The organism is Devosia sp. Root105 (assembly GCF_001424865.1).
In the GTDB taxonomy this organism is placed as follows: Bacteria; Pseudomonadota; Alphaproteobacteria; order Rhizobiales; family Devosiaceae; genus Devosia_A.
This window is the reverse complement of record NZ_LMCR01000012.1, coordinates 556,466-670,575: the sequence shown is the minus strand read 5'-3', so window position 1 is coordinate 670,575 and position 114,110 is coordinate 556,466. Positions and strand designations below refer to the sequence as shown.

108 protein-coding genes, 1 tRNA gene and 1 riboswitch (2 of these 110 running past the window's edge) are annotated in these 114,110 nt (G+C 64.6%); of the genes, 60 read left to right on the top strand and 49 right to left on the bottom strand.

The features are described from left to right. The 4 genes in view from ASC68_RS11905 to ASC68_RS11890 are tightly spaced (at most 15 nt apart) and all read left to right on the top strand, a layout consistent with a single transcriptional unit that may run on beyond the window. A protein-coding gene (locus ASC68_RS11905; protein ID WP_055879105.1) for an O-antigen ligase family protein crosses the window boundary here: on the top strand, positions 1-783 show its 3' portion. It extends 654 nt beyond the left edge of the window; the window shows 783 of its 1,437 coding nt (coding positions 655-1,437); its start codon lies beyond the left edge, outside the window; the stop codon is at positions 781-783. 11 nt (positions 784-794) lie between these two features. Beyond that, a complete protein-coding gene (locus ASC68_RS11900) occupies positions 795-1,604 on the top strand; it encodes a metallophosphoesterase family protein (RefSeq protein ID WP_082528142.1) in 810 nt (269 codons plus the stop codon). A 15-nt stretch (positions 1,605-1,619) separates the two neighbouring features. Then, positions 1,620-3,749, top strand: a complete 2,130-nt coding sequence (locus ASC68_RS11895) for a Wzz/FepE/Etk N-terminal domain-containing protein (RefSeq protein ID WP_055879100.1) — start codon at positions 1,620-1,622, stop codon at positions 3,747-3,749. A 4-nt stretch (positions 3,750-3,753) separates the two neighbouring features. Continuing rightward, positions 3,754-5,049 (top strand): O-antigen ligase family protein, encoded by a 1,296-nt coding sequence (locus ASC68_RS11890; RefSeq protein ID WP_055879097.1) that lies wholly within the window; start codon positions 3,754-3,756, stop codon positions 5,047-5,049. 41 nt (positions 5,050-5,090) lie between these two features. Here ASC68_RS11890 and ASC68_RS11885 read toward each other — a convergent pair whose 3' ends face one another. From ASC68_RS11885 to ASC68_RS11870, 4 genes are all read right to left on the bottom strand, one after another. Then, positions 5,091-6,179, bottom strand: coding sequence for a glycosyltransferase family 4 protein (locus ASC68_RS11885; RefSeq protein WP_055879094.1), 1,089 nt, complete (start codon positions 6,177-6,179; stop codon positions 5,091-5,093). Continuing rightward, on the bottom strand, positions 6,179-7,663 hold the full coding sequence (locus tag ASC68_RS11880) for an oligosaccharide flippase family protein (RefSeq protein ID WP_055879091.1): 1,485 nt from the start codon (positions 7,661-7,663) through the stop codon (positions 6,179-6,181). Before ASC68_RS11880 ends, ASC68_RS11885 begins: the two co-directional genes overlap by 1 nt. Before the next feature lie 97 nt (positions 7,664-7,760). Beyond that, complete coding sequence (locus ASC68_RS11875) at positions 7,761-8,873, bottom strand: glycosyltransferase family 4 protein (RefSeq protein ID WP_082528096.1); 1,113 nt, start codon at positions 8,871-8,873, stop codon at positions 7,761-7,763. Positions 8,874-9,038: 165 nt separating this feature from the next. After that, positions 9,039-9,773, bottom strand: coding sequence for a WecB/TagA/CpsF family glycosyltransferase (locus ASC68_RS11870; protein WP_244488453.1), 735 nt, complete (start codon positions 9,771-9,773; stop codon positions 9,039-9,041). A gap of 442 nt (positions 9,774-10,215) precedes the next feature. On the opposite strand from ASC68_RS11870, the gene ASC68_RS11865 reads away from it, so the two are divergent. After that, positions 10,216-11,043 (top strand): inositol monophosphatase, encoded by an 828-nt coding sequence (locus ASC68_RS11865; RefSeq protein ID WP_055879084.1) that lies wholly within the window; start codon positions 10,216-10,218, stop codon positions 11,041-11,043. A gap of 147 nt (positions 11,044-11,190) precedes the next feature. Here the strand turns inward: ASC68_RS11865 and ASC68_RS11860 are convergent, their stop codons facing one another. The 12 genes from ASC68_RS11860 to ASC68_RS11805 form a co-directional block, all read right to left on the bottom strand. Next, a complete protein-coding gene (locus ASC68_RS11860) occupies positions 11,191-12,030 on the bottom strand; it encodes a glycerophosphodiester phosphodiesterase family protein (RefSeq protein WP_055879082.1) in 840 nt (279 codons plus the stop codon). 4 nt (positions 12,031-12,034) lie between these two features. Next, the gene (locus tag ASC68_RS11855) at positions 12,035-13,072 is read right to left on the bottom strand and encodes an ABC transporter ATP-binding protein (RefSeq protein WP_055879079.1); all 1,038 of its coding nucleotides are present in this window, start codon (positions 13,070-13,072) and stop codon (positions 12,035-12,037) included. Between the two features lie 11 nt (positions 13,073-13,083). Continuing rightward, complete coding sequence (locus ASC68_RS11850; RefSeq protein WP_055879077.1) at positions 13,084-13,905, bottom strand: ABC transporter permease subunit; 822 nt, start codon at positions 13,903-13,905, stop codon at positions 13,084-13,086. Position 13,906: 1 nt separating this feature from the next. Beyond that, a complete protein-coding gene (locus ASC68_RS11845; RefSeq protein ID WP_055879074.1) occupies positions 13,907-14,785 on the bottom strand; it encodes an ABC transporter permease subunit in 879 nt (292 codons plus the stop codon). After that, positions 14,782-15,933, bottom strand: coding sequence for an extracellular solute-binding protein (locus tag ASC68_RS11840; protein ID WP_055879071.1), 1,152 nt, complete (start codon positions 15,931-15,933; stop codon positions 14,782-14,784). Before ASC68_RS11840 ends, ASC68_RS11845 begins: the two co-directional genes overlap by 4 nt. 244 nt (positions 15,934-16,177) lie before the next feature. Continuing rightward, positions 16,178-17,248, bottom strand: coding sequence for a Gfo/Idh/MocA family oxidoreductase (locus tag ASC68_RS11835; protein WP_055879068.1), 1,071 nt, complete (start codon positions 17,246-17,248; stop codon positions 16,178-16,180). Then, positions 17,248-18,099, bottom strand: a complete 852-nt coding sequence (locus ASC68_RS11830; RefSeq protein WP_082528095.1) for a sugar phosphate isomerase/epimerase — start codon at positions 18,097-18,099, stop codon at positions 17,248-17,250. Before ASC68_RS11830 ends, ASC68_RS11835 begins: the two co-directional genes overlap by 1 nt. Before the next feature lie 3 nt (positions 18,100-18,102). Further along, positions 18,103-19,518: a CehA/McbA family metallohydrolase gene (locus tag ASC68_RS11825; protein ID WP_055879065.1), complete on the bottom strand. Its 1,416-nt coding sequence runs from the start codon at positions 19,516-19,518 to the stop codon at positions 18,103-18,105. A gap of 148 nt (positions 19,519-19,666) precedes the next feature. Beyond that, on the bottom strand, positions 19,667-20,779 hold the full coding sequence (locus ASC68_RS11820; protein ID WP_055879062.1) for an ABC transporter ATP-binding protein: 1,113 nt from the start codon (positions 20,777-20,779) through the stop codon (positions 19,667-19,669). After that, a complete protein-coding gene (locus ASC68_RS11815; protein WP_055879059.1) occupies positions 20,779-21,609 on the bottom strand; it encodes a carbohydrate ABC transporter permease in 831 nt (276 codons plus the stop codon). The genes ASC68_RS11820 and ASC68_RS11815 overlap by 1 nt, the downstream gene beginning before the upstream one ends. Continuing rightward, positions 21,606-22,523, bottom strand: a complete 918-nt coding sequence (locus tag ASC68_RS11810) for a sugar ABC transporter permease (RefSeq protein WP_055879057.1) — start codon at positions 22,521-22,523, stop codon at positions 21,606-21,608. The genes ASC68_RS11815 and ASC68_RS11810 overlap by 4 nt, the downstream gene beginning before the upstream one ends. A 298-nt stretch (positions 22,524-22,821) precedes the next feature. Then, the gene (locus ASC68_RS11805) at positions 22,822-24,183 is read right to left on the bottom strand and encodes an extracellular solute-binding protein (RefSeq protein ID WP_055879054.1); all 1,362 of its coding nucleotides are present in this window, start codon (positions 24,181-24,183) and stop codon (positions 22,822-22,824) included. 317 nt (positions 24,184-24,500) lie between these two features. Between ASC68_RS11805 and ASC68_RS11800 the strand changes: the two genes are divergently transcribed. Further along, positions 24,501-25,538 (top strand): substrate-binding domain-containing protein, encoded by a 1,038-nt coding sequence (locus ASC68_RS11800; RefSeq protein ID WP_244488441.1) that lies wholly within the window; start codon positions 24,501-24,503, stop codon positions 25,536-25,538. Positions 25,539-25,691: 153 nt separating this feature from the next. Next, positions 25,692-27,548 carry a DUF5054 domain-containing protein gene (locus ASC68_RS11795; protein WP_055879051.1) on the top strand — a complete coding sequence of 619 codons (1,857 nt, stop codon included), beginning with the start codon at positions 25,692-25,694 and terminating at the stop codon, positions 27,546-27,548. Here ASC68_RS11795 and ASC68_RS11790 read toward each other — a convergent pair. The 3 genes from ASC68_RS11790 to ASC68_RS11780 form a co-directional block, all read right to left on the bottom strand. Beyond that, entirely contained in the window at positions 27,543-27,806 is a 264-nt protein-coding gene (locus tag ASC68_RS11790) for an antitoxin MazE-like protein (protein WP_156387316.1), read from the bottom strand. The genes ASC68_RS11795 and ASC68_RS11790 overlap by 6 nt on opposite strands. Positions 27,807-27,810: 4 nt before the next feature. Continuing rightward, a complete protein-coding gene (locus ASC68_RS11785) occupies positions 27,811-28,383 on the bottom strand; it encodes a LysE family transporter (protein ID WP_055879047.1) in 573 nt (190 codons plus the stop codon). A gap of 188 nt (positions 28,384-28,571) precedes the next feature. Then, entirely contained in the window at positions 28,572-29,498 is a 927-nt protein-coding gene (locus tag ASC68_RS11780) for a helix-turn-helix domain-containing protein (protein ID WP_055879045.1), read from the bottom strand. Between the two features lie 161 nt (positions 29,499-29,659). Between ASC68_RS11780 and ASC68_RS11775 the strand changes: the two genes are divergently transcribed. From ASC68_RS11775 to ASC68_RS11745, 7 genes are all read left to right on the top strand, one after another. After that, positions 29,660-31,747 (top strand): ABC transporter substrate-binding protein, encoded by a 2,088-nt coding sequence (locus ASC68_RS11775; RefSeq protein WP_055879042.1) that lies wholly within the window; start codon positions 29,660-29,662, stop codon positions 31,745-31,747. A 77-nt stretch (positions 31,748-31,824) separates the two neighbouring features. Continuing rightward, entirely contained in the window at positions 31,825-32,838 is a 1,014-nt protein-coding gene (locus tag ASC68_RS11770) for an ABC transporter permease (RefSeq protein ID WP_055879882.1), read from the top strand. Further along, positions 32,835-34,058, top strand: a complete 1,224-nt coding sequence (locus tag ASC68_RS11765; RefSeq protein ID WP_082528094.1) for an ABC transporter permease — start codon at positions 32,835-32,837, stop codon at positions 34,056-34,058. Before ASC68_RS11770 ends, ASC68_RS11765 begins: the two co-directional genes overlap by 4 nt. 9 nt (positions 34,059-34,067) lie before the next feature. Next, entirely contained in the window at positions 34,068-35,738 is a 1,671-nt protein-coding gene (locus tag ASC68_RS11760; RefSeq protein WP_082528093.1) for an ABC transporter ATP-binding protein, read from the top strand. 27 nt (positions 35,739-35,765) lie between these two features. Continuing rightward, positions 35,766-37,136: an alpha-glucosidase/alpha-galactosidase gene (locus tag ASC68_RS11755; protein WP_156384582.1), complete on the top strand. Its 1,371-nt coding sequence runs from the start codon at positions 35,766-35,768 to the stop codon at positions 37,134-37,136. 181 nt (positions 37,137-37,317) lie between these two features. Continuing rightward, entirely contained in the window at positions 37,318-38,181 is an 864-nt protein-coding gene (locus ASC68_RS11750) for an aminoglycoside phosphotransferase family protein (RefSeq protein WP_055879037.1), read from the top strand. Positions 38,182-38,379: 198 nt separating this feature from the next. Then, positions 38,380-38,811 carry a CBS domain-containing protein gene (locus ASC68_RS11745; RefSeq protein ID WP_055879036.1) on the top strand — a complete coding sequence of 144 codons (432 nt, stop codon included), beginning with the start codon at positions 38,380-38,382 and terminating at the stop codon, positions 38,809-38,811. A gap of 144 nt (positions 38,812-38,955) precedes the next feature. Here ASC68_RS11745 and ASC68_RS11740 read toward each other — a convergent pair whose 3' ends face one another. Both ASC68_RS11740 and ASC68_RS11735 read right to left on the bottom strand, forming a co-directional pair. Then, complete coding sequence (locus tag ASC68_RS11740) at positions 38,956-39,777, bottom strand: helix-turn-helix domain-containing protein (protein ID WP_082528092.1); 822 nt, start codon at positions 39,775-39,777, stop codon at positions 38,956-38,958. A 3-nt stretch (positions 39,778-39,780) separates the two neighbouring features. Then, positions 39,781-40,104 (bottom strand): hypothetical protein, encoded by a 324-nt coding sequence (locus ASC68_RS11735; protein ID WP_055879030.1) that lies wholly within the window; start codon positions 40,102-40,104, stop codon positions 39,781-39,783. Positions 40,105-40,186: 82 nt separating this feature from the next. Between ASC68_RS11735 and ASC68_RS11730 the strand changes: the two genes are divergently transcribed. Continuing rightward, complete coding sequence (locus tag ASC68_RS11730) at positions 40,187-40,579, top strand: DUF3224 domain-containing protein (protein WP_055879028.1); 393 nt, start codon at positions 40,187-40,189, stop codon at positions 40,577-40,579. Positions 40,580-40,788: 209 nt separating this feature from the next. On the opposite strand, the gene ASC68_RS11725 is transcribed toward ASC68_RS11730, so the two are convergent. From ASC68_RS11725 to ASC68_RS11710, 4 genes are all read right to left on the bottom strand, one after another. Continuing rightward, a complete protein-coding gene (locus tag ASC68_RS11725) occupies positions 40,789-42,330 on the bottom strand; it encodes a tryptophan halogenase family protein (protein ID WP_055879026.1) in 1,542 nt (513 codons plus the stop codon). A 361-nt stretch (positions 42,331-42,691) separates the two neighbouring features. Next, positions 42,692-43,513, bottom strand: coding sequence for an amidohydrolase family protein (locus tag ASC68_RS11720; protein ID WP_055879023.1), 822 nt, complete (start codon positions 43,511-43,513; stop codon positions 42,692-42,694). 78 nt (positions 43,514-43,591) lie between these two features. After that, complete coding sequence (locus tag ASC68_RS11715) at positions 43,592-44,641, bottom strand: Gfo/Idh/MocA family oxidoreductase (RefSeq protein ID WP_055879020.1); 1,050 nt, start codon at positions 44,639-44,641, stop codon at positions 43,592-43,594. 178 nt (positions 44,642-44,819) lie between these two features. Next, the gene (locus ASC68_RS11710) at positions 44,820-46,106 is read right to left on the bottom strand and encodes a neutral/alkaline non-lysosomal ceramidase N-terminal domain-containing protein (RefSeq protein WP_055879015.1); all 1,287 of its coding nucleotides are present in this window, start codon (positions 46,104-46,106) and stop codon (positions 44,820-44,822) included. Between the two features lie 244 nt (positions 46,107-46,350). Here ASC68_RS11710 and ASC68_RS11705 point away from each other — a divergent pair, with 244 nt between their 5' ends. The 3 genes from ASC68_RS11705 (at position 46,351) to nagA (ending at position 49,508) form a co-directional block, all read left to right on the top strand. After that, positions 46,351-47,115 carry a GntR family transcriptional regulator gene (locus ASC68_RS11705; protein ID WP_055879013.1) on the top strand — a complete coding sequence of 255 codons (765 nt, stop codon included), beginning with the start codon at positions 46,351-46,353 and terminating at the stop codon, positions 47,113-47,115. A gap of 48 nt (positions 47,116-47,163) precedes the next feature. Continuing rightward, positions 47,164-48,174, top strand: a complete 1,011-nt coding sequence (locus ASC68_RS11700) for an SIS domain-containing protein (RefSeq protein WP_055879873.1) — start codon at positions 47,164-47,166, stop codon at positions 48,172-48,174. 176 nt (positions 48,175-48,350) lie between these two features. Next, a complete protein-coding gene (gene nagA / locus ASC68_RS11695; protein ID WP_055879010.1) occupies positions 48,351-49,508 on the top strand; it encodes an N-acetylglucosamine-6-phosphate deacetylase in 1,158 nt (385 codons plus the stop codon). 59 nt (positions 49,509-49,567) lie between these two features. Here the strand turns inward: nagA and ASC68_RS11690 are convergent, their stop codons facing one another. Continuing rightward, on the bottom strand, positions 49,568-50,311 hold the full coding sequence (locus tag ASC68_RS11690) for an SDR family oxidoreductase (RefSeq protein ID WP_055879008.1): 744 nt from the start codon (positions 50,309-50,311) through the stop codon (positions 49,568-49,570). 80 nt (positions 50,312-50,391) lie between these two features. On the opposite strand from ASC68_RS11690, the gene ASC68_RS11685 reads away from it, so the two are divergent. The 4 genes from ASC68_RS11685 (at position 50,392) to ASC68_RS11670 (ending at position 58,942) form a co-directional block, all read left to right on the top strand. Beyond that, on the top strand, positions 50,392-52,152 hold the full coding sequence (locus ASC68_RS11685; RefSeq protein WP_082528090.1) for a tetratricopeptide repeat-containing sulfotransferase family protein: 1,761 nt from the start codon (positions 50,392-50,394) through the stop codon (positions 52,150-52,152). 301 nt (positions 52,153-52,453) lie between these two features. Next, positions 52,454-53,863, top strand: coding sequence for a hypothetical protein (locus ASC68_RS11680; protein ID WP_156387315.1), 1,410 nt, complete (start codon positions 52,454-52,456; stop codon positions 53,861-53,863). A gap of 220 nt (positions 53,864-54,083) precedes the next feature. Then, complete coding sequence (locus tag ASC68_RS11675) at positions 54,084-57,470, top strand: OmpA family protein (RefSeq protein ID WP_055879000.1); 3,387 nt, start codon at positions 54,084-54,086, stop codon at positions 57,468-57,470. A gap of 131 nt (positions 57,471-57,601) precedes the next feature. Further along, the gene (locus ASC68_RS11670; RefSeq protein WP_055878998.1) at positions 57,602-58,942 is read left to right on the top strand and encodes a hypothetical protein; all 1,341 of its coding nucleotides are present in this window, start codon (positions 57,602-57,604) and stop codon (positions 58,940-58,942) included. A gap of 7 nt (positions 58,943-58,949) precedes the next feature. Here ASC68_RS11670 and ASC68_RS11665 read toward each other — a convergent pair whose 3' ends face one another. Next, entirely contained in the window at positions 58,950-59,894 is a 945-nt protein-coding gene (locus tag ASC68_RS11665; RefSeq protein ID WP_055878995.1) for an alpha/beta hydrolase, read from the bottom strand. 46 nt (positions 59,895-59,940) lie between these two features. After that, positions 59,941-61,998, bottom strand: coding sequence for a lytic transglycosylase domain-containing protein (locus ASC68_RS11660; protein WP_055878992.1), 2,058 nt, complete (start codon positions 61,996-61,998; stop codon positions 59,941-59,943). A gap of 340 nt (positions 61,999-62,338) precedes the next feature. On the opposite strand from ASC68_RS11660, the gene dapA reads away from it, so the two are divergent. Beyond that, positions 62,339-63,220: a 4-hydroxy-tetrahydrodipicolinate synthase gene (gene dapA / locus ASC68_RS11655; RefSeq protein WP_055878988.1), complete on the top strand. Its 882-nt coding sequence runs from the start codon at positions 62,339-62,341 to the stop codon at positions 63,218-63,220. A 100-nt stretch (positions 63,221-63,320) separates the two neighbouring features. Then, positions 63,321-63,785, top strand: coding sequence for an SsrA-binding protein SmpB (gene smpB / locus ASC68_RS11650; protein ID WP_055878984.1), 465 nt, complete (start codon positions 63,321-63,323; stop codon positions 63,783-63,785). A 42-nt stretch (positions 63,786-63,827) separates the two neighbouring features. Here smpB and ASC68_RS11645 read toward each other — a convergent pair whose 3' ends face one another. The 4 genes from ASC68_RS11645 to ASC68_RS11630 all read right to left on the bottom strand — a co-directional run bounded on the left by ASC68_RS11645 (position 63,828) and on the right by ASC68_RS11630 (position 67,288). Then, positions 63,828-64,697 carry an alpha/beta fold hydrolase gene (locus tag ASC68_RS11645; protein ID WP_162247933.1) on the bottom strand — a complete coding sequence of 290 codons (870 nt, stop codon included), beginning with the start codon at positions 64,695-64,697 and terminating at the stop codon, positions 63,828-63,830. 134 nt (positions 64,698-64,831) lie between these two features. Next, positions 64,832-65,701 carry a FecR family protein gene (locus ASC68_RS11640; RefSeq protein WP_055878980.1) on the bottom strand — a complete coding sequence of 290 codons (870 nt, stop codon included), beginning with the start codon at positions 65,699-65,701 and terminating at the stop codon, positions 64,832-64,834. Between the two features lie 120 nt (positions 65,702-65,821). Next, the gene (locus ASC68_RS11635; protein WP_244488442.1) at positions 65,822-66,457 is read right to left on the bottom strand and encodes a uracil-DNA glycosylase; all 636 of its coding nucleotides are present in this window, start codon (positions 66,455-66,457) and stop codon (positions 65,822-65,824) included. A 219-nt stretch (positions 66,458-66,676) separates the two neighbouring features. After that, the gene (locus tag ASC68_RS11630) at positions 66,677-67,288 is read right to left on the bottom strand and encodes an NYN domain-containing protein (protein ID WP_055878975.1); all 612 of its coding nucleotides are present in this window, start codon (positions 67,286-67,288) and stop codon (positions 66,677-66,679) included. A gap of 347 nt (positions 67,289-67,635) precedes the next feature. On the opposite strand from ASC68_RS11630, the gene rpoZ reads away from it, so the two are divergent. From rpoZ to ASC68_RS11580, 10 genes are all read left to right on the top strand, one after another. After that, the gene (gene rpoZ / locus ASC68_RS11625) at positions 67,636-68,004 is read left to right on the top strand and encodes a DNA-directed RNA polymerase subunit omega (protein WP_055878973.1); all 369 of its coding nucleotides are present in this window, start codon (positions 67,636-67,638) and stop codon (positions 68,002-68,004) included. Positions 68,005-68,193: 189 nt separating this feature from the next. Further along, positions 68,194-70,467 (top strand): bifunctional (p)ppGpp synthetase/guanosine-3',5'-bis(diphosphate) 3'-pyrophosphohydrolase, encoded by a 2,274-nt coding sequence (locus ASC68_RS11620; RefSeq protein ID WP_055878970.1) that lies wholly within the window; start codon positions 68,194-68,196, stop codon positions 70,465-70,467. After that, positions 70,464-71,048: an orotate phosphoribosyltransferase gene (gene pyrE / locus ASC68_RS11615; RefSeq protein WP_055878968.1), complete on the top strand. Its 585-nt coding sequence runs from the start codon at positions 70,464-70,466 to the stop codon at positions 71,046-71,048. Before ASC68_RS11620 ends, pyrE begins: the two co-directional genes overlap by 4 nt. Then, positions 71,045-71,464, top strand: coding sequence for a holo-ACP synthase (acpS, locus tag ASC68_RS11610; RefSeq protein WP_055878965.1), 420 nt, complete (start codon positions 71,045-71,047; stop codon positions 71,462-71,464). Before pyrE ends, acpS begins: the two co-directional genes overlap by 4 nt. 30 nt (positions 71,465-71,494) lie before the next feature. Beyond that, the gene (gene lepB, locus ASC68_RS11605) at positions 71,495-72,259 is read left to right on the top strand and encodes a signal peptidase I (protein ID WP_244488443.1); all 765 of its coding nucleotides are present in this window, start codon (positions 71,495-71,497) and stop codon (positions 72,257-72,259) included. Beyond that, positions 72,259-72,963, top strand: coding sequence for a ribonuclease III (gene rnc / locus ASC68_RS11600; RefSeq protein WP_055878959.1), 705 nt, complete (start codon positions 72,259-72,261; stop codon positions 72,961-72,963). Before lepB ends, rnc begins: the two co-directional genes overlap by 1 nt. Beyond that, positions 72,960-73,910: a GTPase Era gene (gene era, locus ASC68_RS11595; protein WP_055878958.1), complete on the top strand. Its 951-nt coding sequence runs from the start codon at positions 72,960-72,962 to the stop codon at positions 73,908-73,910. Before rnc ends, era begins: the two co-directional genes overlap by 4 nt. A 24-nt stretch (positions 73,911-73,934) precedes the next feature. Further along, positions 73,935-74,657 carry a DNA repair protein RecO gene (recO, locus tag ASC68_RS11590; RefSeq protein WP_055878955.1) on the top strand — a complete coding sequence of 241 codons (723 nt, stop codon included), beginning with the start codon at positions 73,935-73,937 and terminating at the stop codon, positions 74,655-74,657. 43 nt (positions 74,658-74,700) lie between these two features. Next, positions 74,701-75,174 carry an SRPBCC family protein gene (locus ASC68_RS11585; protein WP_055878954.1) on the top strand — a complete coding sequence of 158 codons (474 nt, stop codon included), beginning with the start codon at positions 74,701-74,703 and terminating at the stop codon, positions 75,172-75,174. Between the two features lie 105 nt (positions 75,175-75,279). Beyond that, on the top strand, positions 75,280-75,927 hold the full coding sequence (locus ASC68_RS11580) for a VOC family protein (RefSeq protein WP_055879870.1): 648 nt from the start codon (positions 75,280-75,282) through the stop codon (positions 75,925-75,927). Positions 75,928-75,988: 61 nt separating this feature from the next. Here the strand turns inward: ASC68_RS11580 and ASC68_RS11575 are convergent, their stop codons facing one another. The 4 genes from ASC68_RS11575 to ASC68_RS11560 all read right to left on the bottom strand — a co-directional run bounded on the left by ASC68_RS11575 (position 75,989) and on the right by ASC68_RS11560 (position 78,979). Further along, positions 75,989-76,249, bottom strand: coding sequence for a hypothetical protein (locus ASC68_RS11575; RefSeq protein WP_197421173.1), 261 nt, complete (start codon positions 76,247-76,249; stop codon positions 75,989-75,991). Continuing rightward, positions 76,249-77,514, bottom strand: coding sequence for a L,D-transpeptidase family protein (locus ASC68_RS11570; protein WP_162247934.1), 1,266 nt, complete (start codon positions 77,512-77,514; stop codon positions 76,249-76,251). The genes ASC68_RS11575 and ASC68_RS11570 overlap by 1 nt, the downstream gene beginning before the upstream one ends. 280 nt (positions 77,515-77,794) lie before the next feature. After that, complete coding sequence (locus ASC68_RS11565) at positions 77,795-78,304, bottom strand: MarR family winged helix-turn-helix transcriptional regulator (protein WP_055878949.1); 510 nt, start codon at positions 78,302-78,304, stop codon at positions 77,795-77,797. Between the two features lie 291 nt (positions 78,305-78,595). Beyond that, the gene (locus ASC68_RS11560) at positions 78,596-78,979 is read right to left on the bottom strand and encodes a hypothetical protein (protein ID WP_055878947.1); all 384 of its coding nucleotides are present in this window, start codon (positions 78,977-78,979) and stop codon (positions 78,596-78,598) included. Between the two features lie 197 nt (positions 78,980-79,176). Between ASC68_RS11560 and hemB the strand changes: the two genes are divergently transcribed. Further along, positions 79,177-80,190 carry a porphobilinogen synthase gene (gene hemB, locus ASC68_RS11555; protein ID WP_248310531.1) on the top strand — a complete coding sequence of 338 codons (1,014 nt, stop codon included), beginning with the start codon at positions 79,177-79,179 and terminating at the stop codon, positions 80,188-80,190. A 6-nt stretch (positions 80,191-80,196) separates the two neighbouring features. Here the strand turns inward: hemB and ASC68_RS11550 are convergent, their stop codons facing one another. After that, positions 80,197-80,640, bottom strand: a complete 444-nt coding sequence (locus ASC68_RS11550; RefSeq protein ID WP_248310530.1) for a hypothetical protein — start codon at positions 80,638-80,640, stop codon at positions 80,197-80,199. A 135-nt stretch (positions 80,641-80,775) separates the two neighbouring features. On the opposite strand from ASC68_RS11550, the gene ASC68_RS28315 reads away from it, so the two are divergent. After that, a complete protein-coding gene (locus tag ASC68_RS28315) occupies positions 80,776-81,267 on the top strand; it encodes an RDD family protein (RefSeq protein ID WP_197421171.1) in 492 nt (163 codons plus the stop codon). 81 nt (positions 81,268-81,348) lie between these two features. After that, positions 81,349-82,077 (top strand): arginyltransferase, encoded by a 729-nt coding sequence (locus ASC68_RS11540; RefSeq protein WP_055878940.1) that lies wholly within the window; start codon positions 81,349-81,351, stop codon positions 82,075-82,077. A 2-nt stretch (positions 82,078-82,079) separates the two neighbouring features. Here ASC68_RS11540 and ASC68_RS11535 read toward each other — a convergent pair whose 3' ends face one another. Both ASC68_RS11535 and parC read right to left on the bottom strand, forming a co-directional pair. Beyond that, entirely contained in the window at positions 82,080-83,006 is a 927-nt protein-coding gene (locus tag ASC68_RS11535; protein ID WP_156387313.1) for a hypothetical protein, read from the bottom strand. A gap of 16 nt (positions 83,007-83,022) precedes the next feature. Continuing rightward, positions 83,023-85,305 (bottom strand): DNA topoisomerase IV subunit A, encoded by a 2,283-nt coding sequence (gene parC / locus ASC68_RS11530; RefSeq protein WP_055878935.1) that lies wholly within the window; start codon positions 85,303-85,305, stop codon positions 83,023-83,025. A 113-nt stretch (positions 85,306-85,418) separates the two neighbouring features. On the opposite strand from parC, the gene ASC68_RS11525 reads away from it, so the two are divergent. After that, positions 85,419-86,003: a histidine phosphatase family protein gene (locus ASC68_RS11525; RefSeq protein ID WP_055878933.1), complete on the top strand. Its 585-nt coding sequence runs from the start codon at positions 85,419-85,421 to the stop codon at positions 86,001-86,003. 80 nt (positions 86,004-86,083) lie between these two features. Here ASC68_RS11525 and ASC68_RS29150 read toward each other — a convergent pair whose 3' ends face one another. Further along, positions 86,084-86,509 carry a BA14K family protein gene (locus tag ASC68_RS29150; protein WP_055878931.1) on the bottom strand — a complete coding sequence of 142 codons (426 nt, stop codon included), beginning with the start codon at positions 86,507-86,509 and terminating at the stop codon, positions 86,084-86,086. Between the two features lie 120 nt (positions 86,510-86,629). Continuing rightward, a riboswitch (ZMP/ZTP riboswitch) is annotated at positions 86,630-86,712 on the top strand. 137 nt (positions 86,713-86,849) lie between these two features. On the opposite strand from ASC68_RS29150, the gene glyA reads away from it, so the two are divergent. From glyA to ASC68_RS11500, 4 genes are all read left to right on the top strand, one after another. Then, entirely contained in the window at positions 86,850-88,154 is a 1,305-nt protein-coding gene (glyA, locus tag ASC68_RS11515) for a serine hydroxymethyltransferase (protein WP_055878928.1), read from the top strand. Positions 88,155-88,194: 40 nt separating this feature from the next. Then, on the top strand, positions 88,195-88,674 hold the full coding sequence (gene nrdR, locus ASC68_RS11510) for a transcriptional regulator NrdR (protein ID WP_055878927.1): 480 nt from the start codon (positions 88,195-88,197) through the stop codon (positions 88,672-88,674). Positions 88,675-88,756: 82 nt separating this feature from the next. Then, the gene (nusB, locus tag ASC68_RS11505; RefSeq protein WP_055878923.1) at positions 88,757-89,257 is read left to right on the top strand and encodes a transcription antitermination factor NusB; all 501 of its coding nucleotides are present in this window, start codon (positions 88,757-88,759) and stop codon (positions 89,255-89,257) included. 6 nt (positions 89,258-89,263) lie between these two features. Continuing rightward, the gene (locus tag ASC68_RS11500) at positions 89,264-90,478 is read left to right on the top strand and encodes an MFS transporter (RefSeq protein ID WP_055878921.1); all 1,215 of its coding nucleotides are present in this window, start codon (positions 89,264-89,266) and stop codon (positions 90,476-90,478) included. Between the two features lie 199 nt (positions 90,479-90,677). Here the strand turns inward: ASC68_RS11500 and bamE are convergent, their stop codons facing one another. Continuing rightward, positions 90,678-91,127: an outer membrane protein assembly factor BamE gene (gene bamE / locus ASC68_RS11495; protein ID WP_055878918.1), complete on the bottom strand. Its 450-nt coding sequence runs from the start codon at positions 91,125-91,127 to the stop codon at positions 90,678-90,680. Positions 91,128-91,287: 160 nt separating this feature from the next. On the opposite strand from bamE, the gene ASC68_RS11490 reads away from it, so the two are divergent. The 6 genes from ASC68_RS11490 to ASC68_RS11465 all read left to right on the top strand — a co-directional run bounded on the left by ASC68_RS11490 (position 91,288) and on the right by ASC68_RS11465 (position 95,598). Then, positions 91,288-91,815, top strand: coding sequence for a ubiquinol-cytochrome C chaperone family protein (locus ASC68_RS11490; RefSeq protein ID WP_055878915.1), 528 nt, complete (start codon positions 91,288-91,290; stop codon positions 91,813-91,815). After that, a complete protein-coding gene (locus ASC68_RS11485; RefSeq protein ID WP_055878912.1) occupies positions 91,812-92,360 on the top strand; it encodes a DUF177 domain-containing protein in 549 nt (182 codons plus the stop codon). Before ASC68_RS11490 ends, ASC68_RS11485 begins: the two co-directional genes overlap by 4 nt. A gap of 124 nt (positions 92,361-92,484) precedes the next feature. Continuing rightward, entirely contained in the window at positions 92,485-93,567 is a 1,083-nt protein-coding gene (gene plsX, locus ASC68_RS11480) for a phosphate acyltransferase PlsX (protein ID WP_055878911.1), read from the top strand. Then, positions 93,564-94,532 (top strand): beta-ketoacyl-ACP synthase III, encoded by a 969-nt coding sequence (locus tag ASC68_RS11475; RefSeq protein WP_055878908.1) that lies wholly within the window; start codon positions 93,564-93,566, stop codon positions 94,530-94,532. The genes plsX and ASC68_RS11475 overlap by 4 nt, the downstream gene beginning before the upstream one ends. 212 nt (positions 94,533-94,744) lie before the next feature. Then, positions 94,745-95,056: an integration host factor subunit alpha gene (locus ASC68_RS11470; RefSeq protein ID WP_055048678.1), complete on the top strand. Its 312-nt coding sequence runs from the start codon at positions 94,745-94,747 to the stop codon at positions 95,054-95,056. A gap of 26 nt (positions 95,057-95,082) precedes the next feature. Continuing rightward, positions 95,083-95,598 (top strand): MerR family transcriptional regulator, encoded by a 516-nt coding sequence (locus ASC68_RS11465; protein ID WP_055878905.1) that lies wholly within the window; start codon positions 95,083-95,085, stop codon positions 95,596-95,598. Here the strand turns inward: ASC68_RS11465 and ASC68_RS11460 are convergent. Next, on the bottom strand, positions 95,595-95,849 hold the full coding sequence (locus ASC68_RS11460) for a hypothetical protein (RefSeq protein WP_055878902.1): 255 nt from the start codon (positions 95,847-95,849) through the stop codon (positions 95,595-95,597). The genes ASC68_RS11465 and ASC68_RS11460 overlap by 4 nt on opposite strands. A 173-nt stretch (positions 95,850-96,022) precedes the next feature. Between ASC68_RS11460 and ASC68_RS11455 the strand changes: the two genes are divergently transcribed. Beyond that, entirely contained in the window at positions 96,023-96,418 is a 396-nt protein-coding gene (locus ASC68_RS11455; RefSeq protein WP_197421168.1) for a response regulator, read from the top strand. A gap of 73 nt (positions 96,419-96,491) precedes the next feature. Here ASC68_RS11455 and ASC68_RS11450 read toward each other — a convergent pair whose 3' ends face one another. Beyond that, positions 96,492-98,027, bottom strand: a complete 1,536-nt coding sequence (locus ASC68_RS11450; RefSeq protein ID WP_055878896.1) for an MDR family MFS transporter — start codon at positions 98,025-98,027, stop codon at positions 96,492-96,494. A gap of 116 nt (positions 98,028-98,143) precedes the next feature. Between ASC68_RS11450 and ASC68_RS11445 the strand changes: the two genes are divergently transcribed. Continuing rightward, a complete protein-coding gene (locus tag ASC68_RS11445) occupies positions 98,144-98,797 on the top strand; it encodes a MarR family transcriptional regulator (RefSeq protein WP_055878894.1) in 654 nt (217 codons plus the stop codon). 72 nt (positions 98,798-98,869) lie between these two features. Further along, positions 98,870-99,343 (top strand): Cys-tRNA(Pro) deacylase, encoded by a 474-nt coding sequence (gene ybaK, locus ASC68_RS11440; RefSeq protein ID WP_055878892.1) that lies wholly within the window; start codon positions 98,870-98,872, stop codon positions 99,341-99,343. Positions 99,344-99,357: 14 nt separating this feature from the next. Here the strand turns inward: ybaK and ASC68_RS28650 are convergent, their stop codons facing one another. After that, the gene (locus tag ASC68_RS28650; RefSeq protein ID WP_141728495.1) at positions 99,358-99,519 is read right to left on the bottom strand and encodes a Thivi_2564 family membrane protein; all 162 of its coding nucleotides are present in this window, start codon (positions 99,517-99,519) and stop codon (positions 99,358-99,360) included. 140 nt (positions 99,520-99,659) lie between these two features. On the opposite strand from ASC68_RS28650, the gene ASC68_RS11435 reads away from it, so the two are divergent. The 6 genes from ASC68_RS11435 to ASC68_RS11410 all read left to right on the top strand — a co-directional run bounded on the left by ASC68_RS11435 (position 99,660) and on the right by ASC68_RS11410 (position 104,752). Then, entirely contained in the window at positions 99,660-100,298 is a 639-nt protein-coding gene (locus ASC68_RS11435) for an isochorismatase family cysteine hydrolase (RefSeq protein ID WP_248310529.1), read from the top strand. Positions 100,299-100,426: 128 nt separating this feature from the next. Then, positions 100,427-102,190, top strand: coding sequence for a penicillin-binding protein 2 (locus tag ASC68_RS11430; RefSeq protein WP_055878889.1), 1,764 nt, complete (start codon positions 100,427-100,429; stop codon positions 102,188-102,190). Positions 102,191-102,297: 107 nt separating this feature from the next. Continuing rightward, positions 102,298-102,720 carry a hypothetical protein gene (locus tag ASC68_RS11425; protein ID WP_055878886.1) on the top strand — a complete coding sequence of 141 codons (423 nt, stop codon included), beginning with the start codon at positions 102,298-102,300 and terminating at the stop codon, positions 102,718-102,720. 148 nt (positions 102,721-102,868) lie between these two features. Further along, positions 102,869-102,945, top strand: a tRNA-Pro gene (locus ASC68_RS11420). A 28-nt stretch (positions 102,946-102,973) separates the two neighbouring features. Then, positions 102,974-103,948 (top strand): phosphotransferase, encoded by a 975-nt coding sequence (locus tag ASC68_RS11415; RefSeq protein ID WP_055878884.1) that lies wholly within the window; start codon positions 102,974-102,976, stop codon positions 103,946-103,948. Positions 103,949-103,966: 18 nt separating this feature from the next. Further along, positions 103,967-104,752: a metallophosphoesterase gene (locus ASC68_RS11410; RefSeq protein ID WP_055878879.1), complete on the top strand. Its 786-nt coding sequence runs from the start codon at positions 103,967-103,969 to the stop codon at positions 104,750-104,752. Between the two features lie 36 nt (positions 104,753-104,788). On the opposite strand, the gene ASC68_RS11405 is transcribed toward ASC68_RS11410, so the two are convergent. The 5 genes from ASC68_RS11405 to ASC68_RS11385 form a co-directional block, all read right to left on the bottom strand. Then, positions 104,789-105,304 (bottom strand): cyclic nucleotide-binding domain-containing protein, encoded by a 516-nt coding sequence (locus tag ASC68_RS11405; protein WP_248310528.1) that lies wholly within the window; start codon positions 105,302-105,304, stop codon positions 104,789-104,791. A 38-nt stretch (positions 105,305-105,342) separates the two neighbouring features. Continuing rightward, positions 105,343-106,599 (bottom strand): O-antigen ligase family protein, encoded by a 1,257-nt coding sequence (locus ASC68_RS11400; RefSeq protein WP_055878873.1) that lies wholly within the window; start codon positions 106,597-106,599, stop codon positions 105,343-105,345. A 135-nt stretch (positions 106,600-106,734) separates the two neighbouring features. Beyond that, positions 106,735-108,252: an undecaprenyl-phosphate glucose phosphotransferase gene (locus ASC68_RS11395; protein ID WP_055878871.1), complete on the bottom strand. Its 1,518-nt coding sequence runs from the start codon at positions 108,250-108,252 to the stop codon at positions 106,735-106,737. Between the two features lie 37 nt (positions 108,253-108,289). Beyond that, positions 108,290-109,465 carry a glycosyltransferase gene (locus ASC68_RS11390; RefSeq protein ID WP_055878869.1) on the bottom strand — a complete coding sequence of 392 codons (1,176 nt, stop codon included), beginning with the start codon at positions 109,463-109,465 and terminating at the stop codon, positions 108,290-108,292. Between the two features lie 37 nt (positions 109,466-109,502). Next, a complete protein-coding gene (locus tag ASC68_RS11385; protein WP_055878866.1) occupies positions 109,503-110,057 on the bottom strand; it encodes a polysaccharide biosynthesis/export family protein in 555 nt (184 codons plus the stop codon). Between the two features lie 159 nt (positions 110,058-110,216). Here ASC68_RS11385 and ASC68_RS11380 point away from each other — a divergent pair, with 159 nt between their 5' ends. The 3 genes in view from ASC68_RS11380 to ASC68_RS11370 are tightly spaced (at most 45 nt apart) and all read left to right on the top strand, a layout consistent with a single transcriptional unit that may run on beyond the window. Further along, the gene (locus tag ASC68_RS11380; RefSeq protein ID WP_055878864.1) at positions 110,217-112,310 is read left to right on the top strand and encodes an exopolysaccharide transport family protein; all 2,094 of its coding nucleotides are present in this window, start codon (positions 110,217-110,219) and stop codon (positions 112,308-112,310) included. 4 nt (positions 112,311-112,314) lie between these two features. Further along, on the top strand, positions 112,315-113,349 hold the full coding sequence (locus ASC68_RS11375) for a polysaccharide deacetylase family protein (protein ID WP_055878862.1): 1,035 nt from the start codon (positions 112,315-112,317) through the stop codon (positions 113,347-113,349). Between the two features lie 45 nt (positions 113,350-113,394). Further along, on the top strand, positions 113,395-114,110 hold the 5' portion of the coding sequence (locus tag ASC68_RS11370; RefSeq protein WP_055878859.1) for a UDP-N-acetylglucosamine 1-carboxyvinyltransferase. It continues 571 nt past the right edge of the window; the window shows 716 of its 1,287 coding nt (coding positions 1-716); its start codon is at positions 113,395-113,397; its stop codon lies beyond the right edge, outside the window.

Here is a 114,110-nt window from a genome sequence, read left to right as displayed (position 1 = left end):
CGCAACTCATTTGCTACCTTCCTGAGCTTCGGGGCTGTCGTCACCGTCACCATGCTGATGGGTACTTTCGTGCGGCAAGACGAGGGCGATGGACGCCGGCCCGCAATCGATCCGATCGTGCTGATCTACCTGCTCGCGCTGGCGTTGATCCTTGCCGCGCTGTTTGCCACGCAATCCCGCATGGGAGCGGTGTCGGGTATCGTGGGTTGCCTCGTGGTCGCCATCATGGCCCAGCGTCGCCTGCGCTGGCGGTTGGGATGGTTCCTGTTGTTGCTTCCCGTCGCACTCGCTGCCCTGGCAGCCATCATCTATTTCTATGGTCAGGGTCTGGTAGAGCGTCTCGGCTCGCAGGAGTCGACGGCCGACGTCCGCCTGGATCTCTATGCCCAGGTGATCGAGATGATCGGTGTCCGCCCCCTGCTGGGGTATGGCGGGGGAGCGTTCGAGCAGGCGTTCCAGTTGTTTCATCATCTGCCAGTCAGCCCGGACCTCGTTTGGGACCGGGCACACAACACCTACCTCGCCCTTTGGTCGGAACTGGGAATCGTTGCTGGTTCCATCCCCGTGCTGCTGGTCGGCATGGCTGCGGCAAAACTGGCCTGGAACAGCTCTCGCGCCTCTTCGGACTGGACCGGACGGGTCGCTGCCGTCGGCGTCGTTGTGGTGGCCGCGATCCACTCGCTGGCCGATTTCAGCCTGGAAATTCAGGCCAACACCATACTGTTCGTGCTGCTACTCGGGCTCGGTACCTCGGCGGCAATGAGCAAACGGAGCCATACCTAGTGTTGCGCGCCATGAATGCACTGTTCGGCTCTCGTCGTGCGCCGCAATCCCTGGCAGCAAGGGAACGCTTGAGCGCTTCTGCACGGCCTGCGCTCGTCTATGCAATCGGGGACGTTCATGGTTGCCTGGCCGAGCTCCGCCAGCTCGAGCGGCTGATTGAGGCAGATGCAGCCGGCACACCAGGCGAAAAGTGGATGGTCCTTCTGGGGGACTATATCGATCGGGGACCCCAATCGGCCCAGGTGATCGATCACCTGCTGGCGCCCGCTCCGGCCGGGTTTCGTCGTTTCACCCTTGCCGGAAATCACGAGCAGATGCTTCTAGATTTCCTTGCCGCGCCACAACAGTCGGCCGAATGGCTCGACTATGGCGGCGTCGAGACGTTGACGTCCTATGGCATCGACGCGCGCGACGGCGGAGGACGCCCCGCCATGCTGGCCAGGTCGCTCGAGGCGCAGATGCCGCGGTCTCACCTTGAGTGGTTGCGGCAGCTGCCGATCAGCCTCGAGACCCCCGGCTTCTTCTTTGCCCATGCCGGCGTTCGCCCGGGACGGACGTTGGCCGAGCAGCTGGACGGTGACCTGATGTGGATACGCGAGCCGTTCCTTGGGGGCGCCACAGGCACCGGCAAGATCGTCGTGCACGGGCATACTCCCGAAGCTGAGCCCATGCGCCTGCCGTGGCGCATCGGTATCGATACCGGCGCTTTCGCAACCGGGCGGCTGACATCTGCCCGCATCGACAAGGGTGGCGAGATCAGCTTCCTCTCCACTGTGCCAAACATCCCCATGACCGCCCCCCCGGCGTTCAGATCTGACTGAGGACTTCGCGAGTTCATGGAAGACGCCGATTTCGATCTCCGCCGATTGCTCGGGCTGCTGCAGCGGCAGCTGCGCCTGATTCTCATCGTCCTGGCGCTGGGTGTCGGCATCACTGCCCTCGTCGTGTTTTCGCTGACGCCGGTCTATCAGGCCTCAGCCCTGGTCGAAGTGACGTCGCGCGACCGCAATTTGCTCGACCCGAGCGGCGACTTCGACATCGGCGCCAGCGACATGGCTCGCGTTGCGAGCGAGCTCGAAATCATGCGCTCCGATGCAATGATGCTGCGTGTCATCGACAAGGAGGCGCTCACGTCAGACGCCGAGTTCGGGCCGAGGCTCGGAACCATCGATCGGCTATTGTCCTTCCTGCAGATCCGCCAGCCGACGCTGCCGAGCGGTGAGGCGGCGTTGCGCCGCGTGCTGCAGAACCTGAAGCGCGCTGCCGGCGTGAGCCAGGTCGGGCTGTCGACGATCGTTTCGATGTCGATCCGCTCCACCGACCGCAACCGGGCCGCCGAGATCGCCAATGCCTGGGCCCAGGCCTATATCAATGCGCAGGTCACCGCCAAGATCGACAGCACGCTCAATGCCCGCAACGTCCTGCAGGCGCGCCTGGGGCAGACACGCGCTTCGATGGTGGCTGCCGAGCAGTCGCTGGATACCTATATCGACGACAACGTGGATCGCATCGTCGGGGAAACCGGCCGGTCGGATGTCGCCGATCTCAGTGGCAATCTGCACAGTCTGATCGCCGCGCGCTCGGTACTTTCAACCAAGTTCAACCAGGCGGAAGCGAGCCTCCGCGACAAGAACTGGGAGCTCCTCACCAACACGCTGCAGTCGGATGCATTGCGCGAACTGCAACGGCAGCGCAGCGCTGCGGTGGAATCGCTCGCCAAGGCGGCAGCGGGGCCGACAGTAGACTTGCGGGCTGAACTTGCCAATATCGAAGAGCGTCTGGGGCGTGTCGCCGACGGGGAGGTGGCGGACTTGCGCCGCGCGGTCACCGACAACCAGTCCAAGGAAACCGATCTGCGTCAGCGGCTGCGCACGGCAGTGCTCTCTAGCTCTCTGCCGGCCGACATGCTGGGCGAGATCTTCGAGATGCAGCAGAGCGCCGAGCTTGGTCGCCAGCAGTATCAGACTCTGTTGTCGCGCACCCAGGACCTCGACGCCCAGGCAACCCTGCAGATCGCTGACAGCCGGATCATTTCCCCGGCGCTTGCGCCAGAACAGGCGGCTTTCCCAAGTACAATGCTCTCTCTGGTGGGAGCGATGATCGGCTCCCTTGCGTTCGGGGTGGGTTTGGCTTTCTTGCGTGAGAACCTGGTTGGCGGGCTGCAGACCGAAGACCAGACCGAGGCTGTCCTCAAGATTCCGGTTGCCACGGCCACCCCACGGCTGAGCGGATCAGCAGGACAGGGTCCACTCGCAGAACTCATGCTGACGTCGCCATTGTCGCAGCTACCCGAAGCCATCAGGCGCATCCGCGCCACGGTCGACCAGCGGCTGCGGCGGTTTGGAACCCAGTCGGCGGGACAAAACGATGCAATAGTCGTGATGGTTACCTCGGCCACCGCCAGCGAGGGCAAGAGCACAATTGCCCTGGCGCTGGCGCGCGCCTACGGCGCCGCCCACAAGAGCGTCTGCCTGATCGACTGTGATCTGCGACGTCCCAGCATCGAGGCGATGGCCGGTCTGCCTTCGTCGGATCGCCTCATCAAGTACCTTGATGAGGATGAACCGGCGATCGGCGCCGCGGAGCTTGTCGTCCGTGACAAGCAGCCGGGGGTCTACGTGATCGGAGCCGGCGAGCGCGCCGACATGCCGACCGACTACTTGATCGGCGGGCCCAACTTCGCCCGCCTCCTGACGCAGGCACGCGCGCGATTCGACGTTGTTATCCTCGATACTCCGCCTGTTGGCCCGGTGACCGACGGCCTCTATCTGGCCGGCTACGCTGATCTCATCCTGTTCGTCGTCATGTCCGGTCGTACCTCGCAAACTGAGGCGCGTTTGGCGCTTGCCCAACTTCGCACGGCGTACCCCGAAGACCGTCCCATCCTGGCTGTGCTGAACGGACAGCAACGTGCCAGTGCCCGCTACAAGAGCAGCTATGGGTACTCGTATTACTCGGAGCCCTGACGCCATGGCGGACGAAGCGATCGGGCCTCGACCAGCCAGTCGCGCGGCGGCTAGTTCTCGGACGAAACACGCAGAGTGGGCCATCTGGGCCCTTATCCTGCTTGTTGCGCTGGGCCCGTTTCTGCTCGACGCTGGCAGTGCCGATGGATCATGGCTTCGTCTGGCGCTTTACCCCGCCTTGCTGGTTTATGTTGCCGTCACACAGGGGGCGCTGTCGGAGCCTCGCCAGCTGATTGTGCTGCCAATAGGGTTGGGGCTGCTGCTGGCCTTGTGCCTTGCCAGCGCGTTGTGGGCGATCGACCCGTCTACGACCCTCAGGCGTTTCGGCCTGCTCGCCATTGTGGCGGTTATCATCTTTATGGTTGTGGAGGGGGCCGGAACGTCCAGGACGCTGGTGGCCCTGCGCTACAGCCTCGCGGTCATTCTTGTACTCAATTATCTCACCGTTGCCGCAAGTCCGCTTGGCGTGCACGGCCTGGCCGGGCCTGAGCCGGCGTTGGTCGGAAACTGGCGGGGTCTCATGACGCACAAGAACAGCGCAGCGATCGGTTGCGCTTTCACGATACTGATCTGGCTCTTCACAGCGAAGGGCGGTTGGTTGCGCTGGACCGTCATCCTGGGCGCCGCATACTTCCTGCTTCGGACGCAGTCGAAGACATCACTGGGAGCACTTGCGATTGCTCTGTTGTTCGGGCTTGCGTTCAAGCTGCTGCCGAGGCGGGCATGGCCTATTGCGATCGCTGCCGCTACCGTTCTCGTCGCACTTGTCGTTGTGGTTGGACAAGACCATCTCGGCGAGATCTCCCAGTATCTCAGCCAGCCTGACGCCCTGACGGGCCGCGGCGACATCTGGCGGATAATGCTCTCGTACGCGAGCACCAATCCTCTGCTGGGAGCCGGTTACGCCTCTTTCTGGGATATCGGGCCGGCAAGTCCGGTCTTTGCCTATACTCGCGACAGCTGGGTAACCACGATCGCGCACGGGCACAACGGATACCTGGACATGCTGGTCCAGATTGGGGTCCCCGGGCTCATTCTCGGCGTTTTCGTGCTCATTATCGCTCCGGCCTGGAGACTGCTGGTGGCGGATCGTCGCGCCCTTTGCAGCGGGCCCTTTCTTGCCGCGGGCCTGGCCTTTTACGCCGTTCGAGACGTCACCGAAACGTCCTTCCTGACGGGTGACAAGTTGAGCTGGGTGTTGATCCTGTTCATCCTGGCGCTGATTGGGGCCAATACAAGGCGCCGGACGAGCACAATTGCGGCGTGCCAGCGAGCCGACGAACGCCGGGCCCCTCGCTAGCAAAGCAGGCCGACGCTCCGGGAACGAGTTGCGTCAGGCGGTCATCGCCCCGTCGGCAATACTCGGAGATCCGACAGCAGGTTCTCCACTATGGTGTTCCAGTTGAGTGCACCAGCCGCGGCAGCTTCGGCGCCGGCGCGTAATGCTGCTGCCCTCGCCGGGGCGTCGGCCAGCGTCAGCATGGCTTGTGCCAGCGCCTCCGGAGCGTTGGGCTCAATCAGGATGCCATTGAGGCCATCGACGACTGCGTCGCTCAAGCCGCCGACTCGCGAGGCGATCACGGTTCGACCATTGGCAAATGCCGCAGCCACAACACCGCTTTGCGTCGCGTCCTTGTAGGGTACCAGCACCGCCTCTGAGCGCTGCATCAGTTCGATGGTTTCGTCCCTGCTCAGGTACTTGTCGATGATCTCGGCGCCGCTGGCGGAGAGGCGCGGCCCCAACCGCTGCAACTCCGGACCACTCCCAGCCACTATTACGCGCAATAAACGGCCTCTGGAGCGCAACAGCTCAAGTGACGAGGCGAGGACATCGAGACCCTTGTACGCTTCCATCCGGCCGAAGAACAGGAACTGCCCAGGCGATGGCGCCAGGCGTTGCGCGGATGACGGTCCAAGGATTGTCCCGTGCACGCTGGTGAGCAGCTGCTGTGACGCTGGCCGTCCCATCGAGTCGTAAAGCGCGCTGCAGAAGGCCCCATGGAGCACGGCAACGTCGGCCCGTTGTCGAACCGCGTTTCTCAGAGGCCACGTCTTGGCGGCGATCGGGCTGTCGTTTCCTGAATGCGGCTTTGGGTCGTGTACCGTCAGCACCGTCCTTGTTCGCCCCTTGAGCAACATTGTAAGCACGGCATTGACGGCGGCCGCTCGCCGTCCCGTCGCCTCCTGAAAATGGACGAAGTCCGGGCGTAGCCGCACGACCTCGCGCAAGACCCTCAGTATCGTGCCCGGCGTGCCATACTCGACCAGTCGAAGCTGCACCCGGCCATTGATCGCCCCCGCTTCGCCGACTTCGGACTGGAAGAGCACCCGATTACAGAACAGCGTCACCGGCATGCGCTCAGCCAAGGCGTTCGCATAGTTCCAGCAGTATTCTGGAAATGCCGGAGCAAGCAGAACCGCAGAACCCATCATGTCCTCCAGCGCCGGGTCAGGGCGGTCGTCAGCCGTGTCCGCTGCTCGCTGTTTGCGAACAGCAGAAAAGCCGCTCCCGCGCAAAGCACGGTGAAGATGCAGCACTCGAGCACGAGCAGCGGAAGCGACCGCTCAATCGTGCTCGCCACGGCTCGTACGCCGTAGCCTATCGAAAGAAACACCAGCAGCGGCAGCAGGTTGGCGAACTGCAATGGCAGACCGCCAAGGACCTCACGGACAGCCAGGCAGCGGGCAAAGTTCGTGATCCCAAAGCCGACCGCCACAGCCAGGGCCGCGCCGGCTGCGCCGAACACGGTGGTTAGGTAGATGAGCAGCAACACCGTCACGACAACCGATCCGCCCAGGATCAGCGTCTCGGTCCGATGTCGCCCGGTCATCGAAAGCGCGTAGCCGAGTGGAGACAGCACTCCACTGACAAACCAGCCCACTGCAAGGAGGACGGAAAGTGTTGAGGTGAACTGAAACTCGGGACCGAACAGCAGGTCCAGCTGCGTTCCGAAAACTGCAACGCCCGCTGCCAGGTACCCGGCAACCAAAGCCGCGAGCCTCACATAGCGCCGAAGCACGTCGCGGATGGCTCCGACATCGCCCGCCGCATACATCGTGGCGATTTCTGCTCCAAGCGTCTGGCTCATCGCTGTTGGATAGATCTGGATGACTTGCGCGATGCTGCTCAACGCGGCGTATTCGCCGGCAGCTTTCACGGACACCAGGTTTCCGACCACCAGCACGTCAAGAAAGCGCATAACTCCGTAGAGCAGCAAGCTGAAGGCCATCCACACTGCTTCGCGCAGAATTGTGGTGGCGCGGCGCCAGGCATCCTTTAGCGCAGTCGCGTCAAGACGCAGCCGCTGCATAGGGAATCGGCCCATACCCTCCAGCACCAGCACGTTGAGCGCCAGCGCCGCAACACCGGCCCATGCCACTCCGGGCAGACCGAGGCCGAGCGCGATGGCGACGATCGTCAGCAGCAATCGCAACGCCGGCTGACCATAATTCGTGATCACTGCGTAGCGAACGTGCAGTTCCGTTGCACGGTGCACCGCACTGCTCAGTTGCAGGTCCGCGGCAAATATCCCCCCGATCAACGTCACCACGAGCAGCATGGAGAATGCTGGAAACACAAACACCTGCGACTCCAGCAACGGCCCGATCCATAGAAACGTGACGGCTACTGCCAGAAGATTCAGCCCGACCACAACGACACGGCAGAGCGCGTAGACCAGTTCGAATTCCTGGCTGCGTCCCCCGAGCAGCCTGACATGCTTGAGCAGGGCAAGATCGAGTCCCAGCGGGGTCAGGAAAAGCAGCGCCAGGGACAGGTTCTTCAGAATCGAATGAACGCCAAAAGCCTCTGGCCCCAACGATCTGGCGATAACCACTCCAAGCAGGAACACGGCGGCCTGCTGCCAGAACAAGCCGAGCGAGATGATCAGCGAACCGCGACCGAGGTTGCTCATCGCTCGTCAATACAATCAATGCGTTGCCACGATGAGGATGCGCTGCCCTGTTCGCCAGCAGATCCGTTGTGCGCAGCGCGCTCGGCTTCGATATCGATCACGCCCCAATCCTCGGTCGGCTGAGGACCTGCTCGTAGATGGCAAGCAGCTTTTCCATGTAGGCGTCCATCGTGAACTTCTGATCGTAGAGAGCTCGTCCCTGGACACTGAGTTCTGTTGCCACTCCCGGCTCAGTCTTGAGCTTCAGCATTGCCGCCGCCAGCGCCTCAACATCGCCAGGGGGGACGAGGATGCAGTTCCGACCGGAGGTCATTATTTCGGGGATCGCCCCTACTGGAGTAGCGATCACCGGCAACCCTGTACTGATTGCCTCGAGAATAACCATGGGCACCAACTCGAAATGCGATGGCAACACCAACGCGTCGGCCTCGCGGATCACCTTCTCAACGCCTGGCCGATCGAGCCAGCCGGTGAAGACACAGCGCGGTGCGATGCCCAACTGGGTGGCCTCGGCGGCATAACGGGATACGGCTCCCCCGCCGGCCAACGTGGCTGTTACGTCGTGACCTTTATCGATCAGTAGTTTTAACCCCTGCAGAAACTCCGATACCCCCTTTCTCGGCGCCAGGTTTGCCACAAGGGCGTAGCGCATCGGTGACGGATCTCGACGTGGCTCATATGAATACCCCAGGTCGTTTGTGGCGTTGTGCAGTACCGCCACGCGATCGGGCGCCGCCCCGATCGTCTCCACCAGGAACTCACGCATGCTTTCGCTGAGAACCATGTTCAGATCTGCCGCGAGCACCGTAGCTGCAATCCACCGGCGCATGCGAGGCGACGACGTCGGAAAAAGGCTGGAGAATTCTCCACCGTGATGGTGAAGAACGGTGTGCATGCCGAGTGCCTTGCCCAGGCGCAGTATGACTCCCTTGCGGATGAAGCTGCTGCGCTCCGAAACCTGGACGTGCATCAGGTTCGCCCCGCCGAGACGCAGTCCAACGGCCCGCATGGCCGCGACCAGCAGGAAGGCGGGGGATAGGCCAGCGTGCCCAGATCCCCGCGTATCAAGCACCTCTACCGGCACTTCGGCACGGTTTGCACGCAACCAACTCTGGATCCCCCGGCTGACCGATCCCATGCCGCCTCCGCCGGCAACCCCGCCCGGGGAAGCAATCACCAGTCCTCTTATGCGTGAAGCGTTGTTGGTCATCGTTGGCTTAGCAAACAGGGGATGAAGTATGCGCCATGGTGAATCTACCCGGCCGACGGCAATAAGGGGCGCCACCTTCGCTCGCCGGCTCGTCGGCAGCAACGCCGCACGCGACGCGCGGCGTCGATCGAACCCGATCTGACATCGGATGTCTGCGTGTTCCCCTCACTTCGGTGGCCGTCCGTCGGTCAGGTCTTGTCCGCTGACCAGCAAGAACAGCAGTTTCGGCGCGCCAAGGATGTATCGCCGCCACAAGCGGCCTGGCTCATTGACCAGTCGGAAGAGCCATTCAATGCGCAGCCGGCGCATGATCTCGGGCGCGCGCTTCTGGCGGCCGATCAGGAAGTCGACCGCCGCCCCGGCACAGATCGCAGCGCCGGAAGATCGCTTCTGTTTGAGCGCCAGGGCGAATTGTTCCTGCTTGGGAGCGCCAAGACCGATGATGAGGATGTCCCAGTCTGCTGTGGCTGCCTGTTCGGTCGCCGCGTGAAACTCCGGGGACCCGATGTCCATGTGCGAGGGCGACGCCACGAACCTCAGGGGGCGGGCAGGGTGGCGCTGCCGCAGAATGTCAAATCCTTCGCGTCCGATACCGATAACGCCGATCGTCACATGGGCGAACGCAGGGTCCTCCACCAGGTCCTTGACGAGATCAGCCCCCGGGTAGGTGAACAAGCGGATGGACCGCACGCGGGCCAGCAACTCCAGTACCCTGCTGTCGCAGACAACGATGTCCGCGCCGTCATAGCCATCGCGCAACTGCCGGCCGCGGATCGAGTCCTCGCGCAGGATGTTCACGTGATCGACATTGGGCGTGACGACGAAACGAAAGCGATCGCTGCTGTCGAGCAGCACGCGTCTCAGATCGTCCTGTGTGCCCTCGAAGAAGTCGATGCCCATATACTTCAATTGCGTTTCTGCCCTCGAGGTCCGAGACAGTGTTGCGCGCAAGTCGCGCCACCTGCCATCGAGTTGGAAACGAACAAACCGCCGTCAACGTGGATGACATCGCCCTGCTGGAGGGCTTGGTCGTATCTAGCATCGTCTCGTGCGGGGAGAGACTCTGACCACGCATCATAGGATGACATGAGCGCAGTCTAGCTCCCGGATTTTTTCAATGGCAACCATCCCCTTGCTTTTGGTTACCTTTTGACTATTCGCCCGGTCGTTACGGCTGCCTTCGCGGCGACTAAAAGCCCCGGCTGACAACGACGTTACGCCTCGCGTTGCACCAAGCGGTCGGGCGGTCAAAAGTCCCCTGCCGGCGCGACCAGAACGCTGATTTTTCTGTCCTCTACCACCGCTCACGCTAAGCTCCTTGCCTACGAGCGAGTGAGTCCCGATGAGCATTTCCTACGACGCCATCCTTGCCGACATGGTCACTGTTGCACGCGAGGCAGGAGCCCTGACGCTGGGCTATTTCAAGCGCTTCCGCGACATCGAGATCGGCATCAAGGGACCGGCGGATTTCGTCTCCGACGCCGACAAGGAATCCGAGCTGCTGATCCGCAAGTTGCTGTTCGAGCGCTATCCGGACTGGAGCTTTACCGGCGAGGAGTTCCCGCCCGTCGACAAGGCCGACCAGGAGTATCGCTGGCTGGTCGACCCGATCGACGGCACCACCAATTTCATCAACGGCATGCACTACACCATCTCGATCGCGCTCCGCCGGGGCAGCGAGACGGTGATCGGGGTGCTCTACAATCCGCCCGCCGACGAGATGTTCACCGCCATTGCGGGAGAGGGCAGCTTCCTCAACGGCGAGCGGCTCGAGGTCTCCGAGCAGACCGATATCGGGCTGATGAACATCGGCACCGGGCTGCCCACACCGGGCCTCTCGCTTTATCCCGGCGCCTATGAGCGCCTCGATGCCATCCGGGCCCCGGTTGGGGCTGTCCGCATCGTTGGCAGCGCTGCCAATTCCTGTGCCTATGTCGCGATGGGCCGGCTCACCGGCTACTACGAAGAGACCGGCTTCACCGACACAGCCGCGGGCATCCTGTTCGTCCAGGAGGCCGGCGGCATCGTCACCGACTGGTGGGGCAGGGGGCCGGAGTACTACGAGCAGACCGGCGCCATGATCGTCGCCAACAAGGCGACGCATGCGTATCTGATCGACAAGCTGAAGGATGTGCCGAAGAAGGAAGCGAAGCATCCGAAGGGGGTGTGAGGTTGAGTCTCACTGTGAGAGACGGCCCCCTCCCATCCTCCCCCATGAAGGGGGAGGTGCCCCGCCGGTGCACATGGCGCGATCCAGCCACCCACTCGACTCTTCACCTCCCCCTTCATGGGGGAGGCCGGGAGGGGGTCGTCTGCTTCAGTCAGCAGCCAGCGCCGCCGCCACCCCGTCCGGGTCGTCCGTCGTGATCTGATCCACCTTCAGCTCGAGCAGGCGGCGCACCACCGCCATCCCCTCATCGTCAGCCCGTCGCACCGTATAGGCATCGATCCGCCGCCCATGTGCATGGAATGCGCCGATGAGGTCGTACCCATCGCGGTCGGCTTCCAGCACCAGGCGATACTCGAGATAGTCGAGCTCCGATTTCGGCGAAGCTGCCACGGCGTCGGCAACGAACGTCGCGTAGTCGCGCGTCGCCATCAGTCGCTCCATCGCGCCCTTGTGGCAGGGGTCGTAGCCGATCCTCAGCCCTGGCGTGCTGTCGGTCAGCATCCGAACCGACTCCGCGTCGCCCGACGACAGGATGAAGTGCCGTGCCACCGGCTTGAGCGCTGCGGCGAAGCTGGCGATCACCCGCGGGTTGAGCGCCGCCGCATCTTCCTTGCAGTCGAGCTGCAATAACCCTTCCGGATGCGCGCCGTCGCGCACGATCAGCGCCGCGAGGTCCTCGAGCAGCATCACCTTGTCATCGATCGGCTGCCCGTCATTGTTCCTGAGATGCAAGCCGCGCAGCGTTTCCGCTGAGGTCTGCCGCACCAGTCCGCTGCCGGTCGTCTCGCGCTCCAGCGACAGGTTGTGCAGCACCGCCATGCCGTCATCGGCATGGATCACCAGGTCCACCTCGACGCTGGCGCCGAGCTGCATGCCCTCAATGATCCGCCGCCCGGTGAACACCGGATCGGAGCCTCTGCGACGTCCACGATGCCACTTGAAGAACGTGCGATGACCCGCGCGGGTCACCGAAATCGCGTCGGCCATGGTCTTAGTTGCTCCGGTGGATTGCCGCGTTGTCGCGATAGGCCGCAAACGCTCTCGGCTTCAGATCGATCGGTTGGCCATGCGACCAGTCGCGCGCCTCGCTGGTCATCGACTTGAGACGTGTGCCATCGGGCAACTCGATATCGACGATGGCATGGGTGCCGTAATCGGTGACGCGGTGGATTTTGGCCATGCCGCCGCCATTGGCCGAGACGATCTCGAGCGCCTCCGGCCGCACCGCCAGCGTCGCCGCGCCGTCGCCCACCGGCAGCGGCACGGTGAAACCCGAGTGCGTGAACGTGCCATTGGCCACTGCGCCATCGACCAGGTTCATCGTGCCGATGAAACCCGCAACGAACGGCGTCGCCGGTTCGCGATAGACCACGTCCGGTCGTGCCGCCTGCTCGGTCCGTCCATCACGCATCACCACGATCCGATCGGCCAGCGCCAGCGCTTCATCCTGCCCGTGCGTCACGAACAGCGTGGTGATCTTCAGCCGCTGCTGGATGTCCCGAACTTCTTCGCGAAGTCGTTCGCGCAAGTGTTGGTCGAGACTCGCGAAAGGTTCGTCGAGCAGCAGGATTTTCGGCTCCAGCACCAGCGAGCGCGCCAGCGCCACGCGCTGCTGCTGGCCGCCCGAAAGCTGCGTCGTCGCGCGGTGGCCGAAACCGCCGAGCCCCACCAGTTCCAGCACCGCTTCGACCCTGCGCTTGATCTCGGCCTCCGGCAGCCGCCTGAGCTTCAGTCCGAAGGCCAGGTTCTTGAACACGTTCATGTGCGTCCACAGCGCGTGGCTCTGGAATACCATGCCGGTCGGCCGCTTCTCGGGCGTCACGCGCGTCACGTCCTCACCGTCAATCGCCACATGCCCCGACGTCGGCGTCTCGAAGCCGCCGATCATCCGCAGCAGTGTCGATTTGCCGGAACCGGAGGGGCCGAGCAGGCACACCAGTTCGCCGTCGCCGACGGTCAGGCTGAAGCTGTCCACCGCCTTGGTGGCGCCGAAAGCCTTGGTCACATCTCTGATTTCGAGCACGGACATGCGTGGATTCCTTAACCGCCAAAGCCCTTGGCAAAGCTGCCCGAACTGATGACGCGGCGCGCGAACAGCAGCGCGATGAAGCTCGGCACCCAGAGCAGTACGGAAAGCACCGCGCCATACTGGATCACCGGCTGGTTGTTGATGAAGCTGATCATCAGCACCGGCAGGGTGCGGATCTGCGGTGCGCCGATGAGCCAGGCGCCCTCGGTTTCATAGAACGTGCCGACAAAGCTCAGCAGCACCGCCGCCGCAATGGTTGGTCCGGCCTGGGGCAGGGTGATCGACCAGAACACCCGGAACGGCCCGGCGCCGACGTCACGCGCCGCTTCTTCCATCCGCCGGTCAACCGCCTGGAACGCCGCCACGGGGATCCAGATCATGAACAGGAGCGTGCCCACCAGCTGGATCAGCACCACCCCCCAGAACGTGCCGATCAGGTTGAGCTGCAGGAAGATGCCGGCAATAGCGACGAGCAGGCCGAACTTGGGGAAGGCGTGCCCGGCGAGGAACGAGAAGAACAGGATGCTGCGCCCCGGAAAATCCATCCGCGCGAAAGCGTAGGCGGCCGGCAGGCAGATGATCGCCGAAAGCAGCGTCACCATGGTTGCGAGGCTGAGGCTCATGGTGATCGAGCTCCACACATCGGCTCGCGCCAGCGTCTGCTGCCAGAACTTCAGCCCGAACTCCTGCGGGATCACCGAGGGGTAGCGCCACACATTGGTGAAGGCCCAGGTCCCCACCACCAGCAGCGGGAAGACGATGACGATGGTCAGCGCCACGGCAAACAGGATGCCGGTCCAGTCGATGCGCTTTTCTACGAGGGTGTGCGCCATCTCACGGATTCCGGTTTTTGGCGACGGAGCGGACGTAGAACAGCCCGAACACGATGCAGAAGCAGAAGGCGATCACCGCCTGGGTGATGGCGTTGGTCGGATCGTTCAGGTCGCGGAAGGTGCGCTGCATGAACGGCCCCATCATTTCCGGCGCCGCAGGCCCCAGTACATAGGGCAGGGTGAAAGCCGAGAAGATCCCCAAGACGGTAAAGCTCACCGCCACCAGGATGGAATTTGAGATGCGCGGCAGGATGATGTGCCACAGCACCGCCAGCCGCCCGGCGCCGACATCGCGCGCTGCCTCGATCGACTGGTTGGAAACGTTGCCCAGTCCCGAGAGCAGGATCAGTACCGTCAGCGGAATATTGTCCCACACCAGCCCGATCACCGGCCCCCACGGCGTCAGGTAGGGCGAGCGGATATGCGGCAGCCCGACCGAGTTGAGCAGCAGGTCCACCGTGCCGTTCGGCCCCAGCACGCGGATGATCGCGTAGCTCAGGATGATCGAGGGCACGAACATCGGAAAGATCGCGAGGCCCTGCACGTAGGCCGCGAGCCGCCCCTTGGCGAAGCGCAGGTAGAGCGCGATCGGCAGGCAGATCAGCACCAGGAGCAGGGCGCAGATGCCCGTCGTCCACAGCGTCACGCTGAGGTTGTTGAGGCTGTACTGATCGGTGAAGAAGAACTTGTAGGTCTCGAGCGAAAAGCTCCTGCCCGTCCCACCATCATTGGGCAGCCAGATGGTCCGTCCGATGGCCGAAATGATCGGCCAGATGATCATCCAGACGACCAGGAATACCGGAATGGCGACCAGCAGGAGGCCCGTGAGCCCCCTGCGAGTCTTGGTTCCGACGATGTCGCTCGTGGCCGAAAGGCTCACGCGTTGCGGTCCACGTTGGGCGCAACGTTGCGATACCAGCCATCATTGATGGCCTTTTCCCAGTCACCACCCGGGAACGCCGGAATGGTGGTCGGGATCACGTCCTTGTACTTCTCGCGCAGGTCCTGGCTGACATAGTCCCAGGCAACGCCCGGGAAGCCGCCGAGTTCGCTCAACACGGCCGACTGCACTTCCTCGGTGAGGATGAAGTCGGCGAGCTTCAGCGCTGCGTCCTTGTTGACGCCATTCGAGAGCACGACCGAGCGCGAGAAGCCGCCCGGCAGCGCCAGGTCCTGCAACTGCACGAGGCCGGTGGTCTCGGGCAGCACGCCGGTGTTGATCGCCTGGATCGCCTGGTCCGACCAGGCCGGGATCATGGTGACCGCCGACTGGCCCAGCAGCTGGATCGACTGGGTGTTGCCCGAGGTGTAGGCGCCGTTGTCGAACAGCGAGCCCGACAAGTCCTTGAGAATGTCCCAGGCCGGGTTCAGCGCTGCGTCGCCGGCTTCCTGCGTGTAGTTGTCGATCTTGAACTTGCCGAGGTCCTTGCCGTTCGCCTCGAGGATGGCGCGGCGGACGAAGTTGCCACCCGAACCGCCCTTGTCGGGACGGTTGTAGATGAACTGGCCGGGGTTGGCCTTGATCCAGGTGACGAGGTCGGCAAAGCTCTTGGGCGCATTGGCCGGATCGAGCTTGGTCGTGTCATAGGCGAGCAGCACCTGCGAACCGCGATACGGCACCGAGTAGTCGCCGTCGAAGGCCAGCGGGTTGATCTTGGAATAGTTTGAGAGCCCGGCTTCCTTGATGTTCACATAGAGCCCGGCGTCGGCCGCCCCGGCCGGCAGGCGCCAGTCGGCGGATTCGAAATAGTCGGCCTGCGGGTCGGTCTTGGTCTGCATCGCGGCCAGCGCGCGTTCGCCGATCGCGGTCTGCCCGGCTGCGTCGCCGGCATCCACGAGGTTCAGGGTGACGCCCGGGTTGGCAGCCTCGAACTTCGGCTTCACCACGTTGGTCCAGAAGTCGAGAATGTTCTGGTCCGACGAGGTGTACCAGTCGATCTTGCCGGTTTCGGCGAAGGCCATCCGCGGCAGCAGCACCATACCGGCGGCTGCGCCGCCGACCGAAAGCATAAACGCACGACGTTTCATCGTTGTCTCTCCCAGGTTCGCCTGCGGGCCATCCCGCGGCAGGTCAATCTGACGCCGACCGTAGGGACCAGACTAATCTCGGTGGGCCCGCTGGCAAGCGAAAAATGGAACGGAAATTCCATTGTGACAGCGCGCGCCTGATTTATTCCGCGCGCGTGGTCTAGCCGCTTAAACCGCACTCCCATGACATCAGGATGACAGTGGGAGAGCCCCGGTTTCCGGGGCTTTCAGGGCGTTGATGACGTCAGTTTTGCGACAAGAAGTGACGGCCGACTTCGGCGAACAACTCGAGGTCTTTGAGAGAGTCCGTCAGCAACGTCTTGGGCTTTTCCCCAGTTGTCACCGCATGGTGGAAGGCGCCGAGCTCCACGCGGAAAGCATCCTCGTAGAACGGCCCGATGATCTCGGTGCCGGTCGAGTGCAGATCCGAGGTGGTGATCTCCAGCCGGGTGGGCAGGTTCCGCACATACGGGGTGTCGTAGTTGATCTTGAAGTGCTGGTTCAGCGTCAGCACTTCGATGCCGGCGTCGAACCGCGCCACGTCATGGATCACCGCCTCGTAGAGTGCGGTGAACGTGCCGTAGTCGAACATCACCAGCACGTTCTCGCCGCGATGCTGCCGCGCCGCCGCAACCGAATTCGGCGCCCCGAAAAGTTCGCGCATCGCAGAAAAGCTGTGCGACGAGAGCCCGGTCAGCACCTGGTAGGCCCGCAGCTGATCCGGCCGCGCCTCGCCCATCACCGATTTCAGCAGCGCCTGCGTCTGCGTCCGGCCATCGGCAATGGCTTCAGCAGGCACGTCGGTGGGCCGGAAGATATTGCGCGACTGGTCGACGAAGAACTGGCTCTCGCGGATCAGGTCACGGATCCGCACGTGCCGGATTTCCTCCCGCGGCGGCAGTCGTTCCTTGAGGGCGGTGAACGCTGGCGCAAAGCGTCGCATATAGCCGACGAACACTGTCTTGGTGTTGGTCTTGTCGAGCTCCAGCAACGGCTTCAGTTCCGCCGCGGTCAGCGCCGCCGGCTTCTCGATGAACACATGCTTGCCGGCGCGTATGGATTTTTCCAAGAGCGGCGCATGGAGGAAATCCGGCGTCAGGATGAACACCGCGTCGATTGCGGGATCGGCGATCAGCGCCTCGGCGCTCGCATGCCGGGTCTTCACTCCATAGCGCTCCGCCACGTGAGCGACGAGGCTGGGGGAGACATCGGTCACCGCCGCGATCTCGAAGCGCTGGTCGTCCGCCAGCAGCGGCAGGTGCATCAGCTGCGCGACTTCGCCGAGGCCGATCAGGCCGACTCTGAGCTTTGCCATCACGCGATCGCCTGCATGTAGACGTAGTTGCGCTTTGCCAGTTCGAGCGGTGTCTCCACTGCATGCTCGGCGATATCCTGTTCGACGACGATCGGGCCATCGAAGCCTTTCTGGTCGAGGAAGCGCATCACTGCCTGGATGTTGACGGCGCCATCGGGCAGGGGGGCCATCACCCCGGCGCCATAGGAGGCCGCCACCGAGAGCTTGCCGTCGAGCACGCGCTGCCGCACCGTCGCATCGACGTTCTTCAGATGCATGTAGGCGATCCGGCCCCACACCTTTTCCATGTAGGCCAGCGGGTCCTGGCCCCAGAAGGCATGGTGTCCGGTGTCGAAGCAGAGGTCGATTTCGGTCTCCTCGAGCAGCCGGTCGATCTGCCGTTCGAACTCCACTGCTGTGCCGATATGCGGGTGGAAGCTCGCCTTCAGTCCGAACTCGCCCTCGATCACTGCCTGTGCCTCGCGCACCGTGGCGGTAAGCCCGGTCCAGCCCTCGCGATCGAGCACGCCTTCCTGGCCCTCGGGGTACCAGTTGCTTTCATCCATGATGACGAGGTGTTTCGCGCCCAGGTCCTTCAGCAGCGGCGCCAGCTCACGCAGCGTCGCCATCAGCACCGGTGCGGAAGCACGGTCGCCGAAGGTGTGCACATGCGTAGCGCCGATCAGCGTCAGCCCGCGCCGCTCGAGCTCCGGCCCCAGCACTGCCTTGTCCTTGGGCAGGAACCCGAACGGCCCAAGCTCGGTGCCGCGATAGCCCGAAGCGGCGACCTGATCGAGGTACTCCTGCCAGGTGTAGGCGTTGCCGGTGGGATAGTTGATGCCCCAGGAACACGGGGCATTGCCGATAAACATGAGCTAGTCCTGATCGATGTAGATTGGGTTGGAAATGGCGCGCCGGATCGGCTCGTCCGTGAGGTGCGAGCCCTTGAGCTGCCACGGCAACTCGCCGCGCTCGCTCGCCGCCTTGGTGAACTCTTCGATCAGCCAAGGCCTGCTGGCCTTGGCGATGATCTCGGCGCGCACGAACTTTTCGGCGCCGTCGAGCAGCGCCAGCTCGCCCCGCCAGTCGCCGCTGGTGATCTCCTGCTCGGTGATCGTGCCGCGCGCGTCGATCCAGTGCAGCGCGTCGCCGCGCGCGCCGCGGACGATCGCCTCGCAGTGGAGCGGCGCCGTCACCGCCGAGCCCATCGGCTGGCCATTTACGGTGATCTCGAGATGCGGCCCCTTCGGCCCTTCGGTGACATAGCCACGCCCGGCCTGCATCGCCGCAAGCACTGCGTCTTCGCTGAGCTCCGGCAACCACAGCACCGTGGTCGGCCGCGCCAGTACCAGCGGCCCTTCTGGTTGCAGCTTCGCCGGCTGATGGAAGTCGCTGCCGCCGATGGCCGAGATCCGCAAACCCGACGCCAGCCGTTGTTGCCAGCGCGCCAGCGACACCCAGTTCCACGCCATCCAGGTCGATTGCCAGACCTCCTGGCAGTCGGCCGCCGGAAACTCGTAATCCCAGGGGATGGTCGGCTTGTCGTGGTTGATCGACAGCAGTCCGCCCTTGCGGTGCACCATGTCGGCCAGCACATGCGCGTCCGACGGCCTGGTCATGCGGAAGTCGATCCACTCATCGACCCCATAGACATTGGCGTGCCCGACGGCGGTGGTCACCTCCATGCCGCGCACGAACACCAGGTCGGGCGACGAGGCCGGATGGAAATAGCGTCGCTGCGTGATGGTGTTGTGGTCGGCGATGGCAAGGAAATCGAGCCCGGCCTGTAGCGCCGCCTTGTGCAGCGTCTCCGGCGACCCTGCTGCATCGGAGTGAAAGGTGTGGCAATGGAGATCACCCCGATACCACCCGGCGCCGGCGCGCACCGGAAACGTCCGCTCCGGCTGCGGATTGGTCGGGCGCTCGGCGCTGTCGAGCTCGACGGTGACGGTCACCTCGGCGCCATCAGCGGGCACCTTGTAGAGCCCCAGGATGACGTTCCACTCACCCGCCGGCATCGGCCCATGCACATAGCCAGGCGTCGCGCTGTCGGTCGCTACATGGAACCGATCGCGAAACCCACCCGACCAGCCCCGGAACCCATTCTCGGACGGGTAGGCGGTCATCCCGGGATCGAACATCCCGAGGTCGATCACGCAGTCATCCGCCTTGGGATAGGCCAGCGTCACATCGATCCGCGTGGTGCCTGCAGGGACGGTGACCGGGATGTAGAAATAGGGGTCTTTCGCCTGGTCGGCGCGAGTGACATTGACCCTTACGATCTGGGTCATGCGGCCACCCCCCTCCCGGCCTTCCCCACAAGGGGGGAGGTGAAGAGTCGGGGCTGTGGCGCGATAATGCCGGACACTCGATGCGGCACCTCCCCCCTTGTGGGGGAGGATGGGAGGGGGGAGTCTCTCTCAGTCAGCAGTGCCACCCTCACAGCGGCATCTCCCCATCCGCCGGGATGCGCTTGCCCTCCGCATCGAACAGCGTCGCGTGCGCGCCGTCGAAGGTGAAGGCCACGTTCTCGCTCGTCTCCACCGCGTCGTCGGTGAAGATCCGCGCCGTCACCCGACCGCCGTCCTGGCGCTCGAAGGTCACCAGCTTTTCGGGGCCCATATTTTCGTTGGCGAACAGCTTGCCGCTGACCATGTTCACGTCGTTGATCGTGCCCATGCTCAGGTGCTCGGGCCGCACTCCCAGCGTCAGCCCGGCGCCCTTGCCGAGCGCCGCCTTGATCCCCTGGGAAATCGGCAGATTCCGCACCAGCACTCCGTGTGCGCGCAGCTGCAGCCGCTCGCCCTCGATCGTGCCTTCGACCGGGATCATGTTCATCGGCGGGTTGCCGACGAAATTCGCCACGAACGTTGTCGCCGGCCGGCGATAGATCTCGATCGGCGGCGCGAACTGCACGATCCGGCCGCGATCCATCACCGCAATTCGCGTCGCCAGCGCCATGGCTTCCGCCTGGTCGTGCGTCACGTAGACTGCCGTCATCCCCATGTCGCGCTGCAGGTGGTTGAGGAAGCCGCGCGCTTCGAGCCGCAGCTTCGCATCGAGGTTGGAGAGCGGTTCGTCGAACAGGTACACCCGGCTCGGATAGACCAGCGCTCGCGCCAGCGAAGTGCGCTGCTGCTGCCCGCCCGAGATCTGGCTCGGCAGCCGGTTGAGCAGGTCGCCGATCTTCAAGACGTCTGCCACTTCCTTGGCCCGCTTGTGCCGCTTCTCGACGCTCTCGCCGCGCACCTTCAGTGGGTAAGCGATGTTGTCGGCGAGGTTCATGTGCGGGTAGAGCGCATAATCCTGGAACACCATCGAGATCTGCCGATCCTTGGGGTGGAGGTGGGTCACGTCATCGGGCCCGATCATGATCTTGCCCGAACTCGGGGTTTCGAGCCCGGCGATCATCCTCAGGCTGGTGGTCTTGCCGCAGCCCGATGGGCCGAGCAGGCAGATGAACTCCCCGTCCGCGACCTTGAAGCTGATGTCCGAGACGGCATTGAAGGTGCCGAAGCTCTTGGTGACGTTCTGGAATTCGACCGAGGCCATTACGCTTTGATTCCACCGAAGAAGCGGAAGCCGAACTTCCAGCTGACGAAGAGATAGAGGGCGACGACGGGCAGGGAGTAGATCAGCGAGTAGGCCGCAAGCAGCGTCACGATCGGCGTCCCCGCCTCCGAGTAGAACGAGTAGATGGCGACCGACGATGGCATCAGGTCATCCGAGCGCAACAGGATGAAGGGGATCAGGAACGAGCCCCAGATGTTGACGAAGGCCCACACCACCACGACCACGATGCCCGGCCGGATCACCGGCAGCGCCACATCGAAGAACGCCTGCACCGGTGACGCGCCGGCCACCATGGCGCTTTCCTCATAGGTCTTGGGAATGCCGTCGATGAAATCGCGCAGGATGAACATCGCGGTCGGCAGCAGCCCGCCGGCGAACACCAGAATGACAGCGATATGGGTGTCCATCAGCCCCACCGACGAGACAATCAGGAAGATCGGCACCATCGCCGCCGTCCCCGACACCACCGAGGAGAACAGCAGCAGCACATAGGTGATCATGCCCTTGCCGGGGATCGAAGAGCGGGAAAGCGCGTAGGCCGCCAGCGTCGCTGCGGCCGCGACGAGGATCACCCCGCCGACACTCTGGATCAGGCTGTTGAGCAGCCCGCGCATGGCAAAGCCGTTGCCGAACACGGTGAGGAAGTTCTGCAGCGTCCATGGGTCTGGAATGGCGATGCCAAGCTCGGCCCGGGCGTTGAACGGCGCGAAGATGAACCAGATCAGCGGCAGCGCGAACAGAATGCCGATGATCGCAGCCAGCGCCGAAAAGCCGATACGGGCGAGCAGTTGCGGGAAGCTCAGCCTCATTCTTCCACCGCCTTGGCTTTCTTCCTGCCGAACGACAGGTAGATCAGCGCGAAGATGAGGTTGATCAGCATGATGATCACGCCCACTGCCGCGCCCTTGCCGAAATCGAACTCCCGGAAGGCGATGCGGTAATTGTAGATCGACAGGAGTTCCGTGCGGTAGCTCGGCCCGCCATTGGTCAGAATGAACGGCGTGAACACGTTGAACGTCCACATGGTGATGAGGATCAGGTCGGTGACCACATGGCCGCGGATCAGCGGCAGCCCGATATCGCGGAACTTCTGCCAGCTCGAGGCGCCGGCCACGTCAGCCGCCTGGAAATAGCTCGGCGGGATCGAGGCGAAGGCCGAGTTGAACAGCATCATCGAGAAGGCGGCGCCGCGCCAGGTGTTGAAGATGACGATCACCCAGAATGGCTGCTGCAGCAGGAAATCTCCCGCCGGCAGCCCGAGCCCCCGGAGGATCATGTTCAGCGTGCCGTTGTCGTAGTCGAGGAAGGCGAACCAGGCGAAGCCGATCACCACTTCCGGCAGGATCCAGGCCGCGATCACGGCGGTCTCGACGATCCGCTTGAGGGCAGGGGGGATGGTCTGCATCAGCCAGGCCAGCAGCAGCCCGAGCAGCGCCTGCCCGACCAGCGCCGACAGCAGCACGAACTGCGTGGTGAGGATCAGCGAAAAGCCGAACTGCCCACGCGTGAAGAACGTCGCCGGGTCGAACAGCTGGAAATAGTTCGTGAGCCCGACGAACTCCGGGCTGAGCGCGGTCTTGCCCAACAGCGTCCGGTTGGTGAACGAAACGAAGATCACCCAGAAGAACGGCAGCAGCACAAACACCCCCACCAGTGCCGCGGCGGGGGCAAGGAAGGCAGCGCCGGCGCGGTGGGAGAGAAGCGAGAAGTTCTTCTTTTTCATGCTGAGAACCTGGAGCGCGCGGCTCCCCCCTCCCAACCTCCCCCGCAAGGGGGGAGGTGCCCGCCGGTGGAATTGGCGCGATCCTGCCAGGTACACTGAACGGCACCCTCCCCCTCGCGGGGAGGGTTGGGGAGGGGGGCGGCGAGCCCGGATGCCTCAGTCGCCAGTAACCGTGTCAATGTGACAAACCCCAATCGAAAAAAAGGAACCTCCCCGGCCGCAGACAGGGTGCCGGGGAGGCGTTCCCAGGGAGCGCCCGGCTCAGGGAGGGCCGGGCGTGGGAGGACGTCCTTCGAAGCTAAAGCTTCGAAACCGTATTGGCTTCGCCGACGATCGCGATCACCGCTGCCTTATAGGCGGCCATCGCGTCTGCCGGGCTGGCTTCGCCCGAGACGACGCTTTCGGTCATGCGCTGAATCTCGGCCGACACCTTGTTGTAGTTGGGGTCGTTCGGGCGCGCGGTGGTCAGCGGCAACAGGCTCTCCTGCGTCTTCTGCAGGTAGACATTGTTCGGCGTCGCCACGTCGTCACGGATGCGGCGCGCTTCACGGAAGCCCTGGAAGGCAGTGAGCGATTCCTGGCTGTTCATGTAGCTCAGGAGCGCCCAGGCCTCGGCCGGGTTCTTGGTGGCGGGGTTGAGCACGAAGCCCGTGCCGCCTGAAACCGTCACGTAGTCCTGCCCGCGATAGCCCTTGCCCGGCTCCTGCGCCGGCATCGAGGCCCAGGTGACTTCGGCGTCGCGGTTCTCGAGACCGAATTCGGCGCCGGGCGCCATCACCGAGTTGAAGAACCAGTCGCCTTCGACGAGGAGCGCCGTCTTGCCGTCGCGGAAGTTGGTGAAGGTGCGGTTGCGGCCATCGCCGAGCAGCTGCGCCCGCTGGTCGCCGAGCTGCTCATCCACGTAGATGGTCTTGTAGAGGTTGAGGGTATCGAGGATGCCCTGGCTGGCCACGATGTATTTGCCGTTCTCGTCGACGACGCTTTCGCCCGTCCCGAGGATCGCCATGTAGTAGCCCTGCATGGTGGTGGCTTCGCCCATGTTCACGCCGGCATTGAGCTGCAGCGGGAACGAGTCGGGGTTCGCCTTCTTGATGGCGCGGGCGGCGTCGAGCAATTCGGCCCACGACTTGGGCTGGAAGCTGTCGGGGTCGAGCCCGGCCGACTTCAGCAATTCCTTGCGCACGAAAATGGCGCGCACGTCGGTGCCGAGCGCCAGGCCATAGGCCTTGCCGCCATAGCTCATCAGCGACTTGGCGCCTTCCGAAATGTGGCTCCAGCCTTCCCAGCTGTTGACGTCGGCGCCAGCCACTTCATCGAGCGGCTTCAGCAGCCCGCCTTCGACGAACGAGGGGATCAGGAAGCCGTCGAACGCTGCGACGTCGGCACCGGCGCCGGTCGAGAAATCGAGCGCCAGCTGCTGGGTCATCTGCTCGTCCTTGCCGCCGAACTCGTTCAGCGACACGGTGACGTCCTTGCCCTCGGCCTTCATCTTCGCGGTAAAGCCGGGGATCACGCTGTCCTTGATCCAGGTGGCGGTCTCGCTGTTCACCCCGCCGACGACGCAGCGGCAGATCACCGTCAGGTCGACCGCGAAGGCGGGCGTGATCATCGTAGTGGCAGTTGCAAGCCCCAGATACAGGGCGCGCAGGCGATTGCTCATCGCGAAATTCCTCCCTTGGTGGCGCCGCATTGCGGGCGCCGAATTGGCGATAGCGACGGTCAATCCTCCCCGCCGCAGCTCACGATCTCAGAATGAACACGCTTTCATTCATCGTCAAGCCGTAGAATGCCTGTTGCGAATGACAGCGTGATGACGTCGCAATAGAATGTTTGTTCTATTCCGTCGGACGTCGGTCATTGTTCCGTAACATCAGTGAGTTAGGTTGTTTCGTTGCCGGATCGGCTTGACAGCGCTTGAAATGAACCGGCAGAACAGTTTTGCACACGATTTCACTTTAGGGCAGTAAGGCAGACCTTTTGAGCGATCCGGTCACCCGCAACCGCAGCCGCGCGACCGCCGACATGGTGGCGCGCACCGCCAACGTTTCGCGCGTCGCCGTCAGCCGTGCCTTCAACCCGCATGCTTCGATCAAGCCGGAAAAGCGCGACCTGATTTTGAAGGTGGCGCAGGAGCTGAACTACACTCCGGATATGGCCGCCCGCTCGATGGTCACCGGCCGCTCGCATCTCGTCGGCATCATCGTGCCCGATATCTCCGGCCCCTGGGAGAGCCAGGAGCTCGACGCCATGACCACGGCGCTGCAGGCCGAGGGCTTCGCGACATTATTGTTCCGCACCCGCGATGATCTCTCGCTCGACGAGACGCTCCTCACCTACATGAAGGGCTTCAACCCGGATTCGGTGATCGCCTATGCCGAGAACGTCCGCCCCACCACGCTTGCCCGGGTGCTCGATCGCGCTGTGCCGATCTATATTGGCTACCCGGACGAGGAAGCGGCGGAGGAGGAAGCTGCGCCACTGTTCGATCGGCTCGACGTGCTGCAGCGCGAGGGCATCGAGCAGGCCGTGGCGCTGATGCAGGGCTATGGCGCCCGCCGCTTCGCCTTCCTCGCCGGCAAGTCCAACTCGCTCGCCACCCAGTCACGTGAGCGTATGGTGCGCAAGGTGATCGCCGAGCGCGGCCTGCCGCCACCGATCCGCATTCAGGGCGACTACATGTACGACACCGCCTATCGCGAGACAGTGAACCAGTTTCGCCTAGGCGAGCCGGTCGACGCGATCTTCGCCGCCAACGACGTCGGCGCGTTCGGCGCTATCGATGCGCTGCGCACCGAACTCGGCCTGCGCGTGCCGCAGGACGTCAAGGTCGTTGGCTTTGACGACATCCACCAGTCGCACTGGAAGAGCTACAACCTCACCACGGTGAAGCTCGACCTCGCCGAGCGCACCCAGGCGCTGCTGCGCCTGATCCTCCGCCGCCTCAAGAACCCCACCTCACCCTCGCTCACCGAAACCGTGTCGACCCGCCTGGTCGTTCGCGGCACCGTGGGCTGACCTCGTGTGTCGAGATTCAGGTCAGGCCGAGTCGAAAATGGTGGACTTCGAGAACCGGAACGGAGCGTACGTTTGGGTACGTGAGTACCGGAAGCGCAGAAGGCCGCCATTTGCAGGCCGGCATCACCTGAATATCGACGCACGAGATCCCCAGTGACCAAAAAGATCCATCTGGTCTTCAAGACCCACCTCGATATCGGCTTCACCGACCACGCAACGAAGGTGCGCGCCCAGTACCACGAGCGCTTCATCCCGCAGGCGATCGATACCGGCGAGCACTTCTTCGCCGAGGACTCTGAGCATCCCAAGTTCATCTGGACCACCGGGGCCTGGCTGATCTGGGATCACCTGAACTCGCAAAGCCCGGAGCGGGTGCAGCGGCTCGAGCGCGCCATCGATCGCGGCCTGATCCGTTGGCATGCGCTGCCCTTCACCACCCATTCCGAACTGATGTCGCCGTCCGTGTTCCGCGCCGGCTTGAGCTACAGCCAGGAACTCGACAAGCGTTTCGGCAAACAGACGATTGCCAGCAAGATGACCGACGTCCCGGGTCACACCATCGGCATCGTGCCGCTGCTCGCCGAGGCCGGAGTCAAGTTCCTGCACCTTGGCGTCAACTCCGCCTCGCCGCCGCCCGATGTCCCCGACGTCTTCCGCTGGCGCGCCCCGGATGGCGCCGAGATCGTCGTGCTGTATCAAAAATCCTACGGCGAAACCTCGTTCCCCGAGGGCTTTGACGAGGGCCTCGGCTTCGCCCACACCAACGACAATATGGGCCCGCAAAGCGTCCCGCAGACCGTCGACGCCTGGCGCGAGCTGCAGGGCCATAACCCGGGGACTGAGATCGTCGCCTCGACCCTCGATGCCTATGGCGAAATTCTCTGGGCCCGCCGCGAGCAGTTCCCGGTTGTCGACCTCGAGCTCGGCGACAACTGGATCCACGGCGCCGGCACCGATCCGGACAAGATCAAGCGCTTCCTGCACCTGCAGCGCCTTTATGATGGCTTTGCCGACGAAGCGCTCACTCCCAGCCGTCGGGCTTTCGGTCGCGGCCTCACCATGGTCGCCGAGCACACCTGGGGCGTCGACATCAAGTCATACCTGCGCGACGACCAGGCCTGGGACCGCCCGGCCTTCGAAACCGCTCGCGTCGCCGACTACCGCTTCCAGTATTCCGAGGCCTCCTGGGCCGAGCAGCGCGCCTATCTCGACGCTGCTGTCGCCGAGCTTGAGCCTGCCGATCGTGCGCTGGCCGAAGCCGCCGAGGATCCAGCGATCGAGGGCACCGGCTGGTTCGTCGAAACCGATCCCAACACCGGTGACGTGATCGTCATTCGCTCCCCCGCCGGCGTCGAGCTGCGCGGCGAGGGGGGCTGCCTCCTCGGCTATCGCTACGAGAGCTACGACGCCTCCGACGTCGCCGCCCACATGGACACCTACCTGACGCACCGGGCTCAGTGGGCCATCCTCGACCACATCAAGCCCGGCCTCGATCAGGCCGCCTCGGCGCGCTCCCTGAGCTTCACCCCGAAACTGGTGGACGGCGCCGCGACCCTCGACGCTGCTGCGCACGCCACTCTCGGCGCTCCCGCACGTGTCGCCTACCGTTTCCGCGCGCTCGACAGCCACCACCTCGAAATCACCGTCGAGCTGCTCGACAAGCCGGCAAACCGCATGCCCGAGGCGAGCTTTGTCACCTTCACGCCGGCAGGCACGCATGACTGGCAGTTCCTGAAAATGGGGCAGTGGCTGCCCGCGAACCGCATTGCGCACAAGGGCGGTGGTCAGCTCCAGGCCGTCGCCGCCGTGCGCACTGCCGGTGTCGAACTCCGACCGCTCGACACGCCGCTGGTCGCGCCGACCGCGACGAAGTTCATGCCGTTCAACCCCAGCCCGCCGGATTTCTCCTCCGGCCTGCGCTTCAATCTCCACAACAACAAATGGGGCACCAACTTCCCCATGTGGTGGGGCGCCGAGCGGTTTGAGGCGCGGTTCGTGCTGGAGCTATGAACCGGTCTTGTTCGTCGGCTCGTCCGGAACAGTGAGATTATCGTCCCACCAATCATCGCTCTCCGGATTGCCCCATTCCTGCATGGAATCGATGAAGGCTTGATCCTCCGCCTCTGAAGGGCTGTTTGCGATGGTCAGTGAGTCCTCGCGGGCTTGACGGCGAAAGGCCTCGGACGTGGTATCGGGGACCAGCATTGGACGGCCGTTGATCACGACCGTCACCATTGGAATGCTCTCGCGCTGTCGCTTCTTTAGCACGGGACTATCCTAGCACCGAGGCTGCGATCACGCCGGCAAAGCCGACCAGCGCCACCGAGGCGACCTTGCGCACCACGCCGGTGTGCCGGTCGCCTGCTGCCGCCCCGATCGCCCGACCCACGAGGATCCACGCAAACCCCACCAGCGGCACCATCAGGGCGAAGCTGAGCACGTACCAGACCAACTGCGGATGGTTTGTCGGGATGATGCTGAGCGAGAAGATCAGCGCTTTGGGGTTGAGCAGGGTGGTGACGAATACGCTCTGCATGCCGATCGTCGTTTGGCTATGGGTCAAGCTCGCATTGTGGCGCCAGAGCTTGATGGCGGTCCAGATCAGGTAGGCGACCACCGCCGCCTTGAGCGCGATCCCCACCAGCGGGTAGCTATGAATCACCGGCCCCAGGACGATGCGGATCGTGCCGACGGCGATCAGGTAACCGGCGAGTTCTCCCGCCAGCAGCCGCACCGACCGCTGCACCCCCATTGTGGCTCCGGATGTCGCCAAGAGCGTATTGGTCGGCCCGGGCGTGCCAAGCAGCGTCAGCACTGCAAGAATGAACAGGATCGGGTCGGTCATCGGAACTGGGGTCTCATACGCGTTACGCGCGAGTGAAGCGCGGGACCGGAGGCGAACACAAGACCCGGGTGCGGGCTGACCGGGAGACGATGGAGCAGAGATGTTAGTGTGAGGGTCTCCCTCCCCCTTGCGGGGAGGGGACAGGGGTGGGGGGCCACAGCCACCGGCTCATCTGACTGTAGCCAGTCTCACCTGAGGTAGTGCGCCCGCATCTGCCGCGGCGTCAGCCCGTAGGCGTTGCGGAACTGCACGTAGAACTGGCTCAGCGCCGAAAAGCCGCTCTCGAACGCTACGTTCTCGATCGACAGGCTCCCCTCGAACAGCAGCGAACGTGCCCGGATCAGCCGCATCCGCACCACGAACTTGTGCATCGGCACCCGCATCACCTCGGTGAACAGGTTGAGCGCATAGTTGGGATGCAGTCCGACCACCTTGGCCACATCTTCGGCCCTGAGCGGCTCCGAAAGGTTCTCGAGGATGTGGCGGATCATCGCCACCACGTAGCGCAACGGCGAGGCCGCCCGCATCGTCGAACCGACGCTCTCGATCCACGGCTCCATCAGGACATCCCAGCCGGTCACCGCCGCCCGTCGCAGCATCAGCGCGATTTCTTCCTTGAGGATGTCTGTCCGCTCCGCATCGCCCGAGCGGTAATCCTGGTACCAGCGCGTCAGCGTATCGGCGCCGATCGTCTCGGGCGGCAGCATCACCACTCCGCCGCCCATCATCGTCTCGGTGAGCTGCCCCAGGTTCGGCATGTGCAGAAAGCTGTCGAGCGGCAGGTAGACATTGCACTGCCGGCTGTCGTGGTTCACCCCATAGTCGATCGCCGTGGTCTGGTGCGGGATACCCGCCCAGAACAGCACCAGGCGGCCCGATGGAATGCGCAGCGGCCGTCCGTCGATGACGTAGTCCATGCTGCCGGTGGTCAGCCAGTTCAGCTCGATATGACCGTGGAAGTGCTCTTCCGGCATGATCTGCGGATCGAACCAGCGGATGCCGAAGCGTCCAAACGCCTGCGTCTGGGCGTAAAACCGCCGGTCCGGACGCGGCACCGGGGCGGTGGCTTTCTCTCGCGGCTTGCCCGGCAGGAAGTGCTGCGGCTGCTCGTTCATCGGTCCTGTAGCAATCTGTAAAAACCGGAAATACTCATTCAGATAATCGGATTGTTCGCGTTGGCGCAAGGTCTACCCTTTTGAGGCTGGGACAAGTGGTGGCGGGTTGGAGGCCTGCTGCCGGGTGCGTGTTGTGCCGGTCTCGAGCCTAGGGAGGAAACATGCGTAAACACCTATTTGCCCTTGGCGGGGCAGGGCTTCTGCTTGGCGTTTCGATTTTCGCTGCGCAGGCCCAGATCGTTCCGCCGACGACCCCACCTGATCCGCCGAAATTCGATGCACAGGGAACGCCTGTCTTCGTCGGTGCCAAGGATATCTATGAGTACGGCACGCTGCCGGAATACCACGAGCCGGATTTCGTGAAGGCCTTTGTCGACGCCGGGAAGCTCCCGCCGGTCGCCGAGCGCCTGCCCAAGGAACCGTTGATCTTCAAGGCGTCGAACATGCCCGACGGCATCGGCGTCTACGGCGACGTGATGCGTCACGTCATCGGCGGCCGGCCGGAAGGCTGGAACTACATGGGCGGCCAGTCACAGGGCTGGGGTGGTGTGGACAATTCCACCATGGAATGTCTGACCCGTACCGGGCCGCTGTTCGAGGTCAAGGCCGAGGAACTGGCGCCGCTTCCCAACCTCGCCAAGAGCTGGGAATGGTCCGAAGACGGCCACAAGCTGACCATGCACCTCGTCGAGGGCGCCAAGTGGTCGGACGGCGTGGAATTCACCACCGAGGACGCGATCTTCTACTGGGAAGACAACGTCATCGATCCGAACGTGACGCCGCTCAACGGCGCCTCGCCCGAGATGTTCGGCGAGGGCACCACGCTCGAAGCGCTGGACAAGTACACCCTGCTCTGGACCTTCAAGGAAGCGTTCCCCAAGCAGTACCTCTACCAGATGGCGCACGGCAATTTCTGTCCGGGCCCGGCGCATATCTTCAAGCCGCTCCACCCCAAGTACAAGGCTGGCGCGACCTACGACGAGTACAAGAACGCAATTCCGCCCACCTACATGAACATCCCGGTGATGGGCGCCTGGGTGCCGGTCGAGTACCGTCCGGACGATATCATCGTGCTGCGCCGCAACCCCTATTACTGGAAGGTCGACGACAAGGGTAACCAGCTGCCCTACCTGAACGAAGTGCATTTCCGCCTCTCGACCTGGGCGGATCGCGACGTGCAGGCCGTGGCCGGCACCGGCGACTTCTCCAACCTCGAACAGGCCGAAAGCTATGTCGAGGCGCTGAAGCGCTCTGCCGATCCCAACGCCCCCGCCCGTCTCGCCTTCGGTGCCCGCACCATCGGCTACACGCTCTACCCGAACCTCTCCGGCAATGGCTGGGGCGAACCGGATGCGCGTGGACAGGCAATCCGCGAACTCAACCGCAATGAGGATTTCCGCAAGGCGATCACCTACGCGATTGACCGTCAGCGTCTCGGCGAAGCTCTGGTGAAAGGGCCGTTCACGGCCATTTATCCGGGCGGCCTCTATGCCGGCACGACCTATTACGACAAGGATTCGACGGTCTACTATCCGTTCTCCCTCGAGTCCGCCAAGGAAGAGCTGGCCAAGGCCGGTCTCGTCGATACCGACGGCAATGGCGTGGTGAACTTCCCTGCCGGTACTGCCGGCGGCGCCGACGTCGAGATCACGCTGCTCGCCAACGCCGACTACCAGACCGACAAGAACCTTGCCGAAGGCGTCATCGCCATGATGGAGCCGCTCGGCATTCGCGTCATCGCCAACTTCCTGACCGGTACGCAGCACGATGCGACCTACCAGTCGGGCAAGTTCGACTGGCGCGTTGCTCGTAACGGCTCCGAGCTCATCTCGGTGGTCCAGAACACCTCGGCTCTCGCGCCGACCGGTCCGCAGGTCAACGGATCGCATCGCGCCGGCACCGACGGCACGCTGGATCTCTTGCCGTGGGAGCAGGAACTGGTCGACAGCGTCAACGCGTTCATCGCCACTGACGATGCCGCCAAGCGTAGCGAGCTGATGAAGACCTACCAGAAGCTCTACACCGAGAACCTGTTCGGCATCGGTCTCACCCAGTATCCGGGTGCGCTGATCATCAACAAGCGCTTCGCCAACATCCCGGCCGGCGCGCCGATCTACATGTTCCAGTGGGCCGAGGACAACATCATCCGCGAACGCGTCTACGTCCCGACCGACAAGCAGCAGGCCTACGAGCTGCACCCCAACACCCTCCCGGGTGAGCCGGGTTCTGCCGGCGCGGCTTCACTCTAACCGCACCGTACGGAACCCGCGGCAAGGGGGTATACTCGCCCCCTTGCCACCTGACCGGAGGAGAGACTGATATGCACTTGCTACGTTTTCTGGTGATGCGACTCCTGGCCGCCCTGCCGGTCCTGCTGGTTCTCAGCGTCGTGACTTTCGCCATCATCCAGGCCCCTCCGGGCGACTACGGCGACTACATCCGCTCGATGCTGATCAATCAGGGCGGCGCGACGATGGAAGAGGCCGAAAAGCAGGCCGATATCTATCGTGAACAGAACGGCCTCAACGAGCCGCTGCCGGTCCAGTACGTTAACTGGATGGTGGGCATCGTCACCCGCTTCGATTTCGGTCACTCGCTGTTTTACAACAAGCCGGTCAGCGACGTCGTCGCCGAGCGCCTGCCACGCACTGTCCTCCTGGCGCTGACCTGTCACTTCTTTGCGTCGGTCATCGGCATCGGTATGGGCATCATCGCTGCCACCCGACAATACAGCTGGATCGACACCACCTTCGGCGTCATCTCATTTCTCGGCATGACCGTGCCACGGTTCCTGCTGGCGCTGATCATCATCTACATCCTCGCCTTCAAGCTGAACGTACAGGAGCTCGGGAGCTTCTTCTCCTCGAGATACGGAGGCGCGCCCTGGAGCTGGGACAAGTTCCTCAACCTGGTGCAGCATGTCTGGCCGGTCGTCTTCATCGCCACGTTCGGCGGCCTCGCCTACAATATGCGCGTCATGCGGGCGAACCTGCTCGACGTGCTCAATAGCCAATACGTCGAGACGGCCCGAGCCAAGGGCATGTCGGAAGGCGCCGTGATTATGAAGCATGCCGTGCCCAATGCGCTGCATCCGCTCATCGCCTATCAGGGTGTGGCGTTGCCCTACATGCTCACCGGCGAGATCGAGGTCGCCATCGTCTTTGGCCTCGCGACTGTCGGGCCGGCCATTGTCGGCTCCATGGCGGTGGGCGACGTCTACGTCACCGCCACCTTCGTGCTTGTCCTCGCCGCCACGCTGATCATCGGCAACATCGTCGCCGATCTGCTGCTCGCCGCAGTCGATCCCCGCGTCCGACTTGGTGGGGAGAACCGCGAATGAGCACCATCGCTGACAAGCCGACCCTCTCGACCACTGAAACTGGCGCCGCCAACTCTGCCGAACTCGCCACCCCGACCGGGCACCAGCTGCCGCCCGCCGACCCACTGGCCGACGGAAAAACTGTCACGCCCGCCGGACGCTTTGCCCACGGCAACGAGACCTATGCCGCCCTGGTCTGGCGGCGCTTCCGTCGCTCAACCATGGGCATGATCGGGCTGGTGCTCACCGTCGCGCTGATCCTCATGGCCATCTTTGGCGATTTCTTCGCGCCGATGGACCCAAAGCGGGCCGAAATCGCCTTCGCGCCGCCCGACCACGTCGAGTTCAGCGCCCCCGACGGCGGCTTCAGCCTCATTCCATTCGTCTACCCGATCGTCGAGACCGGGGAGTTCGACCCCGTCACCTTCCAGCCGATGACCGGTCCGGACAAAACCAATCCCACCGCGCTCGGCTTCTTTGTCCCCGGCCACCGCTACAATCTGCTCGGTATCATTCCAGCCAATATCCACTTCTTCGGCTCGGTCGACGGCCGGCCGATCCACTTCCTCGGCACCGACAAGTTCGGCCGCGACATCCTTTCGCGCGGCATTGTCGGCTCGCAGATCTCGCTCACCATTGCGCTCGTCGTGGTGCTGCTCACCACCACCATCGGCACGCTCGTCGGCATCGCCTCGGGCTATATCGGCGGCCGGCTCGATGCCTGGGTGCAGCGCTTCGTCGACCTGGTGCTTGCCTTCCCGCAACTGCCGCTCTACCTGGCGCTCGCCTCGCTGATCCCGGTGACGGCGCCTTCGCCGGTGTTCATCGCCTTCGTCATCGGTGTCATGGCGGTGCTTGGCTGGGCCCAGCTGGCCCGCGAGGTGCGCTCCAAAACCCTGGCGTTGGCCCGCATCGAGTATGTGCGCGCCGCTGTCGCGGTGGGCTCGTCCGATTGGCGCATCATCCTGCGTCACATCCTGCCCAACGTCTCGAGCCACCTGATCGTCGCGGTGACCATCGCCATTCCCAGCGTCGTGCTGCTCGAGAGCTTCCTCGGCTATCTCGGCTTCGCTGTGAAGCCACCGCTGATCTCCTGGGGCCTGATGCTGCAGGATACCGGCACCTTCTCGGTGATCGGCTCCTATCCCTGGATCCTCTCGCCCGTCGTCTTCGTGCTGATCACCGTGTTCGCATTCAATGCGCTCGGCGACGGCCTCCGCGACGCTATCGACCCCTACTGAGGTGAAGAGATGAGCACCATCGACACCAATGATCTCTCTCCGCCCGAGCGCTACGACCTGGGCAGTCACGGTCGCGAACTGATCCTCGACGCCCGCAACATTGCGGTCGATTTCAAGGTCGAAGGCGGTATCGTCAATGCCGTGCGCGATGTCTCGTTCCAGCTCCACAAGGGCGAGACTATCGCGCTGGTGGGGGAGAGCGGCTCCGGCAAGTCTGTCACCGCCCGCACAGTGATGCGCCTCCTCACCAGGCGCGCGACGATCAGCGGCAAGTCCCGCATTACGCTCGGCGGCAAGGACATCCTGAAGCTCCCCGATGCCGGGATGCGCAAGCTCCGCGGCAACGACATGTCGATGATCTTCCAGGAGCCGATGAGCTCGCTGAACCCGATCTACACCGTCGGTGCCCAGCTCTGCGAAATCCTCCACCTGCACAACCGCATCTCGGGCGCCGAAGCGATGAAGCGCGCCCGGCAACTGCTGGAGGACGTGCAGATCCCCGAGCCGGAAGCACGGCTCCGCCAATATCCGCACCAGATGTCGGGCGGCCAGCGCCAGCGCGTCATGATCGCCATGGCGCTCGCCAACCGCCCCGACGTGCTGATCGCCGACGAGCCGACCACCGCGCTCGACGTCACCGTGCAGGCCCAGATCCTCAACCTCATCAAGGATCTGAAGTCGAAATACGGCATGGCGGTGATCCTCATCACCCACGATCTGACCATCGTCAAACGGTTCTCCGACTACGTCTATGTCATGCAGAACGGCAAGGTTCAGGAGCACAACACCACCGAGGCGCTGTTCGCCAATCCGCGCCACAGCTACACCCGGCATCTGCTCGCCTCCGAACCCAAGGGCTCGGCCAAGCCGATCGAGGCCAACTCGCCGACGGTGCTGGAGGGCAAGGACGTGAAGGTGGCCTTCACGCTGAAACGCGGCGGCTTCTTCAGCCCGGATTTCTTCGAGCTGGTTGCCGTCGACAAACTGTCGCTGAACCTGAAGAAGCACGAGACCCTCGGCCTCGTCGGCGAGTCCGGCTCGGGCAAGACCACTTTTGGCCAGGCGCTGATCCGCCTGATCGGCAACCAGGGAGGCGAGATCCTGTTCGATGGCGAACGCATCGACACCAAGGACCGAAAAGCGATGCGGCCGTTGCGCAGCCGCATGCAGATCGTTTTCCAGGATCCGTTCGCCTCGCTGAACCCGCGCATGAGCGTGCGCCAGATCATCGAGGAAGGCCTGATCGTCAACGGTCTCGGCGGCAACTCCCGCGAGCGCGGTGACCGGGTCCGCCAGGCGCTGCGCGATGCCGGGCTGCCCGACACTATCCTCAACCGCTTCCCGCACGAGTTCTCGGGCGGCCAGCGTCAGCGCCTCGCCATCGCGCGCGCCATCGCACTCGAGCCTGAGTTCATCCTGCTGGACGAACCGACCTCGGCGCTCGACCTCTCGGTGCAGGCCCAGATCATCGAGCTGCTGCGCAAGCTCCAGGCGGAGAAGGGCCTGAGCTATCTGTTCATTTCGCACGACCTCAAGGTCGTCAAAGCCCTGTGCCACCGGGTGATGGTCATGCAATACGGCAAGATCGTCGAACAGGGGCCGGTCAGCGAGGTTCTCGAGAACCCCAAGACCGAATACACATCGCGGCTCGTCCGAGCCGCCTTCGAAATCGCGGCCTAAAGGCCCAGCCATACTAGCGGAGACATTTTGATGGCTAACCCCAAGATCACCTTCATCGGTGCCGGCTCGTCCGTGTTCATGAAGAACATTGTCGGCGACATCCTGCAGCGCGAGGCGCTGACCGGCGCCGAGATCCGCCTGATGGACATCAACCCGCAGCGCCTCGAAGAAAGCGCCATCATCGCCGGCAAGCTGGTGAACACCCTGGGCGTTCCCGCCACGGTGAAGACCTTCTCGAACCAGCGTGAAGCGCTTGATGGCACCAACTTCGTCGTTGTCTGCTTCCAGATCGGTGGCTACGAGCCCTCGACCGTCGTCGATTTCGAGGTGCCCAAGAAGTACAACCTGCGTCAGACCATCGCCGACACCCTGGGCGTCGGCGGCATCATGCGCGGCCTGCGCACCGTGCCGCATTTGTGGTCGATCTGCGAGGACATGCTGGAAGTCGCCCCCGAAGCGGTGATGCTGCAATATGTCAACCCGATGGCCATCAACACCTGGGCCATCGCCGAGAAGTACCCGACCATCAAGCAGGTCGGCCTCTGCCACTCGGTGCAGGGCACCGCCATGGAATTGGCCCACGATCTCGAGATCCCGTATTCCGAGATCCGCTACCGCTCGGCCGGCATCAATCACATGGCGTTCTATCTGAAGTTCGAGCATCGCCAGCCCGACGGCTCCTACCGCGATCTCTACCCGGACCTGGTTCGCGCCTACCGCGAGGGCAGGGCGCCCAAGCCGACCTGGAACCCGCGCTGCCCCAACAAGGTGCGCTACGAGATGCTGACTCGCCTCGGCTACTTCGTCACCGAGAGCTCCGAGCACTTCGCCGAGTACACTCCGTACTTCATCAAGGAAGGTCGCGAGGACATCATCGAGAAGTTCGGCATCCCGCTCGACGAGTACCCCAAGCGCTGTGTCGAGCAGATCGCCAAATGGAAGACCACTTCCGACGAGTACCGCAAGGCCAACACCATCGAGGTCAAGCAATCCAAGGAATACGCCTCCGAGATCGTCAACTCGGTCTGGACCGGTGAGCCGGGCGTCATCTACGGCAACGTGCGCAACAACGGCGTCATCACCAACCTGCCGCACAACGCCGCCGTCGAAGTGCCCTGCCTTGTCGATGCCTCAGGCATCCAGCCGACCTATATCGGCGACCTGCCGCCGCAGCTGACGGCGCTCATCCGCACCAATATCAACGTGCAGGAGCTCACCGTCGCGGCGCTGATGACCGAGAACAAGGAGCACATCTACCACGCTGCGATGATGGATCCGCACACTGCCGCCGAGCTCGACCTCGAGCAGATCTGGAACCTCACCGACGACCTCCTCGCCGCCCACGGCGACTGGATCCCGGCCTGGGCCCGTCCCGCCAAGAAGCAGCGCGTCGCGTAAGGGGCAAGCGCACCGTCCCCTCCATGATCCTCCCCCGCGTGGCGGGGGAGGGGGACCAGCGAAGCTGGTGGAGGGGGCGGCCAATCCCACGGTCCGTCCCACGAACAACCTCTCCTCCCTGACCTGGCCCCGCGGCATCCCGCGGGGTTTCTTCTTTACCCCTCTCGGCTAATGGGAGGGCATGGCCACCCTGCTCAATCCCACTCCTGACGCCACCATGCTCAGCCGCGCGCTGGCGCGCTGGTCGCTGACCCGTCCGACCCTGATCGCCGAGACAGCGACCAGCCTGGTCTATCGCGTCGAGCGCACCGGCCAGCCGCCCGCCGTGCTGAAGCTGCTGAAGCCCGGCAGCGGCGAGGACGAGCGCAACGGCGGCAGCCTCCTGGTCTGGTACGCCGGCAACGGCGCCGCCGCCATCTACGGCCTCGCCCGCGACGCCGTGCTGATGGAGCTGGCCGACGGCGAAACATTGGGCGACGTGGCTCGAGCTGGTCGTGACGCCGAAGCCACCGAGATCCTTTGCGACACCGTCGAAAAGCTCCACGCCCGGCGCGATGCGGCCCCACCAGCCGACCTCACCCCGCTGCGCCAGCGCTTCGAAGCGCTGTTTCGGGTCGGCGCCGGCGCCTGGCCGCGCCAGGCCCGCGACCTCGTCGGCCGCGCCACTGGCATCGCCTACAACCTGTTCGACAGGCCGATGGACGCCATCCCGCTGCACGGTGACATCCACCACGACAACATCGTCTCCGGCGCCCGTGGCTGGGTCGCCATCGATCCCAAGGGCCTCGTCGGCGATCCCGCCTATGACTACGCCAACAGCTTCCTCAACCCCGAGGAGGGCGACGATTTCGTCATCAGCGCCCCGCGCGTCGCCCGCCACTCCCACGCTATCGCTGCCCGCACCGGCATCGCGCGACGCCACCTGCTCGCCTGGGCCTCGGTCCACGCCGCGCTCAGTGCTGCCTGGGACATCGAGGACGGTAACCCGGTGACCCAGCAGATCAGTATCCTGCCGCTGCTGCTCACCGCTTACGACACCGCCTGACGAGAAATCTGTTTCACGCCTGGCGCTGAACTCTCTGTTGCCTGCTGCATTCTCCTCCTTCAGGGGCGGCGATCCTTGCCGCCCCCTGGAGCAATCACCGCTTCGGTGATTGCTCGGAGTCCTTTGATTAGTCGCGCTTTCGAACCGGAAAAGTCTGCAACTTTTCCTGAAAGCGCTCCAACACCAGGGAGAACGGCCATGAAAGTCAGCGAATGCATGAGCACCGACGTCGAGCTTTGCTCGCCCGATGACACCATCCGCTCCGTTGCGCGTACCATGCGCGAGATCGACGCCGGTTCGATGCCGGTCGGCGAGAACGATCGCCTTGTCGGCATGATCACCGACCGCGACATCTGCATCCGCGCCGTGGCGGAGGGGATGGGTCCCGAAACCCGCGTCCGCCAGGTAATGAGCTCCAGCCCACGCTGGTGCTACGAGGATGAGGAACTCTCCGACGTCTCCGACCATATGGCCGAGTTCAAGATTCGCCGCCTGCCGGTCCTCAGCCGCGAAAAGCGCCTGATCGGCATGATCTCGCTGGGCGATGTCGCTCTCGCCGACAGCGGTCGCGCCAGCGCCCACGCCTTGCACGAAATCTCCGAACCCGGCGGGATGCACAGCCAGCACTAGGGTGACTGAAGCAGACGGCCCCCTCCCGGCCTCCCCCACAAGGGGGGAGGTGAAGAGTCGAGGTCATGGCGCGATTGTGCCAAGTGAACCAGCGGAGCACCTCCCCCCTTGTGGGGGAGGATGGGAGGGGGCCGTCTCTATCGGCTAGCCGCCCCGAAACACTCCCGGCGCGGCCCCGGTCAGCTTCTCGAACGCATGGTTGAACGCCGCCTGATCGAAGTACCCCAGCCGGTGTGCCAGCTCGGTGAGCGGTTCCGCCCCTCCGGCGTTCAGTGTCTCCACCGCCTCCAGCATGCGATATCGGTCGATCACCCATTTGGGCGACACCCCGACATACTCGTCGAACAATCTTTGCAGTGCCCTGAGCCCCAGCCCGAACGCCTCGGCGAGCTCGCCAGCAGACACGAGCTCCAGGTTCGCCTCGGCAAACGTCACGATCCGCCGTGCCAGCCCGACCTTCTCGTCCGGTTCCCGCAACTGCGCCTGAATCAGTTCCTCCATCCGCTCGGCCATGGCGACGGGGTCGTTGAGCCCGATGAATTCCTCCTGCATAGCGGCCGACGTCCGCGAGAACACCGTCTCCACCGGCAGCCACGTGTCGCTCAGCGCACTCACCGCGCGCCCAAAGAACGGCCGGAACGCGCCCGGCCAGAACTTCGTTGCGAACACCCGGCCTGAACCGGTGAGTGTTGTCTCGAACACCCCGGTGGCCGCGCCGAAGATGCCGGTCTCACCCCGCGAGTCGATCACCAGGTGCTGGTTGGGGTGGCTAAGGTTGCGCTGGGTGTACGGCGGGCGGTCACCGAGGTCGTAGAGGATCATCCAGTGGTGCTCGACCCAATCGGCGAGGTCATCCGAAGGCTCGAACCGCGTCAGTTCGAAATGCTCGAAGCTGGTCCGCTTGTGCAGCAACCCGCGCGCCGGCTTCACCGCCGGATCGATTGGCCTGGGATCACTCTGTCGCATCAGTCAGCGCACGCCGCCCATCGCAGACGCACGCACCAGGTGGTGCTGCACGAACTCGGTCCGCTCCACCAGGAACGCATCATCCTCCGGATAGTACTGCGCCCGCTGGTAATCCTCGCCGGCAAAACGCTTCACCGCCGCCAGGTCGGTCCACCAGCTCAGCGTCGTGATGGTGCTGAGCCCGCCGGCCTCGGCGCTGGTGAGAATCTGGAAGCCGAGGTTGCCGTCGGTGGCGGCGTAGTGGGCGGCTCCCGTCTCCTCGATATAGGCCACGTAGCGCGCTTCGTCCGCGGTCCGGATACGGGCCGACCATTGGCGCAGGATCATCGGCTCAACTCCTCTGTCGCGAAACTACAATTCCACATGGCGTCACTCCGCTAGCTTCCCCCTCCAAGCAAGGAGAACCCCAATGAAGACCGCCAAGGGCACGATTCTGCATAACAACTGGGACGAGAACCCCTACCACGAAGCCGCCCCGCTGAAATCGAGCGAGGCGAAGATCGATATCGTCATGCACGGCGCCATCGAAGCCACCGGCCCCGGCCGCTACCTGATGCAATACCCCACCGCCGAGACCTGCCACTATGCCGGCTACCTGGTCATGGACGGCACGCTCGACGGCAAATCCGGCCAGTTCATCATCTACGAAGTCGGCGACTGGACCAACGGCGTCGCCGCCAGCAAGTGGCAGATCGTCGAGGGCTCCGGCACCGGGGAGCTAAAGGGCATCACGGGGCAGGGCAGCTACTCAGCCCAGCACGATAAGACCGTGCACTACGAACTGAACTATGAGTTGAAGTAGCCGCGGTCTCCCCCACCCACCGGCTGTCATCCCAGCGAAAGCTGGGGCCCATCTATCCGCCAGCGCAGGGGGTGAACCGGACGAGGGCGGAGCCCTCGCCGTGGGGTCCCAGCTTTCGCTGGGATGACACCGAGTTTGGGGTGTTGTCTGGTGGCAAATACGCCGTTGGGTCCTGCACCAAGGCAATGCACTGGACGAAACGGACAACCTCATCCCATCCCCCGAACCAGCTCCAGGAATTCCGCATGCCCCAGCGCTTTGCTGGCTGCCTGCTTGTATTCCTTCACCAGCCCCGCATGCGTCTCCCGCGCAAATTTCCTGAGCTTGGGGTCACGCGCCATTTCCGCTTTCGCCACCGAGGGATCGAGCAGCCCCAGGCCATCAAGCACCGGATAATGCAGCTGCGTCTCCACATGCGGCAGTCCGAACAGATAGTCCGCAAAGTGCTCGCGCCGCGGCATTTCGGTTTTCCACCGCTCCAGCCGCTGCTTGGTCTCGGGGTGAATCCGGTGCTCCCGCACCTCGCGCCAGAACGGCGTATCGTCCCGTTCCGTCATGTAATGGGTGTTCACGAAGGTGCGGAAATCGTCGACCTGCCGTCCGACGCGGCGGTTGTAGTCGTCCCGCAACGGCTGCCCCATCTGGGCGGGATCGCGCAGATATTGCCCGGCGAACATCATCATCTGCACGATCGTGCCATGGATCGAGGTCGATTCCAGCGGCTCGAGAAAGCTCGAGCTCAACCCCACCGCCACCACGTTGTTGATCCACGCCTTCTCGAGCCGTCCGATCTTGAACTGGATATCGCCACGCACCTCGATCTTGCGCCCCAGCACCCGTTCCACCTCGGCATGCGCCTCGTCGGGGGTACGGAACTCATCCGAGTAGACGTAACCGCAGCCATAGCGGTACTGCGTCGGGATCTGCCACATCCAACCCGCTTCCTGCGCCCAGGCGCGGGTGTAATTGGCGATCTCCTCGCCCGGCTCGACCGGCAGCCAGAAGGGCAGGGCCCGGTTCACCGGCAGTTCGTGCTGGTACGAAATCCACGGCGCCTGCATCTCGCCGACGATCAGGCGCTTGCGGAACCCGGTCGCGTCGATGAAGAAATCGCCCTCGAGTTTCTGTCCGTCTTCGAACACCAGCGCCGTGACGTCGCCCGTCTCGCCGTTCCGCTCCACTCCCGTCAACACGTTGTCGACGATCTCGACGCCCTGAGATTTCTCCTTCAGAAACTTGCCCACCAGCGACTGGTCGAAGTGATAGGCCGGCAGGAACGGTCCGAGCGGGATCAGTGACCCGTCGGCCTTCTTCGTCCACGGCGCCTTCTTCTGCTTCAGCAGCGGACCGAACAGATGCATGTCCTGCACCGGCTCGTTCACCGATACGGCATAGACGTTGAGATAGTCCGACGGCGCCCCCGGCGGTGGCCGCACTACCGCATGCGGGTCATCGATCGGCCCGTAATAGGTAAAACCCTTCCGCCGCCAGTCCTCGTGCCGGATACCCAGCTTGTAGGTGGCCTCGGTCTTCCTGAAGAACTCGAAGATATCGATGCCGAAATGCGTCAGGAACACGTGGAACGCCGCGGTCGTCGCCTCGCCCACCCCCACTGTCGGGATTTTGGACGACTCGACCACGCTGAGCTTCGCATCGAGCTTCAGCCGCTTGATCGAGTCCTGGATGATGAAGGCGGCGATCCACCCAGCGGTGCCGCCCCCCACGATAACGAAATGCGGTTGCCCCGCCATGATCCCAGTCCTCCCTGACCGGGAGGAAACGCGATGTAGGGCAGGGCGGCAAGGGGCGAACGACGAGGGAAAGTCCGGAAAGCTAAGGTCCGGATCTGGCGCAGCATCAAGTCGTTACCGTTGCCGGTGAAGTCCTTCGATCAGGCTGCCTTCGTTCTCGACCGCCACCGGCACGCAAAGCGACAACCAAACGGTCGCGGCGAAGAGGCAAACACCGATCAATACAAGTCCTGCGATGAGTATCGTGCGCCCATGTCTGTATTCTACGGGCGTTCGACTGCCGTGCGTCATAGTCCCCTCAGCGGGAACTGGAGCACGGAGCCGAAAGCTCCGTCAAATCACAGTATTTTGCGGAAAACGACTACAGCCGATAGACCCGCTCGGCGTTGCCTGAGAACAGCTTCTCCTGCTCCGCCTGGCTCGCGCCGGCGACGATCTCCCGGCTCGCGTTCACCCATTTGGTCAGATCGGCGAACAGCGTCACCACCGGATGGTCGCTGCCCCACACCACACGATCCCAGCCAAAGGTCTCGATGACGAACTCGACATACGGTCGGAGCTGGTCGACCGTCCAGGTGTCGTCGACATTGGCGAGGATGCCCGAAATCTTGCACGCCACGTTCGGCAGTTCGGCGATCCGTTCCATCCGCGTCGTCCAGCTCTCCCATTCGCGCTCGGCGATTTTGGGGTTGCCGCAGTGATCGAGCACGAACTGTGTCTGAGGGCACGCTTCGATCAGCGGCGGCGCCAGCATCAGCTCATGCGACTTCACGCAGATGTCGAAGTTCATGTCGTAGCGCGGCAAGAGCCGGATGTTGTCGATGAAGGTCTGCGTCTGGCTCAACTCGGCAGGCTGTCCCTGCAGCAACCGTCGGATGCCTTTTACCCGCCCCAGCTCTCGCATCTTTTCGAGATGCCGTTCGAAATCCGCATGCTCCGGTCTCCCGTTGGCGATCGCCCCGATAACTCGGTCGAGCCCAAGCACGAACTCCGTTTCCGCCGCGATCTCGGGCTCGGCGACATCCACCTCCATATGCAGCGCCGCCTCGATCCCGAGCGGTGCTGCCTCGGCCCAGTAGCTTTCCACATGCCAGGGCTTGTTGATCGCCGGCGCGCCGCCCAACCACGGATAGGAGAACCCGTCGGGATAGATCAGGTGCAGGTGCGTATCGACAATGCGCATGAAATCAGCCGTTTGAAGTGAGAATCCGAGCTGAGAAGTTAGCCTGCCGGGACCCGGCGCGACAGGCCAGTCTTTCGGCTAAAGCTTCACCGCCAGCCCGCTCCGGATGCTTTCGTCCGCCGCAATGCAGATCCTGAGCGATTGCACCGCGTCATTCATGTGCCGGCTGAGGTCGATATCCTCGATGATGGCGCGATATACATACTCCTGCTCCCTGGCACAGAGCGCATCGTGGTGTGGCTCGCCCTGCATCGAAATGTACTCGTCGGTATTGGCGAAGCTCCCGTCCGTCGTGAGCGCCGCCCGGTGCACCCGAATCTGGTCGGTCCGCGTGTGCGTATCGAGATCATCCGATCTGGCGCCCGGGTCCATGACGATCGACACCGCGCCGTTCGGCGTCATCACGTCCTTGATGAAGAAGGCGTTCTCCGAAACCATCGGTCCCCACGCCGCCTCGTACCAGCCGCGCGAACCGTCCTCGAACAGCACTTGCAGCGCGCCGTAATTGTACATGTCCGGGGCGATCTCATCGGAGAGCCGCACCCCCATGCCGCGCACCTCGACCGGCCTCGCATCGGTGATCTGGCACATCACGTCGACATAGTGCACGCCGCAGTCGACGATCGGCGACGTCGTCTCCATCAGTGTCTTGTGCGTCTGCCAGTTGGCGCCGCTCGATTGCTGGTTGAGGTTCAAGCGGAATGCATATGGACCCCCGAGCTTGCGCGCTTCCTCGATGAAGCGGATCCAGCTCGGGTGGTGCCTCAGGATGTAGCCCACGACCAGCTTCCGCCCATTGGCCCTGGCCGCCGCGACCACCCGCTCGGCATCGGCCACGGTCATCGCCAGCGGCTTTTCGACGAACACGTGCGCGCCCTGTTCCAGCGCCATCACCGCGTAGTCGGCATGCGTATCGGTGTAGGTGTTGATCGACACCAGGTCCGGCTTCACCTGCCGCAGCGCCGCTTGATAGTCGGCCAGCACCTGGTAGCCAGCGAGTTCCGGCTCGAGCTTCGGGGCCCGCCGGTTCACCAGCCCGACGATCTCGAACCCCGGGTGCCGGTGATAGGCCAGCGCGTGGCTCCGCCCCATATTGCCCAGGCCCGCCACAAGTACACGAACGCTCATTCAAACTACTCCAAGTCCTGATCTCCCCGGCCAAGCCGGGCATCGTTTGGTCGGGCCTGCAATCATGCCCAGAGTCATTCCCGCGAAAACGGGAACCTCTGTTCTCGGCGCGCGCTGCAAACCGAGATCCCCGCTTTCGCGGGGATGACCCTGCGGGCAACTCGGCGGTAGAGCCCGCTCATGTGCCCGACGAACCTGTGGCCCTGTCCAGCCTGGCATTCAGCTCGATCGCGGCGGCTTCGAGCCGCTCGGCCGAGCCCTCTGCAAACGCCGCCGGCAAGCCATAATATCGGTGCGCCTCGAGCACCTCGTAGCCGCCGAACGGATATTCGGATGCCGGCGGAATATACCCGGGCACGCCATCGGCAAAGCTGTTGACGAAGTGCACGCGCGCCGCATCGCCGCGCACGTTCAGCGCCGATTGCGCAAACATCTCTCCCGGCAAGAAGCTCAACCGGACCCCGGCCCAGTCGAGCACCGTCACCTTGCCGGTCCACGGCGCAGCCGGCCGCAGCGCGACGGTCCCGGCCCAGTCCGCCCAGCACTCATAGAGCGTCGCCCAGGCCGGGTCCGACTCGGCCGCCTTGGCTCGCCACTCGGCCGCCAGCACGGGCAGGGGCGCCGTCTCGTTCCGTTCGAGATCGAGCGTCACCGCTGCGGCCGCAGCGGCAACGCCGCCAGCCAACGGCCTGAGCCTTGCTGTCGAAGCGCTCGCAGCGATGCGTCGGCCCAGCCGTTCAGCCTCGGCATAGGTGCGATCTGCGGTGGGGACCGTGCTGATCGACGAATGCGGCGAGTGTCCCGTGCTGATGTCACCCGCGCAGCCGGTCAGGAACACCGCGACGATCCCGGGGGAGGCGGCCTCCAGTGCCTCGCGCACATAGTGCGGGAAGTCGGCGGTGTACTGCCGATTGTAAGCTGCCAGCACCACCGGATGGCAGGCGTGTGCTGTGAGGACGGCGATCGGCTTGCCATCGACACCGTCGATCCGCAGCACCGGCACGGTGGGGTCGATGACCCCGCCGTCGTGCCGCCGGTTGAAGGCGATCCCGGGATTGTCGCCCAGGCCGGCCGAAAGGATTGCTGGCCGCTGCACCGCCACCGCCCGGTCGATCGCCTCGACGCACCCGTCTTCCAGCCGCGTCAGAAAGTCGGCGTCGAACGCCGTGCCACCGCGACCAGCCATGCTCACTGGTCCACCATGCGTGTGCGTGGCGATCACTGCCACCCTGTCGTCGGGTAGTGCGCAACGCGAGCGAATCCGCGCGCAGCTCTCCTCGTGCAGGCCGATCACATCGGCGACGACGATGGCCGTATCACCCACGACAATGGCCCGCGCCGTCAGCGCATCGTGGCTACCGGTCGCCGGTTGCGTGCGGGCTGCGTAGCCGGACATCATCAGCCCGGCCGGCGGCGTGATATCGACGATCGAGGCTCCCGCCAGCAGCGGCGATAGTTCCGGCATTCCGACCACACTCCGATCGAGTTCCCACGGGTTCGGCATTAATGCCAAAAACATACCACTTGTCGAGAAGCCTCACGCATAACCCGCCGCCGGCAACCCCGCGTGGGACCGATCTCACAGCAAGTCGGGGACATCAGCGCAGAAACCGCTTGGTCAATGGTCTTTTATTGGTATTATGGGATGAATGTGGGACGACACCCGCGTCGGGCGGATTTGCCCGGTGGTTTGGTCCGGGACAGACAATTTGACCAGCGAGCTTTTCAGCGCCGAAGCCATCATCCTGCCGCAGGGTGGTCCGCTCTATCTGCAGCTGAAACGCTGGATCGAAGACGCGGTAGCGCGTGGCGCCATCAAGCCCGGCGATGCGCTTCCCTCCGAGCGTGACCTTGCCGCCAAGGTCGAGGTCTCCCGTGTCACGGTGCGCAAGGCCGTGCAGCATCTGGTGCGCGACGGCCTGCTGATTCAGCGCCATGGCTCGGGCACCTTTGTTGCCCCACAGCAGAGCCGGGTCGAGCAATCACTGAGCCAGCTCACCTCCTTCACCGAGGATATGGCGCGCCGCGGCATGGCCGTGCGCGCCATCTGGCTCGATCGCGGCATCTACGATCCATCGCCTGACGAGACGGTGATTCTGGGCCTCTCGCCTGGTGATCGCGTCGCCCGCGTGGCGCGCCTCCGCCTCTCCGGCGATATGCCGCTGGCCATCGAGCGCGCGGCTTTGTCCGCCGAGACCTTGCCGGATCCGGCTTCCGTGGGCTCGTCGCTCTACTCGCATCTCGACAAGACCGGCAACCGACCGGTGCGCGCTATTCAGCGCATCCGCGCCGCCAATCTCGAGGAGAACGATGCCCGTCTCCTCGAAATCCCCGTGGGCGCCGCCGCGCTCCATATCGAGCGCATCGCCTACCTGCCTTCGGGCAAGGTCGTCGAATTGACGCGCTCGGTCTACCGCGGCGACACCTATGATTTTGTCGCCGAGCTCAGAGTCGGCGAAGCTGCCCGCAAATGATCGCAAACCGTGAGTGATGCCGTGACCACAGCCGCCAACGCCAGCTACATGCGCCAGGAAGTCGAAGAGACCCCGTCGGCGATCGCCCGCTTGCTTTCGGAGGGCAAGGCCGACTTCGCGGCCGCCGGCAAGGCGCTCCGCGCCGCCGACCCCACCGCCATCGTCACCATCGCACGCGGCTCCTCCGACCACGCTTCGTCGTTCCTCAAGTACTCCATCGAGCTCCTTGCCGGCGTGCCGGTCGCCTCGGTCGGCCCCTCGGTCTACTCGATCTATGGCCGCGAGCTGAAGCTCAAGGGCACTGCCGCCATCGCCATCTCCCAGTCGGGCAAGAGCCCCGACATTGTCGGCATGACCCGGTCGGCTAAAAAGAACGGTGCGCTGACCTTCGCGCTGACCAACACCCCGGACTCGCCGCTTGCCCAGGCTTGCGACCAGACCATCGCGCTCCGCTCCGGCGAGGAAAAGTCGGTGGCTGCCACCAAGACCTTCGTCGCCTCGGTCGTCGCCGGCCTCGGCCTTGTCGGAAACTGGTTGGAAGACAAGGCGCTGCTGGCCGCTCTGGAATCGCTTCCTGAGGTGCTCGAAGAGGCCGTCCACTGCGATTGGTCGCCGCTGCTCGGTGCGCTCGACAAGCACCAGTCGCTCTATGTCCTCGGTCGTGGCCCGGCGCTCGCCATCGCCAACGAGGCGGCGCTGAAGTTCAAGGAAACCTGCGGCATCCATGCCGAGGCCTACAGCGCTGCCGAGGTCATCCACGGCCCGGCCCGCATTGTCGAGCATCACTTTCCGGTGCTCGCACTCGCTGCCCGCGACGCCGCCGAAGCCTCAGTTGCCGAAGTCGCCGAACGGCTGGCCGGGCAGGGCGCGCGCGTCTTCATCACCTCGGTCAATGCCCAGAGCGCCGAACGCCTGCCGTTTGCCGCCTCCGGCCACGCCATCACCGACGCCCTGGCGCTGATCGTCAGCTTCTACGGCTTCGTCGAAGCCCTCAGCCGTCGCCGCGGCTTCGACCCGGACCGCCCGCCGCACCTCAAGAAGGTGACGGAGACCATATGACCCGAAGCACCAGTGGGGGCTGACCCCCACCCTTGATCCCTCCCCCTCAACAGAGGAGGGAGACGACGACCTCGGTATTAGTGGGAGCGTCTCCCTCCCCCTGTTGAGGGGGAGGGGACAGGGGTGGGGTCAGCCTGCTCCGGCTCTCAAGGCTCGCACCTGCAGGAGCAAAGCACATGACTACCAAACAAGCCTTCACCGGAGCTCGCATCTTCGATGGCGCCGAATGGCACGACCACATGGCGCTGGTCGTTGCTGACGGCAAGGTTGAGGGCCTCATCGCCGTGGATTCACCCACCGATGCCATTCGCGTTCCGGCCGACGGCGCCATGATCGTTCCCGGCTTTCTCGACTTGCAGGTCAATGGCGCCGGCGGCGCGCTGCTCAATGATACGCCGACGCTCGAGGCCATCCGCACCATCTGCGCGACCCTGACCCAGTTTGGCTGCACCGCCTGCCTGCCGACCCTGATCACCGATACGGTGCCCAAGAACGAGGCCGTCATCGCCGCCGGCGCCACGGCGGTGGAGCAGCACGTCCCCGGTTTCCTCGGTCTCCACCTCGAAGGCCCCCACCTCTCCATCGCCCGCAAGGGCGCCCACGATCCGGCGCTGATCCGTCCAATGGACGAAGCCGACCTGCAGCGGCTCCTCGCCGCCAAACGCGCACTCCCGACTCTCCTCATTACTGTCGCCGCCGAAACCGTTGGCCCGGAACAGATTTCCCGCCTCGCCGCGGCAGGCATCATCGTCAGCATCGGCCACTCCGATGCGAGCTACGTCCAGGTTGCAGCTGCCGCGGCAGCCGGCGCCTCGATGGCCACCCACCTGTTCAACGCCCAGAGCCAGATCGGTAATCGCGAGCCGGGCGTCGTCGGCGCCGTGCTCGACCTGCCGGGCCTCGATGCCGGTCTCATCGCCGACGGCATTCACGTCCATCCGACCTCGATCGGCATCGCACTCCGCGCCAAGCGTGGCCCGGGCCAGGTTTTCCTCGTCTCCGACGCCATGTCGATCACCGGCACCGACTGGACTGAGTTCGAGCTCACCGGCCGCGCCGTCTACAGGAAGGATGGCGCCCTGCGCCTCGCCGACGGCACCCTCGCCGGCGCCGACCTCGCGATGATCGACGCCATCCGCTACGTCCACCAGACCATCGGCGTGCCGCTCGACGAGGCCCTGCGCATGGCGAGCCTTTATCCGGCCCGTGCCATCCACGCCGAAGCCGACCGCGGCCACCTCAGCAAAGGCGCCCGCGGCGACTTCGCGGTCCTGAGCGACGACCTGAAGGTGCGCTCGACTTGGATAGGTGGTGAAAAGGTGTTCGGGGCCTGAGGCCGAGTGTGATCCTCCCCCGCGCTGCGGGGGAGGGCCGCGTTCGGCAGGACTGGGATTTACCCGCGGCCGATATACGGCATCGTCGTGGCCATCACCGTCATGAACTGCACATTCGCCTCGAGCGGCAGCCCGCTCATATAGAGAATCGCATCCACCACGTGCTGCACGTCGAAGGTCGGTTCGGGCTCCATCGTGCCGTTGGCCTGCAGTGACCCGGTGGTCATCCTGGCGGTCATGTCGGTGGCGGTGTTGCCGATGTCGATCTGCCCGCAGGCAATGCTGAAGGCCCGTCCATCCAGCGAGATCGCCTTGGTCAACCCGGTGATCGCGTGCTTGGTGGCGGTATAGGCGGCGGCCCCCGGCCGCGGCACGTAAGCCGAGATCGAGCCATTGTTGATGATCCGGCCACCCTGCGGCGTCTGGTCCCGCATCGCCCGGAATGCCTCGCGCGCCACATAGAATGCGCCGTTGAGGTTCACATCCACCATGCCCTGCCAGGTCCCGATATCGGTGTCGCCGAAGCTCGCCTGCGGCGCAAACCGGCCGGCATTGTTGAACACCACGTCCACCCGGCCGAGCTTCGCCTTCAGGTCGGTGAAGTAGCGGTGCACGGCTGCGGGGTCGGTGACATCGCAAACCCCGCTATACTGCGCCGAACTCAGCCGCGCCGTCTCCTTGAGCTCGACCTCGCGTCGCCCCAGAATCGCCACGCGATACCCGGCCTTGCCCAGCCCGATTGCCGTTGCGCGCCCGATACCCGAGGTCGCGCCGGTCACCACCGCCACCTTGCCGTCTGTCATTTTCCGCTTTCCCGCCCTTTGTTGCCGTCATATGGACGAGGACTTGCGGCATAGGCAAGGCAGCCATTAGCAAGAGACGCATGTCCCCTTCCCGTCGAGTTTCCCCCAAGCAACCGCAAGGCCGGACGGTGGAGAGCCTGCTGCAGCGCGGCATCGAGCTTCACCAGGCCGGGCACGGAACAGAGGCAGCAGGCCTGTACCAGCAGATTCTGCGTCTCGACGGCGGCCACCCTGCAGCCAACCACCTGTTCGGGCTCACGCTGATGCAGCAGGGAGAACCGATCGCCGCCATCCGTCACATCGCCGTGGCGCTCAAGACCGAGCCCTCCAACCCGCAATACCTCGCCAATATGGGGGTGGCGCTGAGCAGCGCCGGTCGCAACGACGAAGCGGTGGAAGTGCTGCAGCGCGCCGTGGCCATTCAGCCGGCATCGGCGGAAGCCTATTCGAATCTCGGCATGGCCAACCGCTCACTGGGGCGGTTCAACGAGGCCGCCGATGCCTATCGGCATGCTGCCGAGATTAGGCCGACCGAGCCTGCCTTCCACTTCAGGCTGGCCAGCATGCTCCGTCAGGCCGGGGATCATTTCGCGGCGGAAGCATCCTATCGCAAGGCGATCGAGCTGCGGCCCGGCTATGCCGAGGCCTATGATCGGCTCGCCTTCATGCTGATCGACCAAGGGCGCACGGCGGAGGCGCTGGAGGTGCTCGACAGGGGATTGGCTGTCCTTCCCGAAGAGGCCACCCTTCACATGCAGCGCGCGCGCTCACTCTATGCGGGTGGCGCGATGAATGAGGCGATCGCCGGGTTCGACCGCGCCCTCACGCTGCGGCCGACATATGGCGAGGCACACCTGCAGCGCGCCACCTCGGTGCGCCACCGGGCGCGCGATGGCGCAGTCGCGGCAATGGAGGGCGTGTTCCGGTCAGAGCATGTCGATACCGTCGACCGGATCTTTGCCGGCTTTGCCTTGGGCAAGGCTCTGGCCGACATTGGAGATCATTCCGGATCCATCGCCGCATTCATCGAGGCGAACCGCATGCAGCGGCAACGCGTCACCTTCTCGCTGAACCGCGAGGCCGACCTCCTGAAGTCGGAGCTGGAGCGCTTTCGTGATGCTGATGAGATGCTGCTGAGCGGCGCCTCGTCAGCGGCGAACCCGGTCTTCATCGTTGGCCTGCCGCGGTCAGGCAAAAGCACGCTGGAACTGATCCTCGCCTCACATCCGGCTTTCGCGGGCGCTGGAGAGCTGCCGACCATGGGCAGGCTGGTGCGTGAACTGCTTCGGGAAACCGGCGGGCTCCCATTGTCGGCGATACCGGCCAATCGTTTCGCTGCGCTTGGACGCGCCTACATGGAAGAAGCTCAGCGGCTGATTCCCGACGGCAAGCGCGTCATCGACACCATGCCATCGAACTATCACTACCTGGGCTTCATCCGCCTCGCCCTGCCCAATGCCCGGATCATTCACTGCATGCGGCCGCCCGCCGAGCATCGCGTCGCCATATTCGAGAAGTTCCTCACCGGCGCCGGGTTCGAATACGCAAACGAGCTGGGCGAGCTGCGCGGCTACCATTCGGCGTATTCGCAGCTGATGAGCGATTGGCACGCGCGCTTCCCGGGCTTCATTCGCGATCTCGACCTCGGTGCCCTGATGTCCGATCGGCGGGCCCCGATGGCGAGCTTGCTGCAGTTCCTGGGGGCCGATTGGGATGAGGCGTGCCTTGCGCCGGCCCAATCGGAGCCGCAGCAGGGGGATTGGTCGAGCGCCGAGCGGGCTGCCAATCACTCGGCCCACATGGCGGCGTGGCAAGAGGTTCACCCCGAACTCTGGGCCTGACGCCGACCACGCGACGTCCGGCACGGTCCTTCCGGGGGACTCGGGTTGCAAGTGTTAACGGCCCGTTTCCAAACCTGTGCCGAATTTGCAACAGCCGGTCTGCAACCACCTTGGCGCTGCCGCAATTCAGCCATTCTGCGATTGCGCCTCCCGAACTCCTGCGTAGAGTGGGTCTTGCGAATCCATGCATGGGATCGTTTGTCGGTCGCAAACGCGACGGCAACACACACAAAAGTGTGGTCGCGTTTCGACAAGCCGCCGGGCAACTGGCAAAACGAATGACTGACTTTGGAGGTCAATAATGAAAATCAGGAGCCTTCTTCTGGGTTCTGTGGCGGCAGCGGGTCTCTCGACCGGCGGCGCTTTCGCGGCCGATCTCGGCGTTCTGACGTCGCTCGACGTTTGCGACGCTCTGGGCCTGTCGGGTCTGACGATCTCGTCCGACACCAACTGCCTGCAGATCACCGGCGAAGTGAAGTACAAGTTCGTCTGGGGCGACTATATTGATGATCCGCTTGAGACGGATCTGTTCCATGTTTACACTCCGGCCGACGGCGGTCTGAATTGGATCGGCGGCGGCAGCGGCGCCGGCCCCGCCGACGAAAACCAGGACTGGCAGTCGCGTTTTGACGCCTGGATCAAGTTTGTCGCGACCGCTGACTCTGACTTTGGTCCGGCCAAGGCCGTCCTGAAGCTGAAGCAGGTGACCGACGCACGCGTCGTCAACGAAGGTGCGCGCTTCTACGGCGGCTCGACCACCGGCGACGAGGGCACGAATCTCGGCGGTGCCGTCAATGGTCCTGGCTCGGTCGTTCTCGACGAAGCCTACGTCTCGATCGGCGACTCGACAGTGATCATGGCGGGCAAGAAGGGCTCGATCATGAACAAGGGCGACGACGAGCCCCTGACGTGGCTTGACCTGTTCAACTCGGAAGACGTTGATCGTGGCGTGAGCTGGGGCCCGCTCCCGGGTACCGATGGTCTCGACGACGGCGGCATGGTCATCCAGGTCACGTCTGACCTTGGTAATGGCTTCACGGTCAGCGCCGGTCTCGAGAAGCTCGATAACCAGCAGCAGCCGCTCGAGGGTGCTGGTACCGCTGTTGGCGTGATTGCCTACGCCGGTGAAGGCATCTCGGCACACATCACCGGCGCTGCCGCTGGCGTGCTCGATGGTGAAGTCGAAGCTTGGGGTGTGCATGCTGGTTTTGCCGGCACGTTCGACAACTTCAAGGTCGTGCTGGCTGGTGCTTTCGGTCACGATGACGTCGCTCCGGTCACCGACTACTGGAACGTCCTCGCGTCGGCTTCGGCCACCTTCGATATGTTCACCCTCGCGGCGGCTTTCGAAGCTGTTGACAACGGTGTCGATACCGATCTCGGTGCTGGTGCGTCTGCCAGCTTCGCGGTCACTGAAGGCGTCACCGTCAATGTCGGCGGGCGTTGGTACCAGCAGAACATCGCCAACCTCGGCGATGCTTGGCAGGTTGCGGCGGGCGTTTCGGCTGCCGTCACCGAGTCGATCACCGTCACCGGCGAAATCGGCTTTGTCGACAACAGCCTCGACGACATCTTCTACGGTTCGGCCAAGCTGGCTTGGGCTCCGGGTGGTGGTTACACCTCCTCGATCAAGGGCACGGTCACTTCCGAGACCAACGGTGCGGACATGGGCTACAAGATCGAGACCGAGTTCAAGAAGACTTTCGAGTAAGCCTTACGGCCCAATCGGATTGGAAAGGCCCGGCGTCAGCCGGGCCTTTCTGTTTGTGTTGTTCACAGAGTTGTCAGGCTTCGTTCATTTGGCCGCATTTATCGGTTCATGCTGACATTCTGAAATTGTCAGTGGCGTTGACGCACTTCTCCGATTCAGTGTTTGGCGCTATGGCTCGTCGTCGGCATGGCGTCGGCAGATTTCTTGTTTCGGGGGCGGCATGAGCGGCATCTTCCTGCGCTGGGGTGTACCAGCCTTCGTCACGGTCATCGGCGGCACCGTCGCCGCCGTCGCGACGAGCGGAAGCGCCATCCCGCCGGATCTTGCGAGCCGCACCAGCGCCGTTATCGCCGGTCCCGAGTTCGAGTGGGCGAAGCTCAGTTTCGACATGCGCGACGCCACGATCACCGGCACCGCCACCACGCAATCGATGATCGACGAGGCTGTCGCAAAAGTCGCAGCCGTGCACGGCGTCCGCAGCGTGACCTCGAAAGTGGTGCTCGCCGAATATGTCAGTCCGTTCCCCTTCATCGCCACCGTCGAGGCCGGCGTGCTCACGCTCTCCGGCGGCCTTCCCGACGAGGAAGCGCGCGCCGAGATCCTCGACATCGCCGGGGAGGGGGCGCGCGACGAGACGCGGCTGATGTCCGGGGCGCCGAACCGGGCGAACTGGCTCGCCGCAGTCGACTACGCGCTGGGTTATGCCAGGCAGCTCGATGAGGGCGAAGTCGCCCTTGCCGATCTGAGCCTGACGATCTCGGGGCGGGCCAAATCGCCTGATGCCTATGCCTCGCTCGCCGACAACGGCGCGGCGGCGGCGCCTGCCGCTGTCACGGTGGCTTACCGCGAAGTGCAGCCGGCGCTGCTGTCGCCGTTCGAATGGCGGGCGGAGTATGATGGGCGGAAGCTTACGCTGTCCGGCGCCACCCCGAGCGAAGCGCTGGTTGGCGAGCTCGAGGCGCTGGCGCCCGCCGGGACGAATGTCTCCACGAGCCTCGTGCTGGCATCCGGGGCGCCGAGCGAGTTCGCCGTATCCGCCAAACTGCTGCTGCAAAATCTCCTGAAATTGGAAAGCGGTAGCGCAACAATCTCCGATGGGACTTCAACCCTGGCCGGATCCCCGGCTGACGCCGCGGCGGCTGAGTCCGTCCGTGTCGCGATGACTCCGTCGGCCGCGGCCGTGACGCTCGGGCCGCCGCTCGTCGGTGAGTACTGGCTGAGCGCCGAACGAGGCGCGAACGGGATCGTCCTCGACGGTTTCGTCCCCGATGCAGCGCTCCGCGATCGTCTCGAGGCGCTCGACAATGTCGATGCCGCCGGACTCGAGCTTGGCCGTGGCGCGCCGGAGCGCTTCGAATCCGGCATTGATTTCGTGCTCGAGGCGCTGCGCCGGATGAGCGAGGGCCACGCCACCATCCAGGGAACGGTGATCACCGTCGACGGGCGCGCCGCCACGGTGGCCGACTTCGCTGCCATCGAGACGCGCTTGGAGCTTGGTGCACCGCAGGGGCTCATTCTCGCCAGCACGACGGTGAAGCCGCCCTTGGCGACGCCTTTCACCTTTGCCGCCGAGAAGACCGCCACCGGCCAGTTCTCGCTCTCGGGCTACGTGCCCGGCGCGGCAGTGCGCAAGGCGCTGGTTGCAGGGCTGCCGACGGTCGCAAGCGACACCACCGTCATCGCCGACGGCAACCCGGCAGATTTCGAAGCGGCTGCGCTCAAGGCGCTCGGGGTGCTGCAGTTGCTCGATAGCGGCAAGGTCAGCTATGACGGCGCCAGCTGGAGCCTCAATGGTGCGGTTGACACGCCGCAGGAAGCCTTCGCCGCTGAATCCGCTTTTGCCGCCACCGGTTTGCGGACCGCCGGCTGGACCTACAGCGTCAGCCTGCCGGGCGCCGCCGAAACGGCAGCGCTGCCGGTTGTTGATCCCTATATCTGGCGGGCGCAGAAGTCGGCCAATGGTAGGATTGCCTTCACCGGCTTCCTGCCGACGGAACAGTTGAAGCGCTACCTCGCAGGGCATGCCGGCGCCAACGTCGTCGATGGAACCGCTCTCGGCGCCGGGGCGCCCGAAGGCTTCATCCCGGCGGCCATCGGCGGTCTCGATGCACTTCTGGGGCTCGACGAAGGCACGCTGGCGCTCTCGGCTGGAAGCTGGTCGCTGACCGGCAAGCTGCCGACCACCACCGGCCGCTACGAGCTCGAAACCGCCCTGCGCACCGCAACCGACACCTCCGCCTGGCATGTCGCGATCCAGGCCGGCGATGCGGCGCCGGTCGTCACGCCGTTCGTCTGGTCGGCGGTAAAGGCCGCTGATGGGAGCTTTGCCCTCTCCGGCTATGTGCCGACCGAGGAGGTTCGCCGCTTTGCAGCGGTGCGCGCCGGCAAGGTCAGCAGCGACACCACGCTGGTCGGCTCGGGCGAGCCGCAGGGCTTCATCGCCGACTCGCTGGCCGGCCTCGATGCATTGCTGAAGCTCGAAAGCGGTGAGGTGAAATACGACGGCAAAGCCTGGTCCATCGCCGGTCAGCCGCTCACCCCAGCCGACGCCGACGCCGCGCGGGCGGCAGTCGCGACGGCGTCGGATGGCGGCGCGGCGTGGATTGAAGCCTTGGCGGAGCCGACACAGGTCGCGGCAGAGCCCGCACCCGTTACGGTGGAAACGGCCGAACCGGCCACAACCGAGGACGTGCCTGCCGAGCCGGCGGCATTGGAGCCGGAACCCGCGACAGCCGCGACGGAGCCAGCCGAAGAAGCTGTGCCGGCAGCCGAGGCAACTCCAGCTGCCGAGGCTCCCCCTGCAGCCGAGACTGCGCCCGCTGAGCAGGAGGTCGCGGTGGTCGAGCCGCAGCCGGCGGTTGAGCCTCAGCCTGAGCCAGCAACACCGGTGGTCCGTAACTATCTGTTCGACGCCAAGAAGTCGCTCGGCGGTCCGATCACCTTCTCGGGCGCAGTGCCGGCAGAGCCGATGCGGCGGCATCTCGCGGTCATCGCCGGTGGCGAGCCGGCGGAAGCCCTGACCATCAGCCCCGACCTGCCTGACGATTTCGTCACCAATGCTGATGCCGGCAGCCGTGCGCTGGCCTTGCTGGCGGATGGCGAGTTCGGGCTCGATGGCGACCGCTGGGTGTTCTCCGGCCGGGCTGAGACCGAGGAGGCCAAGCAGGCGGCGCTCACCGCGCTGGCAGCGGTTCCGACGCTTGATCAGTGGGAAACCAGCGTCACGTTGCTGCCGCCGCTGGATGTCTGCCGCGACAAAGTGACGGCGTTTGCGGCCCGCAACGCCATCGTCTTCCAATCCGGCAGCGCACGGATCGCCGATGAATCGGTCCCGGCGATCGACGAGTTGGCTGGCTACCTGGGGCTATGCCCTGAAGCGACGGTGAACGTTGAAGGACACACCGACGCCGACGGCGAGGATGAGGCCAACCTGGCCCTGTCGGTGTCGCGCGCCGAGGCTGTCGTCGATGCGCTGATCCTGCGCGGCATCGGACCCGAGCGGCTCTATGCCATCGGCTATGGCGAGAGCCTGCCAGTCGCCAGCAACGAGACGCGCGCAGGCAAGCAGGCCAACCGCCGCATCGTCTTTACCCTCGCCGACGAGTAGCGAACGCATATGACCCTGGATTCTCTGATCTATCTGCTCGAGGTCTACTGGCCGTTCGTTCTGGCTGCGGGAGCAATCGGTCTCGTTACCGGCTGGCTCTCCGTTCGCGCTCGGAAGGGTTGAGGTCTCAGATGCTGAACCCTGCGCACATCCTCGAAATCGCGCTGCTTTTGCTGGTGGCGTTCCTCTCCGGCGCAGTTGTTGGCGCGCTCGCCCGTCTGGCGGCCTCTCGCCTGATGCCGACCAAAGCGCCGGCGTCGTCGCCGGTCGCGGTTGTCGAGCCGGCAAAGCCGGAAGGGGCCTCAGCCTTGGTCGCGGCCCCGGTCATTAGCGAAGTGGTGAAAACACCAACACCGGTCGCGCCGGCCGACGTCCCGGCCCTCGATTTCACCGAAGCGCTGCTGGCGCTGGCGGGCGACAAGCCGGGTAGCCCCGCGAGCAAGATCCAGATGCCGAGTATTGCGCCGCTGCCCGCGGTTGCCGTGACCAAAACGGCCGAGCCAATGCGGCCGGCCCGAGTGGCAGGGGAGACCACGTCGGGCCACGTCGTGGCGCATCCGCGCAGCTCCGCCGTGCCGGTTCGCGTCGTCACGCTGGAGGGGGCCAGCGCCGAAGTCATTCCGTTCCCGCTCGAAAAGCTTGCCGTAGAAAGTCTGGAGCCGGCGGCCGTCGTTGCTGCGGTCCCCATGCCGGCGGCTGAACCAGCCTCTCCCGTTGTGGCCGGGCCGCCGGCGGTGAAGTCCGAGCCGGTCGTCGAGGTGGAGGTCGCGCCTCCCGTCGAAGCAGAGGCACAGCCCGATGCAGCGACGGCGGTCGAGGCAGAGACGGCTGCTTCCCTCGAGCTCCCTGCCGCTGACGCCGAGGCGGACGCTGCTGCGGCGAACGCGCCCCTTGAACAGCCGCCTGCCGCGGTTGCTGAGATCGCCCAGCCGGCGGCGTCGCCGTTGCTGGAAGAGGTGGCCGTCGCACCGGAACCCATCACCCCGGCCGCGCCCGAGACCAGCGCCGAAGATGATGAGGCCGCTGCCATGCGGGCCATTGAGGGCAACTGGTCGCCGCGTCGCGCTGCATCGCCGCGGACCCGCAGGGTGGACCTGCCGGAAGTTTCAGCCGAGGCTATCGTTGTGGACTCGCTTGCCGCCGTCACGTCCGCCACCGAGGCCGCCAACCCGGGGGCGACGGCCGAGCTCGTCGAGGCTCCCGGCAGGCCCGTGGGTATTGCCGCGCCGCGGCTTGGCGTGAAGGACGATCTCACGCACGTCATCGGCATCCTGCCGATCATTGAGACGGCGCTGAACCGGCTTGGCCTCTATCACTTCGATCAGATCGCCGAACTGACCGACGACAATGCCGGCTGGATCGAGAACCATCTCGGCATCGCCGGTCGGATCGCGCGGGAGCACTGGCGGGAGCAGGCGCGCGGGCTTGCCCCGGCGACGGTCGAGACGAAGAAGGCGGCGGGCCAGCAGTAGAGAGGGTTCAGGCGGCCTTGGCGCGCCGCTTCACCAGCTTGCGCACGAACTCGGCGATCGGGCCGACATCCTCCGGGGTGTTGAGCAGGGCAGGGGATCCCGAGCCCTCGATCACGTAGCCCTCGGCGTCGCGGCGCCGGCGCAGCATTTCCTCGAACGTTTCGCGCCGCACCTGTTCGGTGAGCTGCGTCCGCATCAGCAGCAGTGGGGCACTGGCCAGCGCATCATAGAGCTGCCATTGCGGCACCAGGATATCGTCGTGCTCAAACGACTCGAGCAAGCCGGTGAGGTGCGGATCGAACAAGGCACGGACGCGATTGCGCTTGTCGAGAAAGTGGGTGCGGGCTGCCAGCACATCGAGCAGCCCCTCTGTCGCCGCCGGGTAGTCCGGCGCCAGCATGCGGCGCGCCATGGTCCTAAAGCCTGCTTCGGAGCGGTTGCCCTCGAGGTCCCGAAGGTTGTTGCGCAGGCGGACCAGGCCGCGCGGATCGGAGACCGGCCCGGCATCGATGAGCACTGCGCCGGTCAAGAGGTTCGGCCGCTCGGCCGCCAATGCCATCACCACCTGGCCGCCATAGCCCTGGCCGACGAAGATACCGCCATCAACAGCCAGCGCCGCCAGCACCTGGATCAGCTCCAGCGCATCTACGGTCGAGATGTAGCGTGATTTGTCGGTGCGATCCGACGAACGGCCGCGGCCTTTCAGGTCGACCAGGACGATCGGCCAGTCGTCGCCGTAAACGCGGTGGAAGTGGTTCGCGAAGTCGGCGAAATCCGACATGTTGCGCTGGTAGCCGGGCACGCAGACCAGGGGAATGCGCCCGACGGCCAGCCGACCGGAGATGTGGACCGCGACCTGTTCGTCCGCCGGCCCGACAGTGTAGCGGGTCACCGGCAGAGTGGCGAAACTGCGATGATCATCGGGCGACAGACGCGGGCGGGAGAACATCATCGAGCAATAGCAGAATTTGCGGCCGTCCCAACTGTCGGCCCGCGAACTATCCCGGGATCTTTCTGAGCGCCTCGCCGATGCTCAGGTCGTCTTTGCCCAGGCGGGCCCGGTAGACGAGATAGTTGCCCAGCACCCGCTTCACATAGGTCCGCGTCTCCTGGACGGGGATCAGTTCCACCCACACGACCGGGTCGATCGCATCGGAGCGCGGGTCGCCAAACGTGTTCACCCACTTGCGGGCGTTGCCGGCGCCGGCATTGTAGGCGGCGGCGGCGAGCAGTAGCGAGCCGTCGAAGCGTTCAAGCTGCGCCTTGAGATAGGTCGAGCCGAGCAGCGCGTTATACTCGCCGTCGCTGGTCAGCCGGCTGGCCGAGTACTTCACGCCGAGCTTGCCGGCGGTTTCCTTGGCGGTTGCCGGCATCAGCTGCATCAGGCCGCGCGCGCCGGCGGACGAGATGGCGTCGACCTGGAAGCGGCTCTCCTGCCGGGTGATGGCGTAGATCGCGGCCTGGTCCATCGAGGCCAGCTTGGTGCTGGGCAGGCCGTCCTTGGGGAAATTGAACAGGTCGAGCGGCGTGCCGCGCTTTTCCGCCGTGTCGGCGATGGCGATGGCGAGATGGTGTGCATCGAGCGTCTGGGCGAGCTTCGCCGACAGCAGCAGATCGGCGCCATCGGTAAAGCTCTCGGCAAAACTGCGGAGCAGGGGGACCGCCAGTTCCTTGTGGCCATTGTCGGCGAGGAGCCGCACCGCGCGCACCGGTTCCCGGCTCTCGAAGCCGGCCTCGGCCTGTTTCCAGGCGGGCATATCGCGCAGTTCAGCCGACGGCTTGCCAAGCGCCGAGCGGGCCAACTGACCATAGTAGATGGTGCCGAACGCCGCGGCCTTGCTGAACGCCTCGGCGGCGCCGGCTTCGTCACCGAGCGCCTGCCGGGCCCGGCCGAGCCAGTAGTTCGCCTGGGTGACCGAGTCGGGGAGGGTCGAATGCTTGGTCATTTCCTCGAAATGCGGGGCCGCTGCCTTGGCGTCCTTCAGAAACGCCAGCGCGATCCAGCCGGCATGGAAATGCGCCTCGACCAGTCGGCCATCCGGTCCTTCCCGATAACCGTCGGCTGCGCGATAGGCGCGCTTGACTTCGCCCAGCGCCAGCAACTGGCGCGCCAGGGTGCGGCGCTCGTACCAGAACTCGGCGGCATCAACTGGCTCGCCCTTGGCCTTGTCCAGCCAGTTGATGGCGTCGTCCCAGAGTTCGAACTGCCGGGCACGCTGGGCGCGGCTGAACTGGTAGACCGAGTTGGTGCGCATCGACGGATCGACCGCGTCGAGCAGCTTCTTGGCGTTTTTGGTGTTGCGCGACACCGCGTTGCGGGCCAGCGCCAGCGATTTCTGCGCCGGCGTCATGTACTGCATCAGCCGTTCAACGCCGGTGGCGCGATCATGCATCATCAGGTGCATGGCGCGAGCCCAATGGGCGTCACGATCGAGCAGGCTGCCGAGCCGGCTGAGCACCTTGGCTTCGGTGGCTTTGTCGAGGAAGTTCTCGGTCCAGATGGCGCGGGCGATGCGCGCGGCACGTTCCGTCTGACCGCTGCCGACATAGGCTTCGGCCAGCGCAATCTGCGCCGCCAGGGTGTTTGGCATGGCGCCGCCAAGCGCTTTGATCAGCGTCGCGCCGTCGGCCTTTTCCTTGGTCAGCGCCTCTTCGAGGCGGGTCCTGAATACGGGGCTCGTGGCGAAATCGGGCGCGTCGGCGATGAACCTCTGCACCGAGGCAGCCGGCACTTCGCCGTTGCCGTAGAAGATAGCGGCCCACTGGATCGCATGGCGTTCGGCGGTGTCGGCGATGCCGCTGGCCAGCGCATAGGCATCTGCCTGCTTGCCGTCGGCGAGCAGATCGAGCGCCTCCTTGAAAGTAGCCGAGGCGGCCTTCGCATCGACGACCGGCGCCTTGATCGGGATCGAACCGGTGGTCACGGGATCGAGCAGCGAAGCCTCGACGGCGGGCGTCAGCGGCGGCCGGGTGACCGGCGTCACCACATCGGCAGTTGCGGTATCGTTGGCACGTGACAACAGGATCGGCAGCGTTGCAGCGCCGAGTACACCCAAGCCAACAATTCCAGTGGCGATCAGGCGGCGCGCGCCCCTCGCAACAACCATGGTAACCGTCCTGTTGGTCCGCAATAGGAAGTCCAACAAGGTGCCCCCACCCTTGCAGCGTCCCAAGGTTGCACGGCGCGCGTGAACGTTTGGTTAGCCACTCGGTCCTTGTGGGTGTGCGTCGCGCCCTCTATCGACAGCTTGCTTGTCGCGCCGCACGAGAGAAACTATGGTGCGCGACTATGGCCCCCCGATGATCGGGATGTGGCCACATTTTGGCCATACGGCCCACCAACCACAGCCGCGACCGCCAAGGGGCGGCGCCCATACGACGAGGAACTGACCCGAAATGTTGCGAGGTTCGATCACAGCGCTCATCACTCCGTTCGCGAACGGGGCGCTGGATGAGAAAGCCTTCAGCAACTTCGTCGATTGGCAGATCAACGAGGGCTCGCACGGGCTGGTGCCGGTCGGCACCACCGGCGAAAGCCCGACGGTCAGCCACGAAGAGCACCGCCGCGTCATCGAAATCTGCGTCGAGGTAACTGCCAAGCGCGTGCCGGTGATCGCCGGGGCCGGTTCGAACTCGACTGCTGAGGCGGTATCGCTGGCGCGCTTTGCCGAAGAAGTCGGCGCCGACGCCGTGCTGTCGGTGGTGCCCTACTACAACAAGCCGACCCAGGAGGGGATGTTCCAGCACTTCTCCGCCGTGGCTTCGGCGACGGCGCTGCCGATCCTCCTCTATTCCGTCCCGGGCCGCACCGTGGTCGACCTCTCCGTCGATACCATCGTGCGCCTCAAGGAGGCGCATCCGAACATCCTTGGCGTCAAGGATGCGACGGCCAACATGGAGCGGGCCAGTGCGCAGCGAATGCGACTGGGCGCCGACTTCGTTCTGCTTTCGGGCGAGGATGTGACGGCGCTCGGCTTCAATGCTCACGGCGGTCACGGTTGTATTTCCGTGACCTCCAACGTCGCGCCGCGTCTCAGCGCGCTGTTCCAGAACGCCTGCCAGCAGGGCAATTTCGCCGAAGCGCTGGCCCTGCAGGATAAGCTGTTCCCGCTGCACAAGGCGCTGTTCCTCGAGAACAATCCCGGCGGCGTCAAATACGCCGCCGCGAGGCTCGGGCTCTGCCGCAACGAGTTCCGCCTGCCGGTGGTGCCGGTGTCCAAGGACAACGAGAAGGCCATCGACGCGGCCTTGTCGCATGCGGGCCTGCTGCCCAACTAAGTGAGCGAGCAGCGAGTTGGGAGTGGCCAATGCGGCTGCTCCTGTTCGCCACTCGCTATTGGCTCGGAAGATCATGGCTAAGACACCCAACAAACCGGCGATGATCGTCACCGGCCCGATCGCGGAGAACCGCCGGGCCCGGTACGATTACGAGATCATCGACACGCTCGAGGCCGGCATCGTTCTGACCGGCACCGAGGTGAAATCGCTGCGCACCGGCAAGGCCCAGATCACCGAGGCCTATGCCTCGCCGGAACGTGGCGAACTGTGGCTGATCAACGCGCATATTCCGGAATACCTGCAGGCCAACCGCTTCAACCATGAAGAGAAGCGCCCGCGTAAGCTGTTGGTCAAAAAGAAGGAACTGGCGCGCCTCAGCCAGGACGTCGAGCGTGCCGGCAACACCATCGTGCCGATGAAGCTCTATTTCAACGAGCAGGGCCGAGCCAAGCTGCTCATCGGCGTCGGCAAGGGCAAGAAGAGTTTCGACAAGCGCGAAACCGAGCGCAACCGCGACTGGAACCGCGACAAATCCCGGATCATGAAAGAAGGCGGGCGCGGGTAGGGCCGATTAGCCCGAACCACGCGCCGCCTCTGTCATTGGGCGCTACTTCAGCGCTTCGCTGAAGAACTTTGCGAACGAGCCTTCCACCAGTGCACTGACCTCAGGCTGATCGCTGTAGAAGCCGTAGCCGTGGTCGGCTTCGGGGACGAGCACGATCGAGGCGGCGGGGTAGGCGGCGATGACGGCTTCGTTCTCGGCCGGCTTGATCACCACGTCCTTGTCGCCATGCACCACCAGCATGGCGCCCTTGTAGGCGCTGATGGCTTCGAGCGGCTTGGAAGCCAGCAATTCGTCGAACCACTGCTTGCTCAGCTTCTGCTGCTGCCCGAACATCGTCGTGTAATCGGCATAGCCCTTGTCGCTGGAAGCTTCGGCATAGAGCCGCTCGTACTCGGCTTCCGATCCGCCCGCGAAGAACAGCAGCAGATCCTTGCCCGGATTGGCTGATGGGGCGAGCAGGCCCATCGCCTTGTACGGATTGCCTTCCGTCTGGCCGACGGTCAGTGCGATGCGGCCGCCCATGCTGTAGCCAAGGATGCCGAGGCGAGCAGGATCGGCCGGGAAGTTCTGCAGCAGGTAGGCGAGGCTGGCGTTCGAGTCCGAGATCATGTTGCTGAGGTAGCCCTCGGTGAACGGCTCCTTGCTGTCGCCGCTGCCGGGGAAATCCATGCGGATCGTGAGGATGCCAGCATCGGCCAGCGCCTTGGCCAGGCGGGTGAAGCCGCCGCCTTCCTGCCGGCCGCCGCCGTGGCCGTGATTCATCACCACTGCGGGGAAGGGCCCCGCGCCATCCGGTACGACAACGGTGGCAGGGACGGCGCGGGCACCGTTCATCACGGTGACCTCGCTCACCGTCTCCGCCTGGGCCATCGTTGCGGCCACAAGGGCGAACGAGGCAATCAACATCGTCATTCCGGTCTTCACGACTTGCATAGGCGCTTCCCTTTGAAGGTACTGAGAAAAATCCGACTGACGAGCGTGTCACCGGCTCTCCCGGAGTGTCAACGGCGACCTTGGCCCACTCCAGCGCTCAATCGCATCCGCCTTCAGGGCTTGTCCTTGCCCTTGCCTTTGCCGGGGTTGCCCTGTTCGGTTGGGCCCTCATCGCCTTCCCCGCCATTACCAAGGCCATTATTGCCCTTCGCCTCGGTCGGGGGAGGCGGCGGTGGCGACAGCGGCACTGGAACGATGGGCGGTGGATCGGTCACGGCGAGGCGCTGAGCCGTCTCGCGCTCGATCTGCACCGGCGCGATGCATTGCGCAGGGCGGGTAACGCGGAAGTCGCGAAGCAACCGCGACTGCGAGGCGACATAGGGGAAGGCGCCGGCCACCTTGAGCCGCTCGGCCTCGCGCGTCACGATGTCGGCCTCGCGCTTTGAGACCAGTTGCGCCACGCCGCAGCGCTCGCTGAGCGTCACGCACTTTCCCCTTACCGGGCAGAGGATGACCGCGCCGTGGAACAGCACGACGTTGGTCTGCCCCGTCCGCCCCTCGACAGTGAAGTCGAACTCGGTGCCGCGGATGCCGATCGTGCCGGTGGGCGTGGCGATCCTGTAGGCGTTCTTGTCGCCGTTACCGGTGATGAAGCGGAAGGTGCCGGCCAGCGCGTTGATCGCGAACTTCTCCGGCGTCCCGTCATTGCGCATCAGGTAGCGCTCGATCACGAGGCTCGAGCCACGGCCGATAACGAGGCGGGTCTGGTCGGAGAACACGACCTGCACCTCGCCATTGAGGCCGGTGACCACGGTCTCGCCTTCGCGCAGCTCGGAACCCTTGAGCAGGCTGACCCGCGCCTGGCCGAAACCGCCCGTCGCCTCCGGCCGGACCTCGGCGACCTGGCCAAGTGAATCCGCTGCCTTGGCATCCGCCGTCAGCAGTGCGACCAGCAGTGCGAAGAAAATCCCAAGACGCGGCATGACCGTGGACCTCAGTCCCTGTCTGTTCGCGTATTAAGACTTTGTTTACGTGCGAGTTCAACTGTCGATTTCGTGAGCACGACAGACGGCGGCGCCGTTGCTCTTGGCAGGATGCGGCGTCTACGCGGTAATCGCCCGCGCCGCACGCCCCACGACGTCCTCGAACATCGCAGTGGTCAACACGCCCGTGTTCGTGTTGTAGCGCGAGCAGTGGTAGCTATCGAACAGCGTTGCGCCGCTCGAAAGCTGGTGCTCGACGCCGTGGCCGAAGGCGAATTTCGAGCGTTTCTCGCCCAGCGTCGTCAGCAGCGAATCGTGCGCGATGCGACCGAGCGCCAGGAAGGCACGGGGACGGTGATGCGCGATAGCCGCGCCGAGGAAGGGCCGGCAGGTCTTGATCTCGTCGCCGGTCGGCTTGTTCTGCGGCGGAACGCACCGCACCGCATTGGCGATCAGCACGTCCTGCAACTCGAGCCCATCATCCGGCCGCTGCTGGTAGTGCCCCGTGGCGAGACCGAACTTTTCGAGCGTGGCGTAGAGCAGGTCGCCGGCATAATCGCCGGTGAACGGCCGGCCGGTGCGGTTGGCCCCCTTCAAGCCTGGCGCAAGGCCGACGATCATCAGCCCGGGGTGTTCGTCGCCCCAGGTGGGCACCGGCCCGTTGAAGTAGTCCGGATAGGCGCGCTGGTTGTCGTGGCGGAACGCCACGAGGCGAGGGCAGCGCGGGCAATCGTGCGGCGGGTTGGTCTCAGGCAATGGCAACCGTCAGGGCTGGAGCGGCGTTCAGGAAAAGTTGCAGACTTTTCCGGTTCGAACGCGCGACAATCAAGCGATTCCAGCATTTCTCGTTTCGATAAACGAGAAATGCGGGAGCGAGATCAGGAAAGGTTGCAGACCTTTCCGGTTCGATCTCGCGACAAAACATAAACTTGGAGCAGGAAGGCGCTTCAACGAATCGCAATCCTGCTCTGGGACTCAGCTTCCCTTAGGGTCCACGGTCGCCATGGTGCGGTCAACCGGCGCGCTTCGTTCCACCTGCGGCGATGTGCGGTCGACCGGCGGGGTACGGCCGACGATCTTGGCGAGATCAGCGACGTCCATGAAGAAGTCCGCCTGCCGGCGCAGGTCGTCGGCGATCATCGGAGTCGGCGTGGTGAGCGTCGAGACGACCGTGACGCGCTTGCCCTTGCGCTGCAGCGCCGCCACCAGCGCGGTGAAATCGCCGTCGCCGGAGAACAGCACCAGGTGATCGTAATACTGGCTCATCTCGAGGGCATCGACGGTGAGCTCGATATCCATATTGCCCTTGATCTTCCGGCGTCCGGAAGCGTCGGTGAACTCCTTGGCGGGCTTGGTAACGACGGTGAAGCCGTTATAGTCGAGCCAATCGATCAGGGGCCGGATCGAGGAGTATTCCTGGTCCTCGACCAGGGCGGTGTAGTAGTAGGCGCGCAGCAAGTACGACTTGGACTGAAACTCTGCGAGCAGCCGGCGATAGTCGATATCGACGCCGATGGCCTTGCTGGTCGCATAGAGATTCGCGCCATCGATGAAGAGAACTATCTTCTCGCGCGGATCAATTGACATGCCTGTTCTCCTGACCGGGGCGGCCGGCCTCTCAGGCTGCCCGGCATAAACTATCGTTGGCTTACCGCTAGGATCGAAGGGTAGCCCATTTAAGGCGTGGTCCGCTCCCTAAGTTCGGAATACGCGCTTAATCCCGGGAATTTGCAATCCCCATAAATTCGGAGCCACTCGGTCGGGATTCGCCCCCGCGGCCCAAACCATTGTTCCGTCACACGAAACAAAAACTGCGTAGGCGTCATATCCCTGTGGTAAAAACACGCTGTTGTGTCCCGAGACTGAAAACCTTGTGCCCACCGACCCGGTCGTGTATGAGGGCCGCTTGATCCCACAACAACCTGGAGACGTACGTGGCCCGCGTCACCGTCGAAGACTGCATTGAGAAGGTTGAGAACCGTTTCGACCTCGTGCTGATGTCAGCGCACCGCGCTCGCATGATCTCGGCTGGTTCGTCCATCACCGTCGATCGCGACAACGACAAGAACCCGGTCGTGGCGCTGCGCGAAATTGGCGATGGCACCATCTCCCCCGAAGACCTGCGCGAGGACCTGATTCATTCGCTGCAGAAATACGTCGAGGTCGACGAGCCCGAAAAGCACGCCGCTCCGCTGCTCGATGCCAACGCCGACGAAGACAGCGACACCTTCGACACCATCAGCGAAGACGAACTGCTGCGCGGTATCGAATCCCTGGCTCCGCCGGAGCGCCGGGACGACTAAGCTCCGATTGATCGGCGGCTGATCTCGCATATATAGTCTTGAGGCGTCGGGCGTTTCCGCCCGGCGCTTTTTTGTTTGCATCGTCGGTCGGGCGAGATCAGGAAAAGTCGTGGGACGTTTCCGGGCAACCTCGCGCCGAAGAGACGTGAGCCGCCGAGGCGGGGCCGCGTAGGAGAGTGCGGTAACCCTATGATGCGTCAGTACGAACTCGTCGAACGGGTGCAGGCCTACAACCCGAATACCGACGAGGCATTGCTCAACAAGGCCTATGTCTATGCCATGCAAAAGCATGGCACGCAGAAGCGCGCCTCGGGCGACCCGTACTTTGCCCACCCGCTCGAAGTCGCCGCCATCCTCACCGATTTGAAGCTCGATGACGCCTCGATCGCGGTGGCGCTGTTGCACGACACCATCGAGGATACCGACGCGACGCGCGCCGAAATCGACCAGCTGTTCGGTCCGGAGATCGGCGCCATTGTCGACGGGCTGACCAAGATCGACCGGCTGCAGCTGGTGACCCGCGAAGAAGCGCAGGCGGAGAATCTCAGAAAACTCCTGCTCGCCATCTCGGCCGACGTCCGGGTGCTGTTGGTCAAGCTCGCCGACCGGCTGCACAATATGCGCACGCTCGACTTCATGCCCGAGAACAAGCGCAAGCGCATCGCCACCGAGACGATGGATATCTATGCGCCGCTGGCCGGCCGCATGGGCATGCAGGACATGCGCCAGGAGCTCGAAGACCTGGCGTTCCGGGTGCTGCAGCCGGACCACTACAAGGCGATCACTGACCGGCTCGACGAGATGAAGTCGGAGTTCGCCGACACCATCAAGACCATCAAGACCGAACTCAGCGAGAAGCTGAAAGGCGACGGCATCGACGCGCGGGTTTCGGCGCGGGTGAAATCGCCTTGGTCGATCTTCACCAAGATCGAGCGGAAGCAAATCGCCCTCGAGCAGCTCTCGGACATGATCGGCTTCCGGGTGATCGTGCCGAGCGTCGCCGATTGCTACCGGGCGCTGGGGATCGTCCATACCAACTGGAAGGTCGTGCCCGGGCGGTTCAAGGACTACATCTCGGTCCCCAAGCACAACGACTATCGCTCGATCCACACCACCATCGTCGGGGTCGGGCGGCAGCGCGCCGAACTGCAGATCCGCACCGAGGAAATGCATCGCATCGCCGAGCTCGGCATCGCTGCGCACGCTCTCTACAAGGAGGGTGCCACCGACATCCACAAGATCGAGAACGAGAGCAAAGCCTTCGTCTGGTTGCGCTCGACCATCAGCCACCTGACCGCCGGCTCCTCGACCGAGGATTTTCTCGAGTACACCAAGCTCGAGCTGTTCCAGGACCAGGTGTTCTGCTTCACCCCGCGCGGCCGGCTCATCGCCCTGCCGCGCGGCGCCACGCCGATCGACTTCGCCTACGCGCTGCACACCGACATCGGCGACACCTGTGTGGGCGCCAAGATCAACGGCCAGATCGTGCCGTTGGTCACCCAGCTGCGCTCCGGCGACGAAGTCGAGATCATCCGCGACCAGAACCACCTGCCGCCGTCGAACTGGGAGACCATCGCAGCAACCGGCAAGGCCCGCGCCGCCATTCGCCGTGCGGTGCGGCTGCAGGCGCAGGCCCGCGCCTATGCGCTCGGCGAGCATATGGTTTCGATTCTGCTCGAGCGTGAAGGCACGGGGCTCGACGATGCCGAGTTCAAGCTGCTTGCCGAGGGGCTGGGCCAGCCGGGCAAGCGCGAGCTGCTGATCGCGCTGGGCGAAGGCAAGATCAGCGGCGAGGACCTCGACACCCAGGTGATGGAGGTCAAGGGTATCAAGCGGCGGCGCAAGAAGATCGACCTGCCGGTACCCGACAAGGCCGAGGGCTGGTTCGCGCTGAAGGCGACCGACGAATTCCGCTTCCGCGTCCCGGGCAACCCGCGCTCCGGCCCAAAGGCCAAGGCGGCGCTGACCCAGCTCGATTTCAATACCCGGGTCGAGGTGTCGCCCGAGGGCGTGGTGCCGGGCGATCGGCTGGTCGGCATCATGACGCCGGACACCCCGATCATCATCTACCCGATTCACTCTGACGCGCTGTCCGAGCTCTATGACAGCGACGTCGCCTGGATCGACGTGCGCTGGGACGTGGCCGGCCGCGAGGACCGCGATCATCCCTGCGTCATCTCGATGCAGGCCCAGAACAAGCCGGGCTCGCTGGCCCAGATTTCCACGGTGATTGCCGCCTGCGAGGCCAACATCCATAATTTGGTGATGCGCATGGAATCGCCCGATTTTCATCGGTTCATCTTCCAGATCGAGGTCCGTGATCTCGCCCAGCTCACCGACGTGCTGAACTCGCTGAAACTGGCGGCCGGGATCTCGGATGTGCAGCGCGCCACGGTCGCCGAGGCCCGCGCGCTCGACCGGCTGGAATGGACTGCGCCTGAACGGCAAGAGGAGCCCGCGTGACCACTGACGAAGTACTGGACCTGTTCCGTGAGAGCGGCGCGCTGCTCGAGGGGCATTTCATCCTCTCCTCCGGCCTGCGCTCGCCGATTTTTTTGCAGAAGGCCAAGGTGTTCATGCACCCGGCCAAGGCGGAAAAGCTCTGCCGCGCCCTTGCGGAGAAGATCCGCGCCGAAGGCTATGGCGATGTGAGCCAGATCGTCTCCCCGGCAGTGGGTGGGATCATTCCGGGCTACGAGACGGCGCGGCACCTGGGTGTGCCGGCGATCTACACCGAGCGGGTCGAGGGTAAGTTCGAGCTGCGCCGCGGCTTCGAGCTCGCGCCCGGCGAGAAGGTCATCATCGTCGAGGATATCGTCTCGACCGGTATCTCGATCCGCGAGTGCATCGAGGCGATCACGAAGACCGGCGCGGATGTCGTCGCTGCGGCGTGCCTGATCGACCGCTCCGCCGGCGAGGCGGACGTCGGCGTGCCGCTGGTTTCGCTGGTCGAGTACAAGGTGCCGGCCTATCCGGCCGACGCCTTGCCGCCCGAGCTTGCGGCTATCCCGGCGATCAAGCCGGGATCGAGGGGGCTCTCATGATAATCGGCCTCGGTAACGACCTGTGCGATATCAAGCGGGTCGAAAAGACCCTGGAGCGTTATGGCGATCGCTTCACGCATCGGATCTTCACCGAGCTCGAACGGCAGAAATCGGATCGCCGAGCCCAGCGCGCGGCCTCCTATGCCAAGCGTTTTGCCGCCAAGGAAGCCTGCTCGAAAGCGCTGGGAACCGGCCTTAGTTTCGGCGTTTATTGGCGCGACATGGGCGTCGTAAACCTCCCTTCGGGCAAGCCGACCATGAAGTTGACCAATGGCGCTGCCCGCATGTTGGAGCGGCTTGTTCCGGCCGGCCACAAGCCACATATCCACCTGACCATTACCGACGACGGCGGCATGGCCCAGGCGTTCGTCATTATCGAGGCGCTGCCGGTTGACCAGGCGGCGGCCCTCCCATAACCACTTGACCCCCAGGGGTAGAGGCGAGAAATGAGCCAGTCCATGTCGAAAGCCGAAGCCAAGGCCGGCAAGAAGAAGAACGAGCTGCTCGAGACGATCATCGTGATCATCGAGGCGCTGGCGATCGCCCTGATCTTCCGGACGTTCCTCTACCAGCCGTTCTCGATCCCCACCGCCTCGATGCAGCAGACGCTGATGATCGGCGACTATTTCATCGCCAACAAGTGGACCTGGGGTTTTGGCAAATACTCGTTCCCGATCGCGCTGCCGTTCAACGGCCGCATTTTCGGCAGTGAGCCGAAGCGCGGCGATGTCGCGGTGTTCCGCAACGAAATCACCAACGAAGATTACATCAAGCGCGTCATCGGCATGCCGGGCGATCGCATCCAGATGAAAGAGGGACGCCTCTACATCAACGGCACTATGGTCGAGCGCCAGCAGACCGGTACGGCGACCGATACCGACAGCTACATGACCACCGTGCCGGTGACCGTCTACACCGAGACGCTGCCCAACGGCGTCACGCACACCATCCAGGAGATCTCCGATAACGAGCAACTCGACAACACCGCCGAGTACGTCGTTCCCGCGGGCCACTTCTTCATGATGGGCGACAACCGCGACCGGTCCGCCGACAGCCGCGTGCTGAGCCAGGTGGGTTACGTGCCGCTCGATAACCTGATCGGCAAGGCCGAGGCGCGGTTCTTCTCGATCAAGAACAATCTGCCGCCGTGGCAGCTGTGGGAATGGCCGGCCAACGTGCGTTGGGACCGGATGTTCCAGTCCGTGAACTGATGGCGAAGGGACGCTCGCACGAAAAGCTCGAAGCTCGTCTGGGCTATCGCTTTGCCGACCCCGACCTGCTCGATCGGGCGCTGACTCACTCCAGCGCCGTTTCCCCAGGCAAGCGCATCGAGCGCTCCTATCAGCGGCTCGAGTTCCTCGGCGATCGCGTGCTCGGCCTCGTCGTGGCCGACATGCTGTATCGCCGGATGCCCAAGGCCAACGAAGGCGAGCTGTCGCGCTCGCTGAACACCCTGGTGCGCAAGGAAACCTGCGCCGCCATCGCTCGGCAGCTCGACCTCGGTTCGGAGATGAATCTCGGCGACAGCGAGGCGCGCACCGGCGGCGCCAACAAGGATGCCATCCTCGGCGACATCGCCGAAGCGGTGATCGGCGCCGTCTTCTGCGATGGCGGGCTGGGCCAGGCCTACGAGATCGTCGAGCGGCTGTTCGGCGAGCAGCTCGACCACGCCGGGCATGTCCGCGCCGACCCCAAGACCACGCTGCAGGAATGGGCGCAGGGCAGGGGCCTCGAGCCGCCGCTCTATGCCGAAGTCGAGCGCACCGGCCCCGATCACGCGCCGGAATTCACCATTGCCGTGCGGCTCGGCGATTTCCCCGCCATCACCGCCACCGGCCCCTCCAAAAAGCTGGCTGAGCACAAGGCCGCCGAGGCTTTCCTGATCCGAGAGAAAGTCTGGCGCGACACGATATGACCGACAAGAACGAAATGCCCGAGGCAGCCGAGCTGCCGGTGGCCGGCGAAAACACCCGCTGCGGCTTCGTCGCGCTGGTCGGCGCGCCGAACGCCGGCAAGTCGACGCTGCTCAACTCACTGGTGGGCACCAAGGTTTCGATCGTCACCCACAAGGCGCAGACGACGCGCTCGATGATCCGCGGCGTGGTGACCGAGGGGGATGGCCAGATCGTCTTCATCGACACGCCGGGTATCTTCGCGCCCAAGCGCCGGCTCGACCGCGCCATGGTCGAAGCTGCCTGGACCGGTGCGGGCGATGCCGACCTCGTCGCCCTGATCGTCGATGCCGAGCGCGGCGTCACTCCTGAGATCGAGGCGCTGCTTCAGGGGCTGGAGAACGTCCCGCACCCCAAGGTGCTGGTGCTCAACAAGGTCGACCTGATCAAGCCGGAAAAGCTGCTGAAGCTGGCCGAGTCTCTCAACGGGCGTCTGCGCTTCGAACAGACCTTCATGATTTCAGCGCTGACCGGCAGCGGGGTGCAGGACTTGCTCGATTGGGCATTGAAGCGCATTCCGCTCGGCCCCTGGCACTTCCCCGAGGATCAGCTGACCGACCTGACGCTGCAGATCACCGCCGCCGAGGTGACGCGCGAAAAGCTGTTCCTCCGTGTCCATGACGAGATCCCCTACAACGCCACGGTCGAGGGCGAGAAGTTCACCATCAACAAGGATGGCTCGTATCGCATCGACCAGGTGATCTATGTCACCCGCGACACGCACAAAAAAATCGTCCTGGGCGCCGGGGGGCAGACCATCAAGTCGATCGGTGCTGAAGCGCGCAAGGAGTTGATGGAGATCTTCGAGGTGCCGGTGCACCTGTTCATCTTCGTCAAGGTCCGCGAGAAATGGGGCGACGACCCCGAGCGCTATCGCGAAATGGGGCTGGAGTACCCGCACCAGAAGTGAGGGCGCACCGCGGCGCGACGGTCTATGCAGTGGGACGGTGAAGGGCTGATTGTCGGCGTCCGCCGACACGGCGAGTCGAGCGTCATCGCCGAGGTGATGGTCGAGGGCAGGGGGCGGCACCTCGGGCTGATCCGCGGTGGTCGTTCATCGAAGCTCGCGGCGACGCTGCAGCCCGGCAATTCGGTGCAGGTCAGCTGGCGCGCCCGGCTGGAAGAGCACCTCGGCACCTTCACGCTCGAGCTGCTCGAGGCGCGCGCAGCCGGACTGATTGCGGACCGGGTAAAACTCTATGCCAGCCAGATCGTCTGCGAACACCTGCGGCTGCTGCCGGAGCGCGATCCGCATGATCGCCTGCTTGGCCTTGCCATCCGCATCCTCGACCAGGAGGGGTTGGTGCTTGAACTCGGTGCCTCGGTGGCACGCTTCGAGCTGATCCTGCTCGATGAGTTGGGTTTCGGTCTTGATCTGTCGAGCTGCGCCGCGACCGGCACGACGCGCGACCTGACCCATGTCTCGCCGAAATCCGGCCGGGCCGTCAGTCGCGCCGCCGCCGAGCCCTACCTGCCACGGCTGCTGCGGCTGCCGCCATTCCTGATCAGCAGCGCCGATCCGACAGCGGAGGATGTCGGCGCCGCCTTCACGCTGACCGGGCATTTCCTCGATATGCATGTCTGGCTGGCGCGCCAGCTCGAACCGCCGGCGATCCGCGAAACCTTCATCGAGCTGGTGTCGAAGCCAGCCGATTGATCCACGGCGCACCTCGCGCGTTGCTGTCTCAAGGAGAACCGCCATGACCGAGCACCTGCGCATCGACACCGCGTCGCGGATCATCGCCGCGCCGCCCAAGGCGATCTACCGGGCGTTCGTCGATCGCGACGCGCTGCTGGCCTGGCTGCCACCCGAGGGGATGACCGGCGAAATGCTGGAGTTCGAACCGCGCCCCGGCGGCGCTTTCCGCATGGCGCTGCACTACAGCGTTCCGGGTCCCGGCAAGACCACCGAGGATACCGACATGGTGGAGTCGGAATTCGCCGAACTGGTCCCTGGTCATCGCGTGGTGCAACTGGTGCGCTTCAGGAGCGACGATCCGGCCTTCGCCGGTACGATGCGCATGGTCTGGGACCTCGAGCCCGCCGATGGCGGCACCCGCGTCATCATCCTCGCCGAAGACGTGCCGCCCGGCATCAGCAAGGAAGATCACGATACGGGGTTGAGGTCGTCGCTGGAGAATCTGGCGAGGTATGTAGAGGGGAATGCTCGTTGACAGCTCCCGGCCGGTGCGAGCATCGTACAGTTGTTGCAGTAGGGCGCATCGGCTGAGGTCGAAGGGGCAATGCCCACCTACGATGTCTCAACCGTAGTTGCGCCCGTGCCAAATCTGGAAAACCTAAAGAAGCAGGCCAAGCAATATCTGCGTTGGCACCGCGAGCGGTACCACCCAGTTGCCGCCGAGATCAGAGCTGCGTTACCGCAGTTCCGGCACCTCAACAATGTGCAGGTGCTGGAGAGCGAGTTCAGGCTCAGCGATGCGCAGGAGCTTGTCGCTCACCAGTTGGGCTTCAGTGGATGGCAGGCGCTAAAGGCAGGATATTCAGCCATGAGCATGCAAGTCACACACACACCCGCAGTTCCGCTTCTCACCGGTGCTGAGGCCCACCTCTATGTCGCCGACGTTACAGCGTCGTGTGAGTTCTTCACCGCCAAGCTCGGTTTTGCCACCGACTTTGCCTATGGTGATCCACCGTTCTACGGGGTGGTCAGGCGCGGGGCCGCGCGACTTTGCCTGCGGTTTGTCGGAGAGCCAGTGTTTGTCGGGGATATTCGTCAGCGCCAGCGGCTTCTGTCCGCCTCGATCACCGTGGATACCGCAGCGGAGATCAAGCAATTGTTCCTGGAATTCCAAGCTGCCGGCGTGAGCTTCTTTCAGGAGTTGCGGAAGGAACCTTGGGGGGCAAGAACCTTCATCGTTCTGGACCCCGACGGCAACCTCGTCTTGTTTGCCGGACCTGCCGACTGACCAGTCCGGGCCGCGCCAGCCCGCCGAATGGGACCAGACGCGCCAAGCATGGCGAGAATGACTAAGCGTACTTCGCCGGCTTCGGCCCGGGCGGCGGGGGCGGCTCCTCGATGCCGAGCCGGCGGCGGAGTTTGCCCAGCGCCAGCGATTGCATCTGGAAGCGGCTGGCGGTTAGCGGCGTGATCACCACCACTTCAGTGCCGGTCGCCTCGTCGATCGCGGCGACGCGCATTTGCTGGCCGAGTTGCGTGAACTCGAAGAGGACTCTATGCCCGGAAGGCTGTTGGCCGGACGGACGATTGTCGGGTCCGGCCATCGCCATCAGCCTTCGCCGAAGTTGACGATGCCCTGCGCGTCGAACTGATAGACGTCGTCGCGGAAGCTCACCGTGCCCTGCCGGTTGGCCCAGGCAGTGATGTAGGTGGTGTGGATCGGGATCTGCACGTCGAGCTTGATGTCCTCGCGCATGCCTTGCTCCCATGCGGCCATGACGCTTTCGGGGGTCCAGCCGCCGCCATTGTCGCGCAGCAGCCAGGCCACCAGCTCTTCGATGTTCTCGCAGCGCATGCAGCCCGAGGAGTGGAAGCGGGCGTTCTCGCCGAACAGCGCCTTCTGCGGCGTGTCGTGCATGTAGACGTCGTACTTGTTGTAGAAATCGATCTTGCAGTGACCCATCGAGTTCTCGCCGCCCGGATCCTGCCGGAAGGTGTACTTCACTGCCTCGGTGGTCTGCCAGTTGATGGCCGTCGGCGGGATCTCGTTGCCCTTGCCGTCGAAGATGCGGATGCGGAACTTGGTCAGGTATTCCGGATCCTCGTTCATGTACTTGATCATGTCCTTCTCGATGATGCTCTTGGGCACCGTCCAGTAAGGATTGAACTTCACCTGGAAGATCTTGGAGTTGAGGATCGGCGTGGCGCGGTCGACCTTGCCCACCACCGAGTTATGGCGCTGCACCACCTGCGCGCCCTCGACCGCCTCGACAACCGCCGCCGGAATATTCACCGCGACATAGCGATCGGAAAGCGCCGAGGCCCACTGGTCGATGCGCTGCGCATTGAGGCGAAGCTGGTTGAGGCGGTAATCCGCCGGCACCGACAATGCGTAGAACGTCGCTTCGTCCACGGCGCCGTTGATGACGAGGCCGTGGCGGGCCTGGAACAGGCGCACCGCAGCATCAAGCCCGGCATCGAACTCGTCGTTGACGCGCTTTTCGAGCGGCATGTCGCCGTTGATCATCAGGCGGCGCTTCAACAGCGCAGCGGCCCGGCGCGACTCGCCCAGCTTCAGCCCGAAGGTCTCTCGCGTCGGCGCTTCCCAGCTGCCGTTGGCGGCGATGAACGCTTCATAGTTCTGGATTGCCAGCTGCAGGTTGTACGAGGTGTCGTAGCTGAGGATCGGCTCGATCGTATCGACCAGGCTCTTGGCGGTGGCGGTGTTGCCTTCCTGATCGACGTTCTTGATCCGCTTATCTTTGTTAAGCGCGTCCCAGAAGTTGTCTTCCTCCGCCCTGACGATGGCCGGCATCGCAAGGCCGGCGCCCATCGCCGCCATGGAGGTCAGGAGGTTCCGTCGATTCAACCGCATCAAGTCACCCAAAGTCGCCATTCCGAGAGGTTGTCCCTCATAGCATCGGCCCCAGTATGCCTCCAACGTGGTCAAGCAGGTGTGAACTGCCGGCCGTCTGAACGCACAAAACCAAGGGACTTGCAGTGACGAGGGATCAGCCTGCAATTGCTTCGATGCATAGCCGAATTCTGGGCATAAATAAGAAACGCCGGCTTAAGGCCGGCGTTTGCTGAATCCGCTGTGGCGAGGATGCCACACTGGTCGATTTGGGCCCAGGCAGAGCGAGCTCTGCCCGCGGTCAGAGCTTGTAGAGGATCTGGTCGACCCAGAAGCGCTCCAGGCGGCCCAGCGCCTTGTTGAGGCCCTCAAACGTCTCGCCGCTGAGGCCGCCGACCTTTTCGATCGACTTGAGGTGACGATCATAGAGTTCGTCGATCACCTCGGCCACTTCCTCGCCCTTGGGGGTGAGGCGGATGCGGACCGAGCGGCGGTCGGAACGCGAACGCTCCTGGAAGATATAACCGGTCTCGACCAGCTTCTTGAGATTGTACGAGACGTTCGAGCCGAGATAGTAGCCACGCGAGCGCAGCTCGCCGGCGGTCATCTCGGCATCGCCGATGTTGAACATCAGCAGCGCCTGGACGGGGTTGATATCGTCCCAGCCCATCCGGTCGAACTCGTCCTTGATCAGGTCGAGCAGCCGGCGATGGAGCCGTTCGACACGGCTGACGGCTTCGAGGTAGAGCGGCTTCAGCCCGAGAGCTTCTTCCGGAACCATTGCCTCTGCGGCGTTGGATTTGATTGCCATTGTTGCCTCACTGTCCTGTCGTCTTGCGCGATTTCTTCGCGTCTCATAGGCCCCAAACTACGGGGGCCCAAATAAGATGGCCTTAAGCCGTAGACTTAAAACTATCTTACGGAAAAAGTTCAGGAATTTGGCTTTACGAGAGGTAACCGCAGGTCAGAAAATTGTAACCTGAATCGTCCGTTACCGCAGCATGTCTCCCGAAGGTGGGTACCGTTTTCGGGACAAAGACATGCGCAGAAAAATGGCTAAAGCGCACGAGCGAATCCCAGAGATCGCGACGCGCTTTAGGCCCTAGTCGTGGGCGCGGCGCAGCCGGAAGCTGAGGAAGAACAGCACCGCGATGCCGCCGACTAGCAGCAGCCTGAGGGCGAAACCAAAGGCCCCCATCTCGGCGCCGGGCACTCCGCCCAGGTAGAGCGCCAGCTCGACGAGGGTGGCGCCAACCAGCAGCACGGCGCCCCAGCTGGCGCGGATCCACAGGCCCACCGCGGCGAACAGCCGGGCGAGGCAGAACACGGTGAGGAAGGCAAAGCCAGTGGGGCCGAGCTGGGCGATCGGGCTGACCGCGCCGGAGGAGACCCCGAGCAGGCGGGACGCATCGGCAAGGCCGAGCAGCAGCGCGATGATCGCGATGATCCTCAGATAGCGCCCGGCGAGTTCGCTCTTGAAATCCATCCGGCGTGGATAGCGCGGATGGGATGGTGCGACAAGCGCAAGCCTTGGCGCAGGACCGCCGTGCCTGATAGAAGCGCCGCGGTCCGGAGCGTTCTCAGGAAAAGTTGCAGACTTTTCCGGTTCGAGAGCGCGACAAACAAAAGAATGAGGGCATTTCGCCGTTTGACGAATGGCGGGATGCCCTGATGGAGCGCCTGATGAGCACGAACTGGCCCAAGCACGACATGAGCTTTCTCGGCGGGCGGCGGCAGCGCCGGCTGCGTCGCACCGGCTGGATGCGCAACATGGTGCGCGAGACCGTGCTCACGCCGCACGACCTGATCTGGCCGCTCTTCATCATAGAGGGGCAGAACGAGCGCACCGCCATCCGCACGCTCCCCGGCGTCGAACGGTTGAGCGTCGATCTCGTCGTCGAAGCGGCCAGGGCGGCCGCCGCCGAGGGTATCCCGGCGCTGGCGCTGTTCCCCAATACCCAGGACGACCGGCGCAATGCCGATGGCAGCGAAGCCTGGAACCCGGACAACCTGACGGCGCAGGCGCTGCGCGCCATCCGCGATGCCGGCGTCGATATCGGGCTGATCACCGACGTGGCGCTCGACGAGTACTCGTCCGACGGCCAGGACGGGCTGGTCCGTGACGGCGAGATCCTCAACGACGAGACGGTCGAGGCAATGGTCAAGGCCGCGCTGATGCAGGCGAGGGCCGGGGCCGACATCATCGCCCCGTCCGATATGATGGATGGCCGCGTTGCCGCCATCCGCCGGGCGCTCGATGCCGAGGGTTTTGACCACGTGGCCATCATGGCCTACTCGGCCAAGTTCGCCTCGGTTTATTACGGCCCGTTCCGCGAGGCGGTAGGCTCGGGCAGCCGGCTCATTGGCGACAAGCGTACCTACCAGCTCGACTACGCCAATTCGGACGAGGCGATGCGCGAAGTGGCGCAGGATATCGCCGAGGGCGCCGACATGGTGATGGTGAAGCCGGGGCTGCCTTATCTCGATATCGTGCAGCGCGTCAGCGACGCCTTCGACGTGCCGCTGTTCGCCTACCAGGTATCGGGCGAGTACGCGATGATCCGCTTTGCGGCGGAGGCTGGGGCGATCAATGGCGAGGGCGCCATGCTGGAAAGCCTCGTGGCCTTCAAGCGGGCAGGGTGCGACGGCGTGCTGACCTACTTCGCCCTCGAGGCGGCCCGGCTGCTTAACGCCTAGGCCGTCTTACGTGCCGACGCGGCGCAGCGGACGTTTGCAGCCGATCAGATATCGGTATGCCTCCCGCTGCTGCAGGTCCCCGAGCGTTTCGATGGCGGGGACACCGATCCTTCTGGAGAGGTGCAGGACGAGGTTCGCTGCGATGCAAAGTCCGACATGCGCGCCCCAGCTGTCGGGGTTGTCGTGAACGAGCACCAGGTCGAACGGCTCCATTCGCTCAGCTTCGGCCGTGTAGTCCCGATCCAGCCACAACGCGTCGGACCGCAGGTCGGGCAGGACGAAGCCGTGATGGCGGAGCACGGCATAGGCGTATTGCTGGCAGTTCGCGCCGCCCTTGACCCCAAGCACGCCGGGCGCGCCTGGAAAATGGCTGGCATTGTAGCGCACGTCCCTCAGATGGGGCGGGATGGCGATGCTGGAACGGCTCAGATCAAGCATGTCGATGCCCACGATCGCCTGCCCGGACGGACAGGCCCCGGAGCAGACTGGCGTCACGCTCGGCCGCTGGCCAGGGGATTTTTAGTGTCGCCACTTGTGTGGGACCTCATGGTCCCCATCTTTCCCCTCATGAACCAGGGCAACACCATGAGCGACCATCTTCCCGACCCGTCCAACGCGCCGGAACTGTTCGAGGGCGTGTTGCTGCGCCGCGCTGCGGCGTGGCTGATCGACTGCGTGATCATCACCTTCATCACCATCGCCGCGCTGCTGGTCGGTGGCATTTTTGGTATCGTGACGCTGGGGCTCGGCCTGCTGGCCTTGCCGGTCATCATTCCGCTGGCGATCCTCGGCTACTATGCGGCAACGCTCGGCTCGCCGATGCGGGCCACGGTCGGTATGCAGATGATGGATATCGTGCTGACGCCGGTGCGCGGTACGCCGCTCAACGGCTGGAGCATCCTCATCCACCCGATCCTGTTCTGGGTGACGGTGTGGATTTCCTGGCCGTTCTCGATCCTTTTCGCGCTGTTCACGCCGCGCCAGCAAATGCTGCACGACCTCGTCGTGGGCACCTTGATGCTGCGCCGTTCACCGATGCAGCGGTTCTGGCAGTCCGGCGGCATGCACTCGGTTTGATCGCGGTGCGCTGAGACATGATGGGCCATTGCCGGCCCATCGGGTCGCGTCTATCCTCTGAGCATCGCTCGAAGGACGACGATGACCGATCAGACGCCCGAGAACACCCAGCTCTTCCTTACCGCGGCCATGCCGTGTCCGTATCTGCCGGGTCGTCAGGAGCGTAAGCTCTTCACCCACCTGACCGGTCGCCGGGCCGCTTCGCTCCACCACCTGTTGAGCGACAACGGCTTCCGCCGCAGCCAGAACCTGATCTACCGGCCGGCCTGCGACGGCTGTTCGGCCTGCCAGTCGGTGCGCATCGTGGCGCAGGAATTCGTGCCGTCGGCGCGCTACCGGCGCATCCGCAAGGCCAATGCCGACATCGCGGTCGAGGTTTGCCAGCCACGCGCCACCGCCGAGCAGTTTGCGCTGTTCAAGCGCTACCTCGATGCCCGCCATGCCGGCGGCGGCATGACGCAGATGAGTTTTGTCGACTACGAGTACATGGTCGAGGATACCCCCGTGCAGACCGTGGTGGTCGAGTACCGGCTCACCTCGCACCCGCAGCGCCCGCTGGTGGCTGTCGCGCTCACCGACGTCATGCCGGATGGGCTGTCGATGGTTTACAGCTTCTACGATCCGCTGCTCGACAAGCGCGGGCTCGGGAACCTCTTGATCCTCGACCACATCGAGCAGGTGAAGCTGGCCGCGCTCACCTATGTCTATCTCGGCTACTGGGTGAAGGACTCGCCGAAGATGGCTTATAAGGGCCAGTTCCGTCCGCTCGAAGTGCAGCGTGGCCCGCTGGGCTGGCGCCGCCTCGAGTAGCCTCAGGCCTTTCCCCGCAACCAGCGCGAGAAGGCCCGCAGCTTCTTCAGTTGTGGCAGGTACCGCATGTGCAGCCGTCGGCGCAGCGACAACCCCACTTTGATCGGGTGGTAGATGCGGTTCCGTTGGCGGAACCGATGCGGCGCGCTGCCGAAATAGCGGAATCCGCGCGGTGGCCGATAGGCGTGCGTGGTGCCCATAGAGTGCATATCGAGATGACTGCCGTCGTAGTGATGGCCCCAGCGTTCCCTGGGCGTCTGGGTATCATTGCCGCCAATCTCGGCGATGGAGAAGCCATCCGCCCGCGCCATCGAAGGCAGCAGCATCTCGAAGTGGCCGTGCCAGCCCGGCTGCAGCAGCATCCCGCAGTAGTGCTCCAGCAACCGTCGCGACAGGCGCGAGATCGGCATGAACACGATCAGCGGGTCTGCGATTGCGTGCGCGGGCTGCCGATAGATCGGCGCGAAATAGTAGCTCGGCTCGGCGCTCAGCGGATGGATGCGGGTTGTCAGCAGATCACCCTCGTAGCCCGCCGCGGGCCTGAAGAAGTCAGCCCAGTCGCCCGAGAAGTCGACGTCGTACTCGACCAGCCAGAAGCGGTCGTAAGCCGCCAGCCTGGGGTCGAGAAACGCCGTGATCCAGACCAGGTCGACATAGCCCCAGGGAGTAGGGTGCTGCAGGAATTCCTGGTGGCGAAGCGGAAAATGCCTGGCGCTGTCGGCCATGCGGACCACGAAATCCGCCTGCACCGGCGCGGGCGTGCCGAGTTCTCCCTCGTTGTGCTGATAGGCGAGGAAGACGTCGAGCACCGTGCCCGCCTCACGCTTCAGCCGCGCGTAGTGCTCGGCGACTTCCGACGTCCAGATATGGGTCACGAACACAACGCAGTCGCGTCGTGCGCCGTTGGTTTCGGTTTTCGCTTCAGTCAAATCCGGAAGTCCGTCGCTAGGTGCCGACAAACCTGTTGTTTCTTGGGAAGCCCGTCGGCGGCTGACGACCGGCCGAGGCGCGATCGCCCAGCCATTCGGTCAGCTCGGTCATTGTCTTGGTATAGTTGCGCCCGGAGGAGTCGGTCCAGGTGAGGCCGACGCCGGACGGGAAGGTCTTCAGATCCGAGAGGCCGCCGTCCTTGTATTTCTGCAAGCGGACGCCCTTACCCCTGCCCATCTCGGGCAACTGGTCGAGCGGGAACACCAGCATCTTGCGGTTCTCGCCGATCACCGCGAGCATGTCGCCTTCGAGCGGCGCGATCAACCGCGCTTCCTCGGTGTCGCCGACATTGAGCACCTGCTTGCCCTTGCGGGTATTGGCGATCAGCTCGTCCTCGGCGACGACGAAACCGTCGCCCTTGCGCGAGGCGATGACCCGCTTGCGGCCCGGCCGATAGACGAAGAGATCGACCAGGTCCTGGCCTTCCTCGATATCGACCATCAGCCGCACCGGCTCGCCCTGGCTGCGGCCGCCCGGCAGGCGATCGCCGGCCAGCGTGAACACCTTGCCGCCGGTGGAGAGCAGCAGCAGCTTGTCGGTGGTCTGGGCGTGGAGGAAGAGTTTCAGCCGGTCGCCGGTCTTGAAGCCCTTGTCATCGATCTCTGTGGTGTGGCCGCGCATCGAGCGGATCCAGCCCTTTTCGGAGAGGATCACGGTGATCGGCTCGCGCTCGATCATCTGCGTCGCCACTTCCTCGTGGTCGATATCCATCGCCTCGGAGAAGTCGGTCTTGCGGCCCCAACGCGGGTGGCGGGTGACACCGTCCTTCTCGAATTTGGGGTAGGCCTTCTTCAGCTCGCCGATTTGCCTCGCGATCTCACCCCACTGCTTCTTGTCGGACGCGATAAGGGCATTGAGATGCGCCTGCTCCTCGCTGAGCGTCTTGTGTTCGGTGCGCAGCTCGATTTCCTCAAGCTTGCGCAGCGAGCGCAGCCGCATATTGAGGATCGCTTCGGCCTGCACATCGCTGAGGCTGAAGGTCGCCATCAGCGAGGCCTTGGCGTCATCCTCCTCGCGGATGATGCGGATCACCTCATCGAGGTTGAGATAGGCGACGATATAGCCGTCGAGCACTTCGAGCCGGCGGGCGATCTCGGCCAGCCGGTTGTTGGTGCGGCGCACCAGCACGTCCTTGCGGTGCTCGAGCCAGGCGACGATCGCCTCCTTGAGGCTCATCACCCGCGGCACGACCCCGCGGTCGAGGACGTTCATGTTGAGCGAGATGCGCTGCTCGAGGTCGCTCAGCTTGAACAGCTGCTCCATCAGGATAGCCGGGTCGACCGTGCCGGCGCGCGGCTCGATGACGAGGCGGACATCGTCGGCGCTCTCGTCGCGGATGTCCTTGAGCAGCGGCAGCTTCTTGTTGAGCAAGAGCTCCGCGATCTTTTCGACCAGCTTGGACTTCTGCACCCCATAGGGGATCTCGGTGACGACGATCTGGTAGACGCCGCGTCCCTTGTCTTCGCGCTCCCAGCGGGCGCGCAGGCGGAACGAACCGCGGCCGGTCTCGTAGGAATTGAGGATCGAGCTCTGGCTTTCCACCAGGATGCCGCCGGTCGGAAAATCCGGACCGGGAATGTAGTGCATCAGATCGGCGGTGGTGGTGCCGTCGCGGCCATTGTTGATCAGATGCAGCGCCGCGTCGCAGATTTCATCCACGTTGTGCGGCGGGATCGACGTGGCCATGCCGACGGCGATGCCGGTCGAGCCGTTGGCCAAAAGGTTGGGGAAGTTCGCCGGCAGCACCGAGGGTTCCTCGGTGGCGCCGTCATAGGTCGGCTTGAAGTCGACCGCGTTCTCGCCCAGGCCCTCGAGCAGCCGCGAGGCCACCTCGGTCATGCGCGCTTCGGTGTAACGGTAAGCCGCCGCCCCGTCGCCATCGATATTGCCAAAATTCCCCTGGCCGTCGACCAGCGGGTAGCGCATGGCAAAATCCTGCGCCAGGCGGACCATGGCGTCGTAGATCGACTGGTCGCCGTGCGGATGGAAGCTACCGATCACGTCGCCGACCACCTTGGCCGACTTCTTGTAGGCGCCGCCCGGGTCGAGCCGCAGCAGCCGCATGGCGTGCAGGATCCGGCGGTGCACCGGCTTCAGGCCGTCGCGGGCATCGGGCAGGGCGCGCTGGGTGATGGTGGAAAGGGCGTAGGAGAGGTAGCGCTCCTCGAGCGCCTCGCGGAGATCTACGACCCGCTGGTTATCGCCATCGGGCGGAACGGTGTCCGGATCGTCGCTCATCGGGTGGTCTCAGTCATGCGAATCATTTTCGCACTATAGCGATTGGGGCCTCAAACCGGGGGTGCAGCAAGGCCGCATCCCCGGAGTTTAGCGTCCTGTCACAGGCGGCAGGGGTGATAGTTGCCGTCGCAGCCGAGATCCCGCGCAACTGCGTCAAAGGTTGCGCCGGCGGTGGCTTGCTCTACGATCTCCAGATGCTTCGCCTGATCCTCGTTCGTCACGCCAAATCCGCCTGGGACGATCCGGGCCTCAGCGATTTCGATCGGCCACTGGCGCTGCGCGGCATCGCCGCTGCTGCGTGGATCGGCGAGACCCTGACCAGGCACGGCTGGTTGCCCGACCGCATTGTCTGCTCTACCTCACGCCGGACGCGCGAAACGCTCGAGTTGGCCATGACCCGCCTGCCGGCCAACGGTCCGAGGCCCGACGTGGTCTGGAGCGACGCCGTCTACGACCGGCGCGACCACGACTATCTCGGCCTGATCGCGGAGCAGGGGAGCGGTGCGAAGAGTCTCATGCTGCTGGGGCACAACAGTGCGACCGAGCAAACGGCGCTGACCTTGAGCGCCGACGGCGCGGCTCTGGGGAATTTCCCGACTGCAGGCATCGCGGTGATCGACTGTGAGATCTCGGACTGGATGGAGCTGGCGCCGCCTTGCGGGCGGCTGGTGCACTTCCTGCGGCCGCCAAAGGGCTAGCCGAAGGTGGGGCGCCGCAGCGGGCGCCAAAGGGCTAGCCGAAGGTGGGGCGCCGCAGCGGGCGCCCCCGGGGGCGGCGATCAGAGATTGCAGCGATGGTAGCGGCCATCATAGCCGAGGAACATGTCGGTCTCGGCGTTGTACGAGCGATAGCGGGCCTCGCAGGCAGCGACGTGGCCGTCGAAGCCGTCATAGCGGTCGACATTGCGGTTCATGCTGCCGACGATGGCGGCGCCCACTGCGAAGCCGAAAATGCCGGCGGCGACGCTGCCCAGGTTCGGCTGGTTCCAGCGGTACCAGTTGCGATAGTCGCCGGACCCCCAGCGATTATGGTTCCGGCGCCAGTCATCGCAGCCACGCCAGTTCGGATGCTCGAGGCACCGCTCCGAAACGTAGCGCTGCTGCTGGCCGATACTGATGTTGACCGAAGCCGCGCTGGCAGGTGCTGGGATCATCATGATTCCGGCAAGGCTGGTAGCGACAATGGCGGAAGCGAGCTTTTTCATGTGAGGACTCCTCGTCTTCTTGTTGAGCTGACGCTGGCTCGCACAACGTTTTGAGGCACGCATAGTTGCGGGGGGCGCTCGGGCTGGGGCTTTCATCGGCGGTTCAACTCTGCGATAATGAGGTGTTCGCGCGACTGGCGAGATCAGATGGGGCACCATCGGGGAACGCGAACGAGCAGCTGCCGCTCGCCTGGGCACCCAACCGAAACCTCATGGGAGCCCGCATGAACCGGACGATCCACAGATATTGCCAGGCTGTCCTCAGCTTGGAATCGCTTGGGCCAGCGTGCTACACGCACGCCAGCCGAAACCCCAATCCTACTGCCCCGGGAGACGCCAAATGAGCGCCGCCGCATCCCTTCCGCTCTTTCCCCGCTTCTTCACCAACACCCTGGCCGAGACCGATCCCGAGATCGCCGAAGCCATCAAGCTCGAACTCGGCCGGCAGCAGCACGAGATCGAGCTGATCGCCTCGGAAAACATCGTGTCCAAGGCCGTGCTCGAGGCGCAGGGCTCGATCATGACCAACAAGTATGCCGAGGGTTACCCGGGCAAGCGCTATTACGGCGGCTGCCAGTATGTCGACATCGCCGAGAACCTCGCCATCGAGCGTGCCAAGCAGCTGTTCGGCGCCAACTTCGCCAACGTCCAGCCGAACTCCGGCTCGCAGATGAACCAGGCGGTGTTCCTGGCGCTGCTCGAGCCCGGCGATACCTTCATGGGCCTCGACCTCAACTCGGGTGGCCACCTGACGCACGGCTCGCCCGTCAACATGAGCGGCAAGTGGTTCAAGGTGGTGTCGTATGGCGTGCGCCAGGATGATCACCTGCTCGACATGGACGAAGTCGCCCGCCTCGCCCGCGAGCACAAGCCCAAGCTGATCCTTGCCGGCGGCACCGCCTATTCCCGGGTCTGGGATTGGGCCCGCTTCCGCGAGATCGCCGATGAAGTCGGCGCCTACCTGATGGTCGACATGGCGCATATCGCCGGCCTCGTCGCCGGTGGCGTGCACCCCTCGCCGGTGCCGCATGCCCATGTCACCACCACCACCACGCACAAGTCGCTCCGTGGCCCGCGCGGCGGCATGATCCTCTCCAACGACGAGGCGATCGCCAAGAAGATCAACTCGGCGGTGTTCCCTGGCCTGCAGGGCGGGCCGCTGATGCACGTCATCGCGGCCAAGGCCGTGGCCTTCAAGGAAGCGCTGCAGCCCGAGTTCAAGGCATATGCCCGCCAGGTGGTGGCCAATGCCCGCACGCTTGCGGCGACGCTGATCGAGAATGGGCTGGACGTGGTTTCGGGCGGCACCGACAACCACCTGATGCTGGTCGACCTGCGCAAGAAGAACGCCACCGGCAAACGGGCGGAAGCCGGCCTCGGCCGCGCCTACATCACCTGCAACAAGAACGGCATCCCGTTCGACCCGGAAAAGCCGTTCGTCACCTCGGGCGTTCGCCTGGGCACTCCGGCGGCCACCAGCCGTGGTTTCGGCGAGGCCGAATTCCGCGAGATCGGCAAGCTGATCGTCGAGGTGCTGGACGGCCTGCGTGAAGCCAATTCCGACGAAGGCAACGCCGCGGTGGAAGCGGCGGTGCGCGACAAGGTCATGGCACTGACCTCGCGCTTCCCGATCTACGCCGACTGAGCATAGCTTCGCCTTCGCGGAGCATTCCTGGAGCCAACTGATGCGCTGCCCCTATTGCGGAAACGACGATACGCAGGTCAAGGACAGCCGGCCGACCGAGGACTCCAACGCCATCCGTCGCCGCAGGATCTGTAATGCCTGCGGCGGCCGTTTCACCACCTTCGAGCGCGTGCAGCTGCGCGAGCTGCTGGTGGTCAAAAAGTCCGGCCGCAAGGTGCCGTTCGATCGCGACAAGCTGGCGCGTTCGGTGAGCACGGCGCTCAGGAAGCGCGACGTCGAGCCGGAGCGGGTCGAGCGCATGATCTCGGGCGTGGTGCGCCAGCTCGAAAGCCTCGGCGATGTCGAGGTGACTTCCGATCAAATCGGCGAGTTCGTCATGGAGGGGCTGAAGGGCCTCGACGATGTCGCATTCGTGCGCTTTGCCTCGGTATACAAGAACTTCTCCGCCGCCGACGACTTCCGTTCGTTCCTGACCGAGCTTGGCAACGACGAGCGCCTGAAGCCCAATCACGACGATTGAGATTGCGGTTCCCACGCCCAGTGGCTAAGCCAAGGGCAGAACATTGCGCGTTTGAGCGCGCACAACAGAATGACTTTCCAATATGGCCCAGCCCAAGCCGCGTGATCCCTCCGCGCCCCGCACCGCCAACCAGCGTGGCGCGGCCCGCCTCGCCGCCGTCCAGGCCCTCTACCAGATGGATGTCGGCCGCCAGACGCTCGAGGACACGCTCAGCCAGTTCAGCGCCATCCATGTGGGGCGTGAAGTGGAGGGGGAGGAGTACCTGCCGGCCGATGCCGACTTCTTCCGCCAGATCGTCACCGGCGTGATCAAGGCGCAGCTGCAGATCGATCCCGCGGTCGACAACGCCCTGGTTGATGGCTGGCCGATGCCCCGCATCGACGCGACGCTCCGCGCCATCCTCCGCGCCGCGACCTTCGAGTTGCTGCGGCGCAAGGACATCCCGGCGCGCGTCGTGATCACCGAGTATGTCGACGTCGCCAAGGCGTTCTACGAAGACGACGCGCCCAAGATGGTCAACGCCGTGCTCGACGGCGTGGCCCGCGCCGCCGGCCGCGACGACGAAGCAGCCAAGGCCAGGTAGAACGGGATGGACGAGCGCGCCACCAGCATCGGCTCGCCGCTCCGCAATATCGGCCTGCTCGCCGTCGCCCAGGCGATCCTCGGCTCGAACCAGGCGATCATCATGTCGATCGCCTCGCTAACCGCCGCGACCATGATCGCCGACAAGGGCTTCGCGACTGTCCCCGTTACCCTGATGATCATCGGAACCGCGCTCGCCACCGGGCCGGCGGCACTGCTGATCCATTCGCTGGGGCGGCGCGAGGGGCTGATGCTTGGCGCATCGATCGCCATTCCGGCGGGGATGATCGCGGCGCTCGCCGCCTGGCTCGATCAGTTCTGGCTGTTCTGCCTGGCGCTCGCGGTCTTCGGCGTTACCGCGGCCTTCGCCAACCAGTACCGCTTCGCGGCGGCCGACAGCGTGCCCGCCAACCTCAAGTCGCGGGCCATCTCCTGGGTGCTGTTCGGCGGCGTGGTATCAGGCTTCCTCGGTCCGCAGGTTGCTGCACACACCAAGGGCTGGATCCCTGGACACGAGTTCGCCGCGACCTACCTGGTCATGGGCGTGCTGGCGCTGGTGGCGATCGGAGTGATCAGCCGCACCCGGCTGGCGCCCACCGTGAAGCGGGCGGAGGACCGCAAGGCCGGCCGGCCGTTGGCGGTGCTGCTGCGCGACACCGGCATCTGGGTGCCGATGGTGGTCGCTGCGATCAGCTACTCGCTGATGGTGCTGGTGATGGTCGCGGCGCCGCTGGCCATGGTCTATGTCTGCGGCCACACCACCGAGGAAGCGGCCTTCGCCATCCAGTGGCATATCGTCGCCATGTTCGCCCCCAGCTTCGTCACCGGCGCGATCATTCAGCGCGTCGGCGCCAGGCTGACCGCAGCCATCGGGCTGCTGCTGATCCTGTTGGCGGCTGGCGTCAACCTGCACGGCATCACCACGATGCACTTCAACATTTCGTTGGTGTTGCTTGGTGTTGGCTGGAATTTCGGATTCATCGCCGCAACCGCTATGCTCGCCGCCGCCTACCGGCCGGAAGAGGCCGCCAAGGTGCAGGCCGCCAACGAGCAGGTGGTGTTCGGGGTCATGGCCCTGGCCTCGATCGCCTCGGGCCTGCTGCTGCAGCTGATCGGCTGGGAAGCCATCAACCTCCTGGCCATCCCGGTCGCCGCGGTGGCGATCCTGGCGCTGGCATGGGTCAGCTTTCGGCCGGGCAGGGCGGAGGGGCAGCCGGGCTAGCTCTCGAACACGCCACAACCTCCGGCCGTCATCCCGGCGGACGCCGGGACCCAGTGCTCCCGCCAATCCACGCGCACGAAGCCATCCGACCTTGCCGTGATGGACCGGCGCGGCTGATGCCTGATCTGGCCGTCTGAGCAGTGGGTCCCGGCTTTCGCCGGGATGACGGCTGGTGGAATTGGTGAGCTTGAGATCGACGTCAGATCGAGCTGATGATCGACTCAAGGAAGGTGCGGTCCTGGCCGTAGGACGGGGTACGGCGGCTCTCGATCGAGAAGGATTTGCCGTCCTTGACACCCAGGCGCTCGGTATCGACCACCTTGTTCTTCTTGTCGAAGTAGACGACGAGCAGGGTACGCTCCTTGCTCAGCTCCATGCCGAACGCGGTCTGCTGCACCTTTTCGCCCAGATAGTACCAGGCGGTTTCGGTGGCAAAGGAGTTGGTGACCTGCGGCGAGCCCAGCACGGCGGTAACCAGCGCGGCGCTCTGGCCGACGCGAATCTGCGCCACCGCATCTTCCGAGATCTCGTAGCCGCGCGCCTTTGATTGAGTGAGGCTCATGCCGCTGCCGCAAGCGGCGAGCGACAGGCTGACAAGCACGGCGGCGGTCATCGGGAAGAGGCGGCTAGTGACGGTGCGCAAAGGCATCAATTTGACTTTCCCGATCGCTGTCTACTATTAGCACGGCCTTGGCCGGCCGGGCACTGTGTAGCTGTCAAAGGCGCCCGCTGGCAAGCTGGCTTGCGTCCTTGCCCGAACCCTTCCACACCGGCAGCACCTTGTCCCGCAAAACCGCGGAGCGCGACTGATGATATTGAACTTGTTCAGGAAAAACCCGTCCTCCGACGCTGTTTATGCCGTCTATACAGCCATTGTGGCGCAATCCCGGCAGCCCGTCTTCTACGCCGACTGGGGCATTCCCGACACGGTCACCGGCCGTTTCGACATGATCTCGCTGCACCTGTCGCTGCTGTTCCGGCGTCTGAGAGTCGAAAAGCAGGCCGGCCACGAGTTCAGCCAGGCGCTGTTCGACCTGTTTTTCAAGGACATGGACCGTTCGCTGCGCGAGCTCGGAGCAGGGGATATGGCCGTGCCCAAGAAGGTCCGCAAGATGAGCGAGATCTTCTATGGCCTGATGACCAGCCTCAACGAGGCGATGGACCGTGATGACCGGCCGGGCGTCGAAGCAGTGCTGCGCCGCAACGTCTACCCCGAGGCCGACTCGGAGCACGCCCCGCAACTGGCGGCCTACCTGTTCACTCAGTACGACAAGCTCGCCGGCCAGTCGCTGGCCGACATCTGCGGGGGGCGCCTCGAGTTGGCGACTGCGGCATGAGCGCTGACCAGTTCCGTATCCCCGACGCCAGCATCCGCCTCGATTCGATGCCGACGGCCGGCCGCGACCTGGTGCTTGCCGTGGACGCCGCCGATCGGCTGGCGGTCGCCGGGCAACTCGGCATCACCGCGGTCGAAAAGCTCGAGGTGAAGCTGCACGCGGTGCGCTTCAAGGGCGGCATCCGCGTCACCGGCCGGCTGGTCGCCACCACCGTGCAGCCGAGCGTGGTGTCGCTGGAGCCGGTGATCCAGGAGATCGCCGAGCCGATCGAACGGGTGTTCCTGCCCGGCGGCGAGAAGGTCTATGCCGGCCCGGCGGACGCGGAAATCTTCGTCGATCTTGACGGCGAGGACGTGCCTGACCATTTCGAGGGCAACGAGGCCGACCTGTCGGCACTGATCGTCGAGACCCTGGCGCTGGCGCTTGATCCATACCCGCGCCAGCCCGGCGAAACCCTGGGCGCGCTGCGCGATGATGGCGATACTGAGAGCGATCTGCCGTTCGCCGGCCTCAAAATCCTCAAGACTCCCGAGGACAAGGGCTAGAACGCTTTCTTTGAAACAGTGAAGCGCTCTAGGACCCCGCCACATCCGGGTGATATCTTGTTTGAGGTAAGCGTTTGAGTATGTTGAAACCCGTCTCCGTCAGGGGACGCTGGACCGGGCGGCGATGAGCGATTCCATCCGTATCTCCGTTGACGCCATGGGCGGCGACAAAGGGCCCCGCGTGGCCGTCGAAGGCGCGCGTCTGTTCTGGCGCGAGCGCAAGAACACCACCTTCATCTTCCATGGTCGCGAAGCCGAGCTGAAGCCGCTGCTCGACGAGTTTCCCGATCTCAAAAAGGTCTCGCGCATCGTCAACGCCGACATCGTCATCTCGATGGAGGAAAAGCCCTCGCAGGCGCTGCGCAAGGGCCGCGGCACCTCCTCGATGTGGGCGGCCATCCAGTCGGTGAAGGACGGCGAGGCCGATGTCGCGATCTCCGGCGGCAATACCGGGGCGCTGATGGCGATGGCCACGTTCTGTCTGAGGCCGATCGAGGGCATTTCGCGCCCCGCCATCGCGGCGCTGTGGCCGACGCTGCGCACCGACATCATCGTGCTCGATGTAGGCGCCACCGTCGGCGGCGATGCCAAGCAGCTGACCGATTTCTCGATTCTCGGCGCCGCCCTGGCGCGGGCACTGTTCGACCAGGAACTGCCCACCGTGGGGCTGCTCAATGTCGGCACCGAAGAGATGAAGGGCCACGACGAGGTGAAGGAAGCGGCGCGCATCCTGCAGGCGGCAAGCGGCGAGGGCTTCATCTATCATGGCTTCGTCGAAGGCGACGACATCGGCAAAGGCACCGTGGACGTGGTTGTCACCGAAGGCTTTGCCGGCAATATCGCGCTGAAGACCGCCGAGGGCACCGCGCGGCAAGTCGGCGCCTATATCCGCAACGCGCTGAAGGCCGACATCATTTCGATGCTGGGCGCCGCCATTGCCGGCCAGGCGCTGCAGGCGCTGCGCCGCAAGCTCGACCCGCGCAACATCAATGGCGGGGTGTTCCTCGGCCTCAACGGCGTCGTCATCAAGTCGCATGGCGGCACCGACGAGGTCGGCTTCAAGGGCGCCCTGAGCCTTGCCTATGAGATGGCCCGCAGCCGCGTCATGGACAAGATCGGCGAAGGCATGCGCCGCTTCCCCACACTCAACGCGGCGCCCTCGACCGAGGCGGCGCCCGTTCCCGAAACCGAGGCGAAATCCGCGTGACCGACAAGAAATCCATCATCCGCAGCGTCGGCTCCTATCTGCCGGCACGTGTGGTGAGCAATGACGAGCTGGCCAAGACCGTCGATACCTCCGACGAGTGGATTCAGCAGCGCACCGGCATCAAGCAGCGCTACATCGCCGCCGAGGGCGAGAACACCTCCGATCTTGCCGCCGCCGCGGGCCGCAAGGCGATGGAGAACGCCGGCATCACCATCGACGACGTCGACCTGATCCTCGTCGCGACGACCACGCCGGATATGACCTTCCCGGCGACGGCGGCAGTGGTGCAGCAGAAGCTCGGCATGCACCATGGCGCTGCCTTCGACATCCAGGCGGTGTGCTCGGGTTTCGTCTACGCCGTCGCGACGGCCGACTCGTATCTGAAGAACGGGCTCGCCAAGCGCGCGCTGGTAATCGGCGCCGAGACCGCCTCGCGCATCCTCGACTGGAACGACCGCACCACCTGCGTGCTGTTCGGCGACGGGGCAGGGGCAGTGGTGATGGAGCTCGGCAAAGCCGGCGAGGAACGCGGCGTGCTCGCGACCTCGCTGCGCTCCGATGGCCACTACTGGAACAAGCTCTATACCGATGGCGGCCCCAGTTCGACGCAGTCGATGGGCCACATCCGCATGGAGGGCAAGGAAGTCTTCAAGCACGCCGTCGGCATGATCACCGACGTGGTCTACAAGGTGCTCGAGGATACCGGCCACACCATCGACGATCTCGACTGGTTCGTGCCCCACCAGGCCAACAAGCGCATCATCGACGGCGCCGGGGTGAAGCTCGGCCTGCCGCCCGAAAAAGTGGTGGTGACCGTCGATCGTCACGCCAATACCTCCGCCGCCTCGGTGCCGCTGGCGCTTCACACGGCCGTAGCCGATGGCCGCATCAAGCGCGGCGACCTGGTGATGATCGAAGCCATGGGCGGCGGCTTCACCTGGGGCGCCTCGCTGATCCGCTGGTAAGCCCGTCGCGATCAAACTCGGCGGGCCCCTCGCCATCCACGGTGAGGATGGCCGTTGCCGACCTCTGGGAGGCCGTTTGCCAACCTCACGCCTTTGATTGGTAAGCCAGATTGCCAGTGACGTGACAGCGCGTTAATCTTTGCCACAAATCCGTGGGTGGGGGCGCCTGACGGGCACCTGTATCCAGCTGGGCAAAAACGGAGGGGCGGCATATGACGCAGAGAACGGTCACGCGAGCCGACTTGGCGGAAGCGGTCTACGAAGCGGTGGGGTTGTCCCGCACCGAGTCGGCGGAACTGGTGGAGCGGGTGCTCGACCTCATCGGCGACGCGCTGGTGGAAGGCCACAACGTAAAACTTTCCTCGTTCGGCTCGTTCCAGGTGCGCTCCAAGAACGAGCGGATCGGCCGCAATCCCAAGACCGGCGAGGAAGTGCCGATCCTGCCGCGACAGGTTCTGGTGTTCAAACCCAGCAACGTGTTGAAATCCAAGATCAACAAATCTATGGTCCGGTCTGGAAAATAAGACTCTTTCCGGGCGGGTGAGTCCTTTTGGACAAGTCTCCAGACGCGTTTCGCACCATATCCGAGGCAGCCGACGAGCTGGACCTGCCGCAGCACGTGCTGCGCTTCTGGGAGACGCGTTTCTCCACCATCAAGCCGCTGAAACGTGGCGGCGGGCGGCGTTACTACCGGCCTGAGGACGTGCTGCTGCTCAAGGGCATCCGGCATCTGCTCTATGATCAGGGCTTCACCATCAAGGGCGTGCAGCGGATCCTGAAGGATCAGGGCATTCGCTATGTCATCGGCATCGGCGAGGGCCGCCCGGTCGAAGCGCTGGAGCACCAGCCCGCCGACACCGAGCCCGAGGAGGATTTCACCTCCGAGTCGGCGGTGATCCCCGAAGACGACATGACCGATGCCCCGCCGGCGCCGTCGCGCCTGAAGCTTCCGAGCTTCAAGCCCAAGCCAGCCGGCCTCACGACCGCTGATCGCGACAAGCTTTCCGACGTGCTGCGTGAACTGCTCGACTGCAAGCGGCTGCTGGAGCGCGCTCGCGAGGGTTAGCGCCCGACGCCTTCGTCGGCGTTTTCGGATTCCAGCACGCCGAACGACTGCGACGAGCCGTTGCCGCTGTTCGACACAGCCCCATCGACACCAAGTCCGCGGCGCAGCAATTCGCGGACTGCTGCTGCACGGCTCGGCATGCGGTTGGCGAAGCGGAAGTCGTCGAGAGCGCGCAGTTCGTCCGCTTCAAGCATGATCTGCAGCCGCTCGCCGCGGACTAAGTCGTTACCCTTGTAGGTTTTCTCTGACATCGCGAAGCAGGAATGAGGTTGCGTTACTCATTCAACTCATTGCACGCAGAATGGTTGCCCGAAAGCGGAGTACTCATTCGCCACAAACCGCTGCAAAGCGGCAACGTGCTAACTCCCTTTTTCCTCGATTTGTCGACCGCACGGGCGCATGTGAAAGGGAAAGGAGACAGCCAGTGCTATTGAACACGCAATCGGATGGTTCGGGTTTTGGAACGGTGCTGATCGTCGAGGACGAGGTACTGGTCTCGATCATGATCGAGGATTTCCTGCTCGACCTGGGCGCAGCCGAAGTCATCACCTGTGTGACCCCGAACGAGGCCGAAGCCACGATTGGCAAGCGTTCGATCAACTGCGCCATTCTCGATGTCAAAGTCGGCGGCGCCGACAGCTTCGGGTTGGCTGACGCGCTGACCCATCGGGATGTCCCATTCTTCTTCGCGACAGCCTCCGGGCCTGAGGCAATAGTGGAACGGCACCGGCACCGACCCATCCTCGCCAAGCCATTCTCGAATGCGCAACTGCTGGAGTTTCTGCACGCCACGATGGCGGGGCAGGGCAGGGATCGCTAGAGCTTTTCGTCTCGAAGGCTCAGCAAAACAGAAGGGGGCCGGACGGCCCCCTCTTATTTTGCGACCTCGGCCGTCAGCCCCGCTTGGGGATCTGCACGTCCTTGAGCATGATGGTGAAGATCATCGCCAGCACATAGACCCCGGCAAGGAACAGGAACAGCGTGTTGAAGCCGGCGGTGTAGTGGCTGAGAACAACTTCGCGCGTCGCCTCCGGCAGGCCGGCCGCGATGTGCGGGCTGAGGCTGGTGAGGCCGCCCGGCACCGCAGCCGCGACATCGGCGGGGAGCTGTGTGTTCTGCTGGGTCAGCGCCCAGGTCATGACCGCGCCGTTCACGGCGAGCCCGAGCGAGGCGCCGATGGTGCGAGCCTGGGTGATGAGGCCGGTGGCGGCGCCGATATCCTGCAGCGGTGCGGCGGCCTGGATAGCGACCATCAGCACCTGGAACTGCAGGCCCATCGAGATGCCGAACACCGCCATCAGCAGCGCCATGATCCAGACCGGCGTGTGCGCGTCGACGAAGGTGTAGCCCACCATCAGCAGCGCTCCGACCGCCATCGCGGCCACCGGCATCCACTTGTAGCGCCCCGTGGCCGCAATGATCCGGCCGGCAAGCATCGAGACGATCATCGAAGTCGCCGAAGCAGGCAGGAACAGGAAGCCGACTTCGGCCGGGCCGAACCCGGTGATCACCTGGAAGTAGAGTGCAAAGTAGAAGAACTGGCCGAGCGTTACGACACCCGCGAGCAGCGAGACCAGCGTCACGATGGTGATCGTGTGGTTCTGGAACAGCCGCAACGGCACGATTGGCTCGGCTGCCCGACGCTCGGTCACCACGAACCAGATGGCCGCGGCAATGCCGATGACGGGCAGGGCGAAGGTCAGCAGATCCGGGCCGGCCGGGTCGATCACATGGTCGCCCCAGTAGACGATGGCAGTGGTGGCGACGGCAAGCAGTACGCCGCCAAGATAGTCGACCTTGTGCTGCTTCTCGACGAACTTCGAGCGCATGGCGACGAAGATAAGCGCCAGGACGACGATGCCGACCGGCAGGTTGACGAGGAACACCCAACGCCAGCCGAACAGGCTGGTGATGTAGCCGCCGGCGACCGGCCCGAGTATCGAGCTCAGCGCGAACACAGCCGACGAATAGCCCTGGTACTTGGCGCGGTCGCGCGGCCCGAACAGCTCGCCGATCATGGCGAAGGCCGAGACCATCAGCCCGCCACCGCCGATGCCCTGCAGCACGCGCGCGGCGATCAGCGATTCCATCGACCAGGCGAGACCGCAGGCGGCCGAGCCGATGAGAAACAGCACGATCGCCGTCATCACCACGTTCTTGCGGCCGTACATGTCACCGAGCTTGCCGTAGAACGGCGCCACTGCGGCGGTGGAGAGCAGGTAGGCGGAGCCGACCCAGCCGAACAAATGCAGGTTGCCCAGTTCACCGGCAATGGTGGGCAGCGCGGTGACGACGATCTGCATGTCGAGCGTCGCCATGAACATCGCGATCAGCGCGCCGAAATAGACGAGCAGCGTCGCGCGGTCGGGGCGCGATGGCGCCTCGGCGACCGGCGCGGCGCCGGAAATGGGGTTGGTATCTGCGCTCATCAAGCGACCTCCGAACTGGAGCGGGGTTATGTGCCTGCTTCACATATGTGTCAACGGCAATTACGTGACAGACGCATATAATTGACTGCCGCACATATATCTGCTAGCGCGGGGTGATGCAGGACGACACCAAGACCGACCTTCCGGCCATCTGTCACACGCAGGGGGACCAGGAACTCATCGAACTCGCCAAACGGAGCGGGTTCTCGCCGGATGCGGCAGAGGCAGTCGCAGCGATCGATGCGGTAATGCATAAGGTTCGGCGCTCCATCCAGCGCCGTGATTTCGGCCGGCAGGTGATGGCGCAGATCGACCCGACGCTCGACTTCGCGCACCTCGACGCGATCAGCGCGATCGCCCATGCCCCGGCTTACATCGAGGATGCCAAGGTCGAGGTGACCGTGGGGCTGATTGCCGAACGGCTTGCGGTTGATCCGTCACGGGCAAGCCGTATTTCGGCGGAGCTCGTCGATCGCGGCTACGCTCGGCGCGTTGCCTCGCAGCAGGATGCCCGCCGCATTTGTCTTGAGCTCACCTCCAAGGGGAAACGCTTCATCGAGGCGGTGCGGATCAACAAGTGGAATCTGTTCGCACAGGCGCTCGGGCAATGGAACGAGCGCGACCTCGTGGCGTTCGCCGTGCTGTTCGAGCGCTTCTCGAACTGGTCGACCGACGATGGCGGCGTGGCAAAATCCGCTGCCAACATCAAGCGCCTGTTCGAGGAAAGCGAAGCCGCCGCGAGTGAGGCCGAACCAGCCGGCGCGGAGTAGCCTGCCGGCCAACGATAATGCGGTCCGGCGCGCCAGCTGGACGAGGGTGCGCTGTCGCCGTAACACTGCGCCATGTCGAAAACCACCGCCGCGACGCTCGCGCTCACCAAGGCCGGCATCGCCTTCACACATTTTCCGTACGACTATGACCCGGACGCGCCGCGTATAGGGCTGCAGGCAGCCGAGGCACTGGGCAAGGCGCCCGAGCAGGTGTTCAAGACCCTGATGGCCGAGGTCGACGGCAAGCCGGTTTGCGTCGTCGTGCCATCCGACTGCGAAGTCAGCATGAAGAAGCTCGCCGCGGCCTTCGGCGGCAAATCCGCCAACATGATGAAGCCGGTGGACGCCGAGCGACTCACCGGCTTCAAGGTCGGCGGCATCAGCCCGTTCGGGCAGCGGAAGAAGGTTCCGACCGCTATCGACGAAACCGCCGAATTGTTCGACGAAGTCCTGATCAATGGCGGCCAGCGCGGTCTGCTGGTGGGGCTGAGCCCAGTGGACGCCGCGCAAGTGACCGAAGCGAAGCTGATCGATCTCGTCGCCTAGGGCAGCGGCGCGTTCTAGAAGACCGCCAGGTACTTCAGCAGCGAAACAATGCCGATGATGATCACCACGATCTGGATGATCTGCTTGACGCGAGCATCGACCGGCAGCCGCTGCACCAGCCACAGGATCAATACGACGACGAGGAAGGTAATGAGGATTCCGATGAGAACGGACATCTGAAGTCTCCGTGACGCTGCGGAATGCAGGTACCTGCTCAACGCGCAAACGCGCAATTCGTGGCAGGCGACGCGAAAACTTCGTGTCAAATCCGAATGTTGGCCTGACCGCGGAACCCTGACAGGGCGGCGCCAGTTGCATGGCGATGACCGATCCGACCGATCTCATCGCGCCGCCCGGCCTCCACTTCGGCCCGCTCGGCGCCAACTGGGTACACCTGTGCGTCGACATGCAACGCATGTTTGCTGAACAGACCGATTGGCACGCGCCGTGGATGCAGCGGGTGCTGCCCGAAGTGGTGCGGCTGGTCGAGATGGCGCCGGAACGCACGGTGTTCACCCGCTTCATTCCGGCCCGTTCGGCTGACGATGTCGGCGGCACCTGGCGCCGCTACTACCAGCGCTGGGCAGCAATGACCGGCGAGCGTCTCGATCCTGGACTGCTCGAGCTGATCCCGGCCCTGGCGCTGCACACGCCGCCCGCCCGCGTGCTCGACAAGCCGATCTACAGCCCCTGGCTCGGCAGCCGGTTGCACGCTGAGCTCCAGGCTGCCGGCGTCGATACGGTGGTGATCTCCGGCGCTGAGACCGAGGTCTGCGTCATGGCCGCCGTCATCGGCGCCATTGATCTCGGCTACCGCGTCATCATCGCCACCGACGCGATCTGCTCGTCCGCCGACTCCACCCACGACGCCATGCACCACATCTACGACAGCCGCTTCGGCATGCAGGTCGAGACCGCCGAAGTGGTCGAGATTGTGGAGGCGCGAGGGCAATAGGGTGGCTGTCCCCGCTGACCGCTACGTCGCTAACCACTCGTTAAGCTGTTGCCTCAAATGCCATTGATCGGCGGTCTCCGGTGGTGAACCTCAGCGCCCAGTAACTGCCTCTCACCGCTGACCCCACCATGACCACCGCCGATCACCTCGACGGGGCCGGACCTTTGCGTCCTGCCCAAAGCCATCCCGAGATCATCGTGCCCGGGACGGCGCGAATCCACAACCGGATCACTCGCGGCCGCATTGCTATCGTCGCGCTGCTGCTGGTGGCGGGCTTCCTGCTGATCGGCGGGCGGCTGGTGCAACTGGGGCAGGTGAGGCTCGACGACACCATCGAGGGCGTCACGCGCGATATCATCCAGGCGTCGCGCCCACCGATCGTCGATCGCAACGGCATCGCCATCGCCGTCGATATCCGCGTCCCCTCGCTTTACGCCGAACCTCGTCGCATCGTCGACGTGGCGAACACGGCGGCGCAGTTGCGCACCGTGCTGCCGGATCTTGACGAGGACTGGCTGCGGCAGCGCCTCTCCGGCGACAAGGGCTTTGTCTGGCTTAAGCGAGAGCTGACGCCGGCCCTCGAGGATCGAGTGATGGCGCTCGGCCTGCCGGGCATCGATTTCATCGAGGAGAGCAAGCGCTTCTATCCGGCAGGGTCCGAGCTCGCCCATGTCATCGGCAGCGTCAATGTCGACAACCAGGGGATCGCGGGAATGGAACTGGCCATCGACCGCGACGATCTTGCCGTGCTGCAAGAGGTCGGGCTGGCGCGCGGTGCCGAGCTCGAGCCCAAGGTGCTGTCGATAGACACCCGCGTCCAGTACGTGATGCGCTCCGAGTTGCTCGCCGCGCTTGCCCGCTTCCGTGCCATTGCCGCTGCCGGAGCGATCGTCGACGTCAAGACCGGCGAGGTGATCGCCATGGTCTCGCTGCCGGATTTCGACCCGAACGAGCCGGCCACGGCGCTGAAGCCCGAGAGCTTCAACCGCATCACCAACGGCACGTTCGAACTGGGTTCGACCTTCAAGACTATCACCATCGCGGCCGCGCTCGACAGCGGCGCCGTCGGCATCGACGATATGATCGACGCGCGGGAAGGGGTACGCTTCGGCCGCTTCCTGCTCGATCACGGCCGGCACGAGATCATGTCGGTTTCGGACGTGTTCCGCTACTCCGACAATATCGGCACCATCCGCATCATGGAGACGATGGGCAAGGACAAGCTCCGCGCATTCCTTGGCACCGCCGGATTCGACCAGCGCTCCGGGATCGAACTGCCCGAGCGAGCCGCGCCCCGCGTGCCTGAGAGTTTCTCCGATGTCGCGGCCGCCACTGCCTCTTATGGCTACGGGTTTGCTGCGACGCCGATGCACATGCTGACGGCTGTCGCCGCGCTGATGAACAAGGGCAAGCTGGTGCCGCCGACGCTGTTCCGGCGCAGCGCGGCGGAGGCCGCGCAATTGGCGCGCCCGATCGTCAGTTCGAGGACCAGCGACGAGATGATGTACCTGTTCCGCATGAACGCGCTGCTCGGCTCCGGCCGCAACATGGACGCCGAAGCCGTCGGCTACCGCACCGGTGGCAAGACCGGCACGGCGGAGAAGACCATCAACGGCCGCTATTCCAAGACCAAGAACGTCACCGTGTTCACCTCGGCCTTCCCGATGGAGGATCCGCGTTACGCCATGCTGGTGATGCTCGACGAGGCGCAGGCCGAAAACGCCCGCTCCACCCGCGAGGCCGGCTGGAACGTCGCAGTGGTCAGCGGGCAGATCATCCAGCGGATCGCCCCGATGCTGGGCATTCTCCCCACCACCGTCGCCGGCATCGACGACCGGCTGATGCGGATCGGCGGAGTGCCGGCGGCCGGTGCCGACGTGACCGTCCGGTGAGGGCCGACAGGCGATAAACACCACATTCAGGGGCGGTTCAGAGCAATTAGCGTCAAATGCTCACCATCGACGACGCCTCCCGCGTCGCCACGACAAGGAGAGAAAAGATGCCCGCACTTGGCCTCCGTCGTGCCTTCACCGCCGCCCTCGTCTCCGCCATCGTCGTGCTGCCACTGGCAACCAGCCCGGCCCTGGCGCGGATCAAGAAACCCGGACTCGACTCGCTGTCCCAGGAGTGCTTCAGAGTTCAGACGGCCGCCGATGCCCTTCGCGCCGAATACAAGAATGAGGGGACCACCAACGCCCGCCGCGAGGATATCCTGACCGAGCTGCGCAAGCTGGGCAGCTACTGGATCGCCGCCGGCTGCCGCGATCTCTTCGGCGATATGTCGAAGTTCTCCAAGGTGACCCCCGACGCTATCGCGCCCGAGCCGCCGCGCAGTCTGCTCGACTCGGGCGACAGCTCCAGTGACTCCAACGAGTCCGGCGGCGGCGGCGGCTCCGATTGGCCGGACGGCCCGATCTACTAGGCCGACGTCGCGGTATTTGACGCAGCGAGGCGGGCTGATCACCGCCCCGCTTCGCAGCCTGGGGCGCGCAATTGTTCCACCTGGATCGCATTGCCGCAAAAATGCCTCTTGCCTCAAAAGGCTGGTTTCTGTAGGCCTCCGCACCAGTCGGGGTGTAGCGCAGCCTGGTAGCGCATTTGTCTGGGGGACAAAGGGTCGTCGGTTCAAATCCGGCCACTCCGACCATTTCTTCCAAAGCCTAGAGGATAGCGGATTGGATATTGCCCCCAGCGATCCGCTCCCGGAGGAACTGTCGCTTGTCGCCGGCAGCCTCGAGCGCTGGCCGGTTGCCGCAGGCGGCGCACCGGTCCTGATCAATCTCTCCGAGAATCACACCTTCCGCATCGACGGGGCCAGCGGTTCGCGCCATGTGCTGCGCCTGCACCGGCCGCGCTACCAGTCGCGCACCGCCATCGGCAGCGAGCTCGCCTGGCTCGAAGCGATCACCGACGACACCGAAATCCCGGTGCCGCGCCCGATCCCCGGGGCGGACGGCGAGATTGTGCAGGAAGTGGCGCCGGACCGCTTCGCAGCCTTGTTCGCCTTCGAGAACGGCGCCGAGCCTCAGCCGGATGCGGACCTCGTGCCGCTGTTCGCAACGCTTGGGCGCTATGCCGCAACGCTCCACAACCACATTGCCACCTGGCAGCAGCCCGAAAAGTTCGTCCGGCCGATCTGGGACGCGGTGGGCATCCTCGAAGCCTCGGGCCTCTGGGGCGACTGGCGCAAGGCCCCGCATGTCGAAGGCGACACGCTGGCAACGCTGATCGCGCTCGATGCGGCGTTGCGCGCCGATCTCAGGGCCTATGGCACCGATATCGACCGCTTCGGGCTGATCCACGCCGACATGCGGCTCGCTAACCTCCTGGTCGACGGCGAGCACACCGTACTGCTCGATTTCGACGATTCCGGCTTTGGCTGGTTCCTCTACGATCTCGCCGCGAGTCTCTCGTTCATCGAGACTTCGCCGCAGGTGCCAGCGCTGATCCGCGCCTGGCTCGGCGCCTATATGGAAATCCGGCCGCTGAAGCCGGAGGACCTCAGGATGATCGATACGCTGATCCTGCTCCGGCGCATGGCGCTGCTGGCGTGGATCGGCTCGCATGGCGAAACCGACCTCGCGAAGTCGCATGTCGAACGGTTTGCGCTGGACACGGCGGCAATGGCGCGAAAGTATCTGAGCCGCTGACGACCGGGGGAGGGCGCCATGCGCATCCTCGCCGTCGCCGATTTACACTACAACCTGCCGCAGTTCGATTGGCTCGTCTCGACCGCCAATCGCTATGACTTGCTGATCATCGCGGGAGACTTGCTGGATGGCAGCTCGCTGGTCACCACCAGCGCGCAAATGGTGGTGGTGCTGAAATATCTCGAGCGGCTCCGCGCCACCGTGCCGTTGGTGGTCTGCTCGGGCAACCACGACCTCAACCATGTCTACTCGACCGGCGAGCGCTATGCGCGCTGGGTGCCATACGCACGCGGCAACGGCGCTCATGCCGACAATGAGAGCTTTGCCATCGGCGAGGACAGCATCACCATCTGCCCCTGGTGGGATGGCGACATCGCCAAGCACGCCATCGGCCGGCAGCTGGCGGAAGCGGCGGCGACACGCGGGCGGAACTGGTTCTGGGTCTACCATGCGCCGCCGGCCGAGACGCCGGTGAGCTGGTCCGGTTCGCGCTCTTACGGCGATGTGGAGCTCGCGGGCTGGATCGCACAATACCAGCCGCAACTGGTGTTCAGCGGCCATGTGCACGAAGCGCCGTTTGCGCGCGGCGGCTCATGGGCCTCGCGGCTGGGCGACACCTGGATCTTCAACCCTGGCCGGCAGGTTGGCGAGGTGCCGACGCACATAGTGGTCGATACCGAGTTGAGGCAGGCGGCGTGGTTCTCCTTCGAGGGAGCGGGAACGCTCGACTGGGGCAGCGGCGGCGTGCCGGAGGAAATGCTCGAGTGGCCGGCCTGGCTGCCGCGGGCGCCGCTGGCGGCCTAGAGCGCTTTCTGCCCCGGTTCCATTCGGTGAAGCGGCCTAGAGCCGCGGGTCGGGCTTGCCGGTGGCAATGACCGGGGCAGCCGTCTGGGCCGGCAACTGCTGGTTCACCAGCGCCTCGAGCACTTCATCGACCATGCCCAGATGGTCGTTGCGGTCGGCGAACTGGTGCTTGAGGTCGGCGAGGTAGGTCGTGGCGTCGATCAACCGGCTGGCGAGGATGCGGGCGACATGGAAGACGATCTCCGGCCGCATCTGCAGGAAACTCTCGGCGTCCTCGATGCGGTGGACCATCACCGGTTCGATGGCGCGCACGGTGGCGCTGTGCGGGCGGCCGAGCAGGGCGGAGATTTCGCCGAACACTGCGCCCGGCTCGTCGACCAGCGAGACACGCACGTCGCCGCGCAGCACTTCGACCGCTCCCTCGACAAGAATGTAGAGCACCCCGCTGCTCGGGCCCTCGCTGATCAGGATATCGCCGGTGTCGTAGCGAACCTTGGCGAGGTCGTCAGTGGTGGCGAGCACCGCCTGCATCGAGCTGTTCTGTGGTTCCACGCTGGCCCCCGGCTGTCGCGCCGGGCCTGATCATGCTCTCAGGGAACCGGCGCCGCCAAGCCAAATCGCTTGTCGACCCGCCCGTAACCGGCAGTGACGCCCCAGATCAGGCCGGCGACGAGGAAGAAGTGCCGCCAATGATCGACGTCGATGATCGCGGCTTCGCCGGCGAGCGGCACGAATACCGCGACCAGCGGGATCAGCAGCAGGCGGTTGGGACCGGGCCGGGCGATGAACGTGGCGCTCCGCCACAGCGTCACGCCGATGAACAGGATGAAGGCAACGCCGCCACCCCAGCCATAGGCGTGCAGCACATTGACATAGGTATTGTGCGGCTCTTCCTTGACCCGGAGGTTGCGGAACTCAAGCGGGCCAAGTCCGAGCGGATGCTGCAACGCCAGGTCGAACGCATAGCCCTGCCGGCCGAAGCGGCCGCTTTCGCCGGTATCGTAATTCTGCGATTGGGTCCTGAGCTCGATGAACGAGCGGAACTGCGGGATCGACAGGATACCGGCCGCCGCGACGACGAGCAGCATCAGGCCGGCCATGGCGAGCAGCAGCATGCGAACCTTTTGCCGGGCATGGGCTTCGAGGACGAACACCAGCACGTAGACGATAGCGCTGGAGATGACGATGTGGCCCCAGGCAGCGCGCGAGAAACTGGCGAACACCCCGGTGACCAGCACGCCATAGGCGAGTGCCGCCCAGATGGCGCGGCGCGGCGTACCCAACAGCACGCGCTGCAACACGTACATGGCCGGCAGCACCAGGAACGGGCCGAAGACGTTCGGATCGTTGAAGAACGCCTTGGCGCGGTCATAGCGGGTGAACAGCTCATGCCCGATGCCAAGATAGCCGAGCGTGCCGAGCACGGCCGAGAGCAGGGCGGTTGCGAGGTAGGCGCCGATGATCAGCCGCATCCGGGCCTGCGGCGCGTCGGCGACATAATTCGCCACCCAAAACGAGGTGAAGAACAGAAAGATCGTCACCGCCTGGTAGATCAGCGCATCCGGGATGGTGCTGAACTTCACCTGGAACGCCGCGATGATGGCGAACGGCACGAAGCTCGCGAACAGCACCAGCAGCCCCAGCGTCGAGCGGCGCAGCGCGAATCCGGAGACCATCGAGACCCCGAGCACCGCGAGGAACGCCAGCTCGTACGGCGACGGTTCGGCGATGACGAGGCCGCCGGCAAAGATCCAGCCGACGACGAGGGCGTCGAGCAGGGTGGTGGCGCGGGCGCGCAGCCAGGTGCCGGCAAGGGTGGGGGAGGCCGTCGAGGCCGCAGCACTCATCGTTTCACCCACTGGGTGTCATCCCTGCGAAAGCTGGGACCCATTTCACGGCGCGCACCAGCTGCGAGTTGGGTCCCAGCTTTCGCTGGGATGACATCGAGTATGGGGAAGAACCGGTGGCTCGCCCCGGTCATTTCAGAACGCGTTCTTGCGCTGGGTGAACAGCGAGATCGGGGTCAGCGCCACGATCTTCACGTCGAGCCAGAGCGACCAGTTTTCAATGTAGTAGAGGTCGCATTTGACTCGTTGCATGATCTTGTCGACCGTGTCGGTCTCGCCGCGCCAGCCGTGGATCTGGGCCCAGCCGGTCATCCCCGGCTTCACCCGGTGGCGGGCGAAATAGCCCTCGACCGCATCGTAGTAGAGCTGGTTGTCGGCCTTGGCCGAGAGGGCGTGTGGCCGAGGGCCGACGATCGAAAGTTCACCGAGCAGCACGTTGAACAGCTGCGGCAGCTCGTCGATCGAGGTCTTGCGGATGAACTTGCCCACCTTGGTGACCCGCGGATCGTCCTTGGTGACAAGTTTCACCGCGTTGGCGTCGAGCATGTCGGTCCGCATCGAGCGAAATTTCCACATCTCGATCAGCTGGTTGTTGAAGCCGTGCCGCTTCTGCCGGAAGAACACCGGCCCCTTGCTCTCGAGCTTGATGGCGATCGCCGTGGCGACCATCACCGGCGAGAGCAGGATCAGCGCCGTGGCAGCGACGAGTTTGTCGAACAGCCACTTGAACACCAGGTTCCAGTCCGAGATCGGCCGGTCGGCCATGTCGAACACCGGCACGCCGCCGACATAGGAATAGGCCTTCGAGGTGAAGCGCAGCTTGCTCATATGGGCAGAGAGCCGGATATCGACCGGCAGCACCCAGAGCTGCTTCAGCATGTCGAGCACGCGGTGCTCGGCGAATAGCGGCATCGAGACGATCACCAGGTCGATCCGGGTCTGGCGCGCGAACTCGATGAGTTCGGCGACGCGGCCGAGCTTGGCGAGGCTGGCGACGGATTCGGGCGAGCGGTCGTCGTTGCGGTCGTCGAACAGCCCGAGCAGGTCGATATCGTCGCGCCCGGTGGTCTGGATCGATTCGATCAGCGCTTCGGCATCCTGGCCGCCACCGACGATGACGGTGCGGCGCTTGAGCTTGCCCTGCCGGGTCCAGCGCATCACCACCTGATGCAGCGCCATGCGATAGACCGCGAGCATGCCAAGCCCGGCGGCCCAGAAGGCGGCGATCCACGGGCGCGACAATGCATGGCCACTATCGTAGAGCAGCACCAGCCCGCCGAGCAGCGCGAAGGCGGCCGTCCAACTGAGCGCGGCCTTCCAGAGCTGTGAGACGCCGAGCCGGTAGGCCGCAATGCCGTGCAGCCGCAGCAGGCTGATGAACACCTCAGCCACCGCAACGACGCCGAGCGTCGTGACGACGCTGAGCAGCGTATCGCCGCCATTGAGCCCGAACAGCGCCACCCCGGTTGCGATCAACAGGGCAATCTCTGCCACCTGCGCCACGCCGGCGACGACCGCCGCCGAGTAGGTTGGGGCGATCGGCTGATCGGCGAGGGCGGCGGCGAGGTCGCTCAGCCGCGGTGGCGCGGCTTTCGCCTTGGGCGGCTGCGCAACGTGCTCGAGGACGGCCTGCTGAGGATCAAGGTGGAACATCGGGGGCTCTTTGCTGGGCTCTTGTTGTGTGGAGGCTCTAAGACGTGAGCACTGAAGGCGACGTGACCCCGGTGGGCGCCCGGGCAGCGAGAACCTGCCGGTAGAGCGCCTCGATCTGGTCGGTCATGTGGGCGATGGAGAAACCGCCCCTGATATGCGCGAGCCGCAGTTCTACCTCGCGGGCTGCCGCGGCCGGATCGTCGAGAGCTGCCTGCATGGCGCCGCGCAGCGCAGCCGCGTCGGCCGCCGGCAGCAGCCTCGAGGCAGTGGGGCCGTAGATTTCCTTCACGCCGCCCACGTCGGTGGCGATCACCGGGCGACCAGCAGCTGCGGCCTCGAGAATCACATAGGGCAGCGACTCGGCGAGCGAAGGCACGACGGCGATGCGGCCCAGATGCAGGGTCGGACGCGCCGGCTTGACGCCGACCAGAGTGACGCGTTTGGCTAGCCCGAGACGTTCGACCTGCGCCCTGATCGTATCGAGGTCCGGGCCGCCGCCAGCCATCACCAGCGTCGCTGGGCGGCCATCGACGGCGCGGACGTCGACCAGTGCGTCGAGCAGGTAGCTGATGCCCTTGACCGCGCGGAACTCGCCGATGAACACGAAATCGGCCGCCGCCGGTCCGGGGACGATCGCCTCGAACTCCGACGGCATCAACCCATTATGGATCACCGGGCCGGGGCACGAGGGTTTGCCGATCTGCTCAGTGTAAGCCCGTTGCGCGAAACCGCTCTCGAACACCATTGCGTCAGTCGCGCCGAGCAGCGCGCGCTCGATCAGGCGGAACAGCTGGCCGGCCGGCGAGCCGGGCCGGTAGTTCAGCACCCCGCCATGCGGCGTGTAGAGCGAAACGCGCTGCCGGGCGCCGATGCGGGCCAGCCGGGCGTTGAGCCCGCCCTTGGCGCCGTGGCCATGCAGCACGTCGATCTGCAGCACGTCGGCGAGACGGCGAACCCTGAGCGGCGTGGTGAGGTCGGCGGTCCCGAAGGTGCGGGGGATTGGCAATGAATGGATGCCGAGCGGCGCCAGCGGGCGGAGCTTTTCCAGCCGTTCCTCGGTCAGTGCATCGGTGTGGAGGCTGTCGGCGACGATGCCGATCTCGTGGCCGCGTGCCGCCAGTTCATGCGTCAGATCGTAGACGTGCCGGAACAGCCCGCCGACCGGGGCACGAAGGATCTGGAGGATGCGGAGCGGACGAGATGCGCTGGACATGCCCCCAGCGTTAGAGGGGGCGGGGTTTCCGAACCCTTTAGAGCCAGCGCTCCGACACTACGATGGTATCTCCGGGGTAAATGGGGAAGTCGAGGTTGACCGATCCCTTCACCATCTGGTTGCCCTGCCGGCGATAGATTACTGCCTTGCCGCGGTCCGCCGTGTCGGAGAATCCGCCGGCCGTGCTGATCGCTGCGCGCACCGTCATGCCGTAGACATAGGGGAACTGGCCGCCGTTCTTGACTGCGCCCTGGATGAAGAACGGCCGGTAAGTCTCGATCTCGACTGCGACACTCGGCTCGCGAATATAGCCCTCGGCCAATGCGGCGGTGATCGAAGCGGCGGCGAGCTGCGTGGTTTTTCCGCGCACCTTTACCGGCCCGACCAGCGGCAGCGCCACGGCGCCCCCATCGTCAACCTGGTAGCTCTTGGAGAGTTCGGCTTCGCCATAGACGCTGACCCGCACCACATCGCCGGTATCGAGCGTGTAGGGCCCCTTCACCTCGACCAGATAGGTCGACGGCTTGCCGTTGATGGCGCAGGCCGCAAGCGGCACGAGCAGCAAAATGAGAAGGAAACGCAGCCAGCGCATGGCTATCCCGAAAAACCCTGATCAGGGCGCCAGTGTCGCGGTGCTATGGTTAACATTCTGCTTAGAAAATTGCCTTCGGATCGTCAGATTGCGAGCCAGCTTAACTGAATGCTTACCACGCCGGCCCCATAGCTCAGGAGTAACAGTGAGGGCGGGCGAGTGAGTTCGGATTTCGAGCGCGCCGATGACGTGCGGATGGATGTGGGGGCGCTGATCGCCGCCGTGCTGTCGCGTGGCCTGCGCATCGTGCTCGTCACCGTGCTGCTGCTGGTCGCCTCGGCCGCCGTCCTGCTGTTCATCCCCAAGAGCTACGAATCGTCGGCGAGCCTGTTGGTCGAACCGCGCAGCAACATCTACACCCGCGCTGCCATGGACGTGACCTCGGGCGGCAACGCGGTGAACACCGAAGCGCTGATGTCGAGCCAGATCGAGCTGATCAAATCACGCGACCTGCTGCTCGAAGTGGTCGATTCGGAAAATCTCCGCTCGGTGCCCGAGTTTTCCAATGCCGGCTTCTCGCCCATCGGCTTTGTGCTGCGCCTGATCGGGCGCGGACCGGAGCAGCGCAGCGTCGATGAGACCGTGCTCGGCAATCTCGCCGACCGCATGACGGTGATCCGTGAGCGCGATTCTGCGGTGATCTCGATCTATGTGCGCTCGACCGACGCCGAGCTCGCGGCGCGCATCGCCAACGCCATCGCCGCCGCCCACGTGAAGCGCCGCGGGGCCCAGTCGCTGACCGATACCGCCGACGCCACCGTGTGGCTGGAGGAAGAGATCGATAAGCTCCGCCCCAAGGTGAGCGCAGCCGAGACCGCCGTCGCCAACTACAAAGTCGAGAACGACCTGTTCGTCGGCGCCAACAGCATCCCGGTGACCGACCAGCAACTGACTGTGGTCGCCACGCAGATCGCCGAAGCGCAGCAGCGCAAGAACGACGCTCAGGCCCGTTCGCAGGTGATCCGCGGGCTGCTCGACAAGGGCCAGTCGCTCGACGGCGTCAACGACGTCCGCAACTCGGTGGTGATCCAGGGGCTGCTCGAAACCAAGGCGAACCTGCAAGCCGAACTGGCGCAGAAATCGACGACCCTGCTGTCCAACCACCCGACCATCAAGGCGTTGAAGGCGCAGGTCGGCGAGCTTAACAAGCAGATCACCAGCGAGGCCGACCGTGTCGCGGATTCGCTCGAGGCCGAGGCCAAGGTCGAGGCCGACCTCGAGCAGCGGCTGCGCGACGACCTGACCCGCGCCAAGCTCACGGCCGGTGACGCCACCAAGGGCGGCGTGACGCTCGACAGCCTCGAGCGCGAAGCCAAGGCGCAGCGTGACCTGTTGGAAAACTATCTCGCCCGCTACTCCGACGCGACGTCGCGCACGGCGTCGAACTCGGCGCTGCCCGATGTCCGCATCGTCAGCGAGGCGGCGCCTTCAGTCGAGCCGGCTTCTCCCAAAATCCCGCTGATCCTGGGCGCCATCGGCTTCGTGGCGCTGGCGCTGCAGATCGGCGCGATCCTGTTCGGCGAGCTGATGTCGGGCAGGGCGCTGACTGAGCGGACGCGCGCCGCAGGGCTGGAGTCGGAGGATCACGTCTACGACGCCGAAGCCACTGAGATCGACAACGACATGGTCGACGAAGCGATCGACGACGAGCTGGAGCATGCGGTGGAGTCGGGCATCGCCCCGCCGCCGTTGGCAGCCCGTCCGGCCGACGACGATGTGGCGCAGCTCTCGGCTGCCGTTACCACGCACCAGTTGCGCACCGTGCTGCTGGCCAGCCTCGATGGCGGCCAGGAGACGTTGATGGTGATGGACCGGCTGCTCGAGGATGCGCTGATGAGCGACCTGAGCGCCGTGGTGGTGGATGCCGGCAGCGGCGAAACCAGCGCTCTGCTCGGCCTCACCGACCTCGCTGCCGAGCAGGCTGACTATGGCGACGTCATGCAGCGTGCCGGCGACAACCTTGCCGAAGTGCCCTGGGGGCGCCTCCCGTCGCTCGACCGCCGCTCCTCCCGTCCTTCGACCTTGATCGAGGCGCTGGCCGATATCTATCACGTGGTGATCGTCGATACCGGCCGGGTCGGTGTCGCTTCCAGCCTGCCGCTGTTCGCGGGCGCCCGGGCCACCGTGGTGCTGGTCACCAGCGAGGACGCCAGCCCGGTAGCGATCGGCGTAGCCCGCCGCGATATCGCGGCGCTCGGCTTCGAGCTTGGTCGCGTCGTCCGCCTTCCCGCCGTCAGGGCGGACGTGGCTTAGGTCCGTGACAACGCTCAAGTACAGGCTGATCGGCGCCGCCTTCGAGCTGTTATGGGCAAGCGGCGTGACGCACCTGGTTCGCAAGCGCTCCAAGGCCCGCGGCGTGATCTTCACGCTGCATCGGGTGTTGCCGGACGATCCGGCCGACTTCGCCCCCAACGCCATTCTCCAGGTCAAGCCCGACTTCCTGGCCTTCGTCATCACCCGCGTCCGCGAGCTGGGCTTCGACATCGTCGACATGGACGAGGCGGCGCGGCGCATCGAGGCGGAGACGCCGAGCAAGCCCTTTGTCGTCTTCACTTTCGACGACGCCTATCGCGACAACCTCAGGTTCGCCCTGCCGGTGCTGCGCCGGCAGCAATGCCCGTTCACGCTCTACGTGCCGACGGCGCTGGTCGACGGGGTAGGGGAAGTGTGGTGGCAGGCGCTCGAGGACATCATCGCCGGCCAGAATGCGCTGGCCGTCACCTATGCCGGCGAGACCGAGTACTATGCCACCGCCAACCTCGAGGAAAAGCAGCGGGCCTATGACGCGCTCTACCGCCGGATGCGCACCATGCCCGAGGCCGACCGCGTCAAGCTGATCCGCGACATCGCCGGCCAGTACGGGTTCGATCTCAAGCAGCACTGCCGCGAGCTGATCATGGATTGGACCGAGCTCCGGCACTTCGCAGCCGATCCGCTCTGCACCATCGGCGCCCATACCGTGCATCACTATGAGCTGGCCAAGCTGGGCCCGCTCGATGCCCGCAACGAGATCGAGCAATCGGTCCGTATCCTCAAGGCGCAGTTCGGCAAGACGCCGCTGCACCTGAGCTACCCGATCGGCGGCACTGCCTCGGCCGGCCCGCGCGAGTTTTCGCTGGCCCGCGACTTGGGGCTCAGAACGGCCGTGACGACGCGTCCCGGCGGGCTATATGCTGGGCACCGGCACAGCCTCCATTCGCTGCCGCGGGTGTCCCTCAACGGCCTGTTCCAGTCCAAACGCTATGTCGATGTCTTCGCGACCCCGGCCGTGTTCGCAATGCTGCCCGGTTGATCGCGTTTCTCATGTCCCTTCTCTTACTGATTCCCCGGAGCTTTCATGGCTGACCTCATCGTCGATGGCGCACAACCGGTGTCCGGCACCATCCGGCCGTCCGGCAACAAGAACGCGGTGCTGCCCATGCTCTGCGCTACCTTGCTGACCGACGAAGCGGTGACGCTGACCAACGTCCCGGAAATCAGCGATATCGACAAACTGGTCGAGTATTTCCGCTCCAAGGGCTCGCGTGTACAACGCAGCCTCGAGGCACAGACGCTGACCATCCAGCATGACTTCAAGGCCTTCGCCACGACCGACGCCGAACTGCCGGTGGGCATTCGCGCCGCCGTGCTGCTGCTGGCCCCGGTGCTGCTGCGCAGCGACCACCTGATCTTCGATACCGAGGCCAAGGGCTGTGCGCTTGGCGTGCGCGAGATCGACCCGCACCTCGAGATCCTCGAACGCTTCGGCGGCACCATCGCCGGCACGCACCCGTACCGCATCGAGCGCCGCAACCAGATCAGGGGCGTCGATCTCTGGCCCGACTACGCCTCGGTCACCGCCACCGAGACCTTTGTGATGATCGCGGCGCTGGCGCACGGCACCTCGACCATGAACAACGCCGCCTCCGAGCCACACGTGCAGGCGCTTTGCGACATGCTGGCGGCGATGGGTGCCGATATCGACGGCATCGGCACCTCGCGGCTGACGGTGCGCGGCGTGGGCAAGCTGTCCGGCACCACCGCCCGCGTCCCGGACGATCACCACGAGGTCGC

Bases quoted from the DNA above. Each gene is read 5' to 3' on its own strand.
- ASC68_RS11900 (WP_082528142.1), top strand. From the start codon at position 795: ATGAATGCACTGTTCGGCTCTCGTCGTGCGCCGCAATCCCTGGCAGCA.
- ASC68_RS11895 (WP_055879100.1), top strand. From the start codon at position 1,620: ATGGAAGACGCCGATTTCGATCTCCGCCGATTGCTCGGGCTGCTGCAG.
- ASC68_RS11890 (WP_055879097.1), top strand. From the start codon at position 3,754: ATGGCGGACGAAGCGATCGGGCCTCGACCAGCCAGTCGCGCGGCGGCT.
- ASC68_RS11885 (WP_055879094.1), bottom strand. From the start codon at position 6,179: ATGGGTTCTGCGGTTCTGCTTGCTCCGGCATTTCCAGAATACTGCTGG.
- ASC68_RS11880 (WP_055879091.1), bottom strand. From the start codon at position 7,663: ATGAGCAACCTCGGTCGCGGTTCGCTGATCATCTCGCTCGGCTTGTTC.
- ASC68_RS11875 (WP_082528096.1), bottom strand. From the start codon at position 8,873: ATGACCAACAACGCTTCACGCATAAGAGGACTGGTGATTGCTTCCCCG.
- ASC68_RS11870 (WP_244488453.1), bottom strand. From the start codon at position 9,773: ATGGGCATCGACTTCTTCGAGGGCACACAGGACGATCTGAGACGCGTG.
- ASC68_RS11865 (WP_055879084.1), top strand. From the start codon at position 10,216: ATGAGCATTTCCTACGACGCCATCCTTGCCGACATGGTCACTGTTGCA.
- ASC68_RS11860 (WP_055879082.1), bottom strand. From the start codon at position 12,030: ATGGCCGACGCGATTTCGGTGACCCGCGCGGGTCATCGCACGTTCTTC.
- ASC68_RS11855 (WP_055879079.1), bottom strand. From the start codon at position 13,072: ATGTCCGTGCTCGAAATCAGAGATGTGACCAAGGCTTTCGGCGCCACC.
- ASC68_RS11850 (WP_055879077.1), bottom strand. From the start codon at position 13,905: ATGGCGCACACCCTCGTAGAAAAGCGCATCGACTGGACCGGCATCCTG.
- ASC68_RS11840 (WP_055879071.1), bottom strand. From the start codon at position 15,933: ATGAAACGTCGTGCGTTTATGCTTTCGGTCGGCGGCGCAGCCGCCGGT.
- ASC68_RS11835 (WP_055879068.1), bottom strand. From the start codon at position 17,248: ATGGCAAAGCTCAGAGTCGGCCTGATCGGCCTCGGCGAAGTCGCGCAG.
- ASC68_RS11830 (WP_082528095.1), bottom strand. From the start codon at position 18,099: ATGTTTATCGGCAATGCCCCGTGTTCCTGGGGCATCAACTATCCCACC.
- ASC68_RS11825 (WP_055879065.1), bottom strand. From the start codon at position 19,518: ATGACCCAGATCGTAAGGGTCAATGTCACTCGCGCCGACCAGGCGAAA.
- ASC68_RS11820 (WP_055879062.1), bottom strand. From the start codon at position 20,779: ATGGCCTCGGTCGAATTCCAGAACGTCACCAAGAGCTTCGGCACCTTC.
- ASC68_RS11815 (WP_055879059.1), bottom strand. From the start codon at position 21,609: ATGAGGCTGAGCTTCCCGCAACTGCTCGCCCGTATCGGCTTTTCGGCG.
- ASC68_RS11810 (WP_055879057.1), bottom strand. From the start codon at position 22,523: ATGAAAAAGAAGAACTTCTCGCTTCTCTCCCACCGCGCCGGCGCTGCC.
- ASC68_RS11805 (WP_055879054.1), bottom strand. From the start codon at position 24,183: ATGAGCAATCGCCTGCGCGCCCTGTATCTGGGGCTTGCAACTGCCACT.
- ASC68_RS11785 (WP_055879047.1), bottom strand. From the start codon at position 28,383: ATGACCGACCCGATCCTGTTCATTCTTGCAGTGCTGACGCTGCTTGGC.
- ASC68_RS11780 (WP_055879045.1), bottom strand. From the start codon at position 29,498: ATGAACGAGCAGCCGCAGCACTTCCTGCCGGGCAAGCCGCGAGAGAAA.
- ASC68_RS11775 (WP_055879042.1), top strand. From the start codon at position 29,660: ATGCGTAAACACCTATTTGCCCTTGGCGGGGCAGGGCTTCTGCTTGGC.
- ASC68_RS11765 (WP_082528094.1), top strand. From the start codon at position 32,835: ATGAGCACCATCGCTGACAAGCCGACCCTCTCGACCACTGAAACTGGC.
- ASC68_RS11760 (WP_082528093.1), top strand. From the start codon at position 34,068: ATGAGCACCATCGACACCAATGATCTCTCTCCGCCCGAGCGCTACGAC.
- ASC68_RS11750 (WP_055879037.1), top strand. From the start codon at position 37,318: ATGGCCACCCTGCTCAATCCCACTCCTGACGCCACCATGCTCAGCCGC.
- ASC68_RS11745 (WP_055879036.1), top strand. From the start codon at position 38,380: ATGAAAGTCAGCGAATGCATGAGCACCGACGTCGAGCTTTGCTCGCCC.
- ASC68_RS11740 (WP_082528092.1), bottom strand. From the start codon at position 39,777: ATGCGACAGAGTGATCCCAGGCCAATCGATCCGGCGGTGAAGCCGGCG.
- ASC68_RS11735 (WP_055879030.1), bottom strand. From the start codon at position 40,104: ATGATCCTGCGCCAATGGTCGGCCCGTATCCGGACCGCGGACGAAGCG.
- ASC68_RS11730 (WP_055879028.1), top strand. From the start codon at position 40,187: ATGAAGACCGCCAAGGGCACGATTCTGCATAACAACTGGGACGAGAAC.
- ASC68_RS11725 (WP_055879026.1), bottom strand. From the start codon at position 42,330: ATGGCGGGGCAACCGCATTTCGTTATCGTGGGGGGCGGCACCGCTGGG.
- ASC68_RS11720 (WP_055879023.1), bottom strand. From the start codon at position 43,513: ATGCGCATTGTCGATACGCACCTGCACCTGATCTATCCCGACGGGTTC.
- ASC68_RS11715 (WP_055879020.1), bottom strand. From the start codon at position 44,641: ATGAGCGTTCGTGTACTTGTGGCGGGCCTGGGCAATATGGGGCGGAGC.
- ASC68_RS11710 (WP_055879015.1), bottom strand. From the start codon at position 46,106: ATGCCGGAACTATCGCCGCTGCTGGCGGGAGCCTCGATCGTCGATATC.
- ASC68_RS11700 (WP_055879873.1), top strand. From the start codon at position 47,164: ATGCGCCAGGAAGTCGAAGAGACCCCGTCGGCGATCGCCCGCTTGCTT.
- nagA (WP_055879010.1), top strand. From the start codon at position 48,351: ATGACTACCAAACAAGCCTTCACCGGAGCTCGCATCTTCGATGGCGCC.
- ASC68_RS11690 (WP_055879008.1), bottom strand. From the start codon at position 50,311: ATGACAGACGGCAAGGTGGCGGTGGTGACCGGCGCGACCTCGGGTATC.
- ASC68_RS11685 (WP_082528090.1), top strand. From the start codon at position 50,392: ATGTCCCCTTCCCGTCGAGTTTCCCCCAAGCAACCGCAAGGCCGGACG.
- ASC68_RS11680 (WP_156387315.1), top strand. From the start codon at position 52,454: ATGAAAATCAGGAGCCTTCTTCTGGGTTCTGTGGCGGCAGCGGGTCTC.
- ASC68_RS11675 (WP_055879000.1), top strand. From the start codon at position 54,084: ATGAGCGGCATCTTCCTGCGCTGGGGTGTACCAGCCTTCGTCACGGTC.
- ASC68_RS11670 (WP_055878998.1), top strand. From the start codon at position 57,602: ATGCTGAACCCTGCGCACATCCTCGAAATCGCGCTGCTTTTGCTGGTG.
- ASC68_RS11665 (WP_055878995.1), bottom strand. From the start codon at position 59,894: ATGATGTTCTCCCGCCCGCGTCTGTCGCCCGATGATCATCGCAGTTTC.
- dapA (WP_055878988.1), top strand. From the start codon at position 62,339: ATGTTGCGAGGTTCGATCACAGCGCTCATCACTCCGTTCGCGAACGGG.
- smpB (WP_055878984.1), top strand. From the start codon at position 63,321: ATGATCGTCACCGGCCCGATCGCGGAGAACCGCCGGGCCCGGTACGAT.
- ASC68_RS11645 (WP_162247933.1), bottom strand. From the start codon at position 64,697: ATGACGATGTTGATTGCCTCGTTCGCCCTTGTGGCCGCAACGATGGCC.
- ASC68_RS11640 (WP_055878980.1), bottom strand. From the start codon at position 65,701: ATGCCGCGTCTTGGGATTTTCTTCGCACTGCTGGTCGCACTGCTGACG.
- ASC68_RS11630 (WP_055878975.1), bottom strand. From the start codon at position 67,288: ATGTCAATTGATCCGCGCGAGAAGATAGTTCTCTTCATCGATGGCGCG.
- ASC68_RS11620 (WP_055878970.1), top strand. From the start codon at position 68,194: ATGATGCGTCAGTACGAACTCGTCGAACGGGTGCAGGCCTACAACCCG.
- acpS (WP_055878965.1), top strand. From the start codon at position 71,045: ATGATAATCGGCCTCGGTAACGACCTGTGCGATATCAAGCGGGTCGAA.
- lepB (WP_244488443.1), top strand. From the start codon at position 71,495: ATGAGCCAGTCCATGTCGAAAGCCGAAGCCAAGGCCGGCAAGAAGAAG.
- rnc (WP_055878959.1), top strand. From the start codon at position 72,259: ATGGCGAAGGGACGCTCGCACGAAAAGCTCGAAGCTCGTCTGGGCTAT.
- era (WP_055878958.1), top strand. From the start codon at position 72,960: ATGACCGACAAGAACGAAATGCCCGAGGCAGCCGAGCTGCCGGTGGCC.
- recO (WP_055878955.1), top strand. From the start codon at position 73,935: ATGCAGTGGGACGGTGAAGGGCTGATTGTCGGCGTCCGCCGACACGGC.
- ASC68_RS11585 (WP_055878954.1), top strand. From the start codon at position 74,701: ATGACCGAGCACCTGCGCATCGACACCGCGTCGCGGATCATCGCCGCG.
- ASC68_RS11575 (WP_197421173.1), bottom strand. From the start codon at position 76,249: ATGGCGATGGCCGGACCCGACAATCGTCCGTCCGGCCAACAGCCTTCC.
- ASC68_RS11570 (WP_162247934.1), bottom strand. From the start codon at position 77,514: ATGCGGTTGAATCGACGGAACCTCCTGACCTCCATGGCGGCGATGGGC.
- ASC68_RS11565 (WP_055878949.1), bottom strand. From the start codon at position 78,304: ATGGCAATCAAATCCAACGCCGCAGAGGCAATGGTTCCGGAAGAAGCT.
- ASC68_RS11560 (WP_055878947.1), bottom strand. From the start codon at position 78,979: ATGGATTTCAAGAGCGAACTCGCCGGGCGCTATCTGAGGATCATCGCG.
- hemB (WP_248310531.1), top strand. From the start codon at position 79,177: ATGAGCACGAACTGGCCCAAGCACGACATGAGCTTTCTCGGCGGGCGG.
- ASC68_RS28315 (WP_197421171.1), top strand. From the start codon at position 80,776: ATGAGCGACCATCTTCCCGACCCGTCCAACGCGCCGGAACTGTTCGAG.
- ASC68_RS11540 (WP_055878940.1), top strand. From the start codon at position 81,349: ATGACCGATCAGACGCCCGAGAACACCCAGCTCTTCCTTACCGCGGCC.
- parC (WP_055878935.1), bottom strand. From the start codon at position 85,305: ATGAGCGACGATCCGGACACCGTTCCGCCCGATGGCGATAACCAGCGG.
- ASC68_RS29150 (WP_055878931.1), bottom strand. From the start codon at position 86,509: ATGAAAAAGCTCGCTTCCGCCATTGTCGCTACCAGCCTTGCCGGAATC.
- glyA (WP_055878928.1), top strand. From the start codon at position 86,850: ATGAGCGCCGCCGCATCCCTTCCGCTCTTTCCCCGCTTCTTCACCAAC.
- nrdR (WP_055878927.1), top strand. From the start codon at position 88,195: ATGCGCTGCCCCTATTGCGGAAACGACGATACGCAGGTCAAGGACAGC.
- nusB (WP_055878923.1), top strand. From the start codon at position 88,757: ATGGCCCAGCCCAAGCCGCGTGATCCCTCCGCGCCCCGCACCGCCAAC.
- ASC68_RS11500 (WP_055878921.1), top strand. From the start codon at position 89,264: ATGGACGAGCGCGCCACCAGCATCGGCTCGCCGCTCCGCAATATCGGC.
- bamE (WP_055878918.1), bottom strand. From the start codon at position 91,127: ATGCCTTTGCGCACCGTCACTAGCCGCCTCTTCCCGATGACCGCCGCC.
- ASC68_RS11490 (WP_055878915.1), top strand. From the start codon at position 91,288: ATGATATTGAACTTGTTCAGGAAAAACCCGTCCTCCGACGCTGTTTAT.
- ASC68_RS11485 (WP_055878912.1), top strand. From the start codon at position 91,812: ATGAGCGCTGACCAGTTCCGTATCCCCGACGCCAGCATCCGCCTCGAT.
- plsX (WP_055878911.1), top strand. From the start codon at position 92,485: ATGAGCGATTCCATCCGTATCTCCGTTGACGCCATGGGCGGCGACAAA.
- ASC68_RS11470 (WP_055048678.1), top strand. From the start codon at position 94,745: ATGACGCAGAGAACGGTCACGCGAGCCGACTTGGCGGAAGCGGTCTAC.
- ASC68_RS11460 (WP_055878902.1), bottom strand. From the start codon at position 95,849: ATGTCAGAGAAAACCTACAAGGGTAACGACTTAGTCCGCGGCGAGCGG.
- ASC68_RS11450 (WP_055878896.1), bottom strand. From the start codon at position 98,027: ATGAGCGCAGATACCAACCCCATTTCCGGCGCCGCGCCGGTCGCCGAG.
- ASC68_RS11445 (WP_055878894.1), top strand. From the start codon at position 98,144: ATGCAGGACGACACCAAGACCGACCTTCCGGCCATCTGTCACACGCAG.
- ybaK (WP_055878892.1), top strand. From the start codon at position 98,870: ATGTCGAAAACCACCGCCGCGACGCTCGCGCTCACCAAGGCCGGCATC.
- ASC68_RS28650 (WP_141728495.1), bottom strand. From the start codon at position 99,519: ATGTCCGTTCTCATCGGAATCCTCATTACCTTCCTCGTCGTCGTATTG.
- ASC68_RS11435 (WP_248310529.1), top strand. From the start codon at position 99,660: ATGGCGATGACCGATCCGACCGATCTCATCGCGCCGCCCGGCCTCCAC.
- ASC68_RS11430 (WP_055878889.1), top strand. From the start codon at position 100,427: ATGACCACCGCCGATCACCTCGACGGGGCCGGACCTTTGCGTCCTGCC.
- ASC68_RS11425 (WP_055878886.1), top strand. From the start codon at position 102,298: ATGCCCGCACTTGGCCTCCGTCGTGCCTTCACCGCCGCCCTCGTCTCC.
- ASC68_RS11410 (WP_055878879.1), top strand. From the start codon at position 103,967: ATGCGCATCCTCGCCGTCGCCGATTTACACTACAACCTGCCGCAGTTC.
- ASC68_RS11400 (WP_055878873.1), bottom strand. From the start codon at position 106,599: ATGAGTGCTGCGGCCTCGACGGCCTCCCCCACCCTTGCCGGCACCTGG.
- ASC68_RS11395 (WP_055878871.1), bottom strand. From the start codon at position 108,252: ATGTTCCACCTTGATCCTCAGCAGGCCGTCCTCGAGCACGTTGCGCAG.
- ASC68_RS11390 (WP_055878869.1), bottom strand. From the start codon at position 109,465: ATGTCCAGCGCATCTCGTCCGCTCCGCATCCTCCAGATCCTTCGTGCC.
- ASC68_RS11385 (WP_055878866.1), bottom strand. From the start codon at position 110,057: ATGCGCTGGCTGCGTTTCCTTCTCATTTTGCTGCTCGTGCCGCTTGCG.